The 115,343-nt window shown below is 50.0% G+C and carries 115 protein-coding genes, 1 pseudogene and 1 other annotated feature (2 of these 117 only partly in view); of the genes and pseudogenes, 86 read left to right on the top strand and 30 right to left on the bottom strand.

Translation table 11 applies throughout. The annotated features are described in order from the left end of the window. The 4 genes from mutL to hfq form a co-directional block, all read left to right on the top strand. Positions 1-1,163, top strand: the 3' portion of a protein-coding gene (mutL, locus tag EDM55_RS01175) for a DNA mismatch repair endonuclease MutL (protein ID WP_122959434.1). The gene continues 907 nt to the left of window position 1, outside the view; 1,163 of the gene's 2,070 nt are visible here — the last part of the coding sequence; the start codon falls outside the window, past its left edge; its stop codon occupies positions 1,161-1,163. A gap of 175 nt (positions 1,164-1,338) precedes the next feature. Next, positions 1,339-2,124 (top strand): class I SAM-dependent methyltransferase, encoded by a 786-nt coding sequence (locus EDM55_RS01170; RefSeq protein ID WP_092266757.1) that lies wholly within the window; start codon positions 1,339-1,341, stop codon positions 2,122-2,124. Then, complete coding sequence (miaA, locus tag EDM55_RS01165) at positions 2,121-3,080, top strand: tRNA (adenosine(37)-N6)-dimethylallyltransferase MiaA (protein ID WP_092266758.1); 960 nt, start codon at positions 2,121-2,123, stop codon at positions 3,078-3,080. The genes EDM55_RS01170 and miaA overlap by 4 nt, the downstream gene beginning before the upstream one ends. 29 nt (positions 3,081-3,109) lie before the next feature. Next, positions 3,110-3,346: an RNA chaperone Hfq gene (gene hfq, locus EDM55_RS01160; protein ID WP_092266759.1), complete on the top strand. Its 237-nt coding sequence runs from the start codon at positions 3,110-3,112 to the stop codon at positions 3,344-3,346. Between the two features lie 117 nt (positions 3,347-3,463). On the opposite strand, the gene EDM55_RS01155 is transcribed toward hfq, so the two are convergent. Beyond that, the gene (locus EDM55_RS01155; RefSeq protein WP_122959581.1) at positions 3,464-4,687 is read right to left on the bottom strand and encodes a multidrug effflux MFS transporter; all 1,224 of its coding nucleotides are present in this window, start codon (positions 4,685-4,687) and stop codon (positions 3,464-3,466) included. A gap of 43 nt (positions 4,688-4,730) precedes the next feature. Next, positions 4,731-5,204 (bottom strand): MarR family winged helix-turn-helix transcriptional regulator, encoded by a 474-nt coding sequence (locus EDM55_RS01150; RefSeq protein WP_122959433.1) that lies wholly within the window; start codon positions 5,202-5,204, stop codon positions 4,731-4,733. Between the two features lie 166 nt (positions 5,205-5,370). Here EDM55_RS01150 and infC point away from each other — a divergent pair, with 166 nt between their 5' ends. From infC to ileS, 10 genes are all read left to right on the top strand, one after another. Next, complete coding sequence (infC, locus tag EDM55_RS01145) at positions 5,371-5,859, top strand: translation initiation factor IF-3 (protein ID WP_122959580.1); 489 nt, start codon at positions 5,371-5,373, stop codon at positions 5,857-5,859. A gap of 110 nt (positions 5,860-5,969) precedes the next feature. After that, entirely contained in the window at positions 5,970-6,728 is a 759-nt protein-coding gene (locus EDM55_RS01140) for a DUF4184 family protein (protein WP_122959432.1), read from the top strand. Between the two features lie 178 nt (positions 6,729-6,906). Beyond that, entirely contained in the window at positions 6,907-7,863 is a 957-nt protein-coding gene (locus EDM55_RS01135; RefSeq protein WP_246070792.1) for an AAA family ATPase, read from the top strand. Positions 7,864-7,962: 99 nt separating this feature from the next. After that, complete coding sequence (locus tag EDM55_RS01130; RefSeq protein WP_092266763.1) at positions 7,963-8,151, top strand: alpha/beta-type small acid-soluble spore protein; 189 nt, start codon at positions 7,963-7,965, stop codon at positions 8,149-8,151. 150 nt (positions 8,152-8,301) lie between these two features. Continuing rightward, complete coding sequence (gene hflX / locus EDM55_RS01125) at positions 8,302-9,594, top strand: GTPase HflX (protein ID WP_092266764.1); 1,293 nt, start codon at positions 8,302-8,304, stop codon at positions 9,592-9,594. A gap of 8 nt (positions 9,595-9,602) precedes the next feature. Beyond that, a complete protein-coding gene (locus EDM55_RS01120) occupies positions 9,603-10,883 on the top strand; it encodes a methionine gamma-lyase family protein (protein WP_122959431.1) in 1,281 nt (426 codons plus the stop codon). Positions 10,884-11,086: 203 nt separating this feature from the next. Further along, positions 11,087-11,497, top strand: a complete 411-nt coding sequence (locus EDM55_RS01115) for a MerR family transcriptional regulator (RefSeq protein WP_092266766.1) — start codon at positions 11,087-11,089, stop codon at positions 11,495-11,497. Between the two features lie 35 nt (positions 11,498-11,532). Continuing rightward, positions 11,533-12,867: a type I glutamate--ammonia ligase gene (gene glnA / locus EDM55_RS01110; protein WP_092266767.1), complete on the top strand. Its 1,335-nt coding sequence runs from the start codon at positions 11,533-11,535 to the stop codon at positions 12,865-12,867. Positions 12,868-13,035: 168 nt separating this feature from the next. After that, positions 13,036-13,578, top strand: a complete 543-nt coding sequence (locus EDM55_RS01105) for a hypothetical protein (RefSeq protein ID WP_092266768.1) — start codon at positions 13,036-13,038, stop codon at positions 13,576-13,578. A 74-nt stretch (positions 13,579-13,652) separates the two neighbouring features. Further along, positions 13,653-13,908: a binding site (T-box leader), on the top strand. Positions 13,909-13,981: 73 nt separating this feature from the next. Next, positions 13,982-17,059: an isoleucine--tRNA ligase gene (ileS, locus tag EDM55_RS01100; RefSeq protein ID WP_122959579.1), complete on the top strand. Its 3,078-nt coding sequence runs from the start codon at positions 13,982-13,984 to the stop codon at positions 17,057-17,059. 47 nt (positions 17,060-17,106) lie between these two features. Here the strand turns inward: ileS and EDM55_RS01095 are convergent, their stop codons facing one another. Then, a complete protein-coding gene (locus EDM55_RS01095) occupies positions 17,107-17,703 on the bottom strand; it encodes a DUF4269 domain-containing protein (RefSeq protein ID WP_122959430.1) in 597 nt (198 codons plus the stop codon). Between the two features lie 142 nt (positions 17,704-17,845). Here EDM55_RS01095 and EDM55_RS01090 point away from each other — a divergent pair, with 142 nt between their 5' ends. Further along, positions 17,846-18,331, top strand: coding sequence for a DUF456 domain-containing protein (locus EDM55_RS01090; RefSeq protein WP_122959429.1), 486 nt, complete (start codon positions 17,846-17,848; stop codon positions 18,329-18,331). 45 nt (positions 18,332-18,376) lie between these two features. Here the strand turns inward: EDM55_RS01090 and lexA are convergent, their stop codons facing one another. Further along, positions 18,377-19,000, bottom strand: a complete 624-nt coding sequence (gene lexA / locus EDM55_RS01085) for a transcriptional repressor LexA (protein ID WP_055747083.1) — start codon at positions 18,998-19,000, stop codon at positions 18,377-18,379. A 159-nt stretch (positions 19,001-19,159) separates the two neighbouring features. Here lexA and yneA point away from each other — a divergent pair, with 159 nt between their 5' ends. The 4 genes from yneA (at position 19,160) to EDM55_RS01065 (ending at position 22,520) form a co-directional block, all read left to right on the top strand. Continuing rightward, positions 19,160-19,510 carry a cell division suppressor protein YneA gene (gene yneA / locus EDM55_RS01080; RefSeq protein WP_092266770.1) on the top strand — a complete coding sequence of 117 codons (351 nt, stop codon included), beginning with the start codon at positions 19,160-19,162 and terminating at the stop codon, positions 19,508-19,510. Positions 19,511-19,591: 81 nt separating this feature from the next. Further along, positions 19,592-19,789, top strand: coding sequence for a DUF896 domain-containing protein (locus tag EDM55_RS01075; RefSeq protein WP_092266771.1), 198 nt, complete (start codon positions 19,592-19,594; stop codon positions 19,787-19,789). An 85-nt stretch (positions 19,790-19,874) separates the two neighbouring features. Further along, positions 19,875-20,240, top strand: coding sequence for a fluoride efflux transporter CrcB (gene crcB / locus EDM55_RS01070; protein ID WP_122959428.1), 366 nt, complete (start codon positions 19,875-19,877; stop codon positions 20,238-20,240). Positions 20,241-20,276: 36 nt separating this feature from the next. Then, positions 20,277-22,520, top strand: a complete 2,244-nt coding sequence (locus EDM55_RS01065) for a HelD family protein (RefSeq protein WP_122959427.1) — start codon at positions 20,277-20,279, stop codon at positions 22,518-22,520. Positions 22,521-22,582: 62 nt separating this feature from the next. Here the strand turns inward: EDM55_RS01065 and EDM55_RS01060 are convergent, their stop codons facing one another. Next, entirely contained in the window at positions 22,583-22,885 is a 303-nt protein-coding gene (locus tag EDM55_RS01060) for a HesB/IscA family protein (RefSeq protein ID WP_092266774.1), read from the bottom strand. A 114-nt stretch (positions 22,886-22,999) separates the two neighbouring features. Here EDM55_RS01060 and ltaE point away from each other — a divergent pair, with 114 nt between their 5' ends. Both ltaE and EDM55_RS01050 read left to right on the top strand, forming a co-directional pair. Next, positions 23,000-24,043 (top strand): low-specificity L-threonine aldolase, encoded by a 1,044-nt coding sequence (gene ltaE, locus EDM55_RS01055; protein WP_122959426.1) that lies wholly within the window; start codon positions 23,000-23,002, stop codon positions 24,041-24,043. Between the two features lie 112 nt (positions 24,044-24,155). After that, on the top strand, positions 24,156-24,353 hold the full coding sequence (locus EDM55_RS01050; protein ID WP_092266776.1) for a hypothetical protein: 198 nt from the start codon (positions 24,156-24,158) through the stop codon (positions 24,351-24,353). A 15-nt stretch (positions 24,354-24,368) separates the two neighbouring features. On the opposite strand, the gene EDM55_RS01045 is transcribed toward EDM55_RS01050, so the two are convergent. Further along, positions 24,369-25,103 carry an alpha/beta hydrolase gene (locus EDM55_RS01045; RefSeq protein ID WP_122959425.1) on the bottom strand — a complete coding sequence of 245 codons (735 nt, stop codon included), beginning with the start codon at positions 25,101-25,103 and terminating at the stop codon, positions 24,369-24,371. Positions 25,104-25,432: 329 nt separating this feature from the next. Here EDM55_RS01045 and pdhA point away from each other — a divergent pair, with 329 nt between their 5' ends. The 5 genes from pdhA to EDM55_RS01020 all read left to right on the top strand — a co-directional run bounded on the left by pdhA (position 25,433) and on the right by EDM55_RS01020 (position 30,709). After that, positions 25,433-26,518, top strand: a complete 1,086-nt coding sequence (pdhA, locus tag EDM55_RS01040; protein ID WP_122959424.1) for a pyruvate dehydrogenase (acetyl-transferring) E1 component subunit alpha — start codon at positions 25,433-25,435, stop codon at positions 26,516-26,518. 3 nt (positions 26,519-26,521) lie between these two features. Next, complete coding sequence (locus tag EDM55_RS01035; protein ID WP_092266779.1) at positions 26,522-27,502, top strand: alpha-ketoacid dehydrogenase subunit beta; 981 nt, start codon at positions 26,522-26,524, stop codon at positions 27,500-27,502. A gap of 90 nt (positions 27,503-27,592) precedes the next feature. Continuing rightward, positions 27,593-28,999: a dihydrolipoamide acetyltransferase family protein gene (locus tag EDM55_RS01030; RefSeq protein ID WP_122959423.1), complete on the top strand. Its 1,407-nt coding sequence runs from the start codon at positions 27,593-27,595 to the stop codon at positions 28,997-28,999. 6 nt (positions 29,000-29,005) lie between these two features. Further along, positions 29,006-30,415 (top strand): dihydrolipoyl dehydrogenase, encoded by a 1,410-nt coding sequence (lpdA, locus tag EDM55_RS01025; protein ID WP_092266781.1) that lies wholly within the window; start codon positions 29,006-29,008, stop codon positions 30,413-30,415. A 132-nt stretch (positions 30,416-30,547) separates the two neighbouring features. Next, positions 30,548-30,709, top strand: coding sequence for an aspartyl-phosphate phosphatase Spo0E family protein (locus EDM55_RS01020; RefSeq protein WP_092266782.1), 162 nt, complete (start codon positions 30,548-30,550; stop codon positions 30,707-30,709). Here EDM55_RS01020 and EDM55_RS01015 read toward each other — a convergent pair. Both EDM55_RS01015 and EDM55_RS01010 read right to left on the bottom strand, forming a co-directional pair. Further along, positions 30,704-31,456 (bottom strand): hypothetical protein, encoded by a 753-nt coding sequence (locus EDM55_RS01015; RefSeq protein ID WP_122959422.1) that lies wholly within the window; start codon positions 31,454-31,456, stop codon positions 30,704-30,706. The genes EDM55_RS01020 and EDM55_RS01015 overlap by 6 nt on opposite strands. 276 nt (positions 31,457-31,732) lie before the next feature. Next, a complete protein-coding gene (locus EDM55_RS01010; RefSeq protein WP_092266784.1) occupies positions 31,733-31,882 on the bottom strand; it encodes a small acid-soluble spore protein P in 150 nt (49 codons plus the stop codon). Positions 31,883-32,114: 232 nt separating this feature from the next. Between EDM55_RS01010 and EDM55_RS01005 the strand changes: the two genes are divergently transcribed. Next, entirely contained in the window at positions 32,115-32,972 is an 858-nt protein-coding gene (locus EDM55_RS01005; RefSeq protein ID WP_122959421.1) for a HEPN domain-containing protein, read from the top strand. A 34-nt stretch (positions 32,973-33,006) separates the two neighbouring features. Continuing rightward, positions 33,007-34,578 (top strand): ABC-F family ATP-binding cassette domain-containing protein, encoded by a 1,572-nt coding sequence (locus EDM55_RS01000; RefSeq protein WP_092266786.1) that lies wholly within the window; start codon positions 33,007-33,009, stop codon positions 34,576-34,578. 59 nt (positions 34,579-34,637) lie between these two features. On the opposite strand, the gene EDM55_RS00995 is transcribed toward EDM55_RS01000, so the two are convergent. Both EDM55_RS00995 and EDM55_RS00990 read right to left on the bottom strand, forming a co-directional pair. After that, positions 34,638-35,159, bottom strand: a complete 522-nt coding sequence (locus EDM55_RS00995; RefSeq protein ID WP_122959420.1) for a DUF6886 family protein — start codon at positions 35,157-35,159, stop codon at positions 34,638-34,640. 36 nt (positions 35,160-35,195) lie between these two features. Continuing rightward, positions 35,196-36,251, bottom strand: coding sequence for a phosphodiester glycosidase family protein (locus EDM55_RS00990; protein WP_092266788.1), 1,056 nt, complete (start codon positions 36,249-36,251; stop codon positions 35,196-35,198). 123 nt (positions 36,252-36,374) lie between these two features. On the opposite strand from EDM55_RS00990, the gene EDM55_RS30080 reads away from it, so the two are divergent. From EDM55_RS30080 to EDM55_RS30075, 3 genes are all read left to right on the top strand, one after another. After that, positions 36,375-36,518, top strand: coding sequence for a hypothetical protein (locus tag EDM55_RS30080; protein WP_170184286.1), 144 nt, complete (start codon positions 36,375-36,377; stop codon positions 36,516-36,518). A 123-nt stretch (positions 36,519-36,641) separates the two neighbouring features. Further along, positions 36,642-37,910: a DEAD/DEAH box helicase gene (locus EDM55_RS00985; protein ID WP_122959419.1), complete on the top strand. Its 1,269-nt coding sequence runs from the start codon at positions 36,642-36,644 to the stop codon at positions 37,908-37,910. 37 nt (positions 37,911-37,947) lie between these two features. Then, on the top strand, positions 37,948-38,103 hold the full coding sequence (locus EDM55_RS30075; RefSeq protein WP_170184287.1) for a hypothetical protein: 156 nt from the start codon (positions 37,948-37,950) through the stop codon (positions 38,101-38,103). 58 nt (positions 38,104-38,161) lie between these two features. Here the strand turns inward: EDM55_RS30075 and EDM55_RS00980 are convergent, their stop codons facing one another. After that, positions 38,162-39,010, bottom strand: coding sequence for a serine/threonine protein kinase (locus EDM55_RS00980; RefSeq protein ID WP_122959418.1), 849 nt, complete (start codon positions 39,008-39,010; stop codon positions 38,162-38,164). Positions 39,011-39,122: 112 nt separating this feature from the next. On the opposite strand from EDM55_RS00980, the gene EDM55_RS00975 reads away from it, so the two are divergent. The 3 genes from EDM55_RS00975 to EDM55_RS00965 are packed head-to-tail and all read left to right on the top strand — an operon-like array spanning position 39,123 to position 41,875. Continuing rightward, on the top strand, positions 39,123-40,241 hold the full coding sequence (locus EDM55_RS00975) for a DUF3900 domain-containing protein (protein ID WP_122959417.1): 1,119 nt from the start codon (positions 39,123-39,125) through the stop codon (positions 40,239-40,241). An 18-nt stretch (positions 40,242-40,259) separates the two neighbouring features. Then, positions 40,260-40,883: a DUF1444 family protein gene (locus tag EDM55_RS00970; RefSeq protein WP_122959416.1), complete on the top strand. Its 624-nt coding sequence runs from the start codon at positions 40,260-40,262 to the stop codon at positions 40,881-40,883. 47 nt (positions 40,884-40,930) lie between these two features. Next, entirely contained in the window at positions 40,931-41,875 is a 945-nt protein-coding gene (locus tag EDM55_RS00965) for a sugar phosphate isomerase/epimerase family protein (RefSeq protein ID WP_246070793.1), read from the top strand. Positions 41,876-41,891: 16 nt separating this feature from the next. On the opposite strand, the gene EDM55_RS00960 is transcribed toward EDM55_RS00965, so the two are convergent. The 4 genes from EDM55_RS00960 to EDM55_RS30070 all read right to left on the bottom strand — a co-directional run bounded on the left by EDM55_RS00960 (position 41,892) and on the right by EDM55_RS30070 (position 44,751). Next, positions 41,892-42,443, bottom strand: a complete 552-nt coding sequence (locus tag EDM55_RS00960) for an MOSC domain-containing protein (protein WP_092266793.1) — start codon at positions 42,441-42,443, stop codon at positions 41,892-41,894. Positions 42,444-42,522: 79 nt separating this feature from the next. Beyond that, positions 42,523-43,458 carry a hypothetical protein gene (locus EDM55_RS00955; RefSeq protein ID WP_307723906.1) on the bottom strand — a complete coding sequence of 312 codons (936 nt, stop codon included), beginning with the start codon at positions 43,456-43,458 and terminating at the stop codon, positions 42,523-42,525. Between the two features lie 29 nt (positions 43,459-43,487). Next, entirely contained in the window at positions 43,488-44,540 is a 1,053-nt protein-coding gene (locus EDM55_RS00950; protein WP_092266794.1) for a DUF2515 family protein, read from the bottom strand. Between the two features lie 70 nt (positions 44,541-44,610). Next, positions 44,611-44,751 (bottom strand): hypothetical protein, encoded by a 141-nt coding sequence (locus EDM55_RS30070; protein ID WP_170184288.1) that lies wholly within the window; start codon positions 44,749-44,751, stop codon positions 44,611-44,613. A gap of 103 nt (positions 44,752-44,854) precedes the next feature. On the opposite strand from EDM55_RS30070, the gene EDM55_RS00945 reads away from it, so the two are divergent. Next, positions 44,855-45,172 carry an iron-sulfur cluster biosynthesis family protein gene (locus EDM55_RS00945; protein WP_092266795.1) on the top strand — a complete coding sequence of 106 codons (318 nt, stop codon included), beginning with the start codon at positions 44,855-44,857 and terminating at the stop codon, positions 45,170-45,172. Positions 45,173-45,177: 5 nt separating this feature from the next. Here the strand turns inward: EDM55_RS00945 and EDM55_RS00940 are convergent, their stop codons facing one another. Continuing rightward, positions 45,178-45,627, bottom strand: coding sequence for a DUF441 domain-containing protein (locus EDM55_RS00940; protein WP_122959415.1), 450 nt, complete (start codon positions 45,625-45,627; stop codon positions 45,178-45,180). A gap of 117 nt (positions 45,628-45,744) precedes the next feature. After that, a complete protein-coding gene (locus EDM55_RS00935; protein ID WP_092266797.1) occupies positions 45,745-46,056 on the bottom strand; it encodes a YfhH family protein in 312 nt (103 codons plus the stop codon). 102 nt (positions 46,057-46,158) lie between these two features. On the opposite strand from EDM55_RS00935, the gene EDM55_RS00930 reads away from it, so the two are divergent. Continuing rightward, positions 46,159-46,923 (top strand): SDR family NAD(P)-dependent oxidoreductase, encoded by a 765-nt coding sequence (locus tag EDM55_RS00930; RefSeq protein WP_092266798.1) that lies wholly within the window; start codon positions 46,159-46,161, stop codon positions 46,921-46,923. A gap of 25 nt (positions 46,924-46,948) precedes the next feature. Beyond that, positions 46,949-47,095, top strand: coding sequence for a hypothetical protein (locus EDM55_RS30065; protein ID WP_170184289.1), 147 nt, complete (start codon positions 46,949-46,951; stop codon positions 47,093-47,095). Positions 47,096-47,425: 330 nt separating this feature from the next. Here EDM55_RS30065 and EDM55_RS00925 read toward each other — a convergent pair whose 3' ends face one another. From EDM55_RS00925 to EDM55_RS00915, 3 genes are all read right to left on the bottom strand, one after another. Further along, positions 47,426-48,055 (bottom strand): cell wall hydrolase, encoded by a 630-nt coding sequence (locus tag EDM55_RS00925; protein WP_092266799.1) that lies wholly within the window; start codon positions 48,053-48,055, stop codon positions 47,426-47,428. A gap of 265 nt (positions 48,056-48,320) precedes the next feature. After that, on the bottom strand, positions 48,321-48,512 hold the full coding sequence (locus EDM55_RS29900) for a hypothetical protein (protein WP_139228062.1): 192 nt from the start codon (positions 48,510-48,512) through the stop codon (positions 48,321-48,323). Between the two features lie 247 nt (positions 48,513-48,759). Further along, the gene (locus EDM55_RS00915; RefSeq protein WP_092266801.1) at positions 48,760-49,455 is read right to left on the bottom strand and encodes a peptidylprolyl isomerase; all 696 of its coding nucleotides are present in this window, start codon (positions 49,453-49,455) and stop codon (positions 48,760-48,762) included. Positions 49,456-49,603: 148 nt separating this feature from the next. Here EDM55_RS00915 and EDM55_RS00910 point away from each other — a divergent pair, with 148 nt between their 5' ends. The 8 genes from EDM55_RS00910 to EDM55_RS00880 all read left to right on the top strand — a co-directional run bounded on the left by EDM55_RS00910 (position 49,604) and on the right by EDM55_RS00880 (position 57,217). Then, entirely contained in the window at positions 49,604-50,752 is a 1,149-nt protein-coding gene (locus EDM55_RS00910; RefSeq protein WP_174769238.1) for a trans-sulfuration enzyme family protein, read from the top strand. A 140-nt stretch (positions 50,753-50,892) separates the two neighbouring features. Beyond that, positions 50,893-51,456, top strand: a complete 564-nt coding sequence (locus tag EDM55_RS00905) for an RNA polymerase sigma factor (RefSeq protein WP_092266803.1) — start codon at positions 50,893-50,895, stop codon at positions 51,454-51,456. After that, a complete protein-coding gene (locus EDM55_RS00900) occupies positions 51,453-52,526 on the top strand; it encodes a hypothetical protein (RefSeq protein WP_092266804.1) in 1,074 nt (357 codons plus the stop codon). The genes EDM55_RS00905 and EDM55_RS00900 overlap by 4 nt, the downstream gene beginning before the upstream one ends. 17 nt (positions 52,527-52,543) lie before the next feature. Continuing rightward, positions 52,544-54,778, top strand: coding sequence for a DUF8725 domain-containing protein (locus EDM55_RS00895; protein ID WP_122959413.1), 2,235 nt, complete (start codon positions 52,544-52,546; stop codon positions 54,776-54,778). Beyond that, positions 54,772-55,701 carry an ABC transporter ATP-binding protein gene (locus EDM55_RS00890; protein ID WP_122959412.1) on the top strand — a complete coding sequence of 310 codons (930 nt, stop codon included), beginning with the start codon at positions 54,772-54,774 and terminating at the stop codon, positions 55,699-55,701. Before EDM55_RS00895 ends, EDM55_RS00890 begins: the two co-directional genes overlap by 7 nt. Next, positions 55,701-56,567, top strand: a complete 867-nt coding sequence (locus tag EDM55_RS00885) for an ABC transporter permease (RefSeq protein WP_122959411.1) — start codon at positions 55,701-55,703, stop codon at positions 56,565-56,567. The genes EDM55_RS00890 and EDM55_RS00885 overlap by 1 nt, the downstream gene beginning before the upstream one ends. A gap of 31 nt (positions 56,568-56,598) precedes the next feature. Beyond that, positions 56,599-56,769, top strand: coding sequence for a hypothetical protein (locus EDM55_RS30060; RefSeq protein WP_170184275.1), 171 nt, complete (start codon positions 56,599-56,601; stop codon positions 56,767-56,769). A 145-nt stretch (positions 56,770-56,914) separates the two neighbouring features. Beyond that, positions 56,915-57,217: a DUF1292 domain-containing protein gene (locus tag EDM55_RS00880; RefSeq protein WP_092266808.1), complete on the top strand. Its 303-nt coding sequence runs from the start codon at positions 56,915-56,917 to the stop codon at positions 57,215-57,217. A gap of 68 nt (positions 57,218-57,285) precedes the next feature. Here EDM55_RS00880 and EDM55_RS00875 read toward each other — a convergent pair whose 3' ends face one another. Further along, on the bottom strand, positions 57,286-57,663 hold the full coding sequence (locus EDM55_RS00875) for a YflT domain-containing protein (protein ID WP_092266809.1): 378 nt from the start codon (positions 57,661-57,663) through the stop codon (positions 57,286-57,288). Positions 57,664-58,055: 392 nt separating this feature from the next. Between EDM55_RS00875 and EDM55_RS00870 the strand changes: the two genes are divergently transcribed. The 4 genes from EDM55_RS00870 to EDM55_RS00855 all read left to right on the top strand — a co-directional run bounded on the left by EDM55_RS00870 (position 58,056) and on the right by EDM55_RS00855 (position 63,737). Next, positions 58,056-60,029: a DNA gyrase/topoisomerase IV subunit B gene (locus EDM55_RS00870; RefSeq protein WP_122959410.1), complete on the top strand. Its 1,974-nt coding sequence runs from the start codon at positions 58,056-58,058 to the stop codon at positions 60,027-60,029. Positions 60,030-60,031: 2 nt separating this feature from the next. Beyond that, positions 60,032-62,587, top strand: a complete 2,556-nt coding sequence (parC, locus tag EDM55_RS00865) for a DNA topoisomerase IV subunit A (RefSeq protein ID WP_092266811.1) — start codon at positions 60,032-60,034, stop codon at positions 62,585-62,587. Positions 62,588-62,594: 7 nt separating this feature from the next. Further along, a complete protein-coding gene (locus tag EDM55_RS00860) occupies positions 62,595-62,924 on the top strand; it encodes a hypothetical protein (RefSeq protein WP_122959409.1) in 330 nt (109 codons plus the stop codon). A 132-nt stretch (positions 62,925-63,056) separates the two neighbouring features. Continuing rightward, complete coding sequence (locus EDM55_RS00855; RefSeq protein WP_122959408.1) at positions 63,057-63,737, top strand: metallophosphoesterase family protein; 681 nt, start codon at positions 63,057-63,059, stop codon at positions 63,735-63,737. A 90-nt stretch (positions 63,738-63,827) separates the two neighbouring features. Here EDM55_RS00855 and EDM55_RS00850 read toward each other — a convergent pair whose 3' ends face one another. Further along, a complete protein-coding gene (locus EDM55_RS00850; protein ID WP_139228063.1) occupies positions 63,828-64,109 on the bottom strand; it encodes a hypothetical protein in 282 nt (93 codons plus the stop codon). 82 nt (positions 64,110-64,191) lie between these two features. After that, on the bottom strand, positions 64,192-65,160 hold the full coding sequence (locus tag EDM55_RS00845; protein WP_092266815.1) for a sugar phosphate isomerase/epimerase family protein: 969 nt from the start codon (positions 65,158-65,160) through the stop codon (positions 64,192-64,194). 177 nt (positions 65,161-65,337) lie between these two features. On the opposite strand from EDM55_RS00845, the gene EDM55_RS00840 reads away from it, so the two are divergent. The 10 genes from EDM55_RS00840 (at position 65,338) to EDM55_RS00795 (ending at position 78,051) form a co-directional block, all read left to right on the top strand. After that, positions 65,338-66,330: a LacI family DNA-binding transcriptional regulator gene (locus tag EDM55_RS00840; protein WP_122959407.1), complete on the top strand. Its 993-nt coding sequence runs from the start codon at positions 65,338-65,340 to the stop codon at positions 66,328-66,330. 100 nt (positions 66,331-66,430) lie between these two features. Next, the gene (locus EDM55_RS00835; protein WP_246070794.1) at positions 66,431-67,435 is read left to right on the top strand and encodes a substrate-binding domain-containing protein; all 1,005 of its coding nucleotides are present in this window, start codon (positions 66,431-66,433) and stop codon (positions 67,433-67,435) included. A 102-nt stretch (positions 67,436-67,537) separates the two neighbouring features. After that, a complete protein-coding gene (locus EDM55_RS00830; protein ID WP_307723907.1) occupies positions 67,538-69,043 on the top strand; it encodes a sugar ABC transporter ATP-binding protein in 1,506 nt (501 codons plus the stop codon). Beyond that, positions 69,040-70,020 (top strand): ABC transporter permease, encoded by a 981-nt coding sequence (locus EDM55_RS00825; protein WP_122959406.1) that lies wholly within the window; start codon positions 69,040-69,042, stop codon positions 70,018-70,020. Before EDM55_RS00830 ends, EDM55_RS00825 begins: the two co-directional genes overlap by 4 nt. A 24-nt stretch (positions 70,021-70,044) precedes the next feature. After that, a complete protein-coding gene (locus EDM55_RS00820; protein ID WP_122959405.1) occupies positions 70,045-71,094 on the top strand; it encodes a Gfo/Idh/MocA family protein in 1,050 nt (349 codons plus the stop codon). A 42-nt stretch (positions 71,095-71,136) separates the two neighbouring features. Continuing rightward, on the top strand, positions 71,137-71,340 hold the full coding sequence (locus EDM55_RS00815) for a hypothetical protein (protein ID WP_174769239.1): 204 nt from the start codon (positions 71,137-71,139) through the stop codon (positions 71,338-71,340). A gap of 137 nt (positions 71,341-71,477) precedes the next feature. Then, positions 71,478-71,969: a MarR family transcriptional regulator gene (locus EDM55_RS00810; RefSeq protein WP_092266820.1), complete on the top strand. Its 492-nt coding sequence runs from the start codon at positions 71,478-71,480 to the stop codon at positions 71,967-71,969. A 78-nt stretch (positions 71,970-72,047) separates the two neighbouring features. Then, positions 72,048-73,232, top strand: coding sequence for an MFS transporter (locus EDM55_RS00805; RefSeq protein ID WP_122959574.1), 1,185 nt, complete (start codon positions 72,048-72,050; stop codon positions 73,230-73,232). A gap of 82 nt (positions 73,233-73,314) precedes the next feature. Next, positions 73,315-75,714 carry an AAA family ATPase gene (locus EDM55_RS00800; protein WP_122959404.1) on the top strand — a complete coding sequence of 800 codons (2,400 nt, stop codon included), beginning with the start codon at positions 73,315-73,317 and terminating at the stop codon, positions 75,712-75,714. Positions 75,715-75,813: 99 nt separating this feature from the next. Beyond that, on the top strand, positions 75,814-78,051 hold the full coding sequence (locus EDM55_RS00795; protein ID WP_307723908.1) for a S8 family serine peptidase: 2,238 nt from the start codon (positions 75,814-75,816) through the stop codon (positions 78,049-78,051). A gap of 77 nt (positions 78,052-78,128) precedes the next feature. Here the strand turns inward: EDM55_RS00795 and EDM55_RS00790 are convergent, their stop codons facing one another. Further along, a complete protein-coding gene (locus EDM55_RS00790) occupies positions 78,129-79,781 on the bottom strand; it encodes a PucR family transcriptional regulator (protein ID WP_122959403.1) in 1,653 nt (550 codons plus the stop codon). Between the two features lie 174 nt (positions 79,782-79,955). On the opposite strand from EDM55_RS00790, the gene EDM55_RS00785 reads away from it, so the two are divergent. The 5 genes and pseudogenes from EDM55_RS00785 (at position 79,956) to EDM55_RS00765 (ending at position 85,688) form a co-directional block, all read left to right on the top strand. After that, positions 79,956-81,464, top strand: coding sequence for a CoA-acylating methylmalonate-semialdehyde dehydrogenase (locus EDM55_RS00785; protein ID WP_092266824.1), 1,509 nt, complete (start codon positions 79,956-79,958; stop codon positions 81,462-81,464). Positions 81,465-81,477: 13 nt separating this feature from the next. Continuing rightward, positions 81,478-82,839 carry an aspartate aminotransferase family protein gene (locus EDM55_RS00780; RefSeq protein ID WP_122959402.1) on the top strand — a complete coding sequence of 454 codons (1,362 nt, stop codon included), beginning with the start codon at positions 81,478-81,480 and terminating at the stop codon, positions 82,837-82,839. A gap of 181 nt (positions 82,840-83,020) precedes the next feature. After that, positions 83,021-83,605: an LOG family protein gene (locus EDM55_RS00775; RefSeq protein WP_092266826.1), complete on the top strand. Its 585-nt coding sequence runs from the start codon at positions 83,021-83,023 to the stop codon at positions 83,603-83,605. Positions 83,606-83,670: 65 nt separating this feature from the next. After that, positions 83,671-84,063 (top strand): annotated as a pseudogene (locus EDM55_RS00770) (alcohol dehydrogenase catalytic domain-containing protein); the annotation flags it as partial. Between the two features lie 293 nt (positions 84,064-84,356). After that, positions 84,357-85,688, top strand: coding sequence for a hypothetical protein (locus EDM55_RS00765; RefSeq protein ID WP_122959401.1), 1,332 nt, complete (start codon positions 84,357-84,359; stop codon positions 85,686-85,688). A gap of 101 nt (positions 85,689-85,789) precedes the next feature. Here the strand turns inward: EDM55_RS00765 and EDM55_RS00760 are convergent, their stop codons facing one another. Further along, on the bottom strand, positions 85,790-86,674 hold the full coding sequence (locus EDM55_RS00760) for an aminoglycoside phosphotransferase family protein (RefSeq protein ID WP_092266828.1): 885 nt from the start codon (positions 86,672-86,674) through the stop codon (positions 85,790-85,792). Positions 86,675-86,791: 117 nt separating this feature from the next. On the opposite strand from EDM55_RS00760, the gene EDM55_RS00755 reads away from it, so the two are divergent. From EDM55_RS00755 to EDM55_RS00740, 4 genes are all read left to right on the top strand, one after another. After that, entirely contained in the window at positions 86,792-88,621 is a 1,830-nt protein-coding gene (locus EDM55_RS00755; RefSeq protein ID WP_092266829.1) for a UbiD family decarboxylase, read from the top strand. A 315-nt stretch (positions 88,622-88,936) separates the two neighbouring features. After that, positions 88,937-89,347, top strand: a complete 411-nt coding sequence (locus tag EDM55_RS00750) for an ABC transporter substrate-binding protein (RefSeq protein WP_170184290.1) — start codon at positions 88,937-88,939, stop codon at positions 89,345-89,347. Positions 89,348-89,543: 196 nt separating this feature from the next. Further along, the gene (locus EDM55_RS00745) at positions 89,544-89,900 is read left to right on the top strand and encodes an ABC transporter substrate-binding protein (RefSeq protein ID WP_141295116.1); all 357 of its coding nucleotides are present in this window, start codon (positions 89,544-89,546) and stop codon (positions 89,898-89,900) included. A 166-nt stretch (positions 89,901-90,066) separates the two neighbouring features. Further along, the gene (locus EDM55_RS00740; protein WP_092266832.1) at positions 90,067-91,002 is read left to right on the top strand and encodes an aldo/keto reductase; all 936 of its coding nucleotides are present in this window, start codon (positions 90,067-90,069) and stop codon (positions 91,000-91,002) included. Positions 91,003-91,085: 83 nt separating this feature from the next. Here the strand turns inward: EDM55_RS00740 and EDM55_RS00735 are convergent, their stop codons facing one another. After that, positions 91,086-92,399, bottom strand: coding sequence for an MFS transporter (locus tag EDM55_RS00735; protein ID WP_092266833.1), 1,314 nt, complete (start codon positions 92,397-92,399; stop codon positions 91,086-91,088). A gap of 243 nt (positions 92,400-92,642) precedes the next feature. Between EDM55_RS00735 and EDM55_RS00730 the strand changes: the two genes are divergently transcribed. Beyond that, positions 92,643-93,812, top strand: coding sequence for an iron-containing alcohol dehydrogenase (locus EDM55_RS00730; protein ID WP_122959572.1), 1,170 nt, complete (start codon positions 92,643-92,645; stop codon positions 93,810-93,812). A 24-nt stretch (positions 93,813-93,836) separates the two neighbouring features. On the opposite strand, the gene EDM55_RS00725 is transcribed toward EDM55_RS00730, so the two are convergent. Beyond that, complete coding sequence (locus tag EDM55_RS00725) at positions 93,837-94,235, bottom strand: hypothetical protein (protein ID WP_092266834.1); 399 nt, start codon at positions 94,233-94,235, stop codon at positions 93,837-93,839. A gap of 9 nt (positions 94,236-94,244) precedes the next feature. After that, positions 94,245-94,757 (bottom strand): hypothetical protein, encoded by a 513-nt coding sequence (locus tag EDM55_RS00720; protein WP_092266835.1) that lies wholly within the window; start codon positions 94,755-94,757, stop codon positions 94,245-94,247. 201 nt (positions 94,758-94,958) lie between these two features. On the opposite strand from EDM55_RS00720, the gene EDM55_RS00715 reads away from it, so the two are divergent. From EDM55_RS00715 to EDM55_RS00690, 6 genes are all read left to right on the top strand, one after another. Beyond that, positions 94,959-96,305: an NAD(P)-dependent oxidoreductase gene (locus tag EDM55_RS00715; protein WP_122959398.1), complete on the top strand. Its 1,347-nt coding sequence runs from the start codon at positions 94,959-94,961 to the stop codon at positions 96,303-96,305. Positions 96,306-96,343: 38 nt separating this feature from the next. After that, positions 96,344-97,621: an NAD-dependent dihydropyrimidine dehydrogenase subunit PreA gene (gene preA / locus EDM55_RS00710; RefSeq protein WP_092266837.1), complete on the top strand. Its 1,278-nt coding sequence runs from the start codon at positions 96,344-96,346 to the stop codon at positions 97,619-97,621. 100 nt (positions 97,622-97,721) lie between these two features. Then, a complete protein-coding gene (gene hydA, locus EDM55_RS00705; RefSeq protein ID WP_122959397.1) occupies positions 97,722-99,107 on the top strand; it encodes a dihydropyrimidinase in 1,386 nt (461 codons plus the stop codon). A 29-nt stretch (positions 99,108-99,136) separates the two neighbouring features. Next, positions 99,137-100,027 carry a nitrilase-related carbon-nitrogen hydrolase gene (locus EDM55_RS00700; RefSeq protein ID WP_122959396.1) on the top strand — a complete coding sequence of 297 codons (891 nt, stop codon included), beginning with the start codon at positions 99,137-99,139 and terminating at the stop codon, positions 100,025-100,027. Positions 100,028-100,115: 88 nt separating this feature from the next. Continuing rightward, on the top strand, positions 100,116-100,640 hold the full coding sequence (locus tag EDM55_RS00695) for a hypothetical protein (RefSeq protein ID WP_092266840.1): 525 nt from the start codon (positions 100,116-100,118) through the stop codon (positions 100,638-100,640). Positions 100,641-100,737: 97 nt separating this feature from the next. After that, entirely contained in the window at positions 100,738-102,450 is a 1,713-nt protein-coding gene (locus EDM55_RS00690; RefSeq protein WP_092266841.1) for a methyl-accepting chemotaxis protein, read from the top strand. 68 nt (positions 102,451-102,518) lie between these two features. Here the strand turns inward: EDM55_RS00690 and EDM55_RS00685 are convergent, their stop codons facing one another. Next, entirely contained in the window at positions 102,519-104,009 is a 1,491-nt protein-coding gene (locus EDM55_RS00685) for an NCS1 family nucleobase:cation symporter-1 (protein ID WP_092266842.1), read from the bottom strand. 203 nt (positions 104,010-104,212) lie between these two features. Here EDM55_RS00685 and EDM55_RS00680 point away from each other — a divergent pair, with 203 nt between their 5' ends. The 3 genes from EDM55_RS00680 (at position 104,213) to EDM55_RS00670 (ending at position 107,740) form a co-directional block, all read left to right on the top strand. Next, complete coding sequence (locus EDM55_RS00680) at positions 104,213-105,853, top strand: ATP-binding protein (protein WP_092266978.1); 1,641 nt, start codon at positions 104,213-104,215, stop codon at positions 105,851-105,853. Next, a complete protein-coding gene (locus EDM55_RS00675) occupies positions 105,819-106,508 on the top strand; it encodes a response regulator (RefSeq protein WP_092266843.1) in 690 nt (229 codons plus the stop codon). Before EDM55_RS00680 ends, EDM55_RS00675 begins: the two co-directional genes overlap by 35 nt. Positions 106,509-106,654: 146 nt before the next feature. Then, on the top strand, positions 106,655-107,740 hold the full coding sequence (locus tag EDM55_RS00670; RefSeq protein WP_122959395.1) for a Bug family tripartite tricarboxylate transporter substrate binding protein: 1,086 nt from the start codon (positions 106,655-106,657) through the stop codon (positions 107,738-107,740). A gap of 55 nt (positions 107,741-107,795) precedes the next feature. Here the strand turns inward: EDM55_RS00670 and ltrA are convergent, their stop codons facing one another. Beyond that, a complete protein-coding gene (gene ltrA, locus EDM55_RS00665) occupies positions 107,796-109,052 on the bottom strand; it encodes a group II intron reverse transcriptase/maturase (protein ID WP_122959571.1) in 1,257 nt (418 codons plus the stop codon). A 648-nt stretch (positions 109,053-109,700) separates the two neighbouring features. Here ltrA and EDM55_RS00660 point away from each other — a divergent pair. The 8 genes from EDM55_RS00660 to EDM55_RS00630 form a co-directional block, all read left to right on the top strand. Beyond that, entirely contained in the window at positions 109,701-110,168 is a 468-nt protein-coding gene (locus EDM55_RS00660) for a tripartite tricarboxylate transporter TctB family protein (RefSeq protein WP_092266845.1), read from the top strand. Positions 110,169-110,181: 13 nt separating this feature from the next. Continuing rightward, positions 110,182-111,708, top strand: a complete 1,527-nt coding sequence (locus EDM55_RS00655) for a tripartite tricarboxylate transporter permease (RefSeq protein ID WP_092266846.1) — start codon at positions 110,182-110,184, stop codon at positions 111,706-111,708. Between the two features lie 142 nt (positions 111,709-111,850). Then, the gene (locus EDM55_RS00650) at positions 111,851-112,957 is read left to right on the top strand and encodes a D-TA family PLP-dependent enzyme (protein WP_246070964.1); all 1,107 of its coding nucleotides are present in this window, start codon (positions 111,851-111,853) and stop codon (positions 112,955-112,957) included. Between the two features lie 103 nt (positions 112,958-113,060). Next, positions 113,061-113,651, top strand: a complete 591-nt coding sequence (locus tag EDM55_RS00645; RefSeq protein ID WP_092266847.1) for a GNAT family N-acetyltransferase — start codon at positions 113,061-113,063, stop codon at positions 113,649-113,651. Positions 113,652-113,747: 96 nt separating this feature from the next. Beyond that, entirely contained in the window at positions 113,748-114,167 is a 420-nt protein-coding gene (locus EDM55_RS00640) for a DUF3054 domain-containing protein (protein WP_092266848.1), read from the top strand. 73 nt (positions 114,168-114,240) lie between these two features. Further along, entirely contained in the window at positions 114,241-114,372 is a 132-nt protein-coding gene (locus EDM55_RS30695) for a hypothetical protein (protein ID WP_258957575.1), read from the top strand. A gap of 103 nt (positions 114,373-114,475) precedes the next feature. Beyond that, the gene (locus EDM55_RS00635; protein ID WP_122959394.1) at positions 114,476-114,832 is read left to right on the top strand and encodes a hypothetical protein; all 357 of its coding nucleotides are present in this window, start codon (positions 114,476-114,478) and stop codon (positions 114,830-114,832) included. Further along, a protein-coding gene (locus EDM55_RS00630; RefSeq protein WP_092266850.1) for a thiamine phosphate synthase crosses the window boundary here: on the top strand, positions 114,822-115,343 show its 5' portion. 108 nt of this gene lie beyond the right edge of the window; only the first 522 of its 630 coding nucleotides appear in the window; the start codon lies at positions 114,822-114,824; the stop codon falls past the right edge of the window. Before EDM55_RS00635 ends, EDM55_RS00630 begins: the two co-directional genes overlap by 11 nt.

The following is a 115,343-nucleotide window of genomic DNA, read 5'->3' as shown; positions in this document are numbered from 1 at the left end:
AACTAGAGGCGCGTTTCAGTAAGGAAGATGAGCTGTGCCTGGCGATCGAGCAGTCTGTGAGAGGAACCTTGCGGCAAGGACTTGGAATCGTCAGACCGATGGTAACGGCTCCAAAAGCTAAGGTAGTCACACAGGTTGTCCAGCCTCAGTTTGATCTACAGCTTCCAAAGCCAGCCGTATCGCTTTCACCCACTTTGGAAGCAAGCCCGCGTTTGCAGGAATGGATGGCAAAGCAAAGCCAGCAGCGAGAACGTTTGCCAGAAGTGCCGCCTGTCGCAGGCCAGACAGCCGCGATAAAGGAAGCGCTGGCAGGCTATGATAACAACGAGCAAAGAGTGGAACAAGATACACTGTGGGAAGTAAAATCGGAGCAGCCCTCGTCACCTCCCGTAACAAACCTAGCTCCCGTCTCATTTGCTGAGAGGGAAGGACAAAACGGAGAGCTGACTTCCGTTGCTTTGTTTACAGAAGGAAGCGAACAGGGGCTTTCCCTTCAAGAGGATACTGATCAAACCATCCAGCCGCGCAAGGAAGAGCTCACGAAGAGTGAGAGCATGGACAGCGAGGAATCGGCAGTACCTCTGCTATATCCGGTCGGGCAGGTCCACGGGACTTACATCGTTGCGCAAAACGACGAAGGGATGTACTTGATCGATCAGCACGCGGCGCAGGAGAGGATATTTTACGAATACTTTATGGCCAAGCTGGAAGAGGAAGGCATCTCCAGTCAGATCATGCTGTTTCCCCACACGGTGGAGGTAACGACAGCCGAAGCGAACAAGCTGGAAAAAAGGCTGCCTCTATTGCAATCGTTTGGCTTGGAAATGGAGTCTTTTGGAGGACGCACGTACATCGTGAGAGCACACCCGCATTGGTTCCCCGAGGGCGCAGAGATAGAAGTGATCGAGGAGTTGATTCAGTTCGTACTCGAAACAGGGGAGAGCATGCAGGCAAATGTCGTGAAAATGCGCGAAAAAGCAGCGATCCTCATGTCTTGCAAGGCTTCTATTAAAGCGAACCGCTACTTAACCCATGCAGAGATGGAAAGCCTCTTGAATCAGCTGCGGGAAACGAGCAGTCCCTTTACCTGTCCGCATGGCCGCCCGATTGTGATTCATTTCTCCGGCTATGACCTGGAAAAAATGTTCAAGCGGGTTATGTAAAATCGCAAGGAAATCAGCTTTTTTATCATCCTCAGGACCCATATCCTGGGGATTTTTCAAACCGGAGAAGCCGACAGTTTAGAAAAGAATTTGTTTGACTCTCCAATTTAATCCTGCGTACAATAAAAGAGTTTCCGTCCACCTGGGACAGACATTTGAGGAGTAGAAACGACACATGATTGTAACCACCGGGCTTGCGCCTTGTTTGGAAACCCTGCACCATGCAGCAAAACTGGCTGAGCGGTTTGGCCAAACGATTACCAAGCGTGGAGATTTATCGCTAAACGAGCTGCGAAGACGATCTGGAGACGATGAAGTTCTTGTCGTGTCGGCGCTAGGTGCGCGTCTGGAAGTGCCGGGGAAAAAGCCATTCTTTTTTCATCCGAACACTTCTGCTTTTCGTATAAAGCGGCTAGTGCGAGGCGATACTGATACTATGCTTGCTGCTTGCCAAATTCAACCAGGCGACCGTGTCCTAGATGCCACCTTGGGTCTGGGAGCTGATGCCATTGTATTTGCACATGCTACGGGTGTGGAGGGACAAGTCGTGGGTATCGAGTCAGAGCGGGTTCTGGCCATCTTAGTAGAAGATGGTTTCCAGCACTGGTCGTCTGACGATCGGGCATTGGAAGAAGCGATGCGACGCATTGAAGTTCAATGTGGAAACCATCTGGATGTTCTGAAGGGACTGCCCGATGGCTCGTTTGATGTCGTCTATTTCGACCCGATGTTTGAGATGACAGTCCACAGCTCCACGGGAATTGCCGGGATTCGCGAGTACGCGAATGCGGAGATGCTGCGTGAGGAGGCGATCTCCGAAGCGCTGCGTGTAGCCAAAAAACGAGTGGTAGTAAAAGAAGGCAAAACAGGGCGATTGTACGAGCGGTTTGGCTTTACCCCATTTCGCTCACGCGGCCAGCAGGTCGTGTACAGCTACAAAGAGATAGGTGGAGGGGAGTGACCTTGCACAAGAGAGAAAAGCTTGTTGTCATTATTGGCCCGACAGCCGTTGGCAAAACGGATCTCAGTCTGGAGCTGGCCGAACAGTTTGACGGAGAGATTATTTCCGGTGACTCCATGCAGGTCTACCGCGAAATGGATATCGGCACAGCAAAAGCGTCGCCACATGAGCTGGCACGTGTGCCTCATCATTTGATCGATATTATTTCTCCGCGTGACGAATATTCTGTTGCCCAATTTCAGGAAAGTGCCACACGATTGATCACCGAGATCAATCAGCGCGGACATTTGCCATTTATCGTGGGTGGAACGGGTCTGTACATAGAATCGGTAACCCATCGCTTTCAATTCTCACAAACCTCGCAGGATCCAGAGTTTCGCGATCGCCTGCAAAGACTGGCTGACACGGAAGGCGTGGAAGCGCTTCATGCCAGGCTTGCACAGGTGGACCCGATCACTGCACAGAGACTTCATCCGAATGACGTCAAGCGAGTGATTCGCGCTCTCGAAATCTACGAGAGCAGCGGGTACAAAATGTCCGATTTTCAATTGCGGGCGCAGCACTCGCCGTATGATTTAGTCTTCATCGGCCTGACGATGGATCGGGATGTCCTTTATCAACGAATTAACCATCGGGTGGATCTGATGATCGAGGCAGGGCTGGTTGAAGAGGTCAGGGGCTTGCTCGATCGCGGATACGAAGCTTCTCTTGTCTCGATGCAAGGATTGGGATACAAAGAACTGGTTCCGTATTTGTATGGTGAAATTACATTGGAAAAAGCGGTAAATGACATCAAGCAGCGAACTCGACATTTTGCAAAGCGGCAGCTTTCTTGGTTCCGGCGCATGTCTGAAATTCAGTGGTTTGATATGACGGACCCGGAGCAGAGGCCAAACAACGTGCAAACTATCAAGCAGATATTGGCAGGAAAGTTTCAACAATTGCCGAATATATAACATACAAGTCCTTTTAGGGGGTAATGTACATGAAACAGACGATCAATATTCAAGATACGTTCTTGAATCATTTGCGGAAAGAAAACATCGCGGTCACCATTTACCTGGTGAACGGATTTCAATTACGTGGGTACATTAAAGCGTTCGATAATTTCACAATTGTGATTGATAGCGAAGGCAAGCAGCAACTGGTTTACAAGCATGCAATTTCTACTTTCACACCGCAACGCCCGGTTTCTCTGATGTCTCAAGAGAACAACCAATAAAAACGAACGGTAATTCCGAAAGCCTGGATCTGATCAGTCCAGGCTTTTTTTCTTGCCAAAAAAGCGGACACAGGATTCTCATCCTTGCCCGCTCTAAAGCAATAGGGAGAGCTATCTTCAAGCTTTGCGACGAATCATGAACACGTAGCAGAGAGTCGCGCCGATTGTCGTGGCTGCAATCACAAGGCCCATCGGAACCGCTGTGCTGCTTCCACCTAATCCTACGAGTGGGGCAACGATTCCACCGCCGATAAACGAAATCAAGCCCTGGAGTGCGGATGCGCTGCCTGCCGCTTTGCTCTGATTGGCCATGGCCAGCGAGAAGCCAGTCGCACCGACGATTCCTACGCATGAGACAGTGAAGAATAATGGTACAAGTACGGCAAACAATCCTGCTCCGAGGAGGATCATCGCCAGTAAAGTGATCCCAGCAATTGCAGCGATGGAAATGCCCGTGACGAATAGCTTCGTTTCTTTAACTTTCCCTGCCAGCTTGCCGGTAATTTGGCTCGCAATGATGATCCCAATGCCATTGACGGCGAAGATCACGCTGAACATTTGCGGAGATACTCCGAAAATCTCCTGGAAGACAAACGGAGAACCGGAAATATAGGCAAACATCGCTGCAGTCACCAGTCCCTGGGAGAGAGCATAGCCCATGAACGTACGATCCTTCAGAAGGTTCTTAAATGTCGTCAACGTATTGCCCAAACCGCCTTTGGAGCGCTTTTCCGCAGGGAGTGTTTCCGGCAATCCAAACATGACGGTGAAGAACATGATCACACCGATCAAAGCAAGCACGACGAAAACCCCGTGCCAGGATGTCACCTGGAGCAGCTGCCCGCCAACAATCGGAGCTGCGATCGGAGCGATCCCATTGATCAGCATCAGCAGGGCAAAGAATTTGGTCAGTTCTGTCCCAGCATACATATCGCGGACGGTAGCGCGTGCAATCACGATACCTGCTGATCCTGCCATTCCTTGAACGAGGCGCAGCAAGAGGAATGTCCAAATCGATGGAGCAACGGCGCAAAGAAAGGAAGACAGCGCGTATAATACCAGTCCGAACAATAAGGGCTTGCGACGTCCTTGGACATCACTCAGAGGTCCTGCAAACAACTGGCCGACCGACAAACCGATCAGGCAGGCAGTCAAGCTCATCTGTGCCATTGAGGTTGTTGTCTGTAAATCCGGCTCGAGCATAGGCAGTGCAGGCAAGTACATATCCAGCGATAAAGGGCCAAATGCGGAAAGCGAACCGAGAATGGCCGCAATCCCCAGTCTTCGCGATCGACTGACAGAAGATTCCGGTGTTTCCAAGCTTTTAGCGAGATTGTTCAAGTAATTGTTCAAACCTTTCTGTTATAAATTGCGCCGGCTTGCTTCATTCTTGTGCATCACCTGATCGCTTTTCACTGTACTCAAGCTGGAAGGCCTCCAAATCAGTGTGCAGACGTGTAAGCATATTCCGTAACAGGGCGGTTTCCTCGTCTGTGAAATTCTCAAAACATCGCGTCTCGAGCAGCTGCAAAGCTTCCTTCACGGCTCTCGTCGCTACTTTGCCTTTTTCCGTCAAGTACACCCGCGACACACGTTGATCGTTTGGGTCTGCTTGGCGAGTGACAAGGCCGGACTTCTCCATTCGGTTAATCATCACAGTCAATGTGGCAGGCTGAACGTTCATGCTGCGTGCCAAATCCTTTTGCATCATGCCGCCATGACGGTAAAGGCGCATAAGCAAAGGAGGCTGTCCTGGATAGACATCGTATTTTTGAATGAGTAGGTCAAGATTGTGTCGATGCAGCTTCATAACATGACCCGTAATATGGGTTAAGGCATTTACGTAATCAAATTCCAAGACGATTCCTCCAGTTACTTAGCTGGCTAACTAAGCGTAATGTAAATGATTCTCATTGGCATGTCAAGAGGTAAGCAAGCAGTGGAAAGCTTGCTTCATACATCCTTCCGCAAATGGTACAATCATCATTATAGTGGACATCAGGAAGGACCGGGTGAAATAAATGTTGATTATGAATGAAAAGATTAAAGCTTCTGAAGTAGCGCTCACAGGTGTAAATGGAGAAGATTTGGGGATCATGTCGACAAAAGAGGCACTGCAGCTAGCGAAGGAGCAGAAGGTAGATCTGGTATGCCTTTCCCTGGCGAGCAGTCCCCCTCCGTGCCAATTGGTTGGTCGGACCGATTTCAAGCAACAGGCAATCAAGGAAAGTGCGAAAAGCCGCAAAGCAGAAAAAGGGCCGAAGCTTAAGGAAATTCGCTTGAGCGCATTTATTGAGGAGCATGATTACGATACCAAGAAGCGCCAGGCAGAGCGCATTCTGACTTCGGGAGACGCGGTGCAGCTGCTCGTTCGATTGGAGAAAAAAGAGAGTCAGGAAGCCAAGCAATTGATCGAGCAGCTTGTGCGGGAGTTAAAGCACTGTGGGGTACAGGAGAAAGGCATACAAGTAAGCGGCAAGCAAGTAATCGCTTTATTGGTGCCAACCGCTTAAAGGAAGCAGCACTCGACTGAGGATATTGTGCCTTTGTCGGGTGTTTTTTGATAACCGTATCCGATCCTCATGCATGAGCGTCCTTAATTGAAAAAAAGGTGAGGTTTCTCATGCCATTTACTTTTGCTCATCCAGCGATTGTCCTTCCTTTGCGTCACTCCCGATATTTTCACTTTCCTGCGTTAGTCGCAGGCAGCATGGCGCCGGACTTTGAATATTTCTTTCGCATGCAGGCTTTTAGCACATACAGCCACACACTGCTCGGCATCTTTGTTTTTGATCTGCCGCTAGTGATGGCTCTGTGCCTGTTGTTTCGTCATGTGGTAGAAGCACCGCTTTTTACGTGCCTTCCCAGGGGTGTCCAGATGCGGCTCCAAAAGAGAGAGGCGTACCAAAGCAAACACCCCTTGTGGATTAGCGGGCTGATCTTTGTGTACTCCGCACTGCTCGGCATCGTAAGTCATTTGCTCTGGGATTCCTTCACGCATCAAGGAGCTTGGGCAGTCACTTCCTTTCCGCTGCTTCTGTCTCTGATTGAGGTGGGAGAGATTGCTTTTCCGGTGTATAAATGGCTTCAGCATGGCAGTACCCTCATCGGAGCAACGGCGATAGCGCTAGCTGTATGGCGAGTAAAGGAGGTAAGTACCGCTTTCCCTGAAGGAAGCGAGGTTTCGCTTTCGACCAAAGCCTGGTATTGGCTGAGTATTGTGCTGGCAGGGGGTGCTGCCGCTTCTATACATTTGCTGACCTTCGCCGAGCCGCTTAGCGGGAAGCAGCTTTTGTCTGGCGTCGTACCGTTTCTATCAGGCAGTCTGCTTGGGTTGGTCGTTGTCTCCTGGGTGTTCAACAGGCTGGCATGGAAAAAATAGGGCAGGTTTACCTGAATCATGAGTATACTAATGTATGACGAAGAGGCAGGCGAACAGGGGGGAAAGCATGGTTACCCCAACTTCGCGCTGCTCCAACCAGGACGAATCAGGCTGCCCCTGAAAAGAAGGCATAGTCCGACAACTACACTCAATCTAGAGCGATTGGTGGGTGATAAATTTGAAGCAATTGGAGAATAACGTGATCTTTGAGTCAAGCTCAGCCACAAGCACGGCAAATCGCATTCAGGTAGTATTCAAAAGGGAAATGCCTCAGACGACTTCGACATCGCCCACTTTGCAGGAGAGTATCAGTGCTTCGGCTTCTACCGAGCTGCAGAATCTGTTTGATGAGCTGGAAGGATTAATCGGCCTCCAAGAAGCAAAGAAAACCATATACGAGATTTACGCGTTGCTTAAAATCAACAAGGAGCGGGAAAGACAAAATCTGAAGACAGAAAAGCAAGTGTTTCACATGGTGTTTAAAGGAAATCCGGGGACAGGCAAGACGACGGTGGCACGCATCTTCGGAAAGATCCTGCGTGAAATGGGAATATTGAGCAAGGGGCATCTGACCGAGGTAGAGCGTGCAGATTTAGTGGGAGAATTTATCGGACACACCGCCCAGAAAACACGGGACTTGGTGAAAAAAGCGATGGGTGGGATTCTCTTTATCGATGAGGCCTATTCGCTGGCGCGTGGCGGTGAAAAGGATTTTGGAAAAGAAGCGGTGGATTGCTTGACAAAAGCGCTTGAAGATTCCAACAAGGATTTTATTTGCATCATTGCGGGCTACACCGATGAGATGGATAGTTTTTTAGAATTAAACCCGGGCCTGCCGTCTCGTTTCCCCATTCACATCAATTTTGCCGACTACACGGTTGACGAATTGTTAGAGATCGCGAATCTGATGGCAAAGAACAAAGATTTTGAGCTGACCAGAGGAGCGGTGGAAAAAATCAGGAGATCGATCATGGGGATCATAACCGATCCTTTCCAGATGAATTTCAGCAATGCCCGCTATATTCGTAATTGCATTGAAAAAGCGATTCGAGTCCAGGCGATTCGATTGCTGCGGAACAATGAATTTCGCCGCGAAGACTTGATGAAATTAAAGCCTGAGGACTTTTCCCTTTAGTCTTCAGGTTTTCCAATTGATGAGGAAAAAGAGTTCATAATGGCTCCACTTCATGAACATACTAACTTCAGAACCAAACACAACCAAGAGGTGAATTTCATGGCACGTTCTAACCGTCTCATCAATCAGCAAGCGGAAGCGGTTCTTGACCAGCTCAAAAACGACATCGCACAAGGGTTTGGAGTTTCACTGGGTGGAGAGACATCTTCACGTCAAAATGGATCTGTAGGCGGCGAAATGACCAAGAGATTAGTTCAATACGGTGAGCAGCATATCTCTCGAGTATAAAGAGCAAGATTTCCATAGCGGGCAGGTAGGAGAGAACCAACCATTAGATATCAGGTTGGTTCTTTTGTATTCGTGAGGATTAGGAAGGGTGTACCTCGTCACGAGCAAGGGGAAAATGTGGTATGATAGGGGAAGAAAGGGCGTGAATCGGTGAACGAAATAATCAAAACAAAGGAAACCGCCATCCTGGTGGGGTGCCTTATCGATAACCGTGATGAGGAACGGATGCGTCTCTCGATGGAAGAGCTGGCGGAGCTGGCTGATACGGCAGGCGTAGAAGTGCTGGATGTCATCACGCAAAACAGGGATAGAATCGATCCGGCCTGGTACTTGGGTACGGGGAAAATCGATGAACTCGCGCAGCGGGCAGAAGAGCTCGATGTCGATGTCGTTATTTTCAACGACGAGCTTTCTCCGAGCCAGACGCGAAATCTTGACCGGATTTTTGACTGCAAGGTGATTGATCGTACGCAGCTGATTTTGGACATTTTCGCCGGACGGGCGCAATCTCGCGAAGGGAAAATTCAGGTCGAGCTTGCCCAATACAACTATCTGCTCCCTCGATTAGCAGGGCAAGGCAAGCAGCTCTCCCGTCTGGGTGGGGGAATTGGTACGAGAGGTCCAGGTGAATCCAAGCTGGAGAGCGACCGTCGTCACATCCGCAGAAGGATTACAGAGCTGAAGCAGCAAATGGAAGATACGGTTCGCACCAGACAGCTGCATCGGGAACGCCGCAAGAAAAACAACGTCTTTCAGGTGGCGCTGGTGGGCTATACCAATGCTGGCAAGTCCACGATTCTCAATCAGTTGACCAACGCAGGTACCCTGCAGGAAGATAAACTGTTTGCAACGCTCGATCCAACGACTCGCCAGTTGGAGCTTCCGAGCGGCATGGAGGTTTTGCTGACGGACACGGTTGGCTTTATTCAGGATTTGCCGACGAGCTTGGTCGCCGCTTTTCGCTCCACCCTGGAGGGGGTAAAGGAAGCCGATTTGATCTTGCATGTCGTCGATAGCCATCATCCTGATTTGCAAATTCACATGCAAGTGGTCGATCGGATCTTGCGTGAGCTGAAGGCGGAGGAGATTCCGCAGCTGGTTGTTTTCAACAAGGCAGATGCCATGGCAGAAGGCACGTATTTGCCACCCGCGGATGAGTGGATTTTGATCTCCGCGATGCGCCAGGATGATTTGAAACGGCTGTTAAAACGAATTGAATCCTATGCCCTCGAGTCTTTTAACGAGATGACACTGAAAGTACCGGTCTCGCGTGGGGATATTCTGTCGCTGCTCCATCGGGAAGGTGTCGAGATGCAGCAGCATTTTGATGAAGAGGAAGAGGCGTATCAGGTTACGGTTCGGGTCAATCGATCGAATCCAATCTACGGCAAGATTGCCCCTTTTCTCCTCGATAAACCAGAGACTGTCGAAGAAAGTTGGTAAGATAACAGATGTTCCAATATTTTTCCCATGGCGAGAAGCTGCGTCCTCTCGTCGCTGAAGTAGAAGCAACCATTTCCGAAAGGCATAGACAGATCGCAGCCCTTGTCGATACGAATCAACTCAAGGTGCTTCGTTCTTTTCAAAAGCATGAAGTAAACGAATTTCACTTTTCTCCTTCAACCGGCTATGGCTACGATGACTCAGGTCGAGCTACACTGGAATCCATCTATGCGGATGTATTTGGCGGGGAAGCTGCACTGGTTCGACCTCATATCATCTCGGGCACGCACGCGATCGCCATTTCGCTGTTCGGGATTTTACGTCCAGGCGATGACCTGCTTTACATGACAGGCAAACCCTACGATACCCTCGAAGAAGTCGTCGGCGTGAGGGGAGAGGGGCAAGGCTCCCTGAAGGACTACGGAATCGGTTACAGCTATGTCCCGTTGACTGCAGAGGGCGAGATTGATTTTATGGCTGTGGCAGATGCCATTACGCCGAAAACAAAAGTAATCGGTATTCAGCGCTCGCGCGGGTACGCAGATCGTCCGTCGTTTACCATTGCAAAGATTCAAGAAATGATTCGGCTGGTCAAAGAAATGAAGCCAGATGTGGTCGTCTTCGTGGATAACTGCTATGGAGAATTCACGGAGGAACAAGAGCCGCTCCATGTTGGTGCAGATATCATGGCGGGCTCGCTGATCAAAAATCCAGGGGGCGGTCTGGTAAAAACAGGCGGGTACATCGTTGGCCGTCAAGACCTCGTGCAGCTCGCCTCTTACAGAATGGCTGCCCCAGGCATTGGCGCTGAAGGTGGGGCATCTCTGTATTCTTTACTTGAAATGTTCCAAGGGTTTTTCCTGGCCCCGCACGTCGTCGGTGAGGCTTTGAAAGGCGCCGTGTTTTCATCCGCTATGCTGGAGAGATTGGGCTTCAAAACGAACCCACTCTGGCATGAGCCGCGTACGGATTTGATCCAGTCCGTGGAGTTTGGCTCCGCAGAAAGACTGATTGCTTTTTGCCAAGGGATTCAGAAGGCTGCACCCGTAGATTCGCACGTCACGCCGTATCCCAGTGAAATGCCGGGATATGCGGACCCTGTGATCATGGCAGCTGGAACCTTTATTCAGGGAGCGAGCATTGAGTTCTCGGCAGACGGTCCGATTCGCCCTCCGTACCTGGGCTTTGTCCAGGGCGGGCTGACATATTCTCACGTCAAGGTGGGGATTCTGACAGCACTGAACGGACTGTTGGAAAAGGATTTGCTCGAATTGCCAACTATAGAATAAGCCAGATCGCGATACGCCAAGCTAATCGAGTGGCGTATCGCGATTTTTGTGTATGAGGCAGGTTTTCACGTAATCAACTGACTGGAGAAATCGTTTTCAAATTTGCCATAACTTGTTGTGTAACTTTCCCTAACATCTGTTGACAGGATTTATGAACTTGCATAGAATAGGGGTAAGGAATAACAAGTGAGGAGGGACAAGTCATGAGTGATGACATTCGTCGAAATATGGCCCTCTTTCCCATTGGGATCGTCATGAAATTGACGGATCTTACTGCGAGGCAAATTCGCTATTATGAACAAAACGAGCTCATTCAGCCAGCCCGCACCGAAGGGAAACAGCGCCTTTTCTCTTTCAATGATGTGGATCGATTGCTGGAAGTGAAAGCACTGATTGAAAAAGGTTTGAACATTGCTGGCATCAAGCAAGTATTGCAGATGCAAGTGCCTATTGAGAAGCCATCTGAAATTACGGTGACCTCAGAGGCGAAGCGCAAGGAAATGACGGAAAAAGACTTGCATCAGCTTTTGAAACAGCAAATCATGTATCGCAATGCTTCTCGTCACGGCGAGGATGCATTGATACGTGGGGAGCTTTCCCGCTTCTTCCACTGATATAGAGCTTTACCTAGAGACAGGAGGAGAGAAATGTGAGCAAGTACACAAGAGAAGACATTATGCGTTTGGCTCAAGAAGAAGATGTAAGGTACATCCGCCTGCAGTTTACCGACCTGATGGGGGTAATCAAAAACGTAGAAATCCCTCTGTCCCAGCTGCCTAAGGCACTCGACAACAAAATGATGTTCGACGGATCTTCCATCGAAGGTTTTGTTCGTATCGAGGAATCCGATATGTACCTGGTACCAGATCTGGATACTTGGGTCGTATTCCCTTGGGGCAATGAGCACGGTAAAATCGCTCGCCTGATCTGTGATATCTTCAATCCTGATGGTACTCCATTTGAGGGGGACCCGCGCTACATCCTGAAGCGCGCTCTGAAAGAAGCGGAAGAAATGGGCTTCAGTGCGTTTAACGTCGGCCCAGAACCTGAGTTTTTCCTGTTCAAACTGGATGAAAAAGGCGAACCAACTCTCGATCTAAATGACCAAGGTGGATACTTCGACTTTGCTCCACTCGATTCCGGTGAAAACTGCCGCCGCGATATCGTACTGACGTTGGAGAAAATGGGCTATGAAGTAGAAGCTTCTCACCATGAAGTAGCTCCAGGTCAACATGAGATCGACTTCAAATACGCAAATGCTCTGCAAGCAGCAGACCAAATCCTGACCTTCAAGCTCGTTGTAAAAACCATTGCGCAAAAGCATGGTCTACACGCGACCTTCATGCCAAAACCTCTGTACGGGGTAGCTGGTTCCGGTATGCACGCCAACCAATCTCTCTTCCGTGGAAACCAAAATGCTTTCTACGATGAGACTGATGAAATGGGCCTGAGCCAAACCGCGAAACACTATCTGGCTGGTATTTTGAACCATGCTCGCGGATTTACTGCGATCACAAACCCGCTGGTAAACTCCTACAAACGTCTGGTTCCGGGCTACGAAGCTCCTTGCTATGTAGCGTGGTCAGCGAAAAACCGTTCTCCGCTGATTCGTATTCCAGCATCCCGTGGAATGGGTACTCGTATCGAAGTACGCAGCCCAGACCCAGCAACCAACCCTTACCTCGCTTTGGCTGTGATGCTGAAAGCAGGTCTGGATGGAATCAAGAACAAGGTAGAGGTACCACCAGCGATTGACCGCAATATCTACGTGATGAACGAGCAAGAGCGCGAAGAAAACGGTATTTCTAACCTGCCTGCTACTTTGAAAGAAGCGATCGAGTGCCTGAAATCTGATCCAGTGATTTGCGAAGCGCTGGGTGAGCATGCTCTGCTGCACTTCATCGAAGCAAAAGAAATCGAGTGGGATATGTTCCGCACACGCGTTCACGCATGGGAGCGCGAGCAGTACATGAGCACTTATTAATTAGCCAAACCCCTTGTGCCACTAGGTGCGAGGGGTTTTTCTCTCTGTTTGGGGAATTAACTCCCTCGTTGCATATAGGTTAACTTTCGATAGCAGACAGCCATTTGCAATTGGCTTAGTATGAAAATGCCCATTGTAAGAGCTTGTATTGTTCGTTGGTGGAACGCCGTGTGCGATGAAAGTCGCCCGCATGGTGTAGGCTCGTCCGAAAACCGCACAAGGTTAGGCGAGAATAGCGAAGATGAAGAAGCTCCTTCTTTAACAGATGACGTGGAGGTGAGCATTCGCCCAGGTGGCAATGCCGTTCAGATTACGGCGAGCTTTAACGAGGACATAAAAGGATTCCGGCTGCAGTACGTCAGCTTGAGCGACGGAGTTTACAATGATTTTGACATCACAGATTTGGATGTTGGAATCGGCACGTACAAGTGGACAGAAGACGGTGACGATCACGTGACGTCAACGGTGACCAAGGATACGGAGCCGAATGGCAGATTTGAAATTTACAAATTCGAACGGCCAGATGGATCATTTTACGAATTATGGCTAGACAATCAGGGAAGCACCATCTCCATCATTTTCAGTACGCCATATGGCCTCGAGGATGACACATTCCGTTCTTATGTTGAGATGCTGATTGCCGATTTTTCCACCCACTTGATGGTAACAGATGAGGCTGGCAATACCTCGAGCGATCTGCTGCACGAATAGTAGACGAGACTTTCAAAAAGAAATTTGACAACGAATAAAAAGTGTTGTAAAAATGATGTAACCAATTGAACGAATCAAATTCATTGACGAGAAAGAGTAAGCTATTTCCTTGTTCCCCAGAGAGTTGGCCATGTGCTGAAAGCCAACGTTCAAGATGTAGCCGAAAATCCTCTCCGAGAAGGAAGGCTGAAGCGTGCAAGTAAGCTGACCCGGGATCCCGCCGTTAAAAGGGACGCGTATGATGGTACGTAGTAGAGTGCTGAAAAGTCATGGCTGCCATGATCTTTTTGGAACAAGGGTGGTAACGCGAGAGTAAATCTCGTCCCTTTTAGGGGGCGGGATTTTTTTGTTTTTTTCGGGCCCATCTTCCATCACATTTCATTTAGGAAAGGATGGCAGTCAGATGAAAAGTGTTGATGTGAAAGAAAAAGCGAGGGCTCGTGAGCTCAGGGTTTTGCACCAATGGAGGCAGGAAAATACCTTCCAAAAATCAATCGAAAATCGGGCGGGGAAACCCAATTTTGTATTCTACGAAGGTCCGCCAACAGCCAATGGACAGCCACACATCGGTCATGTCCTTGGTCGGGTCATCAAGGATTTCATCGGTCGATATAAAACGATGGCAGGGTATCGGGTTGTCCGTAAAGCTGGCTGGGATACGCATGGACTGCCCGTAGAACTTGGGGTGGAAAAGCAGCTGGGGATTTCGGGTAAACAGGAGATTGAAAACTACGGAGTAGAGAAGTTCGTAGAAAAATGCAAGAGCAGTGTATTTGAATACGAAAGGCAATGGCGCGAGCTGACAGAGGGGATTGCGTACTGGACGGATATGGATAATCCCTACATTACGCTAACCAATTCCTACATCGAGAGTGTTTGGCATATCCTGTCCGAGATCCACAAAAAGGATCTGCTGTATAAAGGACATCGCGTGAGCCCCTATTGCCCGGATTGTCAGACGACGCTAAGCTCGCATGAAGTAGCACAAGGCTATGAAGACGTGAAAGACCTGAGTGCGACCGTGAAGTTCCGCAGTAAAAAGAATAGCGACATCTTTCTTGCGTGGACGACGACACCTTGGACACTTCCCGCAAATGTGGCTTTGGCGATCAACAAAGATCTCGACTATGTACGTGCACAGAAAAATGGCGAAGTGTACGTGGTAGCCAATAATCTGGTGGAGTCCGTCATGAAGGATGATTTCGTCATCTTGTCTACGCATAAAGGTGCAGAATTCATTGGGACTCCGTACGAACCACCGTTTGCCTATATCCATGTAGATAAAGGCCATATAGTAGTGGATGCAGACTACGTCAGTGATAAAAGCGGTACGGGTATTGTCCATACGGCCCCAGCTCATGGGGAAGACGATTACCGGACAATACGCCAGCATGACCTGGATTTTGTCAATGTGGTTAACCTGGCTGGACGTTATACCGATCAAGTCACAGATTTTGCTGGACGCTTTGTCAAAGAGTGTGACGTAGACATCGTGAAAGACTTGGCTCATCGTGGCTTGCTATTTTCAAAGGAGCGCTATGAGCACAGTTACCCGTTTTGCTGGCGCTGCAAATCTCCGTTGCTCTATTACGCGATGGAGAGCTGGTTCATTAAGACGACGGCAATTAAAGAACAGTTGATCGAAAATAACCGAAAAATAGAGTGGTATCCGGGGCATTTACGAGACGGCCGATTCGGCAAATTTCTTGAGGAACTGGTAGACTGGAACATCAGTCGCAACCGTTATTGGGGAACCCCGCTCAACATCTGGCTCTGCCAGGATTGCGGATGTGAGTATGCACCCGGAAGTATAGACGAACTGCGCCAGAGGGCAATCGAACCGGTTGATGAGAGCATAGAGCTGCATAAGCCTTTTGTGGATGCGGTAAAGCTGCGCTGTTCCTGCGGTGGTACGATGGAAAGAACGCCAGAGGTCATTGATGTGTGGTTCGACAGTGGGTCGATGCCTTTTGCTCAGCACCATCATCCGTTTGGCAATGAAAAAGACTTTCAGGAGCAGTATCCGGCTGACATGATTTCGGAAGGGATTGACCAGACGAGAGGATGGTTTTTCAGTCTGCTGGCGGTATCCACGCTCTACAATGGCAAGGCACCGTACAAAGCTGTCATTTCAACCGGTCATGTACTGGATGAGAACGGTCAGAAGATGTCCAAAAGCAAGGGGAATGGGATCGATCCGTGGGAAGTAATCGATGAGTTCGGTGCGGATGCGTTTCGCTGGGCTCTCTTGTCAGACAGCGCTCCTTGGAGCAGCAAGCGGTTTTCCAAACGCATTGTAGCGGAGGCGAAGTCAAAAGTCATCGATACGATCCAAAACATCCACGCCTTTTATGCCATGTACGCCTTGCTAGATCAATATACTCCCACGCCTGATCAGCAGGCAGCCACTAACGAATTGGACCGCTGGGTGCTATCCCGATTGAATTCTACCTTGCTGCAGGTGGAGAAAGGTTTTGAGACGTACGATTTTATGAACCCGGCAAAAGAGATAGAAGCGTTTGTGGATGACCTGAGCAACTGGTACATCAGACGTTCCCGTGATCGTTTCTGGGGCACCGAGATGACGGAAGACAAACGATCTGCCTACCAAACCCTGCATCAAGTTCTTGTGACCCTAGCTCAGATGATTGCTCCGTACACGCCTCTGATTGCAGATGATATCTATGGCAACCTGGAAGGAGGACAGAGCGTCCATTTGTCCGACTATCCAAAGGCGAACACGTCTGCCATCGATACGAACCTGGAGCAGGAGATGGAAATGGCACGGCAGGTTGTCGAGCTTGCGCGAAACATCCGAAATGAAACGGGGATCAAGACACGCCAGCCATTGGCAGAGCTTTTGCTGACCACGGAACGGGTGTTTCCGCTCGATCGCTTTGCTCCCATCATCAAAGAGGAAGTCAATGTGAAAGAAGTTAGAATGGAAAAAAGCGAGGCTGGCTTTGTTTCCTATCACTTCAAGCTGAATCTAAAACAGGCAGGGAAAAAATACGGCAAGCTCGTAGCGACGATCCAGGAATTATTGAAGGGACTGACTGATACAGAGGCTGCGCAGGTAATGGCAGAAGGAGGTGTGAACCTCACTGCAGAGGGAGAGAAGGTGCGAATTCCTTTGGATGAATTGCTGGTCGAAAAGCAAGGGAAGCGAGGATTTGCATCGGCTTCGGGCTATCAGCTGCAAGTCGCTTTAAATACGATGCTTACAGAGGAACTAAAACAAGAGGGTCTCGTCCGGGAAGTGATTCGTGTGATCCAGGACTATCGCAAGAAGCTCGATTTACCGATCGAAAAAAGGGTGTCCCTCACACTGGATGCAGATGAGCTAGTGAGAGAAGCGATCGAGCGATTCAAGCAAGTGCTTTGGAAAAGTGTATTGCTTGCTGAATTACGCTATGGGAATGAGCAGGATATGGAAACATTCTATTTAGGTAATACCAGCGTACGTTTGCGTATCGAATAGTAGAGGAAGCTATATCGAATCAAAAGCGACAAGCCGAGCTCACGCTTCTAGCGGATGAGATTGGCTTGTCGCTTTCTTGCCTTGCTGCCAAACATCCGGAACAGTTCTTCTTGAGAGTAAGGCTCTAATTGGAAGAGGGCTAGATAAGGATCAGCACCCGCAATCCCAAAGTAAAGGGCAAAGGCAGGCTCTGTCTTGATGCCTTGCTGCTTGAGCTTGCGAATCTCTTGATAAGCGTTTGGACAGCCCATTTCCAGGAGTCTCGCTTCAATAACCATGTGGCGATATGCATTTTGCTGTTCAACGGCAACTGATTGCGCAAAGATCTCAAAGAGAAAGCTTTCCGCAGAAAAACGGATAACGCTGGTAGGGACTTTGTTTACCAGGAGGCGAGTCTCCTGATATCCATCCCATTCTCCATAGAATGCCCGGACACTGGCATCAAACTGTTCGAGATCGTCGCTCGTACAAATAATATCGAGGTCGCTCTCCGCAATGTCGATGTCCAAGGGAATGGTGCCGGCAAGGACGGGATCGTAGACTTTCAGGTTCTCCATCACACGTGTTGAAGTGAGCGCATCCCAAGCAGCGCGTTGCTTTGATGTGCCTGTCTGTAAATAAGAAAGATCACGCCAATTTTTCATGAGTTGCCTCCATTTTGTATCCAGCTGCACATTTTGGGTAACGATCGTAGGGAAGGGCAGTTCTTTCATTGTAGTAGGGAGCGAAACAGAGTGCAACGGAAATGAAAATCACACGTATACCTTACAGAGAGGAGTGGGAGCTGTGGATATACTGTTATGGATTGTCGTAGTAGCCTTGTTTGTATTGAGCATTGCGGGGATCTTCCTGCCGGTTTTGCCTGATACGATTCTGCTGTGGGTAGGCTTTCTGCTCTATCACTTTTTTATTGCAGATCCAGGAGCAGGACTGCCTTCATCCTTCTGGTGGGGGATGGTTGCCCTCAGCGTGCTTTTATACGGAGCGGATCTTTTAACCAACATGTACTTCGTGAAAAAATACGGGGGCTCCAAATGGTCATCCGTAGCTGCTGTCGTGGGGATTCTAGCGGGGATCTTCCTGTTCCCTCCGTTCGGAATGATCATCTTGCCATTCGTTTTCGTCGTTCTCGTGGAGCTTCTTATCCAAAACCAAACACTGGAGAGAGCGGTCAAAGCGGGCTTTGGTTCGTTGATTGGTTTTTTGGGAAGTGCAGTAGTGAAAGTCGTTTTGCAAGTGGCGATGATCATCTGGTTTTTCATCGCGAGATAGCAACAGAAAAAGACAGCCGCGGCTGTCTTTTTTCTTTTTTGCGTATTAATGAATCAAGCGATAGACGCCGATGACTTTTCCCAAAATAGAGACAGCATCCAAAATGATTGGCTCCATCGTCGCGTTCTCTGGCTGGAGGCGGAAGTGATTCTTTTCTTTGAAGAAGCGTTTGACAGTAGCCTCATCTTCTTCTGTCATGGCGACTACGATATCCCCGTTGTTGGCGACGTGCTGTTGACGAACGATGACGTAATCGCCGTCGAGAATCCCTGCATCGATCATACTGTTTCCGGAAACGCGCAGCATGTACACCTTGTCCGATGTAACGATATTCTCAGGCAGCGGGAAGTACTCTTCCACGTCTTCAATTGCCGTAATGGGCTGTCCGGCAGTTACTTTCCCGATAACTGGGACACGAACAACGGAATCTTCAAAATCATCTTGAAAGCGATCTTCCTCAGACAGAAGCTCAATCGCGCGAGGCTTGGTAGGGTCGCGGCGGATGAGGCCTTTCTTCTCTAGGCGAGCTAAGTGTCCGTGGACAGTAGAGCTGGAGGCAAGACCAACTGCTTCACCGATTTCACGCACGGAAGGGGGATATCCTTTATCGCGCACTTCTTTACGGATGAAATCGATGATGGCTTGCTGTCGATTGGATAGTTTTGACATAGAAGACACCTCTTTTTTTCTCGAACATATTTTCCTATATTATACCATGGGATCTTGCGTTCGACAAACATAAGTTCGATTTTTTATTGACATGAACGTATGTTCCCATGTATGATGATAACAAGAAAACAGAACGTACGTTTGTAGGAGGGAATTATGATGTCTGTTATGACTGTACATAATCGATTTGCGAAAAAGGAAACGCGCCGAGCAAGGGTGGGTATTACGCGCGGACAGGCTATTATGTTTGTAGTGAGCTTCTCTCTCTTTTTTTACTTGTTGACCGAACTAGTGTTTGCTTCTGATGCGAATGCAGTCCTCCCTGTAAAGGAAGTAACCGTCCGTGAGGGAGACAGCCTGTGGAAGCTGGCGATTCGTTATCAGGAAGAGGCGCAGATGGAAGTAAATGAGCTGATCCTTGCGATCCAAGAGGTAAATGAACTGGAGAGTGTCATCATTTATCCTGGACAGACCTTGAAGATCCCCGTTACATCCGAGGAAGGATTGTGAAAGCTTGGTTGATCTGCTTGCGTAGTGTCCTTGTTATGGTATAATGGAGCGGCATTACTTACAGGTGGGGAGGAACCAGTAGTGGTATCTGACGCAGAAATCAAACGCATCAACGAATTGGTGAAAAAGTCCAAGGAAGTTGGGCTGACCGATGAGGAAAAACTCGAACAAAAAGCCCTTCGTCAAAAATACATCGATGCCGTAAAAATGTCGCTGCGTGCGAATTTGGACTCGATCCGTTATGTGGAAGACCTTGAAGAAAATGGACGAAAACAGTAAGATAACATGTATTGATAGCACAGACATCCTCGCTTGAAGCTGGGGTGTCTTTTTATTCCGAATTGAGTTAAAGGAGAGCGGAAAAATGACGTGGCTGGCAGTAGCGATTGGAGGAGCTGTTGGTTCAGTTATGCGTTATGGACTATCGCTATTGGCGAATCTACCAGGATGGCCGCTGGGGACATGGCTTGCGAACATACTTGGATCTTGCCTGATCGGAATCCTCTCTGTTTGGGGGAAAGAAAAAGGAGTCCTTTCTCCGGAGCTCTATTTGTTGTTCACAACAGGTGTGATGGGCGGATTTACGACCTTTTCTACTTTTTCTCTGGAAGTCGTTACTTTCTGGGGAGAAGGACAAGTGATTCGTGGAATCCTTTATGTATTGCTAAGTGTTGGAGTCGGATTATTATCCTGTTTTGCAGGGATTTGGCTAGCTCGACAGTGGACGTAACGCTTTTGGATGAGTCGAATGAGAGGGGGGATGGGTATGAGTACCCAGCACCGGGAATATGAACAGGAACAAAAGAAGTTGGATGATACCATCGCGATAATTGACAGTGAAATCACACAATTACGCGAGGACATTCGCGAAGCAACGGATGATTATGTCAAACAGGTTGTCAATTCAAAGAAAGCCAAAGAATTGCGCTACCTGGAAGACCACGGACGTGAAAAGCCTTATTTCGGGCGTGTTGATTTCATGAAGGATGAAGTATACGAGCTGGACCAGGTCTATATCGGCAAACGGGGGATCGTCCGTGGTGACACCTTTGATTCTGTCGTCGTTGACTGGAGGGCACCGATTGCGAGTCTTTATTATTCCGGTGAGAGCAAGGAAGCCTTTTACCGGATGGGTCGTGAGATTGTGCGGGGAGAAGTCACTTTGAAGCGCAATTTTGCGATGGAAGACGGCAAAATTACCGGTATTTACGATGGGGCTGTCAAAGAAACCATTCATCGAGAAATGGGAGACCCGGATGACTTCCTGCAAGAGGGATTCATCGATGAGTTTTTGGCAGCGAATCTCAATCAGGCAAACGACAGTCGTCTGAAAGATATCGTCGCGACGATTCAATCAGAACAAAATGACATTATCCGGGCAGAAAAAGAACGTCCAATAGTCGTGCAAGGGGTCGCCGGTAGTGGGAAGACAACGATTGCTTTACATAGACTTTCTTATCTGATTTACAATTATCAGGACACGATGCTTTCGAAAAAATTCATGGTGTTCGCTCCGAACCGGATGTTCCTAACCTATATATCCGACGTCCTCCCAGAGCTCGGAGTTGATGATGTCCAGCAATCGACATTCGTTGACTGGGCTGCACGACTTGTCAAACCGCTTCTCCCGAAAGGCTGGAGAATTACTAGCCCGGATAAACCACTACAGCTGTTCTTTGAGGATGGTCAGGATGAGCGCGAACAGGAGCTTGCCCGAAATCGTCTGCGCTTTAAAGGCTCGCTTGCATGTAGGGATGCACTAGAACAATACATTCGCTTCGTGATTGAAACGAGGATTCCCTTTAAGAAGCTAAGCTTCCAGTATAACAAGACCAAACAGGTCTTTACGATTAGCGGGGAGTTCATCCGCCAAACCTTCCTCGAGCAATTTGCCAATCTGCCGTATCAGCGCCGGCTCGATGCATTGCGCAAGCATCTGAAGCAGGAGATGAACAAGCAGATGTTCGCCCACCTCCGCGAGCTGAAAATAGATCTAGATAAACAGGGTCTTGCGAAGTTCGAAAAAATGCTGGAGCAGATTTTGGAAACGTACATGACTTCTTTTCCTCAGCTCGATGTCTTCGCGTCGTACAAGGAGATGGTTACGGATGAAAGTCTTCTTCGGAAGCTGGTAACGGCTGAGGTAGATGACCAAGTTTTGCAGGATGTCTGCCAATCCTCTCGCAATCTGTTCGCCGATGAACGGCTGGAGGCGGAGGATATTGCTCCGTTGCTGTATTTGCAGCACATTGTTGAGGGAATGAACAAGGCTGAGCATTTCGATCACACCGTCATCGACGAAGCACAGGACCTGAGTGCGTTGGAGATTGCCGTTGTGTCTTTGGCTACCAAAAATCAATCCCTCACGATCGTGGGAGATATAGCCCAAGGGATCCATTCCTATCGCGGTATTCACGCGTGGGAGGAGCTTACCCAAGGAATTTTTCAAAAGCTTCGCCCTTCCTACTACACGCTGTCGCAAAGCTATCGCTCCACGATCGAGATCATGAAGTGCGCAAACGAGGTGCTGCGCCAAATTGACCTGCCAGAGACTGTACTCGCAAAACCGGTACTACGGCATGGAGACAAACCGATAATGGTAAGTCCAGCCACGAGAGAAAAGCTGTGGGAGGATGTTGCCAAACGAGTAGCCGAATACCGCGCCCAAGGCTTTCAAACCATTGCCATCGTGACGAAAACGATCGGAGCCAGCAAAAAGGCGCAGAAAGGCTTGCAGGGCAAAATCGAGGATATGACGCTGCTGAGCAGTAAAGATAATCAGTTTCCCGGTGGTGTCACTGTCATGCCGGCTTATTTGACAAAGGGCTTGCAGTTTGATGTGGTTATCCTGTTGGACGTGGATCAATATATGAACTCGGAATGGGATGCCAAGCTGTTGTACGTAGCGATGACCCGCCCTGTTCACCGACTGGTTATGACCCACGTCGAGGGCAGTGTGCCACCGCTTTTGTGTGAGATGCCCGCAGCGTTATACGATCGGGCAGAATAAGTGCAAATAAAAAATCCCCCTGCAATGTCTGTAGGGGGATTGCTGTCTTGAAGTCGTGTCGATTAGTGATCGCCCGTGTTTCCTTTAGAAGGGTTCGTGATCACAAAGCCTTCTTGTGGCAGGTACAGGTAGTCCAAAATGATTCCGTCCAAGAGGGGCTCGTCTTTTTTCACGATGACATCGATTTCTTTGTCCGTTTCGATTACTTCGTCTTCTTCCGTCGGCTTGTCCAGCGCGAGACCGTAATGCGCATGGTCACCATGTGCGTGTGTGATATAGACGCGAAGCTTCAGATCCTTGTCTTCCTCTTGGTCGATGATGGTTTTTAATTGTTTCGCTGCATTGCGCGTAATTTTCACTTTCATCGGGCAGGACTCCTAACCTTTTATGTATGTTTCCATTCCATATTAGCAAAGAGGGAATTCCCTATGCAATGTTGAAAGTTCAGTGAACAAGGAAAGCAAAAGGGGAGAGAAAACATGAAAAAGATTGATTTGCGAAGTGACACTATAACGAAACCGACCGAAGCCATGATTCGAGCGATGGCGGAAGCGGAAGTGGGAGACGATGTATACCGGGAAGATCCAACCGTCAATCGCCTGGAGGAAATCGCAGCGGAGCGGTTGGGGAAAGAAGCAGCGCTGTTTGTCACAAGCGGCACCCAAGGCAACCAGGTAGCTGTTTTGACACACTGCGTAAATGGAGACGAAGTGATCGTCGAAGCCGAATCTCATATTTTTTATTACGAAGGCGGCGCGATGTCCGCACTAGCGGGTGTCCAGACCCGGACAGTACCAGGAGTGCGTGGTGCCCTGCGAGGCGAGGATGTCGAGAAAGCGATTCGTTCGACTACGAATATTCATTTTCCCCGTACAAAGCTGATTTGTCTGGAGAATACCCATAATCGCGCTGGCGGAGCGGTTGTGACCCCTGAACAAATGCAGAGCGTGTACGAAGTGGCACAAAAGCATGGAATACCAGTACATTTGGACGGGGCACGTCTTTTCAATGCGGCAGTTGCACTCGGTGTAGACGTTCAGGAATTTAGCCGGTATACCGACACGGTACAAATTTGCTTGTCCAAGGGGCTTAGCGCGCCAGTGGGTTCCATCATTGCCGGGGATCGGGCCTTTATCGAAGAAGCGAGATGGTGGAGAAAGAAATTGGGCGGGGGGCTGCGTCAAGTCGGTTATTTGGCTGCACCTGGTATCCTCGCTTTAACGGAAATGACGGATCGTTTAGTCGAAGACCACGACCGCGCCAAACAGCTCGCGGAAGGATTCAGCAAGCTCTCTTTGGAAGTCGCTCCCGTCGATACGAACATCGTCCTGGTCAAAACCGACTCGATCCGCGTCCCTGCTGTTGAATTCCTCAAGCTGCTCAGCGACAGAGGGGTGTACGCCGTTGACTTTGATGAATACATGATCCGGTTTACGACGCACCGCCATATCACGGAGAATGATATCCAGTATGTGTTAGAAGTCGTGGAATCTTTGATCGCTGGTGTATCTACAGCGCAATAGCAAAAGCGGGGCAGCTCCGATCTGACCATTTGGTGAGGTTGGGGCTGTTTTGTTGTGTAAATCCGCTTAACCAAAGCAATACTATAGCTAACCAACATAGGGGAAAAGAGGGATGGACATGATATCGGCCAAAGATCGAGGACGAATTCAGGCGCAGATGCAGCGCGACGAAAGCAAGATCGTCAATATCGTATTAAGCGATGCCCAGCAGGTGGCGGGAGAAATCGAAAAAGCCACCCACGAGGGCATTTTCATGGTGGATGGCCGTTATTACGGTTATGACAGTATAAAAGAAATCAACGGGCTGTAAAGAGAAACAACCATACTAGAGTCTGGGGGCAGGGAAGAAGTGGCGAAGACTGTCTGGCAGCTCCTTTTGCCACAGCCCCCAGACATGATTACCGGGCTTTTCCCGGTAGGACAGCTCTGCATGCTTGGACTCCAGGATTTGCTTGGCTTCCCGGTTCCATTGAACAAAGTCGAAGGTGCCCATATGCGTTTCTACAGCGAGCTCATCCAAGCCCACCACCATCCATATTCGCAGCCAGGACAGGCTGGGTGCATTTTGGAGCTGATCCAGGGTTGGCTGGAAGAAGGCACCGGATAAAGCCAGTACCCGCGTAAATACTTCAGGGTGGTCCAAAGCGAGATGGAGAGAAACCGTGCCGCCTAAAGAGTCGCCGGCCAATATGCGTGAGGCGGGATCACGACGAACAGGATAACGCTCTTCGATAAAAGGAACGAGTTCCTCTGTGAAAAATCGTTTGTACGCAGCGTTGCGCGAGCCCACCGGCGAGTATTCGCTGGTACGCTTGCTTCGCTCGACGGAGACGCCTACGATCAGGAAGGGCTCGATGCCTTCCTCCAGGATTAACTGGTTTGCGATCGTCGCGATCCGCCCCATCGTAAAGAAGTCATTTCCATCCTGGCAATACACAACCGGATAGGAAAGCAGCTCATTATAGCCGGGCGGCAGATAGACTTTCACAGAGCGTGGAGTGTCCACATGGATGCTGGGCACTTCTTCTTTTATGATCGTTCGCTTAACATATTCGGACATGAATTCCACCACCAAAATTTACTTTTTCAAAAAGAAAGTCCTTGAAATAAACTGATACAGCTACTATAGTAAATGATAACAGAACGGAAATAAACCCTGTAATATCAATACTATAACACATTGAACAGACATTTTGTCTGCAGTATAACAGGGTGTGCAGGAATATCTGGAAACGGATTTTCTGCATGTTCCAGCTGTTCTTTTCCTTTTCTTACAGGGTATCCACCGGCAGGATCCATGATTCTTGACTGAACGGACAGTCGACCTATCAGTCTAGTCCAGGAAAACCTAGCCAAGGAGCCTTTAATTCCAGTGACGAGGTGAATGAGATGAGCGTAACCACTGCTGTTGAACAAACAGAGAACAACGCCCCGCTGCAAATTCTTGCTCCGGACGGAACGGTTGTTCGTCCTGACTTGATGCCTAATCTCTCTGATGATGAATTGCGTGAACTGATGCGTAAAATGGTATTTACCCGTGTATGGGACCAACGTGCAATCAGCTTGAACCGCCAAGGCCGTTTGGGCTTCTATGCACCAGTAGCAGGACAAGAAGCGAGCATGATCGGTTCTGAAGCTGCACTGTCAAAAGAAGATTTCATCCTGCCAAGCTACCGCGATATTCCGCAAATGGTATGGCATGGTTACCCAATGCACAATGCGTTCCTGTATTCTCGTGGACATATTGAAGGCGGACGGATTCCTGAGGGTGTAAACGTTCTTATGCCACAAATCATCATCGCTGCACAATGTACGCAAGCAACGGGTGTTGCTATGGGTTACAAGCTGCGTGGTGAAAAACGTGTAGCGATCAACTACTTTGGTGACGGTGCGACTTCCCAAGGTGACTTCTACGAAGGGATGAACTACGCAGGGGTTTACAAACTGCCCGTTATCTTCTTCTCGCAAAACAACGGCTATGCGATCTCCCTGCCGTTCGAAAAACAAACAGCTTCCGAAAACATCGCTGTCAAAGCGGTTGCAGCAGGTATCGCAAGCGAGCGCATTGATGGTATGGACATCATGGCTGTCTACTACGCAGTTCAAAAAGGAAAAGAGCGCGGCGTAAATGGCGAAGGCGCTACCTTGATCGAAGCACTGACTTACCGTTATGGTCCACACACCATGGCTGGTGACGACCCAACTCGTTACCGTACAGGCGAAGAGCAAAGCGAGTGGGAGCTGCGCGATCCTTTGATCCGTTTCCGCAAGTTCCTCGAAGCAAAAGGCCTGTGGAACGAAAAAGATGAAGAAGCAGTTATTGAAGAAGCGAAAAAAGCAGTTGCAGATGCGATCAAAAAAGCGGACGAAACTCCGAAAATGAAAGTATCTGAGCTGATCGATGTAATGTTCGAGACACTGCCACCAGCATTGGAAGAGCAAAAGGCAGAATACCTGGCAAAGGAGTCGAAATAAGCCATGGCACAAATGACAATGGTTCAAGCCATTACGGACGCGATGCGCGTTGAGTTGAAACGCGACGAGACCGTACTTGTCTTCGGGGAAGACGTAGGGAAAAACGGCGGGGTATTCCGTGCGACAGAAGGGTTGCAATCTGAGTTTGGCGAGCAGCGCGTATTTGACACTCCTTTGGCTGAGTCCGGTATCGGTGGACTGGCTGTAGGCTTGTCCATCAACGGTTTCCGTCCAGTAGCGGAAATCCAGTTCTTTGGATTCGTATTTGAAACCTTCGATGCGATTGCTTCCCAAGCGACTCGTATGCGTTACCGTTCTGGTGGACGCTTCCACAGTCCAGTGACTTTCCGCTCCCCATTTGGTGGCGGCGTAAAAACTCCTGAGCTGCATGCGGACTCTCTGGAAGGCTTGATGCTGCAAACGCCGGGTCTGAAAGTGGTTATCCCTTCCAACCCTTACGATGCAAAGGGTCTGTTGATCTCCGCGATCCGCGACAACGATCCAGTTGTTTTCCTGGAGCACATGAAGCTGTATCGTTCCTTCCGTCAAGAAGTTCCAGAAGGCGATTACAGCATTCCGCTGGGTAAAGCGAATGTAGTAAAAGAAGGAACAGACGCAACCATCATCACTTATGGTGCAATGGTGCACACCAGCTTGAAAGCTGCAGAAGAAATCGAAAAAGCTCGTGGAGCAAAGGTAGAAGTAATCGACCTGCGCACCATCAGCCCACTCGATATCGACACCATCGTGGAATCTGTGAAGAAAACCAACCGTGCAATCGTTGTGCAGGAAGCGCAAAAAACTTCCGGCGTAGCAGCGGAAATCATCACGCAAATCAACGAACGTGCGATTTTGCACCTCGAAGCTCCCGTTCTGCGTATCACTGCACCGGATACCGTTTATCCGTTCGCACAAGCAGAAGACGTATGGCTTCCAGATGTAAAACGCGTTGTGGATGGTTTGACACAAGTGCTGGATTTCTAATTAACCAAACATAATCGGCGGAAAGATGTGAGCTTTCCGCCTTCTTTTGGCAGAGACAATATGGCGAAGAGTTTATAAGGAGGAGATATCGTGAGTCGTTTTACATTCAGACTCCCGGAGCTCGGCGAGGGCATCCATGAAGGCGAAATCGTCAAATGGCACGTACAACCGGGAGATTCCGTAGAAGAAGACCAAGTCATTATGGAAGTGCAAAATGACAAGGCGGTTGTAGAAGTACCATCGCCTGTTAAAGGGAAAGTCCTCGAACTGAAAGTAACAGAGGGTACTGTTTCCGTAGTAGGTGACCCGCTGATTGACTTTGAAGTGGAAGGCGAAATTCCTAACCTGCCAGACCACGGTCATGGCGAGGCTCCTGCAGCTGAAGCTCCAGCAGCACCAGCAGCTGCTGAGAAGATGGAACCAGGCTGCGATATCGGCTCTCAAGTGAGTGCGAATGCGAACCAAGCATTGGAAACGCCAATGGCTCAAGCAACTGCGACAGCTGTAGCAGCTCCAATCGATCGCAAGCATGTTCTCGCAACTCCATCCGTACGTAAATACGCTCGTGAAAAAGGCGTGCAACTGGCAAATGTACCTGGAACAGGCAAACTGGGACGAATTACTCGCGAAGACGTAGATCGTTTCGCAGCAGGCGGAGTGGCACCAGCAGCATCTGCAGTAGCTGCAGCACCAGCTGAAGCGGCGGCAGTAGCACCAGAAGCTGCAGCAGCACCAACTGGCGTGGCTCAAGCATCGGCAGCTCCAACTGTTCACTACACGCCATCGGCGGCTGGTGAATTGGAAGAGCGCGTACCACTCAAAGGCATGCGCAAAGCGATCGCAAAAGCTATGGTGAAATCTGCTTACACGGCTCCACATGTAACCATCTTTGATGAAGTGGATGTAACTGCACTCGTGGCTATGCGCAAAGACGCAAAACCATTGGCAGAAGAGCGTGGCGTGAAGCTGACTTACCTGCCGATGATCGTAAAAGCGGTAGTAGCTGGGCTGAAAAAGTTCCCAGAACTGAACGCATCCATCGATGATGAAAAACAAGAGGTTATCTATAAAAAATACTACAACATCGGTATCGCTACTTCGACAGAAGACGGCCTGCTGGTGCCTGTAGTGAAAGCTGCAGACAGCAAATCCATCTTCCAAATCGCTGGTGAAATCGGCGAACTGGCGAAGAAAGCTCGTGATCGCAAAGCGACTGCTGATGAGCTGAAAGGTTCTACTTTCAGCATCACAAACATCGGATCTGCTGGCGGTATGTTCTTTACCCCAATCATCAACCACCCAGAAGTGGCGATCTTGGGCGTAGGACGCATCAGTGAAAAACCGATCGTGAAAAACGGAGAAATCGTGGTTGGCCAAATGCTGCATCTGTCTCTCAGCTTTGACCACCGCTTGGTTGATGGCGAACCGGCTCAACGTTTCGTCAACTACGTGAAGCAGCTCTTGGAAAACCCAACGCTGCTCGTCATGGAGGGGTAATCAACAATGGTAGTAGGTGAATTTACTACAGAAGTAGACGTGCTTGTAATCGGTGCAGGTCCAGGCGGGTACGTGGCGGCTATTCGTGCCGCCCAGCTAGGCAAAACCGTTGCTGTTGTGGAAAAAGCGGATCTGGGTGGCGTATGTCTGAACGTAGGCTGCATCCCGTCCAAAGCGATGATCCACGCTGCACATACTTATGAGCATGCTCAACATACCGAGTCCATGGGGATCACCATGGAAAACGTGAAAGTCGACTTTGCCAAAGTGCAAGAGTGGAAAAGCGGCGTTGTGAAGCAATTGACAGGTGGCGTAGGCTCCCTGTTCAAAGGTCACAAAATCCAGGTAATTCCAGGTGAAGCCCTGTTCGTAAGCGAAAACGAAGTTCGTGTCTTCCATGGCTACGATGTAAACCGTTACCGCTTTGAGCATTGCATCATCGCGACAGGTTCCCGTCCGATCGAGCTGCCAGCGTTCCCATTTGGCAAACGCGTTCTGTCCTCGACTGAAGCCCTCAGCTTGACTGAGCTGCCGAAGAGCATGGTTGTCATCGGTGGAGGATACATCGGAATCGAGCTGGGTACCGTGTTTGCCAAGTTCGGAACGAAAGTAACCATCCTGGAAGGTGCCGATCAAATCCTGCCAGGCTTTGAGCCAGATATGCCTCGTTTGGTGGAACGCAAGCTGAAAAAGCTGGACGTAACCATCCATACAAAAGCACTGGCACAAGGCATGGAAGAAACTGAAAACGGTGTGATTGTTACCGCTGAAGTGAAAGGCGAACAAAAACAAATCGAGGCAGAATACATCCTCGTCACAGTGGGTCGCCGTCCAAATACAGACGAACTGGGTGTACGTGACATCGGCATGAACCTGACTGACCGTGGCTTGATCGTGGTAGACAAACAAGGCCGCACCAACATTCCAAACGTATATGCGATTGGTGACATCGTAGCAGGTCCTGCACTGGCTCACAAAGCTTCTTATGAAGGGAAAGTGGCAGCGGAAGCAATCGCTGGACACCCGTCTGAAGTAGACTACAAGGCCATTCCTGCCGTTGTTTTCTGCGACCCTGAAATTGCAAGCGTAGGAATCAATGAAAAGGAAGCGAAAGAAAAAGGAATCGACTACATCGTGGGCCGTTTCCCATTCGCAGCAAACGGTCGTGCGCTGTCCATGAATGCCGGAGAAGGCTATGTGAAGCTGATCGGTGAAAAAGGAACCAACCTTGTGTTGGGAGCGCAAATCGTGGGTGCTGAAGCATCCAACATCATCGCAGAGATCGGATTGGCAATTGAAATGGGAGCGACTCTCGAGGATATCGAGCTGACAATCCATGCCCATCCAACTTTGGGTGAAGTAACGATGGAAGCGGCTGAACTGGCATTGGGTCATCCGATTCATGTCATGAAGTAATCATCCTTTTGAAAAGATCAAAGCCTTGCACATGTAGCGTGCAAGGCTTTTTTCTTCCACATCTTACCCTTTCCACCGATTCTTATATAATGTAAAATAGTGGGAGACTTAAGTTGGGTGGGGGTCGGCAGCATGGAAGCTACGAATCGGATGATTGATGACTTGCGCCGCAAACTGGAGCGTGCAGCAAAAGATGCAGGCTACAATTTTCTTGACCCTGAAATTGTCAGGATAAGTCAACAATTAGACAAACTAATTGTCGCTCATATGCTACATGAAAAACGCCCTTCATAGGGCGTTTTTTGTGGAAGCGGTTGGTGGCGAAAACGAATACAGCAAGTGTGCATTTTTCCCCTTTTTAGTCAGTAGGGGTTCAGCAAAATAATAATAGCTTGGATACAGGATTAGCTGCTGTACCTCAGCTGGTGGACAGTCGATCGGACAGTAGAGGCAATGCTCGGCTTCCTCATAGCGGAGCGCAGGAAAAATGGATTGCAGCAGTTCAATAGCAGTTGCTGCGTTCTCTAAAGCGAGATGGATTCTCTCTGCTTCTTTGACGAAGAGGGGGGCGATGGTCTCCCAGTTTGCTTCAAAGGAGAGCTGCCAGTAGGAAGAAACAAACAGACTGAAACGTCCCTTCACATAGTCAGAATCGTCGAGCAGATCATCGGCTACCTGTGGACGAATATGATGCTGATTCCACTCCTCCAGAGCGGGAGAAAGACTGCGCACAAACTGATCGGTAGGAAGTGTCACGAAATACTCGTACTGATCATTGACGGCCATGACGCCTTTCGTTTGAAAAGGATCAAAGCTGTCCGGAATCCCGTAGCGAAAAAGAGGAAGTAAATACTCCCAATCTTTCATCAAGCGTGCTATTTGAATGTGGGATATTTTTTCTGTACACCAATCTGCCAATCGCTCGGGAGGATTCAGCTGTGCAAGAGTGTGCAGACTGGCTGCAAGCTCGTATAACGGTGAGACGCTGTAGCTGAATGTGTGCGAGAGTGGGCTTGCAATCGGAAGCGGAATCTTGATCATCTTGATACCTCCAACAAGGATACTGCCTTCATCATAGTCCATACTTGTGGGACAATTCAATCTTTTTGGTGTAAAATATAGGAAAAAGGTACTACCCGACTCCGGATGGGCAGTCGGGTAGTTTTTATTAACGTGTAGGAATTTATAAGCGTTCACGTTTATGAATTCCGGAGCGCATGGCGAAGTGCCTCAGCGTCCGCTTCGGGCATTACTTCGGTAAAACTTTCCGCTAAAACGCGGTCGCTCCTCATTGAAAAGGCCTCGATAGAAGTTTTCTTAACCTTCTCTTGTTTTAATAGCGCGGCTGTGGTTTTCCTGCTTCACTTTCTTCGAGCCCGGCATCGGTTCACCCGTCTGCTCAATTCCTCTCGCTTCATTATTATACGTTTGATGTGGGTTCTCATCTAAAATATGGTCTTTTTCCATAATATCAGCTCCTTCGCTATGTATCTTTTTGTAGTTTGTCGCAATCGAAGGATGACGAACCATAGGAATAACTGGTATTCTAGAAAGAAGCATGTCCACGAGCAAAGGTTGCTTCGATTGGCAATAAAACAAGGTTGGCACAAGAGTAAATGTCACACATAATATTTATTATGTAAACAAAATGAAACAAGCATAATTTAGGTTGGCTACGCAATCGAAAAGGAGAGAATCTATGCCACGTCTGATAGCACCTGTGTTTAATTCGACTACGCCGCAATCTGTCCGGATTGATATGCCAAACTCCTTTACGCTTATTTCAGGTGCAGAAAAGCCGTATCAGGTAGCCTCTCGTTATTTGCGCAACGAAATGGATGAGAACAGGCGCATGTTCGACAAGCGTGTGGATATGTCCAGTCTGTTTCTCGTTGGCGATTACCCTGAAATGAGATTATCGGATGACCGTGACTGGATCGAAGAAATCGAGAACAAGCTGAACCTCGCCACGACCAGTGGAACCTGTTCGATCCCCTATGTCATTACGGCACAAGCAAACCTGTATGGAATTACGTATCTGAAGCGCTCGTTAGACGGCGGCAAATACATGTTTGACGAGGATGCGCAACGCATCTTCCTTGCCCTATTGGAGCGAAACCTGCCCACGTTGGCATTTCGGAGATATTCTCTTTCCCTGGAGAAGAAAAGCTACGAGGACCAGCTGCTTGATCTGTGGATTGGCCTCGAGTCGCTTTTTGTTCCAGATGGGAAAAAAGGAGAAATCACCTATAAGCTGCGTCTGCGTATGGCTTATTATTTTGGCGAAACGTTGAAACAGCGGGAAAAGATTGCACAGTTGATCAAAAAATCGTACAATCATCGCTCAGAGATCGTTCACAGCGGGAAAGTCTTTGGAAACTCGCTGGAAGAGGAAGTAGGAATCCTTCGCCTTATGGCGCGTGCGGCGATATTGAACGTAGCGATGGAAGGAATCACCCTTCAGGATTTACGTGTGCGTCTGGACCAGTTAATTTTGACAGGCGATAGTTATTATGCCCACTATCAGCCGTCATTTTTTGAAAGAGTATCTTTGTAAACCTTGCAGAGGAATCAGAATCAGGAGGAAGAACATGAGCGTTTTGATTGTTGAGAATTTGTCCCATGGTTTTGGGGATCGCATTTTGTTTCGGGATGTATCCTTCCGTTTGCAGCCAGGGGATCACGTAGGGCTCGTAGGAGCAAATGGGACCGGTAAATCCACCATGATGGGGATTTTGACGGGACAAAATATGCCGGACAACGGTCGGATTGAATGGATGCCAAAGATCCAGTACGGATATTTGGATCAACATACGAAGCTGGAAGCAGGCAAAACGATCCGTGACATTCTGAAGGACGCTTTTCTGCCGTTGTTGGAGCAGGAAGCAGAACTGATGGTCATCGGTGAAAAGATGGCAGAGGCCTCCCCAGAGGAGCTCGAGGAACTGTTGGAGCGCATGGGCGAGATTCAGGATAAGCTGGAAACCAGCGGCTTTTATTTGATCGATGCCAAAGTAGAGGAAATCGCAAATGCATTGGGACTAAGTGCGATTGGTCTGGAGCGCGACGTTGCTTCCCTGTCAGGGGGACAACGGACAAAAGTATTGCTGGCAAAGCTGCTTTTGGAACAGCCGACTGTCCTTTTGCTGGATGAGCCGACCAACTACCTGGACGAAGAGCACATCGTTTGGCTGAAAAACTACTTGAAGGAATACCCGTACGCTTTCATGCTGATTTCCCATGATACTTCCTTCATGAACGAAGTCGTCAACGTCATTTACCACTTGGAATTTACCAAGCTGAACCGATATACCGGTAACTATGAGTCCTTCCTGGCTCAATCGGAAACGAAGCGCAGTCAGCACTTCGATGCGTTTGAAAAACAACAGGAAGAAATCGCGAAAATGGAAGACTTTATCGCTCGCAACAAAGCACGTGCGTCTACAACGGGACGAGCGAAAAGCCGGCAAAAGCAGCTGGATAGAATGGATCGCATCGACAAGCCAGAAACAGCGGCGAAACCGTCCTTTATTTTCAAAGAATCCCGTGCTAGCAGCCGTTTCGTCGTGGAAGCGGAGAATCTGGAAATCGGTTATTCTCATCCGCTTCTGCCAAAGCTGAGCGTCTCGCTGGAACGCGGGGAAAAAGTGGCGATCGTGGGAATGAACGGCGTCGGGAAATCGACCCTGCTGAAGACCTTGCTCGGCGTAATCAAGCCGCTTAACGGCAAGCTGGATCGCGGTGATTTCCTCCATCCTGCTTACTTTGAGCAAGAGGTAAAAGCCAAGCCAGTGACGGCTCTCGAAGAAGTGTGGAACGAGTTTCCATCGATGAACAATCACGAGGTGCGCGGAGCTTTGGCACGCTGTGGCTTGAAAAACGAGCATATCAACCGCAACATGAATGCACTCTCTGGTGGAGAGCAGGCAAAAGTGCGTCTTTGCAAGCTGCTCCAGCGCGAGAGCAACTGGCTTGTATTTGACGAGCCGACCAACCACTTGGACGTAGTGGCGAAGGAAGAGCTCAAGCGTGCACTCAAAGAGTTCAAAGGTACCGTTCTGCTCGTTTGCCACGAACCTGAATTCTATGAAGATTGGGTTACTCAGGTCTGGGATGTAGAAAAATGGAGTTTGGAACAAGCTAAGACACCGATCAAACTGTAAAAGAAACAAAGAAAACAGGCAGCCCACGGTTCAGTGGAGCTGCCTGTTTTCGTGTGCGGTTATTGCCGCGCATTGCGCATACGGATCATGGAGAATTGCAATGTGCGAGGAAGTAGGAATTCCCGAAGTGAAGTGAGCGACGGTGTCAATCTCAGCTCTACGTTTGCTTCACAAAGCCTGGAAAAGAGGTCGCCCATCGGCGCTACTTTCAACGGATAGACAGCCGAGACCCCCGAGTGAGTTCGGTAGTATCCCGCGCCAGTATCCCAGCAGGAAAAGGATTCAGCAGCAAACGTATAACGATAAAGAACCGTGTTCCTGATAGCGGTATACCAGCCGCTTTCGACCGCTATGACCATCTCGGCATGAGTCTGATCAAGGAAATAGGCTTTGTCCTCGGTGCTTGTATCCTCCTTCAACCGAAAGGCAATCCGTGGGCAATCACGGGGAAGGTAGTACATTGGCGCATGCGCTTCATCGATTGCCCAGACAGCAGGAGGAAGGCTAGGGTGAGAAGGATGGAGCCGCGGAACAAACGCTTGAATGTTTGGGTCCTCACTGAAATGATAAAGCAAGCTCATGGGACAAATTCCCTCCAGTGGTCATTCTTCCTAGCGTTAGATGACTGCCCAGGCATTGGGTAGATAACGCCCCCGATAATACGGACAAGACGTTTTCGTAATCGCTTCGCCATTGTGGAGCATCATGGAGCTGGAGCCGCCGTCCATAGCCATCGCTGTAACGATGCCCCTCTCTTCCAGCAGTTCAGCCAGGTCATTCATGCTGGCGCCAATGGAGTGACCGGGCTGTCTGCCGTCGATGACGACAAAAACGATGGTGCCGTCTTCCTTTTGACCAATGGCTGTCCGAGGCTGGATGCCCCAGCTACGAGCAGGTTTATCCGTAAAGAGGTTCTTGCCATTGACAATCAGCTGCGGGCGGAAGCTCATCGCATCGCGAACGCCCATTTTTACTAGCTGTTCTGCGGTATAGCTCCCTGTAATGAGTTTGCCTTCGTAGGTGATGCCCAGAGCAGTTTCGCCACTTTTTGGATTGTAGCCCTGCAGTATTTTTCCATCATGAATCACGACGCCGTATGCCTTCGCCCCTTTGCCGTAGCCATCTGGATCAGAAAAACCGCTCGCATTGACAATGCCAATCGCGTTCGATTTTTTCACGAACTCATCGAGCAGATCCCCGCGGTCCTTGCGATTGGTTACGAGCAGCTGCACACGTGTTGGGTCATGGATGTACATGATCTTGCCCTTAAAGTAGTAATTGTCTTTTTTTACGTTGATTTCTTCAATATCAACGAGTTCTTTTGGCTTTTCTGGCAGTGGTACAACATTCGGTTTGGTTGCAGGTAGTTCTGTGGGCTTCGTTTCTGCCTCGGAGTTTATGACTTCCGGGTGCCTGATCTGGTCCTTCAAAGCCTGTAATTTGTCATCCGGAATAAACGTATAAGGTGCCCAGTAATCATGCTGCGTGGTTAATAACGTGCCGGCTGCCCATTCTCGCAAATCCTCTCCCGTGTCTGTTCCAAATAAAAAGACGAGACCACCGAGGGAGAAGAATAGAAAGGTTGAGACAGTTACGAGTAGCAAGGTTTTGACCCAGCGCCATGGTCGTTTTGCTGTCCGTCTATGGGAGCGTGCCCGGGATAAGGATTGCATGTCATTTTTCACCCTGCCATTCAATAGGATTCTCTCTATTAGAATGGACGTAGAAATAGGTAAAAAGTTTCAGGGAAATAAATGAGATCATCCCGGGCAGAATAGCAAGAGGGGGTGAGCCATGTGCGAGGCTACGATAAAGAATTTCAAAAGGAAATAGAGGCTTACCAGGAAGGTCCAAAAGGGACTCGTAATCAAACCACCAGCCGAGATCGCCAGGATCAAGGGGAAATGCAGGAGACCCGTAAAGACTCCAACAACGGGTAATACACGAGTAGGCGAGGTCCAGCTGGATTTCGCCTACTTTTGCATAGGTCTTTCCTCTGTTCCCCTCGGGCAAAGTGTGGTAAGCTTACCCAATGCATGATTTTTCAAGCCAGGAGGGTTCTTGTGAGCACCACGTTTGCTGATTTACACATTAGCGCGCAGCTTGTCGACATTTTGCGCGAACGAAATATGGAAACACCTACGCCGGTTCAAGTGGAAGCGATCCCGCTTATTTTGGAAGGCCGTGATGCGCTGGTAGAATCTCCGACAGGGACGGGCAAAACGTTTGCTTATCTTCTGCCGTTACTCACGAAAGTCAATATGGACAAAAAAGACGTGCAAGCGATTGTACTGGCTCCGACACATGAGCTGGTCATGCAGATTGCACGTGAGGCTGAACGCCTGCTGCCAGGAAGTGATACTGCCGTCGTTCCGATCATTGGCGGGGTTGATGTTAAGCGTCAGGTCGAGCGTTTAAAAAAGAAGCCTGTTCTCGTTGTGGCCACACCAGGCAGACTATTGGAACTCATCGATCAGCGTAAAATGAAGGTCCATGAGGTCAAAACGGTAGTGGTTGACGAGGCAGACCGGATGCTGGATGCAGGCTTTGGTAAGCCCGTGACAGAAGTCATGAAGCGTACCTTGCGCGATACACAGCGATTGCTTTTTTCTGCTACGCTTCCCGCTGGAGTAGTGGAGGCATCCGAGGTCTTCACCAGAGACGCAGCTGTCATCCGTGCTGCTGCTCCTGAAGGGGCACAAGGTGTTGCGCACATGTATTTGATCACCGATCCCAGAAAAAAGGTGGATACGCTGCGTCGCTTGCTCCGTCTCGTTGATGTACGGTCTTCCATCGTTTTCGTAAACCAGATTGAGAAGGTCGATGAAATCGTCTCCAAGCTTAATTACCACCACCTCCCAAGCAGATTGCTGCATCGCGATGCGACAAAAGAAGAGCGGGCTCGTACGCTGCAGCAATTCCGGGATGGCGTATTCCCTGTTTTGATCACGACAGATGTGTCTGCACGCGGGATTGATATCCCAGAAGTGGAGTGCATCGTACATTATGACCCGGCCTCGGATGCAGATACCTATGTGCATCGCAGCGGCCGGACTGGCCGGATGGGGCGTGCTGGGCTTGTCTTCTCCATCGTCAGTACTCAGGAGCGCTTCATTATTGAGAAGTTCTCCAAGCAGACGGGTGTGCCTATCGCAGAAAAATTTATGTCTCACGGAGCTTTGGAAGACCCAAGACCGGTACAGAAGCCACAGGCGAGAGCTGGGAAGCCGGCAAATGGAAAACCAGCGAGTGGAAAACCGGCTAAATCCGGAGCCAAGCCATCGAATCCAGCAAAACGCGTACATAAGAAGGGCGGCTTTGGAACAAAGTAGGACAAGAAAGAACCACTCTTGTCAGCAGGAGGTTTCCATGCGCAAAGATCGTTTGTACGAAGAGGATTTATTGGTGAATGGTACAGTAGGTGGCGAAGTTCTCTCCAAGCAGGAGCGGCAGACACTAAAGCGTGAAGCTGGGGAACTGAAGGAAAAGATCGAACAAGCGAAAAACGAGCCAATATCCGAGTAAAAGGCAAAAAGAGCTTGGGCTGCTGCAGGAGGAAACTCTGCGGCTGCTCAGCTCTTTTTTACTGACTCCATGGCCGGATGTTCGAGTGGTTGCTTTCTCTCAGATAGTCCTCCAGATCGCAAAGAAACTGCTCGACCGTGTGGTAAGGCGGATCTAGCTGCAGAAGACGGCGAATCATCGCATGGATGGCAGGTGATAAAGACAGCTCCTGCTCCCAGCTTTGTTCAGACGCATTTTCGTCTGGCGTATAGCTTGAATACAACAGGAATAGAAAGAAATGTCCTAGTGCAAACAAATCGCTGGAAGGAGCGACCTCCCGTTTTAGCTGCTTTTCGGAATGATAATCGGATAATGCCTCGGCAGAATAGGTAGGACTGTCTCCCAAGAAACGTGCCAGTCCAAAATCAATGAGATATGGCTCATCATTATGCCAAATAACGTTGGGTATGCGTACATCCCGATGGATCAGTCGATGCTCGTGCAAGTGGGCGACGATCTCTGCGATTTTTTTCATCAAGCGGGAAGCTGAGTACTCGTCGATCGTTATCATCTGATCAAAAAGGGCTTCTTCTAGCGTAGGCCCATCGATAAACGTCATGACGAGAAAGGAATCCTTCCTGTAAGTAAAGGAATGCAGCCAGCGAGGGATTTGCGGGTGAGAGAGGGTGGAGAGCACTTTCTGCTCATAGGCTTGCATGGCTTCTCCTTTAGGGGAGTGACGCAGACTGGGCTTCACCTGTTTGAGCACGACATCAGAGCCATCGGTCAGGTCTTTTGCGAGATAGGCAATGCCGTAGCTGCCCATACCTAGCACTTTGGTAATCTGATAACGGTCGATTTGCCGTCCAGGCGCATATGGACGGTCCCGCATCGTGCTATTCCACCACGTAACGATTTTGTTCCACATTGTCCGATTCCCCCCTGACTCCCATCTTACCATGTTTACGAAAAATGGCTGACCGCTTTTTAATGAGGTTTGCTATAATCGATTCGTTACATGTAGACGGGAGCGGAATGAGATGAATTTTACCATTGATTGGCTATCCTTTTTTCTGATTGAACAGCCGGAGGAAGAGGATGGCGTAAAAAAAGTAAAGATGACCCGCTATTTAAGCCATGATGAGTATCAAAAAAGCGAACTGCGCGATTTCCTGGATGGAGAATTCGCTCGCATAGCCAAAAGAAAAGTAGAGTTGAATCCAAAGTCGGAAGGGAGCCCGACGAAGCTGGGGCAATTTATCGTGGAACCCGGTCATCCCTTGGATTCCAATCCAAACTACGCCCTGCTTGGACGACTGCTGGTAGCGGAAACATCCGGCGAAAGCAAGGACCCTTGCCAGGAGCTGATTCAGTCGTATTTGCGTACGTCTCAAGTACGCGGCGGCGTGATGATCATCGTGAGGACGCGTTTGGAGCTTTTGGACGAGCGTTATGTGTTTATTTTAAAATGTGATTTCGAACAAAAAACAGCGGTGATCACAGATGAGAAAAGCTTGATCGCCAATGTGCAAATGGCAATCAATGCGAAGAACATGAAGTCGTTAATGTATCCGTATATGATCGAATCCGGAATGAATGATCCTTATCACGTGAAGATCCATCAATTTTCTCATGCGAGGTATTTTGAAGAGTTTTTGCGGTTCATTGAATATCCGCAAACGGTCACGCAAATCGTCTCGGAGGAAGTCATTTCGCTCGCCAGACAGCATATTGAGTTTGCGTATCCGGAAGAAACGGAAGAGCGTCTGCGCGAAGAAGAGGCGATCGAGCTGATAGCAGCCAGCCCCAAACGGGAGCTCGCTGAGAAGTGGGAGCACGAAACCGTCATGGAAGCGATGCAGATTATTACCGATCGTCAGCCAGAGGTCGAGCTGAAGTTCAAGCTGGATCATATGCAAATTCGCACGCTTTTGGCCGATTACGGTACCAGCTTGCATATTGCAAAGGTTAACGGCCGCTATCTGGTCCTGCTGGAAGGGGAGCAGCTTCAGTTTGAACGAGGGGTATCCCCGGTTGAATTCGTGAAGCCAAAGGCGCTTACAGACCTTGTCCGCGAGATTGAGGCACGCAGCTACGCGGTTCCGGAAGTGGCCACAGCGAGATCAGCAGAAGAAGATGAAAGACCACCTTGGGAGTAGGGAGTGGAGGATAAAAGTATGAGTGAAAACAAGAAACAAGCAGCTCCACGTCCTTCTGAACATAGCCTGAATGGGCAGGAACGAAATGTGTATCCTGTGCTGCGCCACTCGTCCATAATCGCGAAATACCCGGATCGCTGGGTGACCAGAGAGCATACAGCGGATACGGCCGTGTTGTACGCTCTGGATTTAGGGGAAGGGTATCTCCTGATTGAGCGTGAGATGCTTGCGCAGGCCGGCTGGAGCGAAGAACAGCTGCATCAGGCTGCCATGAAAAATTTGCAAGGATTGCCTTACTCGGTCAAAACACAGGAAGTAGCGGGAAATCGCATTCACTTCATCAGTCCGACAGATGGCTATGCCGCCAGTCGGGTGCTGCTGGAGACTTTGCTGCAAAGCTTTGACCAGCAAAAGCAAGGGGATCAGCTAGGTGTGGCCATCCCTCATCAGGATGTTCTCATCGTCGCCGATCTTTCTGGCGATACAGGTGCACACCTTTTGGCGCGACTGACTTATGATTTTGCCTCAAAAGGACAGGTTCCGATCTCTGTTCTGCCCTTTTTCTGGGAGGAGGGGGAGCTTACACCCTTTCTGGTCGTATCGCAAGGGGGAGACCCTGAAATTCAGCGAAAGAAAAAGTGAAATATCGATATTCAACGAAAAGCTGCCTTTAGAAGGGAGCTTTTTCTATGGGGACGGAGCAGGAGGGCAGTATGCACAATTTCATGATTGGGCTTTATGGGGGCTTTGAAGAAGAGAAGTACCGAAGAGATTTTAGAAAAGGCTTCTATGGAATCGAGGCGTGCCTCTTTGAAGCAGAGGAAGAGGTAGAGAAATTGATCCGGGAAGCAAAGCGAAATGCGTTCCAAATCGGAATCCATTTTCCCATACGAAGCGACGAAACTAGACTGCGTGATGCCTTGTTTCTCGCACAGGATGAGCGGGTCAGACAGGATGCCTACGATTATATCCAACAACAGCTGGATATTCTTGGAAAGATAGGCCCTGATTACGTCCTGTTTCATTATCCAAAGCCAGTCCTGCTCGATGATCGGGTAAACTGGGACAAGTGGCGGTTTGCGGCTCGAGAGGAATATGTGTTTGAGAGCGAGTACGATTATTCGGAGCTTGTAGTAAAAAGCGAGCGGTTGTTTGCGTGGCTTCATAACAAAGCCAATGAGTATTCCTTTACGCCTGTTCTCGAATTCGATGCCTTAAATCGGTATGTATACGAGGAAGACTTTCTGGAGTCCCTTCTGTGCCGCTATCCAAATATAAAACTATGCCTGGATACGGGAAGGCTCTTCATGCAAGAGAAAATCGACCCTTCTTTTGATGCGAGAGCTGTATTGAATCGGTACGCTAAGTATGCGAAACTGGTTCACTTATGGAACGTACAGTTCACGGATTCATTTGCTTTCAGCCGTTATCCAGCCTTGCCCCATTGTCGGCCAGAGGACGGATGGGCACCGATCGAAGACTATCTGAATCTGATTACGGCGCACAATCCTGATATCACAATTATGTTTGAGCATCGTTCCGACTGGATCACAGAAGAGGAATTGCAGACGTGTTACCAATGGATCGATCAGATCGTGAATAAAAAAAGTCCGCTGCCTGCAGGAGAACACTGACAGGAAGCGGAACCGTTCAGACTCGCTCAAGAGGGCGATGGGGCAGAGCGGGATGCTCGACTTGGATTGGATCACCTGGGCGCACCTCACCGCCAGCGAGCACGATGCCCATGACTCCTGCTTTTCGAATGAGATTGCCCTCTGCATCGTGATCCAGGAGGGCATCCATCAGCCCTTTTTGGAAGCCGTTCAACTGGGGACAGGGATTACGAAGCCCTGTGATTTCGACGATCGCGGATTCCCCTATACGCAAAATCGCCCCTGTTGGCAGGGTAAGCAAAGAAATGCCGCGCGTAGTAATGTTTTCCCCGATTTGCCCCGGAGATACTTGAAAACCGGAATCTTGCAATTCCTCAAACAGTTCTGCATGGATCAAGTGCACCTGACGCAAGTTTGGCTGCGTAGGATCTTGAGCGACGCGCGAACGATGCTTGACCGTCTCTCCCAAATGAGCGTCTCCTTGTACGCCAAGACCTTTTACAAGGTGAATCGCGTCTGTGTTCTGCTTGCTGAACGTGTGAGTATCGCTTAAGCTAACCGCTACGACTTCTCCAGTGGATGGAGACATGGCAAACACCTCCTGTACATATTGTAAGGGATTCGGTGTGCGCTGGACGAGTTTTCCTTGTTAAAAAAGTGTAATGTTTTCAGAGTGGCCGTGAAAACAGAGACAACTCCACAAATCGTCCCGATTCATGAATCAGCCAGTAGGGGGATCTCGGCCCGAATATGTACAATTCAGCCGCCGTTGTCAGCATAGAGTCGACCCTGCGCCAGTCGCCCATGAGCCGGGCACACTCACCCATTGCCATCCACGGGTACAAATCGCCGGTTTGAAACGTATCGAAGTGAGGAAAAGCCTTCGTTATTTTCTCATACAAAAGTACGTATTCATCGGGGCGGGCCATTTGATAAAGGATCGGGAATGCTTGAGAAGTTACGTCCGGATACCATTTTCTCCAGCCTGGATAGGACCTGTCATAGACAGCATAGGATTTGCGCAGCGCGCTGTACATGGATTGGATGCCTGCTCGGCAGGCCGCAGCTCGCCTGTTTGCCTCCTCCGCTGCTTCATCGCAGCCCAGCATGGAAAACACATGGGCAGCATCTGCAAATCCTTTGGCGACCTCACAATTATCCATCAAGTATTTGACGCGATAGGATCTCTTTGCCCATGTCAAACCATCCTTTTGTTGAAGCCTTGCCACTGCCTGCATCAAAACAATCAGCTCATCTTTGTAGGGCTCGACCCAGGCCGTTTCCTCATTCGCTCGCATCATTTCGGCCAGCAGGCTAAACAATGTTGTGTGATAGCTATCTTCGCTGTCCGCTTTTCCTGTATCGACTTCGAGCGTCCCCTCAAGCCGATAGTCATTCACATACCCATCAGCGTTGACATGGTGCAGATACCATTCGATATGGCTTCTGACGCAATCCCATTCTTGCATGCGGACGAGTGCGATCAACGCGAGATTCGTAAAGTACGGATTGATCTGGTTGTTTTTCGGAGCAAGACGAAAAGTCCCGCTGGGCAGCCAGCAGGAGAGGAGATAAGCCTTTTGATTCTCCACGATTTCATTCATGGCATGAATCATCCTTTCTTTTCGCATTTCTACGTGAGCATTGTGACAAGCTTGATACCATACTCCATCCATTGCAAAGCGCGAACGTAATCTTCACTTGTAATCGTCGGCAAATCACCGGGCTGATCCACCAGCTCGACCCATTTTGGATCGCGAAACCAATCGACTCCGTCCGCAGCCGTGTGAGCAATATCCTTCCAAGCAGCGCTGAGCGGGGGGCTATACAGCTTTTTTTGGCCATCTCTAAGCTCTGCCCCCTGCAAGTGCAAATGATAAGAGTCTTGCGTAGCAGCGCGGGGCAAACGGGTGGTAAAAATCTGAGGCCAATAGTCAGCTCGGGAGCCGGAATGCGGGATTCGGCAGGCAAACTGGCGGATTTGCTCAAATCGCAGGGGATCTGCATAGAGAAGCTTGTAGAGCGTTTTTCCGGTAGCGATCCGCTGCTCCACCTCGGGAAAGTCTTGAACATCCATCCCGATGAGACGAAGCCTGCGGTCTGTCGGGTGCGCCTTGTACGGAAAAAGTACCTGACTGAGGGACAAGGCAGATTGGGTAAAGTAGGCGAACGTAGCAAATACACGATGCACGGCCATTGGCTTATGTATCACACGCTGCTCGATGAACTGCTGTTCATTTACAATCATGGCGTGCGTCAAACGACGAGAATCACCGGTCGACAGAAACTCTCTCCAAAAGCGCTGCATAAAAACGGATACGCCGAGAGGGACGAGAAGGGGAGTGAGATCTTTTTTGGTGCGCTTCATTTCCGCATAGAGCAATAACTGCGCATAAGCATCATGAAAGATCAGCCAGTTACTCCTCTCCAAAAACCAAAAAAATGGCTGGATTGCTTGCTCGTCCATCAGCAGCGGTAGCCATTCCCCTTTTAAATCGGTCATATTCCAACCGCCATTTCGAGATACGAGATGGGCAAGCAGGGCCCAATGTATTTCCTCATGCTGGCGATAAAATTGTAAATAGGCGTTGGTTCGGGTGAGATTGTTCCGATTGGCCAGGGCAGTCTGCTGGCGAATGCTGGAGATCAACGTTTGTTCATCGACCGCTGCTAGTGTATGGCTCATGAAGTAGCTCCTCTGTTCGATGGCACTCTGAGGTTGAAAAAAGCAGGTCTTGGTGGCGACCCGCCTTCACTCATCCAATCATTTCTAATACGAGAAGTCTGACAAACAGTTTCTCTTTTGCTTCTTCCCATGTATCCGCAAAAATGACAACATGCTCCGATTGGAATTCTGTTTCTGCGACAAATATACCATCTCGCTCGTAAATGTTCATAGAAGATCGTCCTTTCTGCTGCCTTTCAAGCATTGTATGCTATCATGAAAGAAAAGATGCATCCCAATTATAAATTGGGCAAACGGAAGGGAGGATACAAGCCATGCAAGTAACCATTACCCAAGAAGCCAAGGAACGAATCATAGCAGCCAGCCGCCCAGATCAAACCATTCGGATCAACGGTGAACTCGTGGGTGGATGCGGAATGAATGTGGAATACGCGTTATGGTGGGACGAAGCAAACCCAACGGATCAAGTCATCAAAATCGGGGAGGTAACCCTCGCCATCGATTCGCAGACCATCGAACACATGGATACCGACAAACTCACCATCGATCATCGGCCACAGCAAGGATTTCGCCTGGTTACCCCAGCACAAATCCTGGCATATGGCATTCAGCTCAAAGATCGCTGGGTATAAAGGCATTATTTGGGGATAAATTGCAGGATAAAAGCGAGGATTCCTGCAGCAATGAGCGGTCCTACCGCAACCCCTCGAAAGAATGTCACGCCGATGATGGTTCCTAGCAGTAGTCCGGTGACAATAAAAGGGTTTGCAGACATGAGAGACGTACCTTTTCCAGCCAAGTAAGCGACGAATATCCCTACGAGAACAGCTAATACCGATTGCCAGTTGGTAAAGAGCTGGGATATGGATTCCGGTTTGATTTTTCCGCTGGCCAGAGGACTTAGGATCCCAATGGTCAAGACAATGATACCGACATGGAGGCCGTATTGCTCGAGAAAGGGAAAGAATCGCTCGAGATGAAGAAGCCGCATTAAAAGAAGAATCCCGACGGCAATCGAGACAGTCGCGTTGTTGCCGAAAACCCCTAAGGCCAAGAGAACGAGCAGGGTGACATTGATCCAGTCCATGGTTCTAAAGCCCGCTTTCGTTTTTGTTAGTATATCCAGATGGAATAAACGCCGTGCTTGCTCGGGCGAAATGAAAAAAGGACGGGAGAGAGCTCCTGTCCTCTTCTATATCCTTCCTCAACCAAACCAATCTTCCAGCATTCCCACAGGAAAACCGGTCTGCTCATCTGAATCGGGAAAACGGCCCCACGCAAACACCCCGTTAAAATAATCGATGGTGAAAGGCTGATCGTATTCAGGGACACTGTATTTGCCGCCGATCCGAAACTCATCCGTGCCGAGGTAATACGATTTCGCCATAAAGTATTTTTGCTGGATAATGCCAAATTGAGAATCGTCGCCCGCGTTCTTTTTCTCCTCTGCCTGCTGACGGAGACGCTCCATTTCTTCCTGTAATTCCGCTAACGTCATTTGACTGTACAATCGCACGCTCCTGCCTCCTTCCTGACAGGTATATTGTAGCAAAAGACAAGGGAAATGGCGATGGATAGAGAATTCACTACAGGACCGAAAGAAAGGGGAAGACGCAATATGACACGATTTGATTTGACTGGCAAGACTGCAATTGTAACAGGAGCGGGGAGAGGAATCGGAAAAGCATTGGCACTGGGCCTGGCTGAGGCTGGAGCCGAGGTGGCTGTCGTTGCGCGTACCCAGAAGGATCTGGACGAGACCGTGCAAGCCATCGAGGCAAAAGGCGGCAAGGCGTACCCGATCACAGCTGATTTGACAGCGTCTGGTGCCGCAGAGCAAGTGGTTGCCCAAACCGTAGAGGCATTGGGAGGGCTGCATATTCTGATCAACAATGCAGGAATGAATATACGAAAAAAAGCAAATGAAGTGACAGAGGAAGAATGGGATCGCGTGGTAGACCTGAATTTGAAGGCGTCCTTCTTCATGTGTCAGGCAGCAGGGAAAATCATGTGCGAGCAAAAGTATGGACGCATTGTCAACATCGCTTCTGTAGCAGGGGTAGTCGCGATGCGCACAGGAATAGCATACGGCTCGAGCAAAGCTGGAGTCATCCAAATGACCAAAGTACTGGCACTGGAATGGAGCAAGTTCGGGGTAAATATCAATGCGATTGCGCCGTGGTATTTCCGCACTCCACTGACGGAGGCTTTGCTAAGCGATGAAGAATATCTTCAAGAAATTCTGCAGCGTACACCGAGCGGGCGCATTGGAGATGTAGAGGATTTAGTTGGGCCGGCGATTTTCTTGTCCTCGGATGCGGCAGCGTATGTTACGGGCCAGACGATCTCTGTTGATGGCGGTATGTCTGTCTACGGGTTCTAAACAAGAAAGTAAAGGGATGGATAGCATGATAACGATCAAAAAGGCAGCAGCCGAAGAAGCGCAAACCTTTACTAGGCTGATGCGCGAGGCATTTCGCCAAACGACTCCTCCATCCAGCTCTCTCTTGGAGACAGAACAGCAGGTCCATCAGCAATTTGGCGTCAGGAAATGAGCTGGCCGCGATCTCTGCAAAACACGCATACATGAAGAAAGAGCTAACATAGGGCATCTAAGCAAAAAAAAGAGGCATTCCCTTTTGGGGAATGCCTAAGTATTGGGGGCGATTGAGAAAAAAACCGATCGATCCAGATAGCATGCTTTGCTCTCACCCAAAGCATAGCAAGGATCAACATTCAAAGTAGAACATCGGGCTTTTTCTCAATGCGTTGAAAAAGTGCTTACGATACAAAGATAGCAAGTAAAAGTAAAATACAGATTAAATAAAAATAAAGTATTATTAAATTTTTCTGCTCTTACTTTTTCAACTTTTGTTTTGACCTCTTTATCTGGCAAATCTATGATTTCCGATGACAACCGTTTGTGGTCTCGACCAAATCCACTTGGACGTAGCTGTATCAGGATTGAAGAAGTAAAGGGATCCATTCGTTGGATCTTTTCCATTTACCGCATCTTGCACTGCTTTTCGAGCACTTTCATTTGTCTTCTGAGAGAGATGATCGCCATTTACTGGCGAAAATGCATTGGGAGCAAAAATGACCTCCCGAACCGAATTGGGGAATTCTGATGATGCTACCCGATTCAATACGACAGCAGCAATTGCTACTTGCCCCTCATACGGTTCACCACGGCTTTCCGCATAAACAAGCCGGGCGAGCAGTTCCATTTCGCGCTCCGATACTTTCACCTTACCATTGCGTATCAATTTTGGCCGCTGATCTCGGCTTACCGAGACACTAGGGCTCTTTCCGTTTGTGGCTGGAGCAATCGATTTTGCTTTTGTTTCCGGTATGGCAACACTTTTGGGGGTGGATGATTTGTCTGCGAGTGCAGGTGCTGCTACCTTGAAATGTGGTGCGGTGGCACTTGTCGGCGTGACGAAAAGGCATAAAAGCATGAAGCCAAAACCATTGATCCAGAATAAAAAGCGCAATCGCGCTTCGTGTGTCAACATACGGGAACCACTCCTTATCGCTTTTTGCTTTTGAATGCGGAAGCGAATCGGGACTTATGCAAGTGTATCGGCATTGTCGGAATGGTTCAAGAGGGAAATGGTTCCATGGAACTACAAGTCCATTGCACAAGAATCATTTTGGACTATTTTTCTGTAGCTTTTCGTCCGCGTCATTGCTGAGGGAATCAAGCGAAAGGGAATACATGGAACAAGCCAGTCGAAACACAAATGGAAAGTGTTGACTGGCTTGGCGACAAAGCGATCCCTATTGCAGCATGACCAAAAGGCTTGCCAGACTGAAATAGCCCAGCAGCTCCATGTACAGAGTCTGGCGAACCAGACGAGTGGAAACGTTGCCCCCGCCTAAAATGGTGGATAAGAGAACAAAAATCCAGCAGTAGGGTAGAGTAACCGTCAGCACGAGGGCAAATGCCATCAACAAGTAATGCGAAACCATGTATGAAAAAGCTCCCATTTTTTGAGTGAGAAAAGGAAACAGGAGGCCAGCTGCTACAGCTCCTACCGAGTAGGTAACTTCTCCCAGAGAGTAAATATGCACGTCTGCTCTGATCGTTTGACTCACAAATATCGGGTTAAGTAATTTGCTGCTGTCACTGTTTCTTCAATCCTTGGTGAACATATTTCAGGCTAGCTGACATAAAAACACCACTGCACAAAAAGCAGTGGTGTTGTCATGCGCTCGCTTATTTCTCCGTGATGGTCACAGAATTGATTTTAATCGTTTGTTCCGGAGTGCTAGGCTCTCCTGTTTCTGGATTGTTTTTGACTTTGGTTGCCGCGATTTTTTGAACGACATCCATACCGCCGCTAACTTTACCGAAAATGGTGTAGTTCGGAGAGTTTTTCAATCCCTCGACATCTTTCCCCGTTCCGATGAAAAATTGACTGCCATTCGTGTTCGGGCCTGCATTTGCCATGGCGACAACACCAGCCTCGTATTTATGACCGTTGTTCAGCTCGTCCTCAAACGTATAGCCTGGACCTCCAACCCCAGTACCAAGCGGGTCGCCTGTTTGGATCATGAAATCTTTAATGATTCGATGGAAAGTAACTCCGTCATAAAACTTGTCCTTTGCAAGGAAAACGAAATTATTTACGGCAATAGGGGCGTCCTTTGCAAACAAATCAATCGTAAAGTCACCCATGGTTGTAGAGACCTTCGCTTGGTATGTTTTCGCTTTGTCAATTTGCATAGCAGGAGCTTTCTCATACTTTTTCGCACCGGTTGGTCCAGGTGGTTGGGCAGGCTCCTTCGATGGAGTTTCAGCTGGAGCTGTCGGCTGTGTCGGTGGAGCACTCTCGTTACTTGCGCTGGAGCAACCTGTAACCAAAGCGATCGCTGTCAGACAAGCGAAAATGGTAGGTATCAGTCTTTTCATCTCAAGCACCTTCCTTTGCTTCTTCCTGAATAGGAGTTTACGGTTCCGAATTATAACACACCTGATAGGGAGAACGCCAATCGTCTATTCTCTAGTATTGATTCCTTTTCTCGTGATATGATGGGAGAAAAAGGGTTGGGTGATCAGCATGGGGGAAAGATTTGAAACAAAGACCGTACATATCGGGCATCAACCATTGCGGCAAGTGCAGAGTAAGTCAACGCCTATCTACCAGACATCTGTTTTTGCATTTGAAGGCTTGGAAGAAGTGGAAAAATATTATACAGGTGAAGGAGAATACCTGTATACACGGAACGGCAACCCCAATCAGGCGGAGCTTGCGGACGCGATTGCAGCCTTGGAAGGCGCAGCTGCAGGTGTGAGTGCATCCTCTGGGATGGGGGCGATCATGGCAGGACTTCTCGCTGTACTCCAGCCAGGCGATCATGTGCTGGCTTCCCATGAAATCTACGGCGGTACCTATGCTTTGCTCAATAAAGAGCTCACCCGTTTCCAGATCGAGCTGGAATGTATTAACTTGAACGAATTGGAATCCCTTTCTGACCATATTCGTTCAACGACCAAACTCTTTTTCATGGAAACGATCACGAACCCGCTATTGACCGTTGCCGACATGCCTTTTTGGATCAAACAGGCAAAAAGCCACGGACTTACAGTGATGATAGACAATACGTTTGCGACTCCTTATCTGGTACAGCCGCTGTCCCTTGGTGCGGACCTCGTCGTTCATAGTGCCACCAAGTACATCGGTGGTCACAGCGACGTCACTTCTGGCGTTTTGGTCGGGAATGCGGAGCTGCTGGGAAGAGCACGGGAGATTGTGAGCAATTATGGCGCCTCGCTCAGCCCGTTTGAGGCTTGGCTGACGTCCAGAGGCTTGAAAACGCTGGCGCTGAGAATGGAACGTCAATGTGACAACGCCCGCGAAGTTGCGAATTTCCTGAAACAGCATCCAGCTGTGAAAACGGTGTACTACCCTTCTGAGGAGTCGACTTCCTTTTTCGCGCGTCAAAAGCAGGGAGCGATGGTTTCCTTTACGCTCGCGGACGAGAGAAGCATCTATGACTTTTACCGCGCGCTGGAATGGATCAAATTTGCACCCTCAATGGCCGGTGTGGAAACGTCGGTATCGCATCCAGTTACGACTTCGCATCGTGCCTTTACCGAAGAACAGCGACAAGCTACAGGGATAACCATGGGGCTGGTTCGATTGTCTGTTGGGATTGAATCGGCAGCAGACATTATAGAAGAACTGGATCGGGCCCTAGGAAAATAGTTGGAAAAAAATTTCCCGCAGCTTGTTACTTTCTTCTTGTTCAAAACGTATTACCTAGTTAAAGTAGAACAAGTATGTCTGAGCCGGGAAATCGATTTGGGTAAATCGAAAGCTGTGCTGTCAGGCTGGAGGAAAACGCAATGGGAATGGCAATTGAGCGTTCCGCGCAACCATCGGCCCAATCAAACGGGGACTTCTATGAGTCACGTCCATTTACAGAACTGTATGACGAGTATTTTGATCGCGTCAATCGTTATTTGCGATGCCGTGTGCAAAATCCCTGGGATGCAGACGATTTGACCACGGTGGTATTTTTAAAAGCGCTGGAAAAATTTGAACAATACAGCAGAACAAGTCCGTTCGCTTCCTGGATCTTCCGCATCGCTCACAACACGTTTGTGGATTTCGTGCGGAAGAACAGGGAGCTGCCCGTCGATCAGGAAGATTTGCTTGGGGCAGAACAGGACGATACATGGCAGCCGGAGAGGCAGGCGTTGACCAAGGAAGAAATACGCCTGCTTCGAGACCGGCTTGATTTGTTGTCCCAAGATCAGAAGGACGTTCTGATGCTCCGCTATTTTGCCGATCTCAAAATTGCGCAAGTGGCAGAAGTCTTGGGCAAGACGGAGTCGAGCATAAAAATGATTTCATACAGAGGGCTTCAAAAACTTCAAAAGATGTACGAAAAGGGGGAGTCCGAATGAAAGAAGAGGATCGAATCCCCCGGGACCGAACGGACGAGCAGACGGTCACATCGCTGCTATCCCATTTGCAGGAGATGCGCCAAGCTGTTCCGGTCAATTATCAATTAAAAACGGAACTGAAAAAGCAGCTGCTCCAGAGGATGAAGGAGCTGGAGCTGCAAAAAACGGATTCGGTTGTGGTGAAAATGCCGCACAGCCGGAAAAAGCTGCTTCGTGTTTGCGCCGCAGTCATGATTGCTGCGATCACGGTTGGGGTCTATTCGTGGTGGGAAAAAGACGTTCTAGCCGTAGACAAGCAAGGCTTACTGACGTTGCCTGCACATACCACGGAGGAGCAGGTCGATATCGATCCTACGGGAAAAGAGGTTGCCTACCTCGTGTCTCCATCGGTGATTCGTACGGTTTCCGTAGATGAAAAGAAACATCCCGAGAATATCTCTTTACCAGCTACGGACGGAGAATATCGCGCTTTATCTTGGGCCAATCACAATGAACAGGTCGCTGTCGTCGAGCAGAGCGGAAAACAAGCGAGGATCTGGATCGTCGACATTCCTGACCAAAATAACGTGAGCAGCAGTCGCTTGCTAAAGGAAGAGGAGAACGTCACCTATCATTCTCCTGCATGGTCTCCAGGCGACGAGACGATCGCCTACACGAGGATAAAAGACGGGGTCGAGGAAATTTGGGTGAGCAGTACCGTTTCTTTTCAGGAGTGGAAGCTGGCGGAGGGCTCGCAGCCGGAATGGTCGCCGGATGGCCGTTTTCTGGCTTATACGAAGGCGGGAAAAGTACAGGTCATGGAAGTGCGGACAGGAAATATTTCCGTTCTAGGAGATGGCAAGTGGCCGTCTTGGAGTCAAAATGCTGCTCTCACGTACACATCGCCAGAAGGGGGATTGGTGGAAGCTCAAGTGGACGAAAAACCATTCGCTTCAAAAGAGCTGGAGCTGTTGAACCTGTTTGGAGAGCAAGTGGTGAGAGGAAGCTGGTCTTCAGAAGGGAATCAGTTGCTCGTCGTGCATCGTGACGAACAACCGAAGTCGCTGGTCATTTCTTTGGCGTCAAGATAATGAGCGGAGGAACAAAGATGAGAGGGAAATGGATGTTGTTCTTCGCTGTTTTCTGGCTGTTATTTTCAGTAAAGCCGGTTGAAGCAGAGAGCAACATAGAAATAAACGTAAACGCTCCATTGGGCGGATTAAGCAAATACAACGCATGGACGAGAGTAGAAGTGAATTTGGCGCCTCAAGAAACGCCTTTCCATGGCTTTGTTGATCTGACAAAGGATAAGTCGGCGAAACGCTTGCACGAATCCGCATGGCGCCAGCAGGTTAATATCGAAGCGGGGAAGGATGCTACGATTACCTTTGACATGCCGTCACAGGTATTGCTTGATGATTGGTATGTACGTTTGACGGAAAATGGTCAAGTGGTTCAGGTGGAGAAGCTGCGATTGCCTTACCCAAAAGACGGCCGAACCATAGGTGTTGTCCATCAAGGGGGAAGTGCCTTTCATTTTTTGGCGTTGCAGCCTTCTCAAGTGACGAAAGGGATTCCTTACACGATTCAAAATCTCGCGGTAGACAAGCTCCCTGACAGTGCTTGGCTCTATCAGAATCTGGACGTGCTGGCGATGGGAAGTGAGCTGGTGGGGAGCCTGCGAGCTGAACAGGTCAACGCGATCCGGGATTGGGTTCAAACAGGCGGGCTGCTCATTTTGTCGGCTGGCCCCGGACAAGATGAGGTGGTAGAACCGTTTCAAGCAGACATGCCAGTAGAGACAGGTCGCAGCGGGCAGGCAAACCTGAAGCAGGCCATTGAACGCTATACGGATGAAAAGGCCATTCCGGAAGGCAGCCTTGCTGTTTTTAATCGCGACCTCCCTTTGTTCAGCGCAAAAGCGGTTGGCAAGGGAAGGATTCTTTTCGTCAATTACGATGTCACTGCCGAGCCATTGGCGTCCTGGCAGCACAACTCCCAGCTTTGGCAAAATGTGATGATGCAGCACGGGGCACTTTCCCAGCTGGAGAATAGTCCTTTCCGCGATCAGATGCTACATCCCTTTTTGGAGTTAAGCAAGCAGATCCCCGGAGTACAAACGCCAGCCCCCGTCTGGATGGTGGTACTTTGGTGCGGTTATATCGTGGTCATCGCTCCCGTTGTCTACCTTTTGCTGAAACGAAAGGGCAGAAGGCAGTGGGCATGGGGCGTGATTCCGGTTACTGCTGTTTTTATGACGGTAGGCATTTATCTGTTTGGGAAACCACTCGTCGTAAAGTCGAGTGCAAGCTACGAAATCTCGGAGGTTCAAATCGTAGATGAGCAGCTCGCGCAAACCCGGACAGCTGCTACTTTTTTAGCAGTCGATCAAAATCAGTACGATATCGATGGACAGTCTTTGATGGTCGCATTGCCGCTATCCATGGGGAAAAATGACTACGTGCCAGAGGGAATTACGGCAGGGAATCAGCTGATTTCGTTTCGAAATGTCCCCTATCTTACGCCGAAGCAAGCCATCGGTTTCGGAACTCTGCGGGATGCAGGCTCTTTTACTGCGCATTTGACCGTAAATGCAGACCATTTGCAAGGCAGTGTGACCAATCATACCCGTTTTTCCATGGAGTCCGCTTTTGTCGAGATCGGTTTGCAGCGAATTCCTATCGGCGCACTGGCGATCGGCGAAGAAAAACAGGTCGACATCCGGCTCGATCCTTTGTTGATGCCGCGTACTGGAGAGGGGAATAAAATACTGTCGCCTGAAGAGCGGCTGGAGCAATTAAAAGAGAATGTGATCTCATTCAGTCGTGAAAACAAGCTGCGCGTAATAGGAGTGAATACAGAGCCGTTGCCTTTGCTCTCCATGCAGGAGCCGCATCTCGCGCACTATTGGAATGTCGTCCATCAGACCGTACGTCTGGAAGCGGACGAGAAGGGAATGGTCACCTATCCATACGGACTGTTGGGCATTTCCGTAAGCGATACGAGCGGTGACGTAGATTCGAATTCACCTTATCTGTGGGAGCTGGGAAAAGGCAGCATCACATTCGAACTGGATGCAGCCGGAACTGGGCTGAAAGTCGAGCGCTTGACGGTTCCTTTGGATCTCAGTTCATTTCGACCCTTTCATATCGAGGTCTTTTCTCAGAGAACAGGCAAATGGATAGCGCTCAAACGAGGGGAACGACTTGTTGTGGACAAGCAGCTGCAAGAAATGATGACTCCAAGAGGTACTCTCCTCCTGCGTTTTACCCATCATGCTTCACCTCGACTCACACTGCCAACGCCTTTCTTTCAGGTAGAGGGGAGGGAGCAGGCTTGGTAATTGAAATGGTACACATCAGTAAGCGATATGGTCAGCTTCATGCGCTGACGGACTTGAATTTTTCCGTGAAGCAAGGAACGGTATATGGCTTCATCGGTCCAAATGGTGCAGGAAAATCAACGGCGATGCTGATCCTGTCTACCCTGCTTGAACAGTCAGAGGGAGAAGCGTTCGTATGTGGCGAAAATGTCCGGAAAAATCCCAAGGCGGTGCGTCAATCGCTCGGTTACATGCCAGATTTTTTCGGCGTGTATGACAACCTGACAGCGGTAGAGTATTTGGAGTTTTACGCAGGCGCATTCAAGATACCTGCAAGGAAAAGGCCAGCCCTAGTCGCTGACCTGCTGGAGCTCGTCAACCTTTCGCATAAAGCGGACGCCTACGTGGACTCCCTCTCTCGTGGTATGCAGCAGCGGCTGAGCTTGGCGCGCAGTCTGGTGCACGATCCGTCTGTACTGATCCTGGACGAGCCCGCTTCCGGTTTGGATCCTCGGGCACGCATAGAGCTGAGAGAGATCATCAAGCAACTGCGCGGCATGGGCAAAACCATTCTGATTAGCTCGCACATTTTGCCTGAGTTAGCTGAGCTCTGCGACGAGATCGGTGTGATTGAGCAAGGGAGGATGATCGCAAGCGGTCCCGTCCGTGATATCAGTCAACGAAACCGCAGTCGAAAGCAGATGATCCTGCGAACGTTGTCAGAAGAAGAATTAGCCGCTCGTATCTTGGACGAATGCCCATTTGTCAGCCAACTGAACGAGTATGTCGAGGAGTTTCGTTTTCGCTTTGACGGAACAGAGCAGCAAAAAGCCGGATTGCTGCATGAATTGATTGCGGCAGGCGTTGACGTAGTCTTTTATGGCGATGCCAAAGAGAATTTGGAGGATGTGTTTCTGGCCATCACAGAAGGAGTGGGTGGGTGATGGAGAGCTTTTTCTTCAATCCGATTCTCGTGAAAGAAATGCGGGAGAGATTTCGCTCGAAAAAAACGATGTTCATTTTAGGGCTCTATTTGCTCATCATGGGTGGGATTCCTTTGGGGTTTTTGCTCATGGATCCTGTACGGGCGAGTGCTCTAGGGGAAAATCGCAGCTTGTTCCTCCTGTCTGCCAGTATCCATTACGCCATGGTGTGCTTTGTTGCACCTGCTCTCACGGCGGGGGCGATCAGTGGGGAGAGGGAGCGACAGACCCTGCAGATTTTGCTGACAACCCAGCTTTCCCCAAGTACGATCGTCTTGAGCAAACTCATCACCTCGCTTGCCTTTTCGGCGTTGCTGCTTGTGGCATCCATGCCGTTATACAGCATTGTCATCCTGTACGGGAGTGTCTCGCCAGAACAAATGGTTCAGCTGGTCGTCTTTCTCGGGGTGAACATGCTGTTTCTAGGGACACTCGGCCTGTTTTGTTCGACCTGGATCAAGCGGACTTCAGTGAGTACGATTACCTCGTACGGCATTGCGTTTTGCTTTATCGTCGGAACAGGATTGCTCTTTTATTTTATCGGGCAGTCCTTGCAGCAAGCGTATCCTGAGCAATTCCCAAACAACGAGGTGTGGAATCTGCCCGGACTTCAGATGCTGGCCGGGATCAATCCCGTCGTCGTTTTGTTTGGGATTCTTGGGGAATCACTCGCCGATATCGATCAGCTTGCCTTCTCCCCATGGCTTTTCTTTTCTTGTTTTTACCTCGTGCTGACGGTCGTGCTAATCTGCTTGAGTGCGTATTTGCTGAAGCCGATCCGGAGGAAATGGTGGAGTTGGAAGAAACGCCCGAATCGTGTAAACTAAGAGAGTTGTGTTGGAAAAAGGAGGTTTTATGATGAGCAATCAAGAGGTACAAGTCATCGACTTTGAAGAAATGCTGCGTTTTATCGAGAAGCGCCTCGCCTCTGCTGGGACATATGTCAAGCGAGAAGCGATCATCACCATTTTGCAGGCAGAGGAAGCATTTTTGCTGGAAAAAGGTGTATTGGAAGAATACAACGAGTAGACACTGGACAACCTGCCCATTGAGGTAGGTTGTTTTGATGAAGGGGCATGCTATATAGGATTGTTATATTCGCCTGTTTGCTTATACCGGAAAAAAACGGTATGATGGAATCGAGAACCTATAACATCGTAAGGACGTGAACGCTTTGACGGAAGAAAATAAAGACCTTGAATTGGGCGATATCATTACTCTGGATGACGAAAATGGTGAACCGTTGGGTGATTTTGAAGTAATCGCTATGTTCGACCTGAACGGTAAAGAATATATTGCCTTGACTGAAGCCATTGAAGATGAAGAAAGCGAAGAAGAGCTGGACGAGGAAGTAGACATCTTCGTTTTCCAAGTTGACGGCGGCGAAATGGTTCCACTCGAAGAAGACGAGGAAAGCACCGTGTATGCGAAGCTGAACGAAGTCCTCGAGGGAATCGAACTGATCAAGGAAGACTAATCGATTCATTTCAAAGGCAAAGCCACCGCTTGGGTTGATCCAGGCAGTGGCTTTTGATTTTCCCTTTGTCAGTCATTCATCTTGATGATATTGTCCTTCAGATCACGAACGACCAAGAGACATGTGTAATCCGTGTCCTGAAGCTCCCGCACGAGGGACGAGCATTCGTCTTTGGTCAGGCCGAGCTTTTCCAGACGTGTACGCAGTTCTTCTCCGCCGTTGTCAAAGAAATGCGCTTTGCTGTCGATGTCACCGACGGCACTTTCAAAGTGGGTGCTGTATTTATAAAAATTGTCCCTTTGGTTCGAATGGTTTTTATCCGGATTCCACTTTAGAACCCAAATATCGTCTTTGTGGTAGCCCGATGAATTCAACGCTTGAATATCCGAGACAAGCTCTTGATCATACCGGTGGAATTTCACAAATGGCTTGGTTGCACTTATCACGATTGGTTCCCCCCTTTTTCACGTCAGGAATCGATGCCTTACTAGGTTGCCCAGCCTTTGCAGGTGGATGAATGGAAAAAGTTGATGCATTCTCTTTGACCTTTCTTTACCAGTAATGCTACACTATATCTTGGTTATCATCTGTTGAAAATCGGCCATCTCGCACGGGGCGAGGTGGCTTTTTTGCCCCATCTTGATACCAGGATTGAATACAATGGGAAGCATACGGTACAATAGCGATTAAGTGTTCGCTTTTTTGGGCACATGAAATGGAAAAACAGGTACCTGGTATTGTTTTGCCATCTTCTCAAGAAGAAACCAGCTTCTGGTAAAGGGAGCTTCAGGAGTAGAGGCTTTTTAGGAAGTTGCTTAATGTAGAGGGGAGAACGCGATTGAAGGAAACAGACACACTTCATACGTTAACGTATACCGAAGAAGATATTCAGGTCCTCGAGGGCTTGATTGCCGTTCGCAAACGGCCAGGCATGTACATCGGCTCTACCGGAAGCAGAGGACTCCATCACCTCTTGTGGGAGATCGTGGACAATGCGAAGGATGAAGCGCTGGCAGGCGTGAACGATAGCATCATTGTGACTTTGTACAAGGATGGCAGTGTAAGCGTAGAGGACCACGGTCGTGGGATTCCTACCGGTATGCACAAAACAGGCCGTCCTGTGCCAGAAGTCATTTTTACGACTCTGCACGCCGGGGGGAAATTTGGCGGCGGCGGGTATAAAAAAAGCGGTGGCTTGCACGGAGTTGGCTCCAGCGTAGTTGTGGCTTTGTCCAAATGGCTTCAGGTCGAGATTCACCGCGAAGGGAAAATACATAAGCAACGCTTTGAATATCAGGTCGATGCAAAAGGAATCGAGCATGTCGGTAAGCCGGTGACAGACCTTGAGATTATTGGCAATACGAAGCGCACTGGGACGACCGTCCGTTTTTTGCCGGACGAAGCGATCTTCGGCAGCGTTCGCTTTGACTACGAAACGATTCGCGACCGTTTTCGCGAAACCGCCTTCTTGTTGAAAAAGCTGAAGATGGTTTTGATTGATGAGCGCGGACCGGAGAAAAAGCGTGAGGAGTTTTACTTCGAGGATGGTCTGAAATCCTATGTCGCTTATTTGAACGAAGGCAAAAATGCGCTTCACCCGATCGTGTACTTCGAAGGGGAAAAGGATAACGTCTACGTGGAGCTGGCATTCCAGTACAACGACGGTTACGCTGAAACGCTCGTTTCCTACGTCAACTCGATTGTCACCAGCGACGGCGGAACCCACGTAACAGGCTTTCGCAACGGGACGACCCGGATCTTTAACGAATTTGCCCGTAAAAAAGGGTATCTGAAAGACAAGGATCCCAATCTCACGGGGAATGATCTGCGTGAAGGCTTCCTCGGTGTTCTCTCGCTGCAAATGGCTGATGTCCAGTTTGAATCGCAGACCAAGGACAAGCTGGGGAACGAAGAGGCGCGAGCTATCGTGGAGCAGATCGTATCCGAGAAGCTGGGCTTCTTCCTGGAGGAAAATCCGGAAATCGGAAAGCTGTTGATCGACAAGGCTTTGCGCTCGGCAGAAATTCGCGAAGAGCTGAGAAAGCAGCGGGAAGCTTTGCGTGGAGACAAAAAAGGCAAGACCTCCAAAAAGCGCAAATCGATCTCGGAGAAATTCACACCGCCCCAGTACAAGGATTCCAAGCGAAACGAGCTGTTCCTCGTGGAGGGGGATTCTGCGGGCGGTTCTGCCAAGCAGGCGCGCAACTCCGAGTTTCAGGCGCTATTTAGCCTGAGAGGAAAGCCGCTGAATACGGAAAAGGCAAAGCTATCGGAAGTCTTGGCGAACGAAGAGTTCCGCACCATTCTGGAAGTGCTCGAAACGGATATCGGAGAAGAGTTTGACATCGAGAATTGTGCGTTTGATAAAGTCATCATCATGTCTGACGCGGACGTCGATGGTTCACATATTCAGACTTTGCTGCTGACGTTCTTCTTCCGCTACATGCGTCCGATGATTGCAGCAGGACATCTGTATATCGCTCAACCACCGCTTTATCAAGTGAAAAAGCAAGGCCGAGGCGGCAAGCAAGCAGAGGGGATTTACTGCTGGAGCGATTACGACCTAGAGCAGGCCTTAAAGCAATCGGGCCGTGGGGCAGAGGTACAGCGCTACAAAGGTCTGGGTGAGATGAATCCGGATCAGCTGTGGGAGACCACGATGAACCCGGAGACACGCAAACTGATTAAAGTGCAGTTGGAAGACCTCGCTCATTCGGAAAAACTGGTCACCGTGCTGATGGGTGACAAAGTTCCCCCACGACGTGAGTGGATTGAGAGTCATGTCACCTTTGAGATGGGGGAGGATGAATAAGCATGCTGTCCAATCAGATTATTGAGCAAAGCTTTGCTGAAATCATGGGCAAGCGCTTTGGAGATTATGCCAATCTGGTCATCCTGTCCCGTGCGATTCCGGATGCCAGGGATGGTCTCAAGCCTGTACAGCGACGGATTCTTTATGCGATGTACGAGGAAGGCAATACAAACGACAAACCGTACCGCAAATCGGCCAAAACAGTCGGTTTCGTAATGGGTACCTATCACCCGCACGGCGACTCCGCCATTTATGAGACGATGGTACGGATGGCTCAGTGGTGGAAAATGCGCCACGTGCTGATTCAGGGACATGGTAATTTCGGTAGTCTGGACGCGGACCCGCCAGCGGCGATGCGTTATACCGAGTCCCGTTTGTCGGCTTTGGCAAACGAGATGACGCGCGATATCGAAAAAGATACCGTGACCTTTATCCCGAACTACGACAACTCGGCACAGCAGCCAGCCGTTTTGCCATCGCGCTTTCCCAACCTGCTCGTCAACGGAGCATCAGGGATCGCGGTAGGGTTTGCAACGGACATTCCGACGCACAACCTGGGGGAAATCATCGATGCGGCTGTCGCGCAGATGAAAAAGCCAACCATCACGCTGGATGAGCTGATGGAGCATGTAAAAGGCCCGGATTTTCCGACAGGTGCGATCGTACAAGGTGTATCCGGCATCAAAAAAGCGTTTGAAACCGGACGAGGGCAGTTTATCATCCGTGCGAAGACTCATGTGGAAGAGCCAAAAGGCGGCAAGCTGAAAAAGATCGTCGTTTCCGAGCTCCCCTACGAGGTCGTGAAGTCCAAGCTTGTCGCGCAGATCGATGAGCTCGTGATGGAACGAAAAATCGAGGGCGCGATCGCGGTTCGTGACGAGACGGGCCGTAAAGAGGCGGAACAGAAAAAGGTGCGCATCGTCGTCGATATTCGCAGGGAAGCCGATGAACGGGCGATTCTCAACTACTTGTACAAAAATACCGATCTGCAGATCTATTACAACTACAACATGAACGTGATCCATGAGGGTACGATCAAGCAGATGGGCCTCAAAGCGCTGCTGGGTGCGTACATCGATCACCAAAAAGAGGTCGTCACGAGACGTTCCCAGTTCGATCTCGATAAAAAACAGCATCGGGAGCATATCGTCGAAGGTCTGATTCGTGCCAAATCCATTTTGCGACAAATCGTCGATACGATCATGGATTCCGAGGATCGTGCTGATGCCAAGCGCAACATCATGGAGAAGTACGGGTTTACCGATCTGCAGGCAGATGCGATTCTGGCGATTCAGCTCGCGTCTTTGACCCGACTGGACATCGTGAAGCTGGAGAAGGAGCTGGCGACCTTGGCGAAAGAAATCGAGGAGCTCAAATCCATTCTCGGCAGCGAAAAGAAACTCATTCAGGTGATTACGGGCGAGCTGAACGAGATCAAGAAAAAGTATGCAGAACCACGCTTAACCGAAATTCAGGGTGAGATCGAGGAGATCAAAATCGACATTGCCATGCAGATCAATGCGGAGGATTGCATTGTGACGCTCACCAATGAAGGCTACATCAAGCGAACCAGCCCTCGTTCCTTTAAGTCGGTGGGGGGAACGCTCGAGACCTGTGGTGTCAAAGAAGGCGACAGGGTAAGGTACTTCGTGGAGACCAATACGTCCCACACCGCGCTGTTCTTCACACAGGACGGCAAATACTTTGCGACCTTGGTCAATTCCTTCCCGGACGACAAATGGAAGGATATCGGTTCGGCCATCGTCAACGTGATTCCGCTTGAAAAGCAGCAGAAGATCGTAGGCTTTACCATTGTCGAGAACTTCAAGCAGCCTCTGTACGTGTACCACGTGAGCAGACTGGGCCTGATCAAGAAAACAGCCTTGTCCGAGTACGAGACCAATCGTTCCGGAGCGCTTGTGGCCGCGAAGCTCAAATCCGAGGATGATGAGTTCATCGCTGCCTTCGTGGTAAATGATGAGGGTGGTATTCTGGGTGCGACACGAGACGGCATGGGAATCCGCTTTCTGCGAACAGAGGTAAGTCCAACAGGACGAGCTTCCAGCGGGGTAAAAGCCATTGCGCTTGCCACGGGTGACGATGTGATCAAGATGATGCCAGTTGAGGCCGATGACACGCGGGATTTCAGCCTGCTGACGACTGAAGGAGTGGTAAAACGGACGGCGATTTCCGACATCCCGCTTCAAGGCCGTGCGGGTAAAGGTGTCACACTGATTCGCAAACGGAAGAACAACCCGCATCAACTGATTGCTTGCAGCATCGAGGAAACGATTTATGCCTGGACGGCGCAAAACGAATGGTCCCTGGTGGATACCGATCAAGTGATCGTAAACGAACAGGGTGGAATCGGCCGCGCGATCGTCGAGGGTGGAGCCAAAGCAGTTGCATTTGAAACGGTTTTGCCAACGGAAGAAGGGAAAGAGGAAGCATCGCCGAAAAACCCGGGCGAAGGAGCACCTCCCCAAGGATCCGGACAGAAAACGACAGATAATCAATTCAGCTTGTTTGATCAGCAATCTGCCGAGGAGAAGGAGTGATAGCGGCATGTCTCGTCCGTTTGAAGCGTTTGTATCCCCACTAAACTGGCAGCAGCTGTCCTTGCTCCTGGATACGGTACAATATTTCGAAGATGCGCCGAAATGGCTCTCGATTCCGAGTGAAGCGGGACCCAGTGTGCCAGTGCCTATGACGTCCGAGACATTGCGTGCCATGCTGGTATGCACGAATGAGGACAATGCCTTCACACGTGTACCGTTTTCTATCGACTGGGAGGAAAAGGAAGAGGGGGAAGGCAAGGGTGTGCTTCTCGTAGTCTTGCCTACCGGGGAAACCGTTCGTCAGGAGACGGTGCTATCCGAGTTTTCTCCTGTCTAATTACATCGACACAGCCTTGGTATCGGAGCATCCGAGCCAGGGCTGTTTTTCTTCCTGACGTTTTGGACTGGTCATAGGCAAGTGGTGGGCGTAAAATGGGGAGAGCAAGCAAGAGAAAGAAGGTAGCAGAGAATGGAACGCATGTTGGTTATCAGTGATATCCATGGGGAATTGGAGAAGTGGGAATCGCTCTTGGAACAAGTAAACTACGATCCGTCAAAGGATCAATTGATTCTCCTGGGAGATTATGTAGATCGTGGGCCAGCTTCCAAAGGAGTTTTGGACAAGGTCATGGAGCTGCACGACAAAGGAGCCATCGTCCTGATGGGAAATCACGATCATATGATGATCAAGTCGTTCGAACAGGACCAAGTGTTCATCGAGCGTTGGTTTCGCAATGGAGCCTATAAAACGATGGAAAGCTACGGGCATCCTGCAGCGGAGCAAGAAAACCGCGCGCCGCAGACATTGGAGCTGACACCGGAGCTGGAGCAGCATCTCTCCTTTTTGAAAGGTTTGCAATGCTACCACGAGACAGAAGAGTACATTTTTGTTCACGGTGGCGTGCATCCGACGACCCCGATCCATGAAACAGATCCGTACACACTGATGTGGATTCGCGAGGAGTTTCATAAAGGCTACAAAGGCGAAAAGACAGTTGTTTTCGGTCATACCCCGACGGAAGGTCTGCACGGGAAAAATGACGTGTACTTCGGAGAAAACAACATTATTGGCATCGATGGCGGCGCTGTTTTTGGCGGCCAGCTGAACTGCCTGGAATTGCCGAGCAAAAAGGTATATTCGGTTAAATAACGATCGTGCAGCATTAGGGATGTGCCCGCCATTCTTTCTCTCGTTTCGGACGAGCAGGAATGAGCGGGCATTTTTGGTTTTCATTGGGATTTATGAAATTTCCGCTTCCACTTCAGGCTCAGCGGAAAGCCGTTTTTCTTTCAGGATGCGGGGTTCCGTGCTTTGATACATCCGATAGACGCACTCGATGATCTCAGCAAATCCCAAAAGCAGTATCAGACCCAGAATGGAGGAAAAAATGGTAGACCAGGCTTGAAGAAAATAAGAATCGTCCAGTAATAGCAAAAATCCAAGGAGCCCACTCATGATCGCAGCCGTCTTAGCCATGGCTCGTACCCATCTCGCATATTTGTTGGTGTAGCGTTTAAACAAAAGGAATCACCATCCTGCTATATTTTACCAAATAATAACATTTTTCTGGCTCATATAGCTAGAAAGAAAAAGAACCCTTCTGTCATGCCCACCACATCTCGTGCAGAGGCTCGCTGATCAAGACTTGCTGCAGGTTCTGAACTGCCCGACGAAAGCCTTCCTCGATGGACATCAAGCCGTCCTCGTGCTCGATACTCACCACATCATCATAACCGACGAGGCGCAAAGTACTCATGATGTCTGCCCACGTTTTCAGATCGTGACCATAACCGATTGTGCGGAATTGCCAGGCTCTATCCACCATTTTCGTATAGGGCTGCATATCGGTGACCCCATGCATAGGCAAATTGATCGGATCAATCGCTGTATCCTTGGCGTGAAAATGGTGAATCGCGTCGGCGCGTCCGAGTATGCGAATCGCCTGTACAGGATCAATGCCCTGCCACCATAAATGGCTGGGATCGAGATTGGCTCCGATGGCTTCACCTGCACGCTCTCGCAGTTTCAGGAGAGTGCCAGGCGTATGGACAGAAAAGCCGCCGTGGAGCTCCAGACCGATTTTGACATGCCGGGACTGTGCGACCTGACCAATCTGTGTCCAGTACGGATAGACTTTTTCCTTCCATTGCCAGTCGAGCAGCTCCTGAAAGTCGTGGGGCCAGGGAGTCACGGGCCAATTCGGATACAAAGCGTGGTCGGAATCCCCAGGGCATCCCGAGAACGTATTGACGACGGGCACTTCCAGCTGCTCTGCTAGCTGCAGCGTTTTATGCAAGAGCTGATCTGCTTCCTGCGCGATTGCCTTTTGGGGATGAAGTGGATTGCCATGGCAGGAAAGAGCACTAATACGAAGCCCCCTCGAGTGAATGGCCGCAAGAAATTGCTGCTGCTTTGTCCGACTGTCTAGCAATTCGTCGAGAGGGCAGTGAGAGTTTCCCGGATAGCCGCCGGTTCCGAGCTCAACTGCTTTCAAGCCATGGTTTGCGACGAGATCGAGCATATCCTCCCATGATTTTTGGGAAAAGAGAACGGTGAAGACACCTAGATGCATGCAAATCACCTCCGCATTCGAATCAAAATGAAATCGATTACATGAATCATAATAGATCAAGATAATCTGAATCGTCAATGATATAAAAATATTCAAAAAACTTATTGACACCTAGGCTCTGCGTCCGCTACATTATCCTTGTAATCGATTACAATTTTGAAGGGATACCCCAGACATATGGTAACTATTCAGGAAGTAGCAAAGGAAGCGGGCGTCTCCGTTGCGACCGTCTCTCGTGTCTTGAATCATCACACCTCCGTTTCTGCGAAAACGAGAGCCAAGGTCGAGGATGTCATCGAGCGCCTTCAATACAACCCGAACATGCTCGGGCGAAATCTCCGCTGTGCGGAAAGCCGAATGCTCCTCGTCCTCGTACCAAGCATCTCCAATCCGTTTTACTCTAAAATCGTGCAGGGAATAGAAGACATCGCACGACGCAACCATTACAACACCCTGTTATGCACCACAGATTCCGATCCGGATCGTGAAAACGTCTATCTGGATCTTTTGCGAAATCGCATGGCGGACGGAGTCATCTCGATGGATCCTGCGGTTGATCTGGCGAGTATCAGACAGCTGGGGGATGAGTACCCCGTGATTCAATGCTGTGAATACAGCGAGACGGATCAGACCCCATACGTGTCGATCGACAACCAGACAGCAGCTTATAAAGCCGTGAAGCACTTGCTAATGATGGGACACAAACGCGTGTCGATCATCAATTCAGATGAACGTTTTTTGTATGCGAGACTTCGCCAGGAAGGCTATCTGCGGGCATTGCGGGAGTTTGACATCCCTGTGGAAAGCCGTTATATCGTTCATACTGATTTGCATTTTGAAAGTGGCCATCGAGCGATGAAATCCTTGCTTGCACTGGAGGAACGTCCCACTGCCGTTTTTGCTGTTTCCGACACGTTAGCGATCGGAGCCCTGCGCAGCATCAAGGAAGCGGAGCTGAAAGTGCCTCATGACATAGCTGTTGTAGGCTTTGACAATATTCCATTTGCGAGCATGATGAATCCCAGCCTGACGACGGTATCGCAGCCGATGTACGAGATGGGGTGTGAGGCAGCACGCATGCTGATCAAGCGGATCTCATCACCACAAGAGCGAGTAGATAGCATCGTCATGGACTACGAGCTGATCATCCGGGAATCCACGATGGGGTGAGGGCTGGCTGCCCAAGAGAAGGGCTTTATCCCGGGTTTCTTGTAAACGCTTGCAGCTGGGTTGACCCGGGTTATCTTTTATAAACAAAGGGGGAGAATGCATGAAGCGCTTTCATGTAGGCAAATGGGCAACTGTGGCACTCGCGGGTATGCTGATGCTGGCAGGCTGCGGAGGAGGTGGCTCTGCTGGCGGGGGAAACACTTCTAGCGGTCAAGGAAGTGGAAGCACTCCAGCACCGGCAGCTGCAGAGAAAGTCATTGGGATGTCGTTTCCCGCTGCTGACCACGGTTGGCTGGGGGCAGTCATCAAGAATGCGGAGGACGAAGCAAAAGCAGAAGGTCTCAAGTATGTGATTACCACTGCGGCTGATCCTAACAAGCAGACGAATGACATCGAAGACCTGATTTCAAAGAAAGTGTCTGCCATCGTCATGCTGCCGATCGAATCTGCTGCCATGACCCCGGTCGCGAAAAAAGTAAAGGATGCGGGCATTCCGCTGATCGTAGTGGACCGGGAGCTAGAGAGTGACGATTTCACTGCGCTGGTAAAGGGCGACAACAAAGGCATTGGGTCACATGCGGGAGCTTATTTGGTCGACAAGCTTGGGGGCAAAGGCAAGATCGTCGAAATCATCGGGGTACCTAGCTCCGTTACGACGATGCGCAGCGATGGCTTCCGGGAAGCGATCAAGGACCATCCAGACATGCAAGTCATCGTTAGCCAATCGGGTGACTTCCAGAAGGAAAAGTCTTTAAACGTTATGCGGAATATTCTGCAATCTCGGCCTCAGATCGATGCTGTATACACGCATGACGACGAAATGGCCCTCGGTGTGCTGCAGGCGATTAAAGAGGCAAAACGCACCGACATCAAAGTCGTAACAGGTGCGGGTGGTCATAAGGATGTGTATAAGCTGATCAAAGACGGCGACCCACTGATGCAAGCCACATTTACGTATTCGCCTCTGATGGTGAAAGACGCTGTCAAGCTTGCCGCAGATATCGTGAATGGAAAGACTCCGGCAGAGAAGGTCACCATGCTGGAGGCTACACCCATTACGAAAGACAACATCGACAAGTTCTACGACCCGAATGCAAATTATTAGATTTGCCTGATACACACAGGAGAGGACGGCCACGCAGAGGAGTTGTCTGACAGTTGCCGTCCTTTCTAACTGGTAGTGAGTTTTCTGGCAGGAGGTGCGCTTGTGTCTGACAATGGCCTTCACATGCAGGGAATACACAAAGCTTTTGGTGGGGTTCCCGTATTAAAGGGGATAGACCTGACCTTACGTCCGGGAGAGATTCACGCCCTGCTCGGAGAAAATGGTGCCGGGAAATCTACCTTGATGAACATTCTTGGCGGCATTTTGCATGCAGATGCAGGGGAGATCTCTATCGATGGGAAACGCATTCAGATGACCGATCCCCGGGTTTCCCAACAGGCAGGAGTCCGCTTTATCCATCAAGAGCTGAATGTCGTCGGTGATCTTATGGTCTATGAAAATATTTTTCTGGGAGCGGAGTGGACGGATCGGTTCGGATTCTTGCGCGTAGAGGATATGTGCCGGCGCACGGTGGAGCTGTTGGGAAAAATGGGGGCAACGATTCATCCGAAAAGGCTGGTTCGAGATCTGGAGCCCTCCTACAAGCAGATGGTAGAGATTGCGAAGGCACTTTTAACCGATGCCAAGCTGATTATTATGGATGAACCGACGACTTCCCTTACAAGCTACGAAGTCGAAAAGCTGATGGAGACGATGCGCACGCTACGGGATGGCGGAGTGGGCATCATCTACATTTCGCACAAATTAAAAGAAGTGCTGCAAATCTGTGATCGCTATACGGTTTTGCGAGACGGACAGCTAGCGGGAAGCGGGTTGATCCGAGATACAAATGAGGAAGAGCTGACGAGACTGATGGTCGGAAAATCAGTCGGGAACGAACCGCGCAAGGAAACTGTACGTGCGGAGGAGACGTTTCTGGAAGTTTCCAATTTGAGCAGCGGAAAATGGTTTCAAGGCATTCAATTCGCTTTGGCCAAAGGGGAGATTCTCGGCTTTACCGGTCTTGCCGGAGATGGAAGGACGGAATTGTTCGAAGCCATTTTTGGTTGTCGCCCGTACACAGGAGAGATTCGTGTGAAAGGACAGCAGCACAGGCTCCGTCATCCGCGACAGGCTCTGGCTGCTGGCATTGGGCTCGTTCCGAAAAATCGCAAGGAAAATGCCATCATTAAAGACATGAGCATTATGGAAAATCTGAGTCTTACCGCACTGAAGAACTTTCAGAGCAAGCTTCTGCTGGATGGGAAAAAGGAGAGTTCTGCATTTGAGCGATACCGCGAGCTGCTATCCATCAAGGTAGCTGATCCCAATTTGCCCATCGTCAGTCTCAGTGGGGGAAACCAGCAAAAAGTCGTCCTGGCAAAATGGCTGGAAGCAGATCCGGAGATTCTCATTTTCGATAATCCGACGCAGGGAATCGACGTCGGGGCAAAGGCGGAAATCTATCAGATTATTACGGAGCTGGCGAAAAAAGGCAAGGCGATTATCATCCTTTCCTCCGAGCTGCCGGAGATCATGAGACTGTGTGACCGCGTCATGGTCATGTACCAGGGAGAGATTACCGGTGAGCTGATACGCCAGGAGGTAGACGAAGAGACAATCATGCTCTATGCGACAGGCGTGAAGAGGGGGAAACAAGCCGGATGATGAATCTGCCACCAACTGCACAAAACACAAAAGCATCCTCCTGGAAGGCGCGAGGACAGTGGCTCTGGTCGGAGTATAGCGTCATTGTAGCTTTTGTCGTCATTATTCTGATTGCATCCATGCTCGATAGCCATTTTGTCAGTTTAGACAATCTCACGAACATATTGCGTCAAGTTTCCATCATCGGCATCATTTCGTTGGGCATGACCGTCGTGATGCTATCCGGAGGAATCGATCTTTCGGTTGGTGCCGTACTTGCTCTGTTGGGAGCGTTATCCGTCAGTGTCCTGAATGCAACGCAAAGCGTGCTCCTCGCTCTATTAGCCGCTTTGGCAGCGGGTGCAATCGTGGGAAGTCTCAATGGCTTGATGGTGACCAAAGGCAGAATTCCTTCCTTTATCGCAACGCTCGGCATGATGGCGTCTGCCCGTTCCATCGTACTTTACTTTGCAGCAGGGGGGAGCCTTTCGGGGAAAGCGGAGGGGTATACGGTTATTGCCAACACAGAGTGGCTTGGCCTGGCTCTGCCTGTTTACATTTTTCTGTTCATGACGCTGCTGGTGTACGTCTTGATGCACAAAACGCGCTTCGGTCGCTACGTCTATGCGATCGGGAGCAATGAAAAGGCAGCTCTTCTGTCTACCATTCGTGTCAATCGGGTAAAAATGGGCGTTTACATGCTGTGCAGCATATTCGTTGCGGCAGCAGCTGTGGTAGAATCGTCCCGTCTTAACTCGATTTCGTCAGCAAGCTCGGGTCTCTCCTACGAGCTGGATGCGATTGCAGCCGTAATTATCGGCGGGACGAGAATGTCAGGGGGACGCGGGAAAGTGATCGGCACCTTCTTTGGCGTGTTGATCCTTGGAGTTTTGAATAATATGCTGAACTTGATGAATATATCGCCCTATTTGCAAGGATTGGTCAAAGGGCTGATCATTATCGCAGCGGTCCTGCTGCAGAAAAAAGAACAGCAATAGCGAAAGGTCGAGGAGGTAGATACGATGACGATCAAAGTGGGTATTATCGGGTGCGGTTCAATCGCTACTCATCGCCATGCACCGGAATACGCGAATCATCCACAAGCAGAAATCTACTGCGTGTACGATCCCAACCCAGATCGCGCCAAAAAGCTGGCAGAGCGTTTCGGTGGACAGGTAGCTGCGAGCTGGGAAGAGATCGTTAATCACCCGGAGATTGATGCCATCAGTGATTGCTCGACGAATGAGATGCATCATCTGATTACAACCAGTGCGCTGCAAGCAGGGAAGCACGTCCTCTGCGAGAAGCCAATTGCAACAACGCTGGAAGGGGCCAGACAGATCGTGGAAGCGGCCGAACAATCAGGCAAGGTGCTCATGATCGATCACAATCAACGTCTGGTTGCTGCACACCAGATGGCCCGCCAGCTGCTTCAGTCGGGAGAGCTGGGCAAGGTGCTTACCTTTCAGACTAGCTTTGGCCACAAAGGACCGGAGTATTGGAGTGTCAATGCATCGAAATCGACCTGGTTTTTCAAAAAAGATCGCTCGACTCTCGGCGTCGCCGGTGATCTAGGTATTCATAAAGTGGATCTGCTGCGGTTTCTCTTGGATGATGAGGTAGCGGAAGTGAGCGCGTTTGCAGGAGTTCTCGACAAAAAGGACGAGCAAGGGGAGCCAATCCAGGTGCACGACAACATGGTGTGCCTCCTGAAGCTGGTTTCGGGAGCAGTCGGGACGGCCTCCTTTAGCTGGACCTATTACGGAGACGAAGACAACAGCACGATTTTGTACGGAGAAAGAGGAATCATGAAAATATTTGCGAATCCGGATGCGGATATCGAGGTCGTGAAATCAACGGGAGAGCGCATGTTATATAAGGTAGGTGCGATTCAGACAAATGACAACCAGACGAGCAGCGGGGTGATCGATGCATTCCTGGAAGCCGTCCAAGGGCAGAGGGCACCTGTCGTGACAGGAGAAGACGGAGTGCGGGCTTTGCTGATTATTCAGGCGGCAGTCGAGTCAGCAAAAACGGGGAAATCGGTAGCGATATTGCCTAATCATGGATAATGAACGGACAGATCGGTCACACTATGGCAGGAGGTGACCACTGTGGAACGAAACATGAATGTAAACGGTAGGGAATACAATTTTGCCACCACGTATGACGGAGATTCTCAGTACAATGTGCAGGTACGCAGCGGAAACAAGGTGGTTACGATGTTCAAGATCGCAGCAGATTCGGAGAGCGATGTATTTGACGCTGCGCTTGCCCATTTCTCCGCGGATGTAGAAATGGGCAACATCAACGTGTAAGGAAGATCAGAAGGCGCAGCCTCAGCAGGGGCTGCGATTTCTTTTCACAGGCGAGAAAAATGGACATTGCAAATGCGTATTTTTCGTGATAAAGTATGAAAAGTTTCCAAGGACACAAAAAGGAGCTGTACTGGTAAGTGGATCTGAAGCAAAAAATTTGGGATCAATGGGTTTTAATGCTGCACAAGCAGGAAGATCGTGCCAAGCGTCGTGAAGCTCTTCTACTGGAACAAATCCGGAAGAGCATGCCTGACTATGACGAGGTTGCCGATCTGTCTATCACGGAGCTTCACGTCATTCAGTCGATTGGGGAGAAAGGGAATGTAAATGTGACTTCTCTGGCTCAACGTATCGGGGTAACAAAAAGCGCTATTTCCAAAATAACGAGCAAGCTCCTGAAAAAGGGATTGATCGATCGCTTTCAATTGGAGGACAACCAAAAAGAGGTGTTCTTTCGACTGACCAGCGGTGGGGAATCCGTTTTCTCGTTTCATGAAATCTTTCATAGACGTTTGGAGCGTCAAATGCTTTCCTTTCTGTCGCAGTACAGTGATTCGGAGCTGGAGTTTTTACAGAGAGTCATGCGAGATGCGACTTTAGAAATGGAGAAAAATTGGAATAATCAGTAATTGTCAGGTTGCTCTTATGTTTTTTATACACCTATTGTTTCCTTGGACACAAAAATGCAGTTTGGGGTGATCCTTCTCGTGAATGCAAACAGAATTCTATTCTTACTTGGGTCTTCCATCTTAGTCGGAACGTTCGCCCAAAACTTGTTCATGCCTATCATGCCTGCGATGCAGCAAGAGTTCCATACGACTTCCACCATTATCAACTGGACCGTGTCCCTGTTTACAATGGCACTCGCGATCATGCAGGTGGTCTATGGTCCGTTGGTGGACCAGTACGGACGCCGGAAGATTCTCCTACCTGCCTTAGGATTATACGTGTTGGGCTCCCTTGGCTGCTATCTGGTCGACACGATCCAAGGACTGCTCTTTTTCCGGGTTTTTCAAGGAATAGGCTTTGCAGCGATTCCGATCGTGGCGGCTACTGTCATTGGCGATATTTTTACTGGGGCGAAACGTGCTGAGGCGATGGGGACGTATCAGATGATGCTGGGAATTGGACCTGCTATTGGCCCGTTGCTAGGCGGTTGGATTGGAGGCTTTGGGGGACATAGTGCGGTCTTCTTGTTTCTTACCATCACGGCTATTGGCCTTTTGGCAATGAATGCGATCTGGCTCCCGGAAACGAAAAGCGAGCAGCCTGGCGCCAAAAGATTTGGCTTAGGCTCATTCCGGGATATTCTATTTCAGCCAGTCGGGGCATCTGTCATCTTGATTGGATTTACGCAGATGTTTGCGTATCATGCCTTTCTCCTGTTCTTGCCCGTGTATCTGAATGAAACCTATCATTTGTCTGCGGGTCAGATCGGTCTTGTTTACATGTTGATCTCCGCTGTGTTTGTGCTAAGCAGCAAGACTTCCGGTCGTGTACAAAAGAAATGGGGGACACGCAAGGCACTGGTTTTGACCTCCGCTTCTCATGCTGTCGCAACTGTCTTGTTCATGCTCGCAACAAATATCTCCCTGCCTGTAATGCTGGCAGCAAGCGCCCTATTCGGGTTTACTCTGGGGATCGGGATGCCTACGCACACGACACTTCTTTCCGAAGTCTTTGAAAAGGAGCGTGCGACCGCGATTGGGGTATACAACTTCATTCGCTACATCGGGATGGCGGCTGGTCCAGTTGTAGGAGCTGCTCTGTACGGTTTAGGAGGAAATTGGCTGGAATTCGGATTGGCTGCCGTTGTTATCGCAGCTGCGGTACTGTTTGCACGCGTACAAATCCGCAAACAGCAGCAGCGAAGCATCGCACCCACTGCCTAAAGTGGCACGCAAATCTTTTCATGCTCCTCTAAATATGCTACAACAAGAAGGATAGTCAGGTTCGGGAGGAGCAAAGACAGGTATGCATCAGCAGCATGAACAAAATCCATTACAAATGCTTGAGAGATGGACGAAGAACCCATCTACGATACAAAACGTCACAGAAGGCGAATGGCTTGGCTTACTGCGGGAAATCGAGCAGCAGAGAAATGCGGAGTTCAGGGATGAAGAGCTTGACCATGCAGAGGCTGTCGTGCTGACAAAGCTGGCAGCCCTTCGCATGCACAAAAAAGGCGGTGCAACCCTGGCCGAGGAATGGCTGGAACGTGCTGCAGCGGTAGATCCATCCTATCAGCCTGCCTGGGAATCGCAGCTGCAGCTCTATTATTCGTTTTTACGTGAGCATGTGTTTGCCAATGCCTTCCCTGTGATCCGAGAGACAGACAACGTAGTGACGCGGCGGCGAACAGTGGAGGTACTCAGTGCACTAGCTTCTTCAGAAATCGCCGAAATAGGAAAGTGGCGTTTGATAGCTGCAAATGCGACATCGGCAGCGCGTAAATTGCAGGATGCCGAAAAGGAGGCGACTGCACAAGAGGTAGAGCAGCTGTATGCAGAGCGAGAGCGATTGCTTCTGGAGCTGACCGAAAGAGTCCAAGCGTATGGAAATTCTCTGTCTGGCGTGTTCTTTTCCACTGAGCTGCTCTCCCAGCTGCAGGAGACAATCCGAAAATTGGCTGAACAGCACGAGCTAAAAACGCGTCTATTGTCAAAGGAAGAGCCGGTAGACAGTATGCAGGAGAAAAAAGGGGATAAGGTTGCTCTGGAGCAGCTGGAAGACCTGATCGGACTGGAAGAAATCAAGCAGCGGGTTCGCCAGCTTGCCCAGTTTTTGCAGTACCGCCAGCTTCGTGAGGAAAAAGGCTGGCATATGCAGGATGAATTGCCCCTGCACCTCGTTTTGATGGGGAATCCAGGTACGGGAAAAACGACGCTAGCGAGGTTGATTGCCCGTCTGTATCATGAACTGGGTTTACTGGAAAAAGGGCAGATGATTGAGGTGGATCGCTCCCATCTGGTCGGCGCTTATGTGGGTCAGACAGAGCAGCGTGTCATGGAGCTTGTAAAGCAGGCAAATGGCGGGGTTTTGTTCATTGATGAAGCCTATAGTCTGAAACGACCAGACAGCTCGGGGAGTGACTATGGACAGGTCGCGATCGATACATTGGTTTCGGCGATGACCAGTGGGGAGTACGCGGGTCGGTTTGTTGTCATTTTGGCAGGATACCCCGAAGAGATGCGTCATTTTCTGCAAGCCAATCCGGGGCTCTACAGCCGGTTTCCACAGACAGGACACTTCCTTTTGCCGAACTACTCTGCTCAGGAATTGATGCAAATCGCCGATCATGTAGCCTTGCGCAACGACTTTTCCTTGACAGAGCAGGCGAAACGAGCTCTTCTTGCTCGCATCGAAAAAGCCCAAGTGGACGATACCTTCGGGAATGCGAGAACGGTTACCAACATCGTCTTGGACGCGATTTTTGCAAAAGGACGTGCGACCGCTGGAAGAAAGCTGGGCTGGGAGGATTATACCATCCTGCTTCCTGAGGATGTGGCGGAGGAAGAGAAAGCTTCGACAGAGGATTCGGCGACAGCACAGCTGGAGGGCTTGATTGGCCTTGAGCAGGTGAAGGCTGAATTGAAGAAAATCGCCGCATTCGTAGCCGTACAAAAAGAGCGTGGCACTCTGGGAATGCCGATGAGCCCTGTCGAGCTGCATGCCGTTTTTGCAGGGAACCCTGGGACAGGCAAGACCACCGTCGCCTCGTTGTACGCCCAGATCCTACAAGAGATTGGCTATTTGAAAAGAGGGCATCTGGTGCAGGCGAGCCGCGCAGATCTGGTGGCAGGCTACGTTGGACAGACAGCTGCTTTGACCCGCAGAAAAGTGAGAGAAGCGCTCGGCGGTGTTTTGTTTATCGACGAAGCTTATTCCTTGCTAGGACATGGCGAGAACGACTTCGGTCACGAAGCCATTCATACGTTGGTGGAGGAAATGACCAGACATGAGGAAAATCTGGTTGTCGTCCTCGCAGGATACCCGCTGGAAATGAATCAGTTGCTTGCGAGCAACCCGGGCCTGCTTTCGCGCTTCAAAAAATACGTCCACTTCGCTGATTACTCGGTAGACGAATTAGTCCTCATCCTGGAGCAGGCAGCCCTGCAAGCTGGCTACCAAATCAAGGCGAGTGTCGTCGTGAAAATCAAAGACAGCTTAAACGAAGCGAAAAAAACACGCCACTTGGACGGGAATGCCAGATTTAGCCGAAATCTGCTGCAGGAAGCCATGCAGAACCAAGCGCTGCGCTTGATGGAAGTACCAAAGCAGGATTGGGATCAGGCGCTGCTGACCACACTGGAATGGGCGGATTTTGCGCCGCTGCTCGAATGGATCGGGGAGGAAAAAGGGACAGAAGTCTAGCTTTTTGTCCCTTCACCGGTTCTTTCTTCGCTTTTTTCATAGACACTCTTTCCCGTATAATGGAAACATTACGCGATTTCTGGGAAGGGTGTTTTTGTATTGCGCAGATATTGGCAGACAGGGCTTTCGACGGTAGTTGCCCTTACTCTTTTGGCGATGCCGCTCCCGGTAGATGCAAAAGAGCGGGAAGGACGACGGGGCCATATTGAGATCGAAGCGAAAAAACAAACGATGAGGCAACAGACTGTGGGATCGTCTGCGCTCGTCATCATTCAGTTAAGTGGAACGGTACAAGAAGAGTGGAAGGAAGAAATCGAAGACCTCGATGTCAAGCTGGGGGATTATTTGCCGGATTTTGCTTTCGTGGCAAAGCTCGCACGCTCTTCGGATCAAAAGAAGCTGGAAAGGCTGTCCTTTGTGAAGAGTGTCAAGCCATTCTCCCCGGTTTCGAAAAACTCTCCTGCACTTCGATCTGCTTTCGGCAAAGAACAGGCTACAGAAGTGGCGATGATTCGCTTTGACGACGACAGCAGCAACAGCCGAATGAGTAGCGAGGCGGGGCAACGAACAGAAGATAGCAGCCATGAAATGGCAAGGATGACACGAGAAAAGAAGAGTGGACAAGCCCTGGAGGAGTTCGTTTTGTCCGAGGATATCGTTGCGCTCGTGCCCATTCCTCAAAATACGCTGCGAAACGAAGTGGCTTCCACTATTCTGCATGTGGACGAGCTTTCCTCCTCGGGCTATCGCGGGAGAGGGCAGATCATCGGTGTAGCCGATACAGGGCTTGATACCGGGGACGAAGCTTCGCTGCACCCGGATTTGGAAGGGCAGGTCGAGCGTTTGCATACGCTGGGCAGGCCAGGGGATGCAAGAGATTTGAATGGGCATGGTACGCACATCACGGGCTCCATTCTCGGGAGCGGTGCTGCTTCGGAAGGAAAAAGGAAAGGGATGGCGCCAGAGGCCAAACTCGTCTTTCATGCCATCGAAAATGAAGAGGAGGGTCTGGTGACAGACGTAGAGAGAATTTTGAGCGAGGCTTACGAGGACGGGGCACGGATCCACTCCGATTCCTGGGGAGATGACGATGAAGGGGAGTACAGCTATACCTCGTACCTCTTTGACAAATTTTTATGGGAGCATCCGGACATGATTGCCCTCGTGGCCGCAGGCAATGTCGGCGATAACGGCTACCAGACCATAGGCAGTCCGGCAACAGCAAAAAACGTCATCGCTGTTGGAGCGACGGAAAACGAGAGGCCACGCTTCGGATCACAGTCTGACGACCCGGATGATGTCTGGCGGTTCAGCAGCCGGGGATTGACGGAGGATGGCAGGATCAAGCCCGATCTTGTTGCACCAGGTACCTCTATTCTCTCCGTTCGATCTTCACTCGCTCCAGGGAAAAACTTCGATCAAATGTACGATGAACATTACGCGTATATGACGGGCACGAGTATGTCGACGGCGATCATGGCAGGCGGAGTCGCACAGGTACGCGAATTTTTGAACGAGCAGGGCGAGAAAACACCCAGTGCAGCACTGATCAAAGCCATCCTGCTTAGCAGTGCGGATGAGCTGAACGAGGATATGCGCTTGCAAGGGTATGGTCGAGCCAACCTAAAAAGCGCCATCCAAACAAACTACTTAGATGAAAAGAAGGGCTTGCGGACAAAGGAAAAGGCATCATTCGCCATCGAAGTGTCGGATGATTCAAAACCGTTGGCGATTACACTCGCTTGGACGGACTATCCTGCCTCTCTGGCAGCCAAACGCGCATTGGTTAATGACTTGAATCTGACGGTGACCACGCCAAAAGGCAAGAAGCTGAATGGGAATGACTTTTTCCAGGCTCCTTTCGATGACGAGGTAGATAATCTAAACAACGTCGAACAGATATGGATCAAGGAGCCGGAAAAAGGAGAATACAAGGTGGTTGTGCAAGGCTACAACATACCGAAGGGTCCACAGCCATATGCGATTGCGACGACGGGCAAATGGGCAGAAGAACCAGAGCAGCCTCCTGCAAAGACACCGAAGGAAGTTACGTACAGAGGAACTGTCGATACCGAGAAGAATTACCGTGAGTATACCATCCGGCTCATGCGCGATGGTGACGTCAAGCTGTCAGCCGAATGGGCGGAAAAAGCGGATGTGAATCTGTTTCTGTACAATCGGAAAAAAGAGCTGATTGCCGCAAGTACAAGCAAAGCTAATCCGGAAAAGCTAGAGGTAGAAAACCTGAAATCTGGTCTGTACAAAATTAGAGTTGAGCTCAAAAAAGGCGAGAAAGCAAGGTTTTTGTTATCGCTTCTTTATCCAGGCAGGTGGTAGATTACGCACAGACAAAAGGATCGGTCCTTCAGAATGCTTCGGGCCGGTCCTTTTTTTATTGGATTCGCACGTGTTCCTTATTGCTGAGAAGGCACTGTAACCTGTTCCGTACTTTTCAGCCAATCAAGCGCCCGCAAGGCAATTTCCAAACACAATCGCCGGTGGGGGAGCATGTAATCTTCCCCGAGGCATTCTGCGATTTTGTCGAGTCGATGGTACAGCGTTTGTCTGTGGATGTATAGCTTCTCCGCTGCCTCTTGCTTGGACAGATTGGTATCCAGATAGACGCGCAAGGTGTGCACCAGCTGTGATCCATGCTCCCGATCATGTACGAGGAGCGGCTCGAGGTAATCATGAATGAAGCTTTGCAGCACAGGCTCGTGCGGGATGTGGAAAAGCAGGCGAAATAGGCCAAGGTCTGCGAAAAACGGGCTTTGTGCTTCATTTTGGAAAGCGAGTGCTTGTTCTGCCTCTGCCAGATGCTTGCCTGCATCCGCCAGTTTTTTTCCGGTCCGTCCTATGCCAAACCAGATATGGGTATCTGCTCCGAGCATTTGCTTCGTGATGCGTGTCAGCTCTTTCATTACCTTTTTCAGGAAACGCCGTGAATCTGTCACTGACTGTTTTTCGACGAGGAGAAAGGTAAACCGTTGTCCCGTACAGCGAACAAAAGGGCGGAAGCCTAGGCGGGTCAGGGCAGAGCGAAATACAGCTGTCAAGTCGTGGGGTGGCTGCGCATCGGGATGATCTCCTGGGCTTCTTTGGAAAGAGAGCAGCAGGGTGTGATACGAAGGAGGCTTGCCAGTCATGGGAAGACCCATCACAGATCGCATCCATTCTTCCGGGACTGGTCGGTTGGCAATTAAATCATCGAACAGGCGATTTTCAGAGGCCAAAGCCTGTTCCTCTACAAACATTTTGCGCATCATGATTTGAGCGAGTGTGCTGACCGTACTGTCTAAGGTCAGAAGCAGGTACTCATCGGATTGACGTTCAAAGAGAACAAGTCCTACGTAAGCTAGCAAGTGACCCATCGCCATCACCGGGTGATAAATTATTTGCTTCGTATCGGTCAGGGCAAAGGAGCCTGCTGTCGTGATCGGTTCCTCCCTTTGTCCAAAGTGTGTACGCAGCAGCTCCGTGAGTTCGGATTGGACGCTTTGAGGGAGGGGAGGAACGTAGAGAGGAGTGCTCTCTGGTGTATAGAAAAACACCTGTGTTTGGACTGCCGTCTGAAAATGCTGCAAAACTCTGGGGATCCCCTGCGTTTGCAGGCTGATCTGTTGAAGGCTGCGGGAGTAAGTCTCCAGATCGCGCAATGCCTGCATTTGGCGGTTGACCAAATGCTCGTGCAGGTCCTGGGTAATATCGACAAAACGGACCGGCTGATGAAAGACGATGAGCGGAAACTCGTGGTGATTAGCCAGTTCCAGCATGTCTTGGGGAATCTGCGGGATGTAATCTCCGAGCTCCATGCACAAGCCGACTGCTTTCCTGCGAATCAGCTCGGACAAGTAAGCCAACCGCTTTTCCCGCTCACCGCCAAAACCAAGGCCAGTCGCGAGGATCAGTTCTCCTCCGTTTAAATATTGGCAGGAATCTGCAGACTCGATGACGTGGACCCAGCGTATCGGGCGTGCTAGCCCTCTCCTGCCAGCCACCACCTCCGCGTGTTTGAACAAGGGACGTCTGATCGATTCCGCAACAGTTAAGCGCCAGTCATTGCTCATAAAATCCCTCCTCACGTGTCTGCATGAAAATAGGTGGGCTCTCATTTTTTTGAATTTGACATTCTGTATGATTCAGACTAATCAATGATTGTCGTTTTGTCTAGTGATGACAGGCATTGTTTTTGGATAAAATGGAATTGTCAAACAATGAACGAACGTGGAGGAGTTGAGCGGATGAGCACAACAACTGTCGGCAATCCATTAAAAAACTACATCGGAGGAGAATGGGTCGAATCCCAGACGAGTCGCTATGAAGATATTCCGAATCCAGCAACGGGCGAACTGTTATCGCGCGTACCGCTTTCTACCAGGGAAGACGTAGATCTGGCCGTTCAAGCAGCGAAAGCAGCTTTTGTCGGGTGGAGCGCGACTCCTGTTGTAGATCGGGCGCGGGTGATGTTCCGTTTTCAAAATCTCTTGTTTCAGCATCAGGATGAGCTTGCCGAAATGATTACGAAAGAAAACGGAAAGAATTTTCCGGAAGCACAAGCGGAAATTTTGCGCGGCATCGAAATGGTAGAGTTCGCATGTGGAATGCCTACGCTCTTGATGGGAGAGACGCTGCCGAACATCGCAAACCAAATCGATGGGCAAGTCCTCCGCTTTCCTTTGGGCGTCGTCGCAGGGATCACCCCGTTCAATTTCCCGATGATGGTTCCCATGTGGATGTTCCCGATCGCGATTGCTGCGGGCAATACGTTTGTCCTGAAGCCTTCGGAGCGTACTCCGATCTCCAGTGTCCGCATCGCCGAGCTGTTAAAGGAAGCAGGGCTGCCAGACGGAGTGTTCAACGTCGTCAACGGAGCGCATGATGTCGTGAACGGCTTGCTGGACCATCCAGATGTAAAAGCAATTTCATTCGTAGGCTCCCAGCCGGTAGCAGAATACGTGTACAAGACGGCCGCTGCCAATGGCAAGCGCGTACAGGCTTTGGCAGGGGCGAAAAACCACCACCTCGTCATGCCAGATACGGATCTGCGCCGTGCTGCGAAAACGATTGCCAGCTCTGCGTTTGGATGTGCTGGAGAGCGGTGCATGGCGGCGAGTGCCGTAGTTGTTGTGGAAGAGGTCGCGGATCAGCTCATCTCCCACTTGATCGAGGAATCCAATGCACTGAGCATGGGGAACGGTCTGGAAGAAGGAGTTGACCTGGGGCCAGTCATCCGCGACTCCCATCTGTCCAAAGTCCATGATTACATCGAAAAAGGCGTAGCTGCTGGTGCCGACCTGGTTCGTGACGGACGCGAGGATGCAAAAGCACATCCAGATGGCTACTTCCTCGGCCCAACGATTTTTGACAAGGCAAATGCGGAAATGGTCATCGTACGGGACGAAATCTTCGCGCCGGTTCTGAGCGTCATGCGCGTGAAGGATTTCGAGGATGGCCTGGAGACGATTAGCCGCTCCCGCTTTGGCAATGGGGCAACTATTTATACGAACAACGGGAAATGGGGTCGGGAGTTCGTACAGCGGGTAGAAGCGGGGATGGTCGGTGTGAACGTAGGTGTGCCAGCACCAATGGGCTTCTTTGCTTTCTCTGGCTGGAAGCAGTCGTTCTACGGAGATTTGCATGCAAACGGGAAGGACGGCGTGTTGTTCTATACAAAGAAAAAGACAGTGACATCACGCTGGTTTGAGGATGGAGATACCAGCATCGGATCGCAAAAAGTGTTCGTGAAATAAGGAGGAATCTGAGATGGAGGATCAGCTGACGAAATCCTTTGACAAAGAAAGCCTGCTGGATGCAGACCGTTCTCATATGTGGCATCATATGTCTCCGTACAACCCCAATCCAATGATCGTGACCGAAGCGAGCGGCTCGTGGATCACGGACATTGACGGGAACCGCTATCTGGACGGGATGTCCGGTCTGTGGTGCGTAAACATCGGGTATGGCCGCCAGGAGCTCGCCGATGCGGCGTATGAACAGCTGAAGCAGCTGGCGTATTTTCCGTTGACGCAAAGCCATGTGCCGGCGATTCGTCTGGCGGAAAAAGTCAGTGAATGGCTGGGGGAAGAGTACCGCGTCTTTTTCTCCAACAGTGGCTCGGAAGCCAACGAAGTCGCCTTTAAAATTGCCCGCCAATTCCATCACCAAAACGGGGAGCCGGGCCGATACAAATTCATTTCCCGCCACCGTGCGTATCACGGAAACACGATGGGTGCACTGGCAGCAACAGGCCAATCCATTCGCAAAGAGAAGTACGAACCGTTGGCGCCAGGCTTCCTGCATGTCCCTCCGCCGTATTGCTACCGCTGTCCGGCAGGCAAGTCGTACGGCAAGTGCAATATGGAATGCGCCCAGTTTTTCGATCAGGTCATCAACTGGGAAGGGGAGAAGTCGGTAGCGGCGGTAATTATGGAGCCGACCATTACCGGAGGCGGAGTCATCGTACCTGCTCCTGAGTACATGCCAAAGGTTCGCGAGATTTGCGACAAGTACGGGGTACTGATGATTGTGGATGAAGTCATTTGTGGCTTCGGTCGATCCGGTGAGCGTTTTGGTCACCAAAATTTCGGCGTCAAGCCGGACATCGTGACGATGGCGAAAGGGATCACCAGCGCCTATCTGCCGTTGTCAGCGACTGCGGTACGTGCCTCTATCGCCGATAAATTCAACGAGCAAGGAACCAACCTGCACTTCCGCCACGTGAATACGTTTGGCGGCAACCCTGCAGCTTGTGCGCTTGCCCTGAAAAACCTCGAGTTGATGGAGGAAGAACAGCTGGTTGAGCGCTCCAAAGAGCTTGGAGAAGAGCTGCGCACCAAGCTAGCTTTCCTGGCCGAGCATCCTTATGTAGGGGATATTCGCAGCTTTGGGTTCCTGATGGGTATTGAGATGGTAGAAGACCGTAAAACGAAGGAGCCTGCCGCACCGGCCAAGCTGACACAGGTCATTGCCGAATGCAAAAAACGCGGGCTGATTATCGGACGAAACGGAGATACCATCCCTGGCTTCAATAATGTGCTTACGCTCTCGCCGCCGTTTAGCACGACCAGTGATGATATTGACTTCATCGCACAGGTAATGAGAGAGGCGTTTGATACGCTAGAATAAAAGAGTGGCACCAGTTTTGAAAAGCAGGTAATATCGACAGGCGATTTCAGCCATGTTGATCATCTACCTGCTTTTTTCTGTTTGTTTCTGTCATTCTTTTTATGGCGTGGTAAAAAATGATGCGATACACTAACTATTGTGGCAAATAACATTCACATCAACCAAGTCTCGGGAGGATATCATGAAACGTATTTGTGTATTCGCAGGCTCCAATCCAGGAGTCAATCCTGCTTTCGAACAAATTGCACAAGAGCTGGGCAGAGAGCTGGTCGCACGCGAGCTTGACTTGGTGTATGGCGGGTCCAATATGGGACTGATGGGGAGAGTAGCCAACTCCGTACTGGCGGGTGGAGGAAAAGCGATCGGGATCATGCCGACAGGACTTTTCCGTGGTGAAATCGTGCACACTGGATTAACCGAGCTGCATGAAGTAACTACAATGCACGAGAGAAAAGCCATGATGAATGATCTCTCTGACGGCTTTATTGCATTGCCAGGCGGATACGGGACATTCGAGGAAATTTTTGAAGTAGTGAGCTGGGGTCAAATCGGCATCCATACAAAACCGATCGGACTGTTGAACGTAGACGGCTATTACACACCTCTGATGGAAATGGTGAACCATGCGACGGCTGCAGGATTCATTCCTGTAATGCAAGGCGAGCTGATCTTGTGCGAGAGCGATCCTGCTGTTTTGTTGGATAAAATGCGGGATTACACGCCTCCAGTGAAAACGAACAAATGGTCGGAATTGACCGAGAAGTGATATATACAATAATCCGAAAGAGGACACAAAAATGTGTCCTCTTTCTTTCAAGGCATAGTTTTTTTAACCCTTCTGACCTAATACCGATAAGAGGGTCTTATGCTCATCGGATTTCTTTACCCAATATCCCAGGTTATGAAGGGGTAGGAATTGTAGAAGATGCAGGGCGTTTAGCTCCTCCAAATCTCATTGGGAAACGTGTTTTACCATTGCGTGGGGAGGGTACATGGCAAGAATTTGTGAAGACATCCGCTAAATTTGCAGTTGCTATACCTGATACAATAGATGATTTTACAGCTTCGCAGATGTATATAAATCCAATTACGGCTTTGGTGATTTGTACAGAAGTTTTAAAATTACGTTCGGACGATGTTTTATTGGTCAATGCCTATGGTTCTTCAATTGGGCGAATTTTCGCTCAGTTATCAAAGGCATTTTGCTTTCGATTGATTGCAGTCGTTTGATGAAGGTGGATTCGCTCTACGACTTAGCAGATGTAGCAAATGCTATTCATGCTGTCGAATATGCAAAAATAACCAAAGGGAAAGTCTTTTTGACAAGTCTCGCGAGCCGGGGGACATAGCGCGTAATGAAAAAAGCAGCTTGGACTGATCGCTCAGCGGGCTGCTTTTTTATACCTTGACAATGCTAGGTGAAAGATGGTATTTTTAAACAATATGAAATAACCGAGTATCAATATCGGAATAATTGGTTTTTGTATCTTACAGAGAGAGCAAGAGGAGGAACTTCTATGATTCAATCGAAAAAAATGCTGCAGCTTTCCGCATCTGCTGCACTGCTGGCGACTTTGGTTCTGCCACAATTTGCAAGTGCTGCCGAACAGACAACCGCTGCTGCTGCACCTGTAACACTTTCTGTACAGCAAGCGTCTAGCGCGAATGTAGAGTTTAGCAGCTATGTAAAGCAACAATACGGAATCCAGCTTACAGGAAATGTGACGCGTGACCAGTACGGAACCGCATTGGCCAAAGTTGTGGCAAGCATTACCAGTATAACGGAAAAAGAGGCAGCTGCCAAAGGTTTCTTGTCCGCAGGATCGACGCCGTTGCTTTTGGGCGAAGCGATCAGTGCGACAATCCAAGCAGCTGATTTGAAAGAGCTGGCTCTTACATACAGCGAACAGAAGGTAGCGGCAGCCTTGAAAAAAGCAGGCATTTCCTATGCAAAGGGAGGAACCCTCTCGCAAAAGACCGCTCAGGGCATTGCTGTAGCATTGGATACAGGCATCGTTTCAGCAAGTCAGCTGAGCGCCAGTAAAGTGACCGGTGCCGTTTCAGCGGATCTTGCCTATCAATTGCTTGGAAAGGTATCGGAGCTCGGCGGTCATTATAAAAACTACCTCGGTACGATCAGCGAAGACGGGATATACGGTAAATTGGCTCAAGCATGGCACGAATCCCAAATCCTGAAGGCAGGAGAGCTGCAGGAAGTCGTGGATACGGCTCTCAAACAAAACCTCGTAACGGGCTACAATTTGAAGGATGCAGCGTTTGACCCGCACTTTGATCCAGCGAGGACCATTACCTATGGTCACAGCGATCTTAGCCATGCTATTCAATTGATCGGCCTTTTGAAAAGCGAAGGCATCGATGCAAAAGTCCAGTTCGAGCCAAAGACTTCGGCATTCATCTATCTGAAAGAGTGGGGAGAGCCTGTTCAAACAGATGATTACCAAGTGGTCCAAATTGAAAATGGCAACTACATCGCCTACGCGAAAGAATACGACCTTAGCTTCGAATTTGCGAGCGTCGAAGACAAAAAACGCTTCCAGCCTCTAATTTTGCAATATGCGAAGAAAGATGCTGAGGATCAAACAGGTCTGATCAAAGGCTCCTGGTGGCAGCCACTCTACCACTCTCGTACAGAGCTGGCAGACTATCCTGTCATTACCAATAACCTTTTGAAAGAGGGCCGCTATATCGTGCAGTCGTTCTCGCTGAATGACCAATCGGCGAAAGTAGTGGAAGGCTTTAAGAAGCTGGACAGCAAGCTTACCGTGGAGACCTATCAGTTCTGGGTAGACCAGCCGTTCTACAACTATTTGCTGGGTGAGTATAAATAAGAATAAGCAAAAAGCATCTTTTGCGGATCAAAGGCGCCATTCGGCCCAATGATTCCCCAGAAGATGCTTTTTTTTGCCTGTTGGATCGCCCGGTTCTCCCTTCAGATGTGATTCCCTCGGTGATCAGTGAGTACTTCCTCGATCGTACGTCTGGAAATGTCCGACAGAACGGGATTCGTATGGCGATAGTAAGCGAGCGCCGTGAGTCCAAACGAAAGGGCCCAACCGCTCCCGCGTAGCCAGGTCACATCGTCAACGGCTAAACCCTCGCGAAAAGCTGGTCGGGATTGATCGTTTAAGACGGTCCAAGCGCACATACAGTCACATGCAGGATCGCCTACTCCCAAGAGGCCAAAGTCAATGACAGCGCTCAGACGGTTATTTTGTACCAACAGATTTCCCGGATGGAGATCGCCGTGCAGCCAGACAGGCTCTCCCTCCCATTTCGGAGCATGAAGGGAGGCTTCCCACGCTTCGGTTGCTTCTGTTCTATCAAATACATCGTGCAGAGCTTCGATTGCTTTTCGTACGGCTGCATCACGAAGCATAAGCGGCTCCCCACGCCCTGAATTGTGAGGGCCAGGTGCCGGTCCTTCTGTGGAAGGGAATTGCTGGAGCGTTCTGAGAAAGGAGGCCATGGAATGTGCAGCGTGTGGAAGATCCCCGATGGGTTCATTCACGGCGTTATCCCCTTCGAGCCAGCGATTTACAGACCATCTCCATGGATAGTCCAGGGCTGGCATTCCCATCGCTATTGGTGTCGGTATGGGGAGTGGGAGCATGGAGGCCATGGAAGGCAGCCATTTGTGTTCTTTTTCGACCTGTCCGATGGCCCAGTCTACGCGAGGAATTCGGACTGACATGTGTTCTCCGAGCCGGAAGATGACATTGTCGGTTCCTCCTGACTGTACGGAAGCGAGTGGAAGGTCCGCCCACTGGGGGAATTGTCCTGCGATCAAACGCTTTACGAGAGCTTCGTCGATCATTCCCTTCTCGGATTGGAAAAAAGCAAAAACAACAGGCGATACACCTGTCTCATGATGTATGATAGATAAGGGAACGCTGTTATCAACCAACCTTCTAGCGAATGGAGAATATTGTTGATGTATCGGAATTTAGAAGATTGCCTAGTTGATTTGGAAAAGAATGGACACTTGGTACGCATTCGAGAAGAAGTGGATCCTTACCTGGAGATGGCTGCGATTCACTTGAAAGCATATGAAGCAAATGGACCGGCCTTGTTGTTTGAAAACGTAAAAGGATCGAAGTTTCGAGCAGCGTCCAACCTGTTTGGAACCATCGAACGCAGCAAGTTCATTTTCAGAGATACGTGGAGGGCTGTCGAAAACGTCATCGCTCTGCGCAACGACCCGATGAAAGCCTTAAAGAATCCTTTTAAACATATCGGAAGCGGACTGGCGGCGTGGAAAGCACTCCCGGCAAAGCAATCGAATAGCCAACCCGTATCCACCCATGAGATTCAAATTACTGACCTCCCTTTTATCCAAAGCTGGCCGATGGACGGGGGAGCGTTCGTGACGTTGCCTCAAGTATACTCGGAAGACCCAGACAAGCCGGGCATCATGAATTCCAATCTCGGGATGTATCGCGTACAGCTGAGCGGTAATGACTACGAGCTGAATAAGGAAATCGGGCTGCACTACCAGATTCACCGCGGGATTGGCATCCATCAGGACAAGGCCAACAAGCGGGGAGAGCCTCTCAAAGTCAGCTGCTTTATCGGGGGGCCTCCTGCACACACGCTGTCCGCCGTCATGCCACTGCCAGAAGGCATGAGTGAGCTGACGTTTGCGGGCATGCTGGCAGGACGACGTTTTCAGTACAGCTACATCGACGGCTACTGCATCAGCAACGATGCGGACTTCGTCATTACCGGGGAGATTCACGCTGGAGATACGAAGCCAGAGGGGCCATTTGGCGATCACTTGGGGTACTACAGTCTGACGCATCCGTTTCCGGTCATGAAAGTGAAAAAAGTATATGCCAAGCCGAACGCTATTTTCCCATTTACCGTGGTAGGGCGTCCTCCACAGGAAGATACGTCGTTTGGCGCGCTCATTCACGAACTGACTGGGGATGCCATCGTGAAAGAGATTCCAGGGGTCAAAGAGGTCCATGCTGTGGATGCGGCCGGCGTACATCCGCTGCTTTTTGCCATTGGCAGCGAACGGTACACGCCTTACCAGCAGGTCAAACAGCCAACGGAGCTGCTGACGATTGCCAACCGAATTTTGGGGACGGGTCAGCTGAGTTTGGCCAAGTATTTGTTCATTACCGCAGAAGACAAGCAGCCTTTGGATACCCATCGCGAAGAGGAGTTTCTGACGTACATCCTGGAACGCTTGGATCTGCACCGGGATATTCACTTCCAAACGAATACAACGATCGATACGCTCGATTATTCGGGAACTGGCCTGAACAGTGGCTCCAAGGTAGTCATCGCCGCCTATGGGGATAAATGCAGAGATTTGTGCACGGACGTACCAGAAGCCCTGAAGGATTTGCGTTCGTATACCGCTCCTCGCCTCGTGATGCCGGGGATCGTCGCCATCCAGGGTCCAAGCTTTACCAGCCACGAGCAAGTAGCACGGGAAATGAACGAGCTGAGCGATGCGATCAGGGAACGCGGCGGACTGCCCACTTGCCCGATGATCGTCCTCTGCGATGATAGTGCGTTTCTCTCCGCGAATCTCAACAATTTTTTGTGGGCGACATTTACGCGCAGCAACCCTTCCCACGATATTCACGGGGTAAACAGCTACTATGAGAACAAGCACTGGGCGTGCGACAACATGATCATCGATGCTCGGATGAAGCCGCACCATGCGCCGCCGTTGATTCCTGATCCGACCGTAGAAAAAAATATCGAGCGTCTATTTGCCAAAGGAGCGAGTCTGGAGGGCGTCCTTTAGAGAAAGCCTAGGGCGAGAACGAGAGACTGCCGATGCAAGTGAAAGAGGGTTACTGCTATGCTCGACCAACAGATGTTTCCCTTGGAGTAAATCGATATCGTGAAATTCCGTCCTTCTGATCTATTGGAATAAAGGACGTTTGATTGCCAGGCCATCCTGGTCACGATCGGTGGAAAGGGAGAATGGCGTATCGGGGAAAAGCGCTATGCACTGGATCAAAGCGGAAAGGTATTCTTTTGCAATCCAGGCACGGAACTCCTCTATACGAGCAGTGATACTCAGCAAGGGTGCAGCTTTTACGAGCTTTCCTTCCATGTGTATGCGAATTACACAGGCTGCTTGCTCGCTTTGGGTGTCACTCCGATCATCGCAAAGATCAATCCATTTATCCAGCGGCATTTTCGCAGCCAGCTAGAGGGAGCAGACGTCCAGACAGTGGATCTCCTCACTTTTCATTACAACAAGCTGATCGCGAAGGCATCGCCTGATTTGGTCCTGTGCTACGACTCCTATGAGGATCTAAACGAGCTGAGAAGGATTGCCCCGACCGTAGCGATCTCCTTGTCATCGCTAAGCTGGCGGGATCAATTTATACTGATCGCCGAGCTTGTCAATGCTGTTGGGAAAGCGAAGGAATGGCTGGGGCGTTTTGACGAAAAGATCGCACTCGCAAAGCGGCTGCTGGAACAAAAGATCGATACGACAGAGTCAGTTTGGGGAAAGTGATGGAGCAGCTCACAGGATAAAGGAAAAGAATCAAGAGGAAGCTTGGCATTTGCCAGGCTTTTTTCCGTTGGATGAGGCAATTTTCGGAGGCATCATATTTTCATAAATCGAAGGTCACTTTTTATCATGGATGGGTATTCGAGGCGTATGCTATCATTTCAGTCGATAATGATTATCATTTACGGCAGAAAGACCTTTGAGCGAGAGGAAGATTACAGGGAAGAAGATAGCAGGTGGAATCGCCACACTCCTATTGTTGTTCTCTCTCATGGCAACGGACTGCGGCAGCCAGGCGGAGAGCAATGGACGGAATCAAACAAACGGAAAGAGCGAAGCAGCTGCGCCTTCATCGAGTGCGTCTGCCAGCAAACCGATTACTTACTTGGGCAAGGAGTATCAGGTACCTGAGAAGCCAAAAAAAATCGCAGTCCTGTCCGTCGAAGGATTGGAAGAAATGCATATTCTCGGCGTGAAACCATACGCGGCAGCCAAGGACATGTACGTGAATGGAATTCCCGAGGAGGTCGGATGCGGAAGCACTAAAACCGATTAGCAACGGATCTTCTAGCAACGGATCTTCTAATGTGAGCATACACCCGAGAATTAGACACTCTATTTGGAAACTGGTATAATTTTCTTGATAAATTACTCACTTCTCCCATCTGTACAATCAGAATAAGACGAACAAATCGGAAAAGCCAAAGGAGCGGATCGTTATCATGACCCAAAAAACACGAATCGGGAAAACGGATTTGTACGTCAACCCAATTGGACTGGGAACGAATGCGGTAGGTGGCCACAATATTTATCCGAACCTCAGTGATGAGACAGGCAGAGAGGTCGTTCGAGCAGCTTTTGAAAACGGAATTCAATTTCTCGATACGGCTTTTATTTACGGGCCAGGTCGCTCGGAGGAACTGATTGGCGAGGTCATCAAAGAAAAAGGCAACCGTCAAGATGTCGTCATCGCGACGAAGGGTGCGCATAAATTCGTAGACGGCAAAGTTGTCGTAGATAATTCTCCAGTGTTCTTGCAGGAGAGTGTGGAAAACAGTCTGCGTCGTCTGCAGACGGACTATATCGATCTGTACTACATACATTTTCCAGATGAAACCACGCCAAAAGACGAAGCGGTTGGCGCATTGGCGAAGCTGAAAGAAGCGGGGAAAATCCGTGCAATCGGCGTATCCAACTTTACGATCGACCAGCTGCGGCAAGCAAATGCAGATGGCTATGTGGACGTTCTTCAATCCGAGTACAACCTGTTCAAGCGTGAGGTCGAAAAGGAAATCTTGCCTTATTGCGTAGATAAAGGAATCTCCTTTGTCCCTTATTTCCCTCTGGCTGCAGGCTTGCTGGGAGGAAAATATACGAGAGATACCACCTTCGTCGATGGCAGAAGCCGCAATCCGATGTTCCAAGGGGAGCCGTTTGCCCGTAACCTGGAGAAGGTCGAGCAAGTCAGGGAAATCGCGAATGCCAAAGGCGCGGAAGTCGCACATGTCGTCCTCGCTTGGTATTTGACTGTCGATGGGATCGATGCCTTGATTCCAGGGGCGAAAAAGCCGGAGCAAGTCACCAATACGTTGAAGACGCTGGATGTTCATTTAACCGCAGAAGAAATCGAGCGAATCCATCAGATTTTCCAGGCGTAAATCTTTCCATCCAAAAGCCAATCCGATCCACAGCTGCTGTGTGAACGGATTGGCTTTTTTGTACGTCTGAGTGCGGCCTGCGTTCAAGACTTGCCGTGCTTCAGCTCTGCTTCGATTCTGGAGGTTTTCGAAGACTCCCCCATGCGCCAATACGCAATGAGACTAATGAAAATGCAGAGGGACACGTAATAATAAAAGAGTGACTCGATCCCGATGCTTTTCAGCCAAAGCGCAACAAACTCGGCTGTCCCACCAAAGATGGCGACGGTGAGCGAATAGGGGAAGCCCACACCCAGCGCACGAATTTCAGTAGGAAAGAGCTCTGCCTTCACGACGGCGTTTATCGAGGTATAGCCTGTTATGATGATCAGCCCCAAGAGCATGAGCAGGAAGGCAACGATGGAATTGTGCGCGCCTTCCATCAGGAGAAACAGCGGAACCGTGAGCAGGGTTCCGAAAATACCAAAGCTAAGCAGCAAAGGGCGTCTTCCGATCCGGTCTGAGAGTGAGCCTGCGAGCGGCTGAATCAGGGCAAAAATGAGCAGGGCGATAAAGTTGATCCAACTCACGGCTTTTTTGTCGAGTCCGACTGTATTGACCATGAATTTCTGCAGGTAAGTCGTGTACGTGTAGAAAGCAACAGTCCCGCCAAGCGTCAGCCCTACGACCGTGAACACAGCTTTGGGATATTGCATGAGTGCTTGAAGTGTACCCGCTTTTTTCTTGCTTTCGGACCCCATTTTGGTAAATTGCTCGGACTCGTCCATGGAACGGCGCAGCCATAGCACAACTAATGCTCCCGTGGCACCGATCACAAAAGGAATTCGCCACCCCCATGAAATCATCGCCTCTTCACTTAGCATGAGCTGGAGAATGATTTGCACGCCAAGCGCAACCATTTGACCAGCTACCAATGTAACGTATTGGAAGCTTGAGTAAAATCCACGGCGCCCGCTGCTAGCCATTTCCGACAAATAAGTAGCAGATGTGCCGTATTCGCCCCCCAAAGAGAGCCCCTGCAGCAAGCGGGCCAGTACGAGGATGATTGGGGAGAGCATGCCGATGGTGGCATAGCTCGGCGTCACGGCGATGATGAGCGAGCCGCCGGCCATAACCGTGATGGAAAGTGTCAACGCTGCTCTTCTCCCTCGCCTGTCCGCGTATTGCCCCATAAGAAGGCTGCCGATTGGACGCATAAGGAAGCCTACCGCAAAAATAGCCGCAGTATTGAGCAACTGGCTGGTCGGATCGCCTTTTGGGAAAAACTCCTCCGAAAAGTAGACGGCGAAGGCAGAATAGACGTACCAGTCATACCACTCGATAAGGTTACCCAGCGAGCCCTTGAAAATATTTGCCGTGATGCGTCTGGACTGTTTTTGTTCTTCGGTGAGAGTCATTCTGTCAACCTCCTGGTGAGAAGCCGCAATAAGTAGTGTTAGTATGACCGAAGCTCCCGTTCTTTTACTCGGTTTTTTTCCAGAAAGTGTGCTCTATAAGGATTGATTGGCGGAATAGAAATGAAATTCGCAATATTTTATAAATACAGAAGGCATTTCGGAGATCTCGCGAGAAAAGGAAAGGATACCAATCATGCCAAAAGTGAGGTGGGGCTTTTGTTCGAGGGATATTATCAGCTGCTGATGCCAGGAAAAATCATCTACGGTCGAGACTCGTTTTCACAGGTCGGCATACAGGCAGCACAGCTGGGAGCAAAGGTATTGATCATCAGTGATCCGATCATGGAGAAAGTGGGAAATGTGGCCCTTTGCGAGACGTATGTAGCGGAACAGGGCTTGGCCTACGCCACCTATACGGGAATTGAAACAGAGCCGACCGACATCCATGTGGAGGAAGCACTCGCGGTCTGCCAGCAGGAAGGCTGTGACGTGATTGTGGCTGTCGGGGGAGGGAGCTGCATCGACACAGCAAAAGCAGTTGCATGCATGGCGACGAACGAAGGGTACATCGGGGATTATATGGGAGGACAGAAACCATTTTCCGCAAAGCCTCTCCCGCTGATCGCATGCCCGACAACAGCAGGAACAGGTTCGGAAGTGACCAAAGTCACGGTGATCATCAATACAAAGACGCAAGTAAAGATGATGATATCACAGCCAGAGCTTTTACCTGTCGTCGCCATCGTCGATCCTGTTTTGACCTTATCGTGCCCACCAGCTGTGACAGCCGCTACGGGGATTGATGCCCTGTGCCACGCGGTTGAGGCTTATCTTTCCCGCAAGTCTCAGCCCGTGACTGATATGCTCGCGCTCAAGGCTATGGAGCTGATCATCCGCCATTTGCTGCGCAGCTATCAGGATGGGCAGGACATGGAGGCCAGAGAAAAGGTCGCGCTGGGCTCCATGCTGGCTGGCGCAGCCTTTTCAAATGCTTCTGTTACGTTGGTTCACGGAATGTCCCGACCCATTGGTGCGCTCTTTCACGTACCGCATGGCATCTCCAATGCAATGCTGCTGCCCGTCGTGCTGAATTATACAAAAGAGAGTGCCATCGAAAAACTAGCAAGCATCGGACATATGCTGCATCCCGAGTGGAAAAGCCAATCTGTCTCAGAAGCGGCTGAGAATACTATCGTAGAGATGAAGCAGCTGTGCAAACGACTGCACATCCCCAACCTGAAGAAGTGGGGAATCGATAAAGAAGCATTTGAAGCTGCATTGCCCAAAATGGCAGCGGATGCGCTCGCGAGTGGAAGTCCTGCAAACAATCCGCTCGTGCCCACGCACGAAGAGATTGTCCAGTTGTATCGGAGCAGCTACGAATACGAGCTGACGACAACACAAATGGCGTGAGTGCCGGAGAGCCTTCCTGACAGACTATGTTTCTTCCTCCTCTCTCAGATAGGAGCGCATACCGCGGATAAACAGCTCCCGAATGACCTCTGACTGGGTTTTGCTGCTTACGCGCGATCGAATCATTTCCAATTCTGCTACCAGCTCGGAGTCCAGATGCAGGTTGATCGTTTTGCCCTTGCTTTTCGGATGAATTTCAAAGTAATCAGCACTTTTTCGTACTTGTCCGTCCACGATGGCTTTGTCATCTAGCTGCTGTGGAGCAGGAACGTAGAGGCAGGGTGCTTCCAAAATGATATGGGTCAGTTCCTCGCTAAACCGAATGGCGAGGGGCTGCCCCTTTTTTTTATGGAAATCTCGTATCCGTCGCGATAATTCCTGATTAGGAACCGTGTTTTCCAGAGTAATCGCTGCCAGTTCCATAAGGCCTCCTTACGGGAGTAGCAAGTCGTTCTCGTCAATGGCTGTCAGGACAGCTCCCGTTTCTTCTAGTTGGACTTGATAGGTAAAGCGATCACCATCTCTCTCGATAGAGGTAACCAAAGCTCCCACTTGACCAGAGGGAGAGCGGAGACGGACCCGATCCAATATATCGAAAGCAGGCTCAAACAACCCTTTCTCGTGCAGAAATCGAAAAACCTCTTCGCGCGGGTACAAGAATCGCTTGTTTCCCTGTTTGCTGGCCAGCAAAGGAAAAGCCTCGCGTTCGTCAATGACCTCTCCTAGATTACCGCTATCCGCCCAGCGCTTGATGGTAGCCATGCTGCCATTTCGCCCATGACGAGCTTCCAGTATGTCCAGAATCTCTCTTGAGGAGAGATACGACAAGCGACGCTCCTGCTGTTCGCAAAAGGCAAGATGCTCGGCTTCGAGCTGGACCAGCTGTTCGTTCAGCTGAGCCATTTGATTTCGTATGCGAGCCATTTGCTGCTCGTAGTCTTTCATGGATAGATCGCCTCACTGTCATAACCATCTCGTTTGTTTATCCCTATTCGCGAATGAAATCAATCATTCCACGCGTCCATGAATGATTGCGTCCCGTTTGTATTTCGAAAGGTAATGTAACAATCATAAAATCATTCATTCTCACATTGATTAATAGCAAGCACATTATTTTTATTACAATGGGCAAGGAGGTTGTGAAAAATGGGCGTTCCGCATGATCTGCAGAGCAGCTTTAAAGAAGTGGTCCCTGCTTTAAAACCGAAGGAAGCCATCGATGAAGCAAATCGGTGCCTGTATTGTTATGACGCCCCCTGTATCAAGGCCTGTCCCACCTCCATCGATATTCCCTCGTTTATCAAGAAGATCTCGACAGGAAATTTGTTTGGCTCGGCTCGCACCATTATGGATTCCAATCCAGTAGGGGCAAGCTGCGCCCGTGTATGTCCCACAGAGGAGCTTTGCGAAGGCGCCTGTGTACTGAATCATGCATCCAAGCCGATCATGATCGGCCTGCTGCAGCGACATGCAACGGACTGGGCCATCCAAAACAAGGCGAATCTGTTCCAAAAAGGTGAAGCGAATGGAAAGAGTGTCGCTATCATCGGAGCGGGACCGGCTGGCTTATCAGCCGCCCGGGAGCTTGCGCGGCTGGGGTATCAGGTTACTGTGTATGAAGCGAAGGAAAAGGCAGGCGGGCTAAATACGTACGGGATCGTCTCCTTCCGTTTGCCCCAGGAAATCTCTTTGTGGGAAGTCGAGCAAATTGAAGAGCTTGGAGTGGAGATCAAGACGAATACCCAGATCGGCATAGATGTAAGTGCCGAGGAACTGCTTGCGAACTTTGATTCCGTTTTGCTTGCCGCAGGGATGGGAAACGTTCCTGACCTGCAGATTGAGGGCGAAAATCTGGAAGGCGTGCTAGACGCAATTACGCTGGTGGAAGAGACGAAGACCCAAGCCTTGACGGACAAAATGGTCGGGAAGAAAGTGGTCGTCATTGGCGCGGGCAATACAGCGATCGACGCGGCTACCTGTTCCAAGAGGCTGGGAGCCGACAATGTCCAGATCCTTTACCGACGTACCGTGAACGAAATGTCCTGTTATCAGTTCGAATATGAGTTTGCCAAACAGGATGAGGTGGAATTCCGTTGGCTGGTGGCCCCGTCCCGCGTGATCGGGGAAGGTGGCACGGTGAAAGGGCTGGAGCTGATCCGGATGGAGCTGGGCGAGCCGGATGCGAAAGGAAGAAAGCGCCCCGTACCTGTTCCCGGCAGTGAGTTTGTGATCGAAGTCGATTTCGTGGTCAAAGCAATCGGGCAGAAACGGCTTGTGCCTCTGATCGATGCGTTTCATTTGGAGCACAACAAAGGCATCGTCGAAGTCGAGGACGGCACCTATCGGACGAGTAACCCGAAAGTGTTCGCAGCGGGCGACATTATTTTCGGAGGCGGGAAGACCGATGCGATGGTAGTCGATGCAGCCAACCACGGCAGACGAGCGGCGCATGCCATTCACCAAACGTTAACAGACCAAAAGCAGCCCGTGTAAGTGTTGCAGAAATTTCACGCGTAAGGAGGAGAGAGGAAATGGCAGATCTATCTATCAATCTGGCTGGCATACAATCACCCAATCCTTTTTGGCTAGCATCCGCACCGCCGACAAACTCCGGCTACCAAGTGCAACGGGCATTTGAAGCAGGCTGGGGCGGAGCTGTCTGGAAGACCTTGGGGGAGCCTATCATCAACGTGACTTCGCGGTTTGCGGGACTGCATTTTGGGGGACAGCGCGTTTTCGGCTTTAACAACATCGAGCTCATTACCGACAAACCGCTGGAAGTAAATCTAAAGGAAATGGATGAGACCAAAAAACGTTTTCCGAAGCACACACTCATCGCTTCGTTGATGGTGGAGCACAAGCAAGAGGCTTGGCATGAAATTGTGAAAAAGGTGGAGGCAATTGGCGTTGACGGACTGGAGTTGAACTTCGGCTGTCCACACGGGATGGCGGAGCGGGGGATGGGCTCGGCAGTCGGTCAGCATCCCGATCTGATCCGGCAGCAGGTCGAATGGGTAAAGGAAGTGGCGCAGACACCCGTCATCGTCAAGCTGACGCCTAATATCACGGACATTCGTTTTACGGCCAGGGCTGCTTCTTTGGGCGGAGCGGATGCGATCAGTATGATCAACACGATCAACAGCTTGATAGGAGTCGACCTGGATCGCTGGCTGCCTATTCCTCATGTGGATGGAAAAGGCGCACATGGCGGCTATTGCGGCCCAGCAGTAAAACCTATCGCTTTGAACATGGTGGCGGAATGCGCTCGCGACGCCCAGGTTGGCGTGCCGATCTCCGGCATTGGGGGCATTTCCAACTGGCGGGATGCCGTGGAATTTTTGCTGATGGGTGCGACTGGCGTCCAGGTGTGTACGGCTGCCATGCATCACGGCTTTAGAATCGTGGAGGACATGATTGACGGGCTGAACAACTACCTCGATCAACGAGGGATTTCCTCCGTTATGGACATCGTCGGCAAGGCTGTACCTACCTACTCGGATTGGGGCCATCTCAATCTGAACTACAAAGTAGTTGCCCGGATTCACGAGGAGACCTGTATTAACTGCAACAAGTGCCATATCGCCTGTGAAGATACTTCCCATCAATGTATCGACATTCTGAAGGACGAGGCAACAGGGGCGGAGCGGCTCGTCGTACGCGAAGAGGACTGTGTGGGCTGCAACCTTTGTTCCATCGTATGTCCGGTGGAGGGAACGATCGAAATGGTCGAAATTCCGAGCGACTTGCCGCCACTCAGCTGGAATCAACGGCAGGCAGCATTGGCAGCAAAAGGGACGGCTGAGACATAAGTACCAGATGTTCGTAATCTTTTTCCAAATAGGCGCATAGCCTGTACGGAAAAGCTGTGTCTCAATCTGGCTGCAGAAAAAGAACAGGGGAGGGGCAAGGATGAAAAAGTGGATTCGTGGCGGGACGGTTGTAACGGCAGCAGATACGTACCAGGCAGACGTGCTGATCGAGGGGGAGAAGGTCGTCGCCATCGGGTACAACCTCGATACCGCTGGCGCAGAGGAGATTGATGCCACCGGCTGCTACATATTGCCGGGTGGGATTGACCCCCATACGCATCTCGACATGCCTTTTGGCGGAACAGTGACCTCCGACAACTTTTTTACAGGGACGAAGGCTGCAGCATTTGGCGGAACGACGAGCATTGTCGACTTCTGCCTGACAAATAAAGGAGAGTCGCTGCAATCCGCGATTGCTACCTGGCATGAAAAAGCGCGTGGAAAAGCGGTTATTGACTATGGCTTTCACTTGATGGTTTCCGATGCTAACGATCAGGTACTGGATGAACTTGCGTCCGTTGTTGCCAATGAAGGGATTACTTCGCTCAAAGTGTTCATGGCCTACAAAAACGTTCTGATGGCTGACGATGAGACCTTGTTCAAAACACTGATACGCGCAAAGGAAATCGGAGCGCTGGTTCAAGTCCATGCGGAGAATGGAGATGTCATTGACTATTTGACCAAGAAGGCATTGGCGGAAGGGAATACGGACCCGATCTACCATGCCTACACAAGACCTCCAGAGGCGGAAGGAGAAGCAACTGGACGTGCGATCGCCCTGACAGCTCTCGCGGACGCGCAGCTGTACGTCGTGCACGTCTCTTGCGCGGACGCCGTACGTCGGATCGCAGAAGCGCGTGAGAAAGGCTGGAACATTTACGGGGAGACGTGTCCGCAATACCTCGTGCTCGATATCGAAGACCTGGATCGACCGGATTTTGAGGGTGCCAAGTATGTCTGGTCCCCACCGCTTCGTGAAAAATGGAATCAGGAAGTGCTCTGGAGCGCCTTGAAGAACGGCATCCTGCAAACGGTGGGCTCTGACCATTGTCCGTTCAACTTCGTGGGGCAAAAAGAACTGGGACGCGATGATTTTACGAAAATTCCAAACGGCGGGCCAATCATTGAAGATCGAATAACCCTGCTTTTTTCCGAAGGGGTACAGAAAGGAAAGATCAGCTTGAACCAGCTGGTTGATCTCACCTCGACAAAAGCGGCGAAACTGTTCGGGATGTTCCCGCAAAAAGGGACGGTAGCGGTTGGATCGGACGCTGACCTCGTCCTCTTTCATCCCGACGTGAAAAGAACGATATCCGCAAGCACCCATCACATGAATATAGACTATAACCCGTTTGAGGGAATGGAAGTCCAAGGGGAAGTGGTAAGCGTCTTGTCGCGAGGCTCCTTCGTCGTTCGTGATAAACAGTTTGTTGGTCAAGCGGGTGCAGGACGCTATTTGAAACGTTCGAGGTTTACACGTCCGTAAGAGAGGGAATAGAGAGGAGAAGGGATGGGATGGTAAATAAAGTAAGCATCGGGCTGATCCAGGCAAAAAACGATGTGAATGGGGACGAACCCGTTCACCTCCATAAAGAGAAGGCGATCGAAAAGCACGTCAAAATGGTGCGAGATGCTGCCAGTAAAGGAGCACAAATCATCTGCCTTCAAGAAATTTTCTACGGTCCTTACTTCTGCTCCGAGCAAAACGCGAAATGGTATCAGGCAGCCGAGGAAGTACCAAATGGGCCGACCGTGCAACAGTTCAGCTCATTGGCACGGGAGCTGGGTACGGTCATGATCCTGCCTGTGTACGAGCGGGTAGGAATCGGGACCTACTACAACACGGCTGCCGTCATTGACGCTGATGGAACGTACTTGGGCAAATACCGAAAACAGCATATTCCCCATGTAGGTGTGGGGAACAACGGATGGGGCTTCTGGGAAAAGTACTATTTCAAGCCGGGCAATCTAGGCTACCCGGTGTTTGATACGGCTTTTGCCAAAGTAGGGGTCTACATCTGCTACGATCGCCATTTTCCAGAAGGCGCACGTCTCTTGGGGTTGAACGGAGCTGAAATTGTCTTCAACCCTTCTGCAACAGTGGCTGGACTTTCCGAATATTTGTGGAAGTTGGAACAGCCAGCACATGCCGTAGCCAATGGATATTACGTCGCCGCCATCAATCGGGTCGGAATGGAAGCACCTTGGAACATGGGCGAATTTTATGGGCAGTCCTATCTGGTGGATCCGCGGGGACAATTCGTCGCTGTAGGAAGCCGTGATCAGGATGAGATCATTATCGCGGAAATGGATAAGAACAAGATTCACGAAGTCCGCGATACCTGGCAGTTCTACAGAGACCGCCGTCCAGAGACGTATGATGACATGGTTAAACTTCTGCCTTGATGAGGAGAGGGAGGCGCCAACCTAGCGTCTTCCTCCTTTTCGCATGAAAGAGTAGCTCCTATCACTGGAACGTGAGGAGAATACCGGGATGAGGCAAATCGTTTATCGGGGTGTGGAATATAAAGAGGCGTTGCGAGTCGTTCGCTCGGGGCGGTATGAGCGAGAGGAGCGCAGGTATTTTGTCAATGGTGCAAGTGCAAAGGCTGTTTTTGGTTCAGGCGTATACTTGGTAAGCAATCCGGAGGTCGCGGCACAATATGCCATCTGTCATGCCGAAACGGTATGGGACAAAGCAGCCATCTTGCGCCAGGAAGTCGATGCGACCGGACTGCTGCGCTTGGACGAGCGTTATGGCGAAAATGAGCTGCGTACCGATGTACTGCGCGCGGGGTATTCCATGGAGGCATTGGAGCATCGATCTCATTCCATGGGGTATCGGGAATGGCTGGAGTGGACAGGGGACGAGGTACGTTCCTATTTGCTAGCAGAAGGGTATACAGGACTACAGTACAGGATCAGTCCAGAACTAACTTACTATGTTTGCTATCAACCTGATATGCAAATTCACGAAATTTCCATTTTGTCGGTTGTGGATCTGAGTGAAATAACCTAAGACTATCGACTTGTCTGTCTTAATTTGGTAAGATTAGACAATATTCGAGCTTTTTCTACTTTTATTGCACCATGAACAGGAGGATCGCCAAACAACGATGAGTCTCTTTCGGAATTTAAGCACGAGAGCAAAACTGTTTAGCCTAATCATTTTGATGGCTGTATTCTTGGTAGGGGTAGGCTTCACTGGCTATTACCACTTGCAAGTTGCGAGTGACCGTATTCAGTCGATGTACAAGGATCAGCTGCTGCCTGTCAAATGGATTAATGATTGGCGTCAAGAGATGAGAGCGATTGACGGCTTGGTTTACAAAATGATTCTGGAAACTTCTCCAGCTGTTTTGGCCGAGTACAAGACGGAGCTGGAGCAGCGGATGGATGCTGCAAACCGAATCTTTGAAAACTTGAAGTCAGCCGAGCTCGATAAGACCGAGCAGGAGAGCGCCAACATGCTCGAAGAACTCCTCAACCAGTATCGAGGAGATCAGGGCGAAGTGATCAAGATGATCAGTGCACAGCAAACGGACCAGGCCTATTCCTTTTATCGCGCTACCGATAAGACTCTGAATTGGATCAATCAGGAGCAGTTGACTTGGGCGAATTACAAGTCGCAGCAAGCCGAACAAATTCGTCAGGCAAATGAAGTAGATTCCAAAAATGCAGAGCTGCTGCTGGCTGGAGTCGGTATTCTTAGCCTCGTGATCGCAATGGCCCTTGGGTATTTGATTTCCCGCATGATCTCCGAGCCTTTGCGTGTCGTCGTCAATCGAATGGAAGAACTTGCCCAAGGTAACCTGGCAGTAGAGCCAGTCCGCTACGTGACTCGCGACGAAGTTGGGAAGCTGGGATTGGCTTTCAACGGTCTCGTTAACAACTTCCGCTCCTTGATTGAACAAGTAAAAGTAGCAGGGGAACAGGTAGCAGCATCCTCTGAGGAGCTTTCGGCGAGTGCAGAGCAATCCGCACACGCATCCGAGCAAGCGATTGAAAGTGTGCAACAAATCGCAAGCGCATCGGAAGTTCAGACGCAACGGACGCAAGAAAGCGTACGTGTCATGGAAGAGATGTCGATCGCGATCCAGCGAATTGCCGACACATCCAGCTCTGTTTCTGAAACATCTGCGCAAGCCGCTGTGGAAGCAGAACAAGGAAATGCACACATTCAAAAAGCCGTATCTCAGATGGACTCGATTTCGCAATCCGTCAATCGTGCAGCGGAACTCGTTCAACTGCTCGGCGTGCGTTCGGAAGCAATCGGGCAGATCGTCGATGTGATTACCGGCATCGCTTCCCAAACGAATCTGCTTGCTTTGAACGCAGCGATCGAGGCGGCACGTGCTGGTGAACATGGCAGAGGATTTGCCGTAGTTGCCGATGAGGTGCGAAAATTGGCTGAGCAGTCAGAACAATCAGCCTTGGAAATTGCTCGCTTGATTGGAGAAATTCAGCAAGAGACGACGCAGGTTGTGCACGTGATGAAGGATGGAACGAAGGAAGCCGAAAGAGGAGCGATCGTTGTACAGGAAGCAGGAGTGACCTTCCAACGAATCGTTGCCTCTGCCCAAGAAGTAGCGGATCAAATCCAGGACGTATCGGCAGCGACGGAGCAAATGTCTGCCAGCGTTCAACAAGTGGCATCCGCTATGGACGAAATGAATCGACTGGCCGAAGAAGCTGCCCTGCATACGCAAGGCGTTTCTGCTGGAGCGGAAGAGCAGGTGGCGTCCATGCAGGAAATTGCACGTTCCAGCAACAATCTGAATAAACTCTCCCACGAGCTGCAAGAATCCATCAGTCAGTTCAAATGGTAGAAATACTCGAAAAGAAAAAGACTGGCATCCCTCAAAGGATTTGCCAGTCTTTTTCATAGATCGCGTATTTATGAGGCTTTCGACTCTCCACCACGTGCTGTGACCTTCTCGTAGTCCTTCACGCTCATGATCGTAGAATCATTTCGCATCATCCAGGTGTAGATGGCCAAGGAGATGAGCAGGCCGACTGTCCAGGCATTGTCCCAGATGATGGAGAGAGCCGGGACGTACTTGCAGACGAAGGGAATGACGATCCCGATTGCCATGGCCCAAAGAGCGCGGGTGTTATAGCCGGTTTTGTAGGAGTAGATCCCATTTGTCTTATAAAGCTCGGTGAGGTGAATTCTTCTCTTGCGGACCAGCCAGTAGTCAGCGATGGCAATCCCGTCAATCGGACCTAGCAGCGCGCCGTACGTGCCGAGCCATAAGAAAATGTAGTTTCCGAAATTTTCGAGGATGTACCAGGGCTGCATCAACAAGGACACTACGCTGGCGATGATGGCGCCATGCTCGTAAGTGAGCTTGCGAGGAGCGAGGTTTTCAACGGCACGGGCAGGGGCAACTATATTCGCCGCGACGTTGGTAGTGAGAGTGGCGAGGATGATCCCGATCGTTCCCAGGAAAATGGCAAACGGAGAGAATTTGGCTAGGACCGCTGCTGGATCCCAGATCGCTTCCCCATAAATGACGACGGTAGCAGACGCTACGGCTACCCCGATGAAGGAGAAGCCGCCCATCGTGGTTGGCAAGGAAGAGGATTGCCCGATGATTTGTGCTTTTTGACTCTTCGCGTATCGGCAAAAGTCAGGAATATTGAGAGCCATTGTCGCCCAAAATGCGATGGCACCAGTCAAGGCAGGGAAGAAGACTTTCAGGAATTCGCCAGAGGAAGTGAATTTGGATGGCGCGGACAACATAGGTCCCCAGCCACCTGCTTTTGTCAATGCCCAAACCAGCAAGGCCAGGCTCATGATAATGAGGATGGGAGCTGCCCAAGCCTCCATTTTCTTGATGGTTTCAGGTCCCCGATAGGCGATCCATGCGTTCAGCAGCCAGAAGGCAAAGAAGGCAATCCACAGATGCCCGGGGACATGCTCCCAGCCTGTCATGGACATCAGCAGCGTATCGATTGCCGCCCCGCCGAACCAACAGTTGATCCCGAACCATCCCGCCCCGATCAAGCCACGGGCAACCGCTGGAATATGTGCTCCTTTTGACCCAAACCAAAGACGGGCAAAAACAGGGTACGGGATTCCGAATTTTGTGCCTGCGTGGGAGTTGAGGAGAATCGGAATAAGGACAATAACATTCCCGAGAATGATCGTGATGATTGCCTGCCACCAGTTCATGCCGAGGGAGATTAAGCCTGCAGCCATCGCATAAGTAGGCAAACAGATCGACATCCCGACCCAAAGGCTGGCAAAATTATACGCTGTCCACGAGTGTTCGGCACGGGTAGTTGGTCGCAGCCCTTCGTTATAGAGCGGGCTGTCTTTGACCAGCTTCTCGCCTTCGCCTGTCAGCGTAACGATGCCATTTGATTCCGCTTGGGTTTTCACAGCAAATCCCTCCTTTTCCAGTAGTGATTCTGGTATTCGGACAAAAGCCCCAGTTTGTCTCGAATACAAGTTGTAACATTATATTGTGGACGAGAAGACCAAATTCCACAAATTTCACAAAACCTCGCGCTAGAGTGGACCGCATAGAGCAAGCTATCGAAAAACGCAGAGAAGATGGTACTATGTTCCAAGAGGTGAATTTTGTGACCACAACCAAATTGCGATTGTCCTTGCAAACGAGAATGATTGTGCTATTTACTTTCGTCATTATTCTGATTATTGGGTCAATGGGAGCTGTTTTTGCTTCCATTATTGGTTCTTCTATTGAGGAACAGCTGGGAAAAAAGGCGCTGAGCGTGGCAAAAATCGTGGCGAATGACCCCGAGCTGCGCAATGCCTTTGCGACAGAGGATCCGTCCGCTCTGATTCAGCCGATCGCGGAAAATATACGCAAACAGACTGAGGCGGAATTTGTCGTTGTGGGCAATCGGGAGGGAATTCGGTACGCCCATCCGCTGCCGGATCGAATCGGGAAGGAAATGGTCGGCGGTGACAATGAGCAGGGACTCCTGTACGGGCAGTCCTATATTTCAAAGGCGGTGGGGAGCCTTGGGCCATCGCTGCGCGGGAAGGTCCCGATCAAAAATGACAACGGGGATGTCATCGGCATTGTTTCTGTTGGTTTTTTGCTAGAGGATATTGAGGGCGCCATAGGGGCTTATCAGGAGAAGGTCGTTCTGATTATTATTCTGGCTCTGGTCTTTGGCGTTGTAGGAGCGATTGGTGTTAGCCGTTATTTAAAGCGAGTCATACTGGGACTGGAGCCGGAAGAGATCGCCGCTTTGTATATTCAACGCAATGCCGTGCTGGAATCCGTGCGGGAAGGGATCGTGGCCATCGATCGAAACAACAAGGTGACTATGATGAACAAGGCAGCCATACGCATTTTGGAGCTTCCAAATGAAGATTTTCACCGCAAAGAAATCACGGAGGTTTTGCCGGACAGCCGTATGCCAGACGTGCTTGAAACAGGCGAGCATCAATTGGACAGAGAAACGATACTCGTAGGGAAAGAAATCATCGTGAACCGTATTCCGATGAGGCTGGGAGACAAAATCGTCGGTGTCGTCAGCAGCTTCCGTCCCAAATCAGAGATCGACAAGCTCGTGTCCGAGTTATCGCAAACGCGCCGTTATGCAGAGGTGCTGCGCGCACAGACCCACGAGTTTCACAATCTGCTGTATACGATTTCCGGTCTTCTGCAGCTAGGTTCGATTCAGGAAGCAGTCGAACTGATTACCAGCGAGACATCCGCGCAGCAGGAAATGATGCTCTTTTTGGCCAAAAAAATACCGGATCCTTTGATCGGCGCCCTGCTGGTAGGAATGCATAATCGCGCAAAGGAACTGAAAATTCAGTTTCAAATCAATCAAGACAGCAGCTTGAAGTCTCTTCCGCCAACGATCAACCGTCAGCAAGTCATTGTGCTGCTCGGCACGCTGATCCAGAACGCCTTGGAGGCCGTCAACGAAGCTGCTGTCGAGAGAAAAGTAGTGGAATGCTATCTGTCCGATACGGAGGCAGAAATCCTGTTTGAAGTAGAGGATTCGGGGCCGGGTGTACCCGAGAGTTTGCGTGAAGTGATCTTTCAGGATGGGTTTAGCACAAAGCCAGGTGAGCATAGAGGGCTGGGACTGGCAAAGGTGCAGGGGATTATCCAAGAAATGAAGGGCTATATTCTGGTAGGAGAAAGTGAATGGGGAGGCGCGTTGTTCACGGTGTCACTCCCGAAGGAACGGAGGGATTTGGGTGCAGAAGGTGGAAGTGCTGATCGTGGAAGATGACTTGAGGATCATCGATATCAACAGACGATTCGTCAGTAAAATAGAGGGGTTCGACGTCATTGCAACAGCAACGAACGGAGCGGAGGCGAAAGAGCTGCTTTCTTTTATGCAGCCGCATCTGGTTCTGCTCGACGTTTATTTGCCTGATATGCTCGGCACTGATCTGGTTTGGCACGTCCGCCAGCATCATCGCAGCGTCGATATCATGATGATCACGGCTGCAAAAGAGATCGAGATGGTACAGGAGGCGCTACGGGGAGGCGTGTATGATTACATCGTCAAACCGCTTGTTTTTGAACGGTTTCGCGAACGCCTGGAGAGCTATCGCCAGCATTTATGGCGGACAAAGGAGGTTGGAGAAGTCGATCAAGAAGTGATCGATCGGATCCTGACCCGCAATCTTCAGGCAGGAAAGACACGGGAGACCGCAATGCCAAAAGGAATCGATCTGCTGACGCTGGAAAAAGTAATCCAAGCGATCCGGCGAACGGGAGAGAAGGGCGTCTCGGCAGAAGAGATCGGAAAAGTAATTGGAACCAGCAGAACGACAGCAAGACGCTATTTGGAATACCTCGTTCTAGAGAAAAAGGCCCGCGCCGACCTGCTCTATGGGACAGTGGGGAGACCAGAAAGAAAGTATCGGTACTTGTCCTAGCCAGCCCGTGAACAATATGAACGAAAAGTGCACAAAATTCAGAATAGACCTTATGCACGAAAACTATTCACTTCCAATTCCTCATGATACGGTAAGGGTAAGTGTTGTATGCGCTTACATTAACGTAAGGTCAAGGGGGATGCGGGATGCAAAAGAAAAAGGTATGGATCGCGCTGTCTGTTTTCTTCACACTCACACTGGCAGCTTGTAGCGGGGGAAATGCTGGGACGGGAAGTACGGGAAGCACAGGTGACAATGGCAGCTCAGGAGGGACTGGAGCACAAACGGCACCGGCCGCTTCGAGTTATCCGGAAAAGCCACTTGTCATCGTAGCGCCATCAGGAGCGGGCGGTGGCTGGGACAAAACGGCTCGGTCGCTGGGAAAGGTATTGAATGAGAGCAAGCTGGTAGGCCAGACCATTACCATTGAAAACAAACCTGGCGGCGGCGGGACCGTTTTCATGGCAGAGTATGTGAACAAGGACAAAGGGAATCCATACAGACTGTTTGTCAGTTCCCCACCAATCCTGATTAACAACAATAAAAAGGAAGGAAATACGCCATACGGATACCGGGAAGTAACCCCGCTGGCGCAAATGACGAAGGATTTTGGCGCGCTAGTCGTAAAGGCGGACTCCCCTTATAAAGACATCAAGAGCTTGCTGGATGCGATCAAAGCGGATCCGACCATGCTTACGGTTGCAGGTGGCTCCGCTCCTGGTTCGATGGACCATCTGGTGAGCGTTCTTCCTGCTGCCAAGTATGGGATTGATCCAAAGAGCGTCAAATACGTTTCCTACGATGGCGGTGGCGAAGCGATTGCCGCATTGTTGGGTGGAAATGCCGATATGATCGCAACAGATGCATCCGGGGTGGGGGAGTATCTGAAAGCGGGGAAAATCCGAGTGTTGGGTGTGACTTCCGATCAAAGGCTGACTGGCGTGCTGAGCGATGTGCCAACGTTGAAAGAGCAGGGAATCGATGCGACCTTCACGATATGGCGCGGCGTCTTTGGTCCTGCAGAGATGCCGGCGGATGCTAAAGCCTACTGGGATGCGAAACTCAAAGAGCTGAACGACAATGAGGGATGGAAAAAAGAACTGACGGCTAACGGATGGGAAGCGGAATACAAGGATGCGGCGACCTTCACTTCTTTCCTTGACGAACAAGACAAGCTGGTTAAAGAGCTGCTGACCTCTCTAGGCATGGCAAAATCGAGTAGGAGGGGGTGATTAACCCCCGACCTCTCACACCACCGTACGTACCGTTCGGTATACGGCGGTTCATCTAGGTATGACGCAAAAGAAAATATCTATCCCTCAAACTTTTTAGACCTTCGGTCTGCCAGTAGGCATTATCCAAAGTTCTTTGAAGTATAGGGCTACCAGCAATTCGCCAATATTTCTTACGAGAATTGCCCCATTCAAAGGCTTTTGCCCTGGGAACTCCCAAGGTAACAAGCCTTTTCACTTTTGTTTGAGGCTTCTTCCATTGTTTCCACAGGCACATGCGGAGTCTTCTTCTTATCCATTCGTCTAGACTGGAGAAAACTGAAGGTGTATCCGCAAGCGAGAAGTACCCCGCCCAGCCGATAAGATACTGATTTAGCTGTTCAATCCGATACTCCATGGGAAGTGCCTTTGTTCTTGAAGTAAATTCTCGAATTCGTTGTTTAACCTTCTTCATACTCTCTTTCGCAATTCGAATCTTTGGGTCGAACTGGTAAGTGAAGCTAAACCCTAGAAACTTTCGTTTCCATGGTCGGTCAACTGCACTTTTCTCCTGGTTCACTTTAAGCTTTAGTTTACCCTCGATAAACGTAGTAATGGATTTCATTACACGTTCTCCAGCTTTCTTTGAAGAAACGTAAACGTTACAGTCATCGGCATAGCGTACAAAGCTAAGTTCACGTTTTTCCAGTTCCATATCCAATTCATGCAACATGATGTTGGAGAGAAGCGGACTGAGAGGACCGCCTTGCGGTACTCCTTCTACGTTTGCTGTTTCAAGTCCGTTAATCATGATGCCCGATTCTAAGTAGCTTCTGATAAGCCTGAGAAGTGTCTTATCCTTGACATGTTTGGCGATTAAACCCATTAACTTGTCATGGTTTACTCTATCGAAGAATTTCTCCAAGTCTAAATCGACGACCCACCGTTTCCCCTCCTTCATAAATCCTTTTGCCTTCCGAACAGCATCATGACCTCGTCTATTGGGACGAAAACCATAGCTATGTTCGGAGAACATCGGGTCGAAAAGCGGGGTGAGAGTTTGGGCGATTGCTTGTTGGATGAAGCGATCTGTCACGGTAGGAATTCCTAATAACCGCACGCCACCATTAGGTTTCGGGATTTCGATCCTTCGGACTGGTTGCGGTTGGTAGGTACCATCCTCTAACTGCTGGCGGATGGAGACCCAATTGGTCATGATATGTACGCGTAGGAGTTTTACCGACATACCATCCACACCATGGCTTCCTTTATTCTTTTCCACTCTCTTTAATGCTGTTAGAAGGTTTTCTCGTGACAGGAGTTGCTTCATCATGTTCGGATATTCCTTTCGCGTGAACGTTCTTTCTAGTTGTGCCATTCTTACCTCAGCCCTTTCAGAGTCCCCTGTGGAATTCACCACTTCCTCCACTGAATAAGTCCTTGCGGATTGTCTGCTTCATAAGCAAGAATGAACGCCTCGCTTCTCGTTCTTCCTAAATGTTCAGTCCTTCCCCGTTCAAGCGTCCTTTACTAGGGTACTATGACCTCTGCTGACTCCTGACCGTTCAGCTTCTCTTTTCAAAGAAGGTTACCATGTGAGCATGGCGTTCCAGTCAGGTCTCCCCAGGTAAGGGCGTTATCTTCCCCTCCATCTATCTGCCCCATTTACTCTCATTCGCCTTTGGCAGTAAGGATTTTGCCTTGTTACGCAGACTCATCCAACGAATGCTAGCCTCATATGAGGTTCGTGTTCCTCAGACCGGAGGTTTGCCGCCGACTTCCTTCAGATTCCATCTCACGATGGACACCCTTGTCTTGAGCTAATGGCTACTACTGCCTTCGCCACTCGGGACTTGAACCCTAGAGATAACGCCCATGCTGGGCGCACATAAACAAAAAAGGAGAGGGTCATCCTCTCCTTTTTTCATAGATGAATCTTGGCGGCCCGCGACTGCTAATGAAATCGTACAGGAGGAAGAGCATGAATCTCACATTTGATCGCTTGGGAAGTATCTTTTTTGCCATCATAGGTGCAGCGTTTATTGTGGAGAGCCGTTCGATTGCTGCCAGCGCTTACGGAAGTGAAGTAGGACCTAATATGTTTCCGCTTGGACTTGGCATTCTCTTAATCCTGCTGAGCCTGCGACTGTTCTGGGAGACGAGTAAGCAGAAAAAGACGGGGCCAGCACCAGCAGCCTCCGAGAAACGTAACTACGGGCGATTTTTGCTGATACTCGCGGCAACCTTTCTCTACGTATTTCTATTTGAGACACTCGGCTACTTGTTCGCTACCTTTTTCTTCCTGGCCGTTGCTTTTCGGGTGATGGGCAGCAGCAGCTGGATAAAGGCTGCCGCCATATCGCTGTTATTTTCTGCAGCTATCTACTATATGTACGTCTATTTACTGCAGGGAACGCTGCCTGGATTTCCTTCCTGGCTAGGCTTGTAAGGAGGGATGGATCATGAATGCGCTGCAATATTTGGGTGATGGCTTTCTCCTCGCCTTGCAATGGCATAACCTGCTCTATGCTTTTGTAGGCGTATTGATCGGAACGGCAGTAGGGGTTCTTCCCGGAATCGGTCCGATGAGCGGTGTGGCACTTCTCATGCCTGTGACGGCATCACTTACATCTGGTCTCCCCCCGGAATCGGCTGCGGCGAGTGCAATCATCCTGCTGGCAGGTGTCTATTACGGCGCGATGTACGGGGGATCGACGACATCGATCTTGTTAAATACCCCGGGCGAATCTTCTTCGGTAGTGACTACGCTGGACGGCTACCAGATGGCGCGACAGGGCAGAGCAGGTACGGCACTATCGATTTCAGCGATCGGGTCCTTCGTTGCAGGCATCGTGGCGCTGATTGCCCTGGTTTTTTTGGCGGAGCCTTTGTCGGTCCTCGCCCTGAAATTTGGACCAGCGGAGTACTTTTCCCTCATGATTCTCGGTCTTTGCGCGGTAAGCGGCTTGGGTGGAAAGTCAATGACCAAGGCGCTGATCATGACAGTCTTCGGTTTGTTGCTGGCTACGATTGGAATTGACAGTGTGTCTGGTGTTGCCCGGTTCACCTATGATGTCCCTGATTTGTATCAGGGCTTGGAGTTCTTAACGATCGCAGTGGGGCTGTTTGCCTTAGGAGAAGTCTTCAAAACCACCCTCGAACAAGACCAAGAGAACAAGGAAATCATAAAGGTCGGTCGTATTCGCCCGTCTCTACTGGAATTGAAGCAAAGCGCCGCTCCGATTGCACGGGGCTCCATTCTTGGATTTTTTATCGGCGTCCTCCCTGGTGCAGGAGCTACATTGGCATCCTTCTTTGCCTATATCGTAGAAAAGAAGCTCAGCAAAGATCCGTCCCGGTTTGGAAAAGGGGCGATCGAGGGGGTAGCATCGCCGGAATCTGCAAACAATGGAGCTTCTGGCGGCGCGATGGTTCCGCTTTTAACCATGGGAATTCCAGGCTCAGGTACAACGGCGATCCTGATGGGAGCTCTTCTCATGTACAATGTTCAGCCTGGTCCACTTTTGTTCACGGACCATCCGCAAATCGCCTGGGGGTTGATCGCCAGCATGTTCATCGGGAATGTGATGCTGCTGATTTTGAACATGCCGCTCGTCAAGGTGTTTGCCAAGATCATCGAGACGCCATCGCAATATTTGCTTCCGATGATTATCGCAATTTCTGTGTTCGGAGTTTACGCAGTCCAGATTAGTACTTTCGATCTCGTGCTACTGGTGATTTGTGGAGTGGCGGGTTACTTTTTTGCGAAAAATGATTTCCCGCTGGCACCTTTGGTTTTGGGGCTCGTTCTAGGGCCCATGATCGAAAATAACATGCGTCGTGCGCTGACTACCTCAAACGGTGATTTTACCATCTTTCTCTCCAAGCCAATATCGGCTGTGTTTCTTCTCGGTGCGCTCCTATGGCTGGTGATTCCCTTGTTATTGAAGATGCGTGGAAAAGAAGTTGTCATTTCCGAGGAAGCGTAAGAGGAAGGAGTCCCCTTTGTAGAAAAAAGCTGCAAACGGGACTTTTTCTGCTTCCTTTTCAACCATCGAATCCCCGTGTATGATGAAACAAACGTAATGCTTTTTCCTAATATTATGAAATGGATCTGGAGGGCATGGAAAAGTGGACATAACACAATTGGACACACCTTCATTGCTAGTAGACCTTGACATCATGGAAGCGAATATGAGGCAGGTAGACGACTTTGCGAAAGAACAAGGCATCGCGTGGCGTCCCCATATCAAAACGCACAAGTCGATTGAAATCGCAAAGCTACAGATGGCAAACGGAGCGTGCGGGATCACTGTAGCAAAAGTATCGGAGGCAGAGGTGATGGTGAAAGGGGGGATCGACAACATCCTGATTGCCTATCCGCTCGCGTCACGTACAAAGCTGAAGCGAGTAGCAGCGCTGCTTCCTCTTGCAACGATCATCCTCACGATTGATTCGGAAGAGCAAGCAGCCCACGTCCAAGATTTCTTTCACCCTATTGATCAAGAGGTAGAAGTCTGGCTGAAAATCGATTCCGGCCTGAAGCGCTGCGGTGTCGATCCAGGTGAGCCTACCCTGAGGCTGGCACAGTATGTCAGTGAACGTTGCCCCAACTTGAAATTGAAAGGGCTATATACGCATGCTGGACATTCTTACGCTGCCACAGATTACGAGCAGATTGAGCGCATCGGCCGTTACGAAGGAGAGTGTATCGTGGCGAGCGCGCAGCTCTGCGAAGAACATGGGATTCCTATCGAGGTGAGGAGCGTCGGGTCGACCCCGACTTTTCGGATTTCCGGCAAAGTCCCTGGCATCACGGAGATACGCCCGGGGAATGCCGTGTTTTACGATGCGATTCAAGTAGGCTTAGGAGCTGCGACATATTCACAATGCGCCTTGCGGGTGATGGCTACGGTTGTAAGCCACCGTCCAGGCGAGCGGCTCGTTTTGGATACAGGGAGCAAGTCACTGGCTTTGGACCAAGGGGCGCACGGGAATGCAACCGTCAAAGGCTTCGGCCATGTGGTCGGTCATCCCGAGATCGTCATTCAGCGCTTGTCTGAAGAACATGGGGTTGCAAGTATCGAAGGTGAGACGAGCCTGCGCCTGCTCGATCGTGTCCAGATCATTCCCAATCATGCCTGCGCCGTGATGAATTTGTTTGATCAGGTTCATGTCGTACGTGAGGGGCAAGTCATCGATACTTGGAAAGTTGACGCGAGAGGGCATGTTCAATAAAAAGAATGTTTGACAGATTGGAAGTCCCCCCTTATCATAGGAAAAATTTATGAGAGCTGTTCTGCTTTGCAGCTTTAGCAGAACAGTCGGAGGAGACACAATCATGCTAAACATTGCGCCCGTCACGCTAGAAGGAAAATACGTCCGCTTGGAGCCTTTGCGCCATGCGCATATCGAGGGAATCTGGGAGGCAGGTCGATACGAGAATATCTGGACGTATATGAGCGTCAAGATCGACCAGCTGCAGGATGCGGTCAGCTTTGTGGAAACGGCTTTGAGGAATGAGGAAGAAGGAATTGAGCTTCCTTTCGCCATCATAGGCCAAGAAGATGGAAAAGTCATCGGCAGTACGCGCTTCTTAAATATCGCGAGGAAAGACCGCGGCCTCGAAATTGGATTTACATGGCTCACTCCCTCGGTTTGGAAGAGTGTGATAAATACAGAGTGCAAATATTTGCTGATGCGCCACTGCTTCGAACAATTGGGATGCATTCGTGTGCAGCTCAAGACTGATTCACGCAACCTGAATTCCCAACGGGCCATTGCCCGAATCGGTGGTGTCCGCGAAGGTGTCCTGCGCAATCACATGATTTTGCCGGATGGATACGTTCGCGATTCTGTCTATTTCAGCATCACGAATACGGAATGGAAAAACGTCCAAGAAAAGCTGCATTTGTTGCTGTTTCGTGAATAAACGGGTGGAACGATTGTGAGTCAGCAGGCAGGATGTGTACAATACAAGGGAAGCATGCTTGCTGTATACTTCGCTTCATGAGAGAAGAGGATATTCATGAAACTTCGCTTACTGTCGGCTGGCTATGTCCTGTTTGCAGGTGATCTGTTAGCTTTCCTGCTTTTCGCCTACTATGGAAAATTGGCTCATCATTTACCCGTGTCTTTTCTGGGCTTGCTCGATACTCTTGCTCCCTTTTTGGTAGGTTGGCTAGTGGCGATCTTCGTTTTTCGCAGCTATGGGCAAAAGTCCTATCGATCCTTTGGATGGCTGATGCTGTCCACCTTTCTCACCTGGACGCTTGCCGCACCGATTGGTTTAGTTCTGCGAGCGTGGTGGACAGGGGTTCCGATGACCTGGGTGTTCACATGGGTTGCGTATGTGATTACCTTCGCTTTTCTCTTAGGCTGGCGCGTGCTTTTTGCAATCGGTTTCTCGCTTAGCAAAAGCAAACAGCACAAACTTGTGAAAAGCTGATTAAGATTGGGGAGTAAAGAGTCCCAGATTGGTTACGCTATCCTTTGACAACTGCGTCAGGGGAGGTGGATTCATGGGTAAGAACAACAACAGCAAGGATCTGGGTAAAAACCGCGGGAAGACGCTTGATGAGAAAGACAAGAATACAAATCTGCGCCAGTCCAATCACAATGACCGAAATGAAGGAACAAGTGAAAGCCGCTGATTTCAGCGGTTTTTCTAATTCTCCATGGATGCTCCCTTGCATTGTGCTATAATAGGTTTTGTTTTTTCTAGCCAGGATCAGGAAAGCAAGTGGGGGGAAGAGCATGACGGAACCGATGCAGGAAGTACAGCCGGTGACCTTGTCGTCACAGGCATTTTTGATATTGTGTCGTCTCTTTGACGGCGTCTACGATGAATTGAAGCAAAACGAGCAGATTGTCGAGCTGGTCGAGTCTATCGCCAATATGCTGCTCGCGGGCGTGGAAACGCTGGAGAAGCAAGAAGAAAAACCGAAAAAGATTACGTTTCCCATGACAATTCAACAGACGTTTTTCCTCAGAAGATTAGTTATCGACTTATTGGCTCATGCACCTAGCGAAGGGGATGACAAGACCAAGCAGTGGCTGCAGGAGTGCTTGGCAGCCTTATCTGGAGGCGGAGGGCAGAGCAATGTCGACTAGGCCTGAGCTGCACGTCATCACGAACGGCCGTCAAGGCTTGGAGGAAGTGCTGGCAATGGCAGAAGCAGCTTATGCGGGTGGAATGGATTATTTACATATACGCGAAAAGCAGCGTACAGCAAGAGAGTGCATGGACTGGGTAAAAGCTTTGTCCACTGTCATGCCAAGCTCCTGTCTGATTGTCAACGACCGAGTAGACGTTGCAGCAGCAAGCGGTTGCCGGGGAGCCCATTTGGCCTACCACAGCTTGACGCCATCAGAAGCGCGGCTCCTCTTAGCAAAGGAGCAATGGATTGGCAGGTCTGTGCATTCAGTTAAGGAAGCAGAAGCAGCTGCTGCAGAAGGGGCAACCTATGCGTTGTACGGTCATTTGTTTCCCAGTGGCTCCAAGCCGGGTGTTCCTGCGAGAGGAACTGGAGAGCTTACGAGCATCACGGCGGCGCTGTCCATTCCTGTGATTGGAATTGGCGGGATTACCCCGGCGAATACGACGCAAGTTTTAGCGGCGGGC

This window comes from Brevibacillus centrosporus, assembly GCF_003710815.1.
Classification (GTDB): domain Bacteria; phylum Bacillota; class Bacilli; order Brevibacillales; family Brevibacillaceae; genus Brevibacillus; species Brevibacillus centrosporus.
The sequence above is the reverse complement of the archived record's forward strand: the minus strand, read 5'-3'. Positions and strand labels throughout refer to the sequence as shown.

Bases quoted from the DNA above. Each gene is read 5' to 3' on its own strand.
- EDM55_RS01060 (WP_092266774.1), bottom strand. From the start codon at position 22,885: ATGAAAGTGAAAATTACGCGCAATGCAGCGAAACAATTAAAAACCATC.
- EDM55_RS30070 (WP_170184288.1), bottom strand. From the start codon at position 44,751: ATGAACATTTACGAGCGAGATGGTATATTTGTCGCAGAAACAGAATTC.
- EDM55_RS00955 (WP_307723906.1), bottom strand. From the start codon at position 43,458: ATGAATGAAATCGTGGAGAATCAAAAGGCTTATCTCCTCTCCTGCTGG.
- EDM55_RS00885 (WP_122959411.1), top strand. From the start codon at position 55,701: ATGGAGAGCTTTTTCTTCAATCCGATTCTCGTGAAAGAAATGCGGGAG.
- EDM55_RS30695 (WP_258957575.1), top strand. From the start codon at position 114,241: ATGGGTAAGAACAACAACAGCAAGGATCTGGGTAAAAACCGCGGGAAG.
- EDM55_RS00690 (WP_092266841.1), top strand. From the start codon at position 100,738: ATGAGTCTCTTTCGGAATTTAAGCACGAGAGCAAAACTGTTTAGCCTA.
- EDM55_RS00825 (WP_122959406.1), top strand. From the start codon at position 69,040: ATGATGAATCTGCCACCAACTGCACAAAACACAAAAGCATCCTCCTGG.
- hfq (WP_092266759.1), top strand. From the start codon at position 3,110: ATGAAACAGACGATCAATATTCAAGATACGTTCTTGAATCATTTGCGG.
- EDM55_RS01015 (WP_122959422.1), bottom strand. From the start codon at position 31,456: ATGATCAAGATTCCGCTTCCGATTGCAAGCCCACTCTCGCACACATTC.
- yneA (WP_092266770.1), top strand. From the start codon at position 19,160: ATGTCTGTTATGACTGTACATAATCGATTTGCGAAAAAGGAAACGCGC.
- EDM55_RS00720 (WP_092266835.1), bottom strand. From the start codon at position 94,757: ATGAAAGACTACGAGCAGCAAATGGCTCGCATACGAAATCAAATGGCT.
- ltrA (WP_122959571.1), bottom strand. From the start codon at position 109,052: ATGATGAAGCAACTCCTGTCACGAGAAAACCTTCTAACAGCATTAAAG.
- EDM55_RS00775 (WP_092266826.1), top strand. From the start codon at position 83,021: ATGAAACGTATTTGTGTATTCGCAGGCTCCAATCCAGGAGTCAATCCT.
- EDM55_RS30075 (WP_170184287.1), top strand. From the start codon at position 37,948: ATGCGCAAAGATCGTTTGTACGAAGAGGATTTATTGGTGAATGGTACA.
- EDM55_RS00915 (WP_092266801.1), bottom strand. From the start codon at position 49,455: ATGAAAAGACTGATACCTACCATTTTCGCTTGTCTGACAGCGATCGCT.
- EDM55_RS01010 (WP_092266784.1), bottom strand. From the start codon at position 31,882: ATGGAAAAAGACCATATTTTAGATGAGAACCCACATCAAACGTATAAT.
- EDM55_RS00755 (WP_092266829.1), top strand. From the start codon at position 86,792: ATGTATCGGAATTTAGAAGATTGCCTAGTTGATTTGGAAAAGAATGGA.
- EDM55_RS01050 (WP_092266776.1), top strand. From the start codon at position 24,156: ATGGACATGATATCGGCCAAAGATCGAGGACGAATTCAGGCGCAGATG.
- EDM55_RS29900 (WP_139228062.1), bottom strand. From the start codon at position 48,512: ATGGTTTCGCATTACTTGTTGATGGCATTTGCCCTCGTGCTGACGGTT.
- EDM55_RS00820 (WP_122959405.1), top strand. From the start codon at position 70,045: ATGACGATCAAAGTGGGTATTATCGGGTGCGGTTCAATCGCTACTCAT.
- EDM55_RS00845 (WP_092266815.1), bottom strand. From the start codon at position 65,160: ATGCATCTAGGTGTCTTCACCGTTCTCTTTTCCCAAAAATCATGGGAG.
- EDM55_RS01045 (WP_122959425.1), bottom strand. From the start codon at position 25,103: ATGTCCGAATATGTTAAGCGAACGATCATAAAAGAAGAAGTGCCCAGC.
- parC (WP_092266811.1), top strand. From the start codon at position 60,032: ATGCTGTCCAATCAGATTATTGAGCAAAGCTTTGCTGAAATCATGGGC.
- EDM55_RS01035 (WP_092266779.1), top strand. From the start codon at position 26,522: ATGGCACAAATGACAATGGTTCAAGCCATTACGGACGCGATGCGCGTT.
- EDM55_RS00910 (WP_174769238.1), top strand. From the start codon at position 49,604: ATGGGGGAAAGATTTGAAACAAAGACCGTACATATCGGGCATCAACCA.
- EDM55_RS00900 (WP_092266804.1), top strand. From the start codon at position 51,453: ATGAAAGAAGAGGATCGAATCCCCCGGGACCGAACGGACGAGCAGACG.
- EDM55_RS01130 (WP_092266763.1), top strand. From the start codon at position 7,963: ATGGCACGTTCTAACCGTCTCATCAATCAGCAAGCGGAAGCGGTTCTT.
- EDM55_RS00945 (WP_092266795.1), top strand. From the start codon at position 44,855: ATGCAAGTAACCATTACCCAAGAAGCCAAGGAACGAATCATAGCAGCC.
- EDM55_RS00970 (WP_122959416.1), top strand. From the start codon at position 40,260: ATGAGTGAAAACAAGAAACAAGCAGCTCCACGTCCTTCTGAACATAGC.
- EDM55_RS00965 (WP_246070793.1), top strand. From the start codon at position 40,931: ATGGGGACGGAGCAGGAGGGCAGTATGCACAATTTCATGATTGGGCTT.
- EDM55_RS00635 (WP_122959394.1), top strand. From the start codon at position 114,476: ATGACGGAACCGATGCAGGAAGTACAGCCGGTGACCTTGTCGTCACAG.
- EDM55_RS00695 (WP_092266840.1), top strand. From the start codon at position 100,116: ATGAGGCAAATCGTTTATCGGGGTGTGGAATATAAAGAGGCGTTGCGA.
- EDM55_RS01140 (WP_122959432.1), top strand. From the start codon at position 5,970: ATGCCATTTACTTTTGCTCATCCAGCGATTGTCCTTCCTTTGCGTCAC.
- EDM55_RS00940 (WP_122959415.1), bottom strand. From the start codon at position 45,627: ATGGACTGGATCAATGTCACCCTGCTCGTTCTCTTGGCCTTAGGGGTT.
- EDM55_RS00800 (WP_122959404.1), top strand. From the start codon at position 73,315: ATGCATCAGCAGCATGAACAAAATCCATTACAAATGCTTGAGAGATGG.
- EDM55_RS00790 (WP_122959403.1), bottom strand. From the start codon at position 79,781: ATGAGCAATGACTGGCGCTTAACTGTTGCGGAATCGATCAGACGTCCC.
- EDM55_RS00835 (WP_246070794.1), top strand. From the start codon at position 66,431: ATGAAGCGCTTTCATGTAGGCAAATGGGCAACTGTGGCACTCGCGGGT.
- EDM55_RS01065 (WP_122959427.1), top strand. From the start codon at position 20,277: ATGAGTACCCAGCACCGGGAATATGAACAGGAACAAAAGAAGTTGGAT.
- EDM55_RS01005 (WP_122959421.1), top strand. From the start codon at position 32,115: ATGCCACGTCTGATAGCACCTGTGTTTAATTCGACTACGCCGCAATCT.
- ileS (WP_122959579.1), top strand. From the start codon at position 13,982: ATGAAAAGTGTTGATGTGAAAGAAAAAGCGAGGGCTCGTGAGCTCAGG.
- EDM55_RS00655 (WP_092266846.1), top strand. From the start codon at position 110,182: ATGAATGCGCTGCAATATTTGGGTGATGGCTTTCTCCTCGCCTTGCAA.
- EDM55_RS00645 (WP_092266847.1), top strand. From the start codon at position 113,061: ATGCTAAACATTGCGCCCGTCACGCTAGAAGGAAAATACGTCCGCTTG.
- EDM55_RS30060 (WP_170184275.1), top strand. From the start codon at position 56,599: ATGAGCAATCAAGAGGTACAAGTCATCGACTTTGAAGAAATGCTGCGT.
- EDM55_RS00760 (WP_092266828.1), bottom strand. From the start codon at position 86,674: ATGATCGACGAAGCTCTCGTAAAGCGTTTGATCGCAGGACAATTCCCC.
- EDM55_RS00975 (WP_122959417.1), top strand. From the start codon at position 39,123: ATGAATTTTACCATTGATTGGCTATCCTTTTTTCTGATTGAACAGCCG.
- EDM55_RS01115 (WP_092266766.1), top strand. From the start codon at position 11,087: ATGAGTGATGACATTCGTCGAAATATGGCCCTCTTTCCCATTGGGATC.
- EDM55_RS00765 (WP_122959401.1), top strand. From the start codon at position 84,357: ATGATTCAATCGAAAAAAATGCTGCAGCTTTCCGCATCTGCTGCACTG.
- EDM55_RS00730 (WP_122959572.1), top strand. From the start codon at position 92,643: ATGCCAGGAAAAATCATCTACGGTCGAGACTCGTTTTCACAGGTCGGC.
- EDM55_RS00840 (WP_122959407.1), top strand. From the start codon at position 65,338: ATGGTAACTATTCAGGAAGTAGCAAAGGAAGCGGGCGTCTCCGTTGCG.
- EDM55_RS01120 (WP_122959431.1), top strand. From the start codon at position 9,603: ATGTTCCAATATTTTTCCCATGGCGAGAAGCTGCGTCCTCTCGTCGCT.
- EDM55_RS00715 (WP_122959398.1), top strand. From the start codon at position 94,959: ATGGGCGTTCCGCATGATCTGCAGAGCAGCTTTAAAGAAGTGGTCCCT.
- hydA (WP_122959397.1), top strand. From the start codon at position 97,722: ATGAAAAAGTGGATTCGTGGCGGGACGGTTGTAACGGCAGCAGATACG.
- EDM55_RS00855 (WP_122959408.1), top strand. From the start codon at position 63,057: ATGGAACGCATGTTGGTTATCAGTGATATCCATGGGGAATTGGAGAAG.
- EDM55_RS00640 (WP_092266848.1), top strand. From the start codon at position 113,748: ATGAAACTTCGCTTACTGTCGGCTGGCTATGTCCTGTTTGCAGGTGAT.
- EDM55_RS00990 (WP_092266788.1), bottom strand. From the start codon at position 36,251: ATGCAATCCTTATCCCGGGCACGCTCCCATAGACGGACAGCAAAACGA.
- EDM55_RS01170 (WP_092266757.1), top strand. From the start codon at position 1,339: ATGATTGTAACCACCGGGCTTGCGCCTTGTTTGGAAACCCTGCACCAT.
- ltaE (WP_122959426.1), top strand. From the start codon at position 23,000: ATGAAAAAGATTGATTTGCGAAGTGACACTATAACGAAACCGACCGAA.
- EDM55_RS00740 (WP_092266832.1), top strand. From the start codon at position 90,067: ATGACCCAAAAAACACGAATCGGGAAAACGGATTTGTACGTCAACCCA.
- EDM55_RS00930 (WP_092266798.1), top strand. From the start codon at position 46,159: ATGACACGATTTGATTTGACTGGCAAGACTGCAATTGTAACAGGAGCG.
- EDM55_RS00905 (WP_092266803.1), top strand. From the start codon at position 50,893: ATGGGAATGGCAATTGAGCGTTCCGCGCAACCATCGGCCCAATCAAAC.
- preA (WP_092266837.1), top strand. From the start codon at position 96,344: ATGGCAGATCTATCTATCAATCTGGCTGGCATACAATCACCCAATCCT.
- pdhA (WP_122959424.1), top strand. From the start codon at position 25,433: ATGAGCGTAACCACTGCTGTTGAACAAACAGAGAACAACGCCCCGCTG.
- EDM55_RS01095 (WP_122959430.1), bottom strand. From the start codon at position 17,703: ATGAAAAATTGGCGTGATCTTTCTTATTTACAGACAGGCACATCAAAG.
- EDM55_RS01020 (WP_092266782.1), top strand. From the start codon at position 30,548: ATGGAAGCTACGAATCGGATGATTGATGACTTGCGCCGCAAACTGGAG.
- EDM55_RS00725 (WP_092266834.1), bottom strand. From the start codon at position 94,235: ATGGAACTGGCAGCGATTACTCTGGAAAACACGGTTCCTAATCAGGAA.
- EDM55_RS30065 (WP_170184289.1), top strand. From the start codon at position 46,949: ATGATAACGATCAAAAAGGCAGCAGCCGAAGAAGCGCAAACCTTTACT.
- EDM55_RS00700 (WP_122959396.1), top strand. From the start codon at position 99,137: ATGGTAAATAAAGTAAGCATCGGGCTGATCCAGGCAAAAAACGATGTG.
- EDM55_RS00950 (WP_092266794.1), bottom strand. From the start codon at position 44,540: ATGAGCCATACACTAGCAGCGGTCGATGAACAAACGTTGATCTCCAGC.
- EDM55_RS01000 (WP_092266786.1), top strand. From the start codon at position 33,007: ATGAGCGTTTTGATTGTTGAGAATTTGTCCCATGGTTTTGGGGATCGC.
- EDM55_RS00660 (WP_092266845.1), top strand. From the start codon at position 109,701: ATGAATCTCACATTTGATCGCTTGGGAAGTATCTTTTTTGCCATCATA.
- EDM55_RS00895 (WP_122959413.1), top strand. From the start codon at position 52,544: ATGAGAGGGAAATGGATGTTGTTCTTCGCTGTTTTCTGGCTGTTATTT.
- EDM55_RS00960 (WP_092266793.1), bottom strand. From the start codon at position 42,443: ATGTCTCCATCCACTGGAGAAGTCGTAGCGGTTAGCTTAAGCGATACT.
- EDM55_RS00780 (WP_122959402.1), top strand. From the start codon at position 81,478: ATGGAGGATCAGCTGACGAAATCCTTTGACAAAGAAAGCCTGCTGGAT.
- EDM55_RS00670 (WP_122959395.1), top strand. From the start codon at position 106,655: ATGCAAAAGAAAAAGGTATGGATCGCGCTGTCTGTTTTCTTCACACTC.
- EDM55_RS00925 (WP_092266799.1), bottom strand. From the start codon at position 48,055: ATGTTGACACACGAAGCGCGATTGCGCTTTTTATTCTGGATCAATGGT.
- EDM55_RS00785 (WP_092266824.1), top strand. From the start codon at position 79,956: ATGAGCACAACAACTGTCGGCAATCCATTAAAAAACTACATCGGAGGA.
- lpdA (WP_092266781.1), top strand. From the start codon at position 29,006: ATGGTAGTAGGTGAATTTACTACAGAAGTAGACGTGCTTGTAATCGGT.
- EDM55_RS00860 (WP_122959409.1), top strand. From the start codon at position 62,595: ATGTCTCGTCCGTTTGAAGCGTTTGTATCCCCACTAAACTGGCAGCAG.
- crcB (WP_122959428.1), top strand. From the start codon at position 19,875: ATGACGTGGCTGGCAGTAGCGATTGGAGGAGCTGTTGGTTCAGTTATG.
- EDM55_RS00980 (WP_122959418.1), bottom strand. From the start codon at position 39,010: ATGTGGAACAAAATCGTTACGTGGTGGAATAGCACGATGCGGGACCGT.
- lexA (WP_055747083.1), bottom strand. From the start codon at position 19,000: ATGTCAAAACTATCCAATCGACAGCAAGCCATCATCGATTTCATCCGT.
- EDM55_RS00995 (WP_122959420.1), bottom strand. From the start codon at position 35,159: ATGAGCTTGCTTTATCATTTCAGTGAGGACCCAAACATTCAAGCGTTT.
- EDM55_RS00735 (WP_092266833.1), bottom strand. From the start codon at position 92,399: ATGACTCTCACCGAAGAACAAAAACAGTCCAGACGCATCACGGCAAAT.